The following is a 115,343-nucleotide window of genomic DNA, read 5'->3' on the forward strand; positions in this document are numbered from 1 at the left end:
ATATAAGTTAGATTGATAATTACTAAACATTGGTATTTGTGCAAAGGATTCATAACCACCAGAAAGACACCAATTTAATTCAGGATTAATATCCTCTGATTTTATCGAATAAAATGCATCATTTTCAAAGTTCAGATTTAGCGCAGAAACACTATCGCACTTACCGCCAACAATAAAATCGACAATTGAGCCACGAAAGCTAATACGTTCTATTTTATACCCATTAGGCAACGTATCTAAAATCGCCTTACGAATAGTTGAAGCTATTTCATCAGATTCATTATCATTTGATAATGTATTAGTTACTATAAACCTTGAATACCCGCTACTATGTTTTTTAGCTGATAAATCAGCAACAATTCCACCACTTAAATTAACAGCCGCAGAAGCAAAATCCCCTGTCAATAAACTTAATGTACCGAATAACATAGATGCGCTACCAGCACTACCACCAACTAAATCAACTTTTTTTAATTCATCAATTTCTTTTTTTGTAAAATCCTTTAATTTAGATTTGTTAGCTGTTAATGCTGTTTGATTTGCAACGTTATAAGCATAACTATATTTATCACTAAATGCTTTTGGTTTAACGGTTTCAGTAGTTGCAGCACAACCATATAGCATCAATGATATACCAATAGCAGTTAGAGTCTGTTTCATTATTATTTCCTTATAAATAATTATAAACAAATAATAACACTAAGAGTTTTGATTACATAAAAAAACAAACATGACAACACTCACACTGTAAGATGTAAGATACTGATAATTATAATTTATTTTCAATATTTCAGTGTGTGCAATTCAAGTTTCAACAATCAAAATATTTTCATCTTTCGTCATAACACGATTACTCCATTAATCTATAAAATAAACTTATTCCACCGCCACTTCTTATCAAAACGGTACGTACCAAATACCCTCGTTCCCAAATCCGCTTCAACAAAGTACTCGCCCACGAACTCGACAACTCACAACGCTCGGCTATCTGCTCTGCTGTTACCTTTCACCAGGCATAATCGACTGCAGAACTTTCAACTGGGTTTTACTCAATTTGATTAGACCAACTTGATGAGGAACAGCTCGTGCCGCTTCCATCAAATTAACGTTGATTTGTTCGTTTTTCGTACAAATCTGCATTCTTATTATCATCCGCTGAGGTTTATAATGAAAAGTGGCTTCAAGCCAGTCTGGATAAGGGTTTATCGATGATTAGATTTTGAATCGAGACAGGTACACCATCCTTTTTAAGCCATTTATGGTACGTTTCTAACGCTTCTTTCTTCTGTAATTCCATATGTGTATGGATATAGGCTTGATCTAGCTTATCCCGCGCATGATTAAGCAAATATTCACACACAATGTAATCAACACCCAATTCAGCCCATATTGATCGTGCTCGCTTTCTAAGATCATGTGCACTCCATGCTTTCTTAGTACTCCCCGTACCCATTCACTGGCTTTAGCACTGTGGATTAGCTGATTATTCCAACGAGATAATGGGAACAAGTGATCACTGTTATAGCCTAGCTCACGCTGCCATGCTTGATATAAACGTAATAGTTCAATCATCTCAGTGGTAAGTGGATAACTCATTGCTACGTCATACTTGGCGTCTTCTTTAGGAATGAACCACCGCTTTTCAATAAAACTGGAGTAAATATAGGACAGCCATATATTTACTTTGAAAATTCAACCCGCTGAAAGTAGATTCCCTATCGCCATCGCGAGAGCATTCACTATAGGATATGACGATAACCAGTCCTAGATAATAGCGTAAGAATTATCAGTTTTATGAAGAGAAAATTATGGCTGCCCTGTCTTTGCTTTTATATTTTTCTATGGCTTTTTTTCTTAATTCAGGTGGATAGTTGCATAAAAATATACACATATTATAAAAAGAGCATAAAATACAATTATGCCAAATAGGTATTTTATTCTCTTGAATTAGGTTGTTATGAGATTTATTACAATAGCAGATACATATCTGCAACGAATCATTCATTGGTGTTTAAAAAAAGTGGCTACTATTTTTAGTATTCTCACTGCACTTTCTTTTATTACTCTATTTTTTACAGAACCATTTGAATATGATGATGGGTTATTTGATGTTGATCGATTTGAAATTATTTCAATAATTTTATTCGTCATTTTGACATGGCGTTTTTTTAAAAAAGCAAAGGTTTATGAATTTAAGATCTGGTACTCAATTAAACGATACGCTTTAATATTAACGCTTAATACACTTATTTCATTAGCTATTATGGGGTTTATTCTAATTATAAAATTAGATCAAGCAGGGACATTAACAATGTCATTCCTTGATAAAATAAATGATATCAGTTTATTTTTCTGGTTTATTTCTATTTTTATCACAATATATTCATTCACCCCTATTCCGAAAACCACTATTACTGCACATCATAAAAAATCAAATAAAAAAGAAAATACACAAGATAAAAAATCACCTATTGAAAACACAAACATCACCACTAATGAAGATAATTAAAATGATAAAACAAATTAAAACAACAAAATTATTCTGTATATTGATATCTGTTTTTTTTATCATTCCAGCAAATGCAAAAACAAATTCATTTGATACAAATGATGGTTCTTTCCTAATCAAATCCTGTAGAGAAGCGATTGAAATATTTGAAAACAAATCAGAAAAACGCTTTTTAGCTGCACAAATGACCTCAGTATCTGAGGCAATGAGAGCAGGATATTGTATTGGGGTATTAGAACAATATAATAAAGAAAATCATTATTGTTCATATGGTGATATTGATGTTAGAAATTGGTATCAAATGGCTAAAATAATTGCTAATGAACCTTATTATAAAAATGGCGATACCTTTAATGTCTCATCATCAACTGTATTAAAAAAAGCTTATTGTTATGAATAATCAAATTACTATTCCTCAAGCTATCAAAAAGCTTTTTGATATAGAAGTTTCTAAAGAAAGTCCTTACCTAAAGGATAAAGCAAATTCTTTTGTCCGTAATAAGCTAATTAAAGTCGTTACGGAACAAAAAGTACAACGAAAAAGTGTTTACTTAAAAGATTCTCAACAACTTGATGTTCTCTACAACGCCCTACTGCTAAATGCATTTTATCCTGATCCTAAACATGTTCAACAGATATTCAACAATGAACAATATAGAATAGAATGTGCAGAAACAATAAGATCCCTTTTTGGTCAGAGAAACAATCTTGCTGGACAAACATTAATATCAAATAACGTAAGTGCTTTAATTGAGGCACTTGAAAGTCAGTTGGATCTATTTTGTACCAGATTACCTAATCCATTTCATCAACTTCCCCAAATCGCTTTAGGAAAGAATACTGGGCTATTAAATTGCTTATTATTACAAGCATCCGCACTAGAGCCAATAGACAATGTACTCGTTTCTATAACCAATGGTGATTGGGAGAAAGCTCAACATTTAGCTATAACGTTATCTGATGAAGTATCAGGCGCATTACAACTTAAAAAAATGATCAATGATAAATTAGAAGAAGCTCAAGAGTTTGATGACCTCTTGAATTTTTTTAGTTCACGTTAAAATATTTTTAAAAGCTCTTGTTAGTGCAATGCACTAGATGATTATGCTGTTATCGAAAACAACAGAGATACACCAATGTCTATTCAAGAGCTAGTCATTAATTTTCACATGACCGAAACATGTAACTTCCGTTGCGAATATTGTTATGCCACGTGGGATGGAAATAATTCGCAACAGGAGTTACATCATTCATACAGTAATATCAAAGAATTAGTTACAAAAACAGCTAATTACTTTCTTAATGATAATCCAATAAAACAAAAATTAGGCTATAAAACTGTACGCTTAAATTTTGCTGGCGGTGAACCCGTTATGCTTGGAAGTCGATTTATTAAAGCTATCTTACTTGCTAAAAGTCTTGAACTAAATACATCATTAATTACAAATGGTCATTTACTCACTAACACTATGATATCAAAAATCAGTCCTCATCTAGATATGTTAGGGATCAGTTTTGACACTGCAGATCATTTATTAGCCGATAATATTGGACGAGTAGATAGAAAAAAAGATTGGTTATCTCCTCAACGCCTTGAAGAAATTGTATCTCATTATCGTCAGTCCAATCCGTGCGGTATCGTAAAAATAAATACTGTTGTTAATAAATATAATTGGGAAGAAACCCTTACAGCGACAATAACAAAAATAATGCCAGATAAATGGAAAATACTACGTGTATTACCCGTTTACTCAGATAGCTTATGCGTAACACAACAACAATATAAACACTATATTACCAAACATCAGTCATTATCCAATATTATCGTTGCTGAAGATAATGATGATATGTGGCAGTCCTATTTAATGCTTAATCCAGAAGGTAAGTTTTATCAAAATAGTGGTCCATGTGAAGGTATAAAACAAAGCCCTTCTATATTAGACGTTAGTATTACAGATGCTCTTACTCATATTGAATTTAACCCTGACACTTTTGCAAAACGATATAAAAGTAATATCGATTTTCAAGAGATCTAATTTATATAAACAACATTTACTATCAATATAAACTGAAGAATAAGGTTATTAATTATGAAGATGAAAATTAAAATGATAAATAATACTCAAGTAATGAGTAAAGAATTAGAAGGTCAAATATCTTTCTTTGCGCATTTAATGGCAGAAGGTATGAAAAATGGCATTGAAAAAGATTTTATACAAGCAGAGTGCTTTTATCGAATAACTTTAGGTATAACAGCTCAACCTAATGATTTTGAAATGAAAATGACTGAGTATTGTCGGCTTTACATAGCCGAAACAGATGGAGATATCGCTGGATATGCCTTCTGTGCTTTTAGCCCTAATAATAAACATTCAATTAAATTATCATATTTAGCCACAAAAAATAAATATAGAAATAAGGGTATTGCGAAGGCTTTAATTAAAAATTGTATTGAAGACACTAATGCTGATTATTGTTTACTTCACAGCAATAAGAAATTATTACCTTTTTACGAAAAAATAGGTTTTGATAAGATAAGTAAATGTACATATACAAATGAATTCAATCTGGTATTTTCTACCACATCAAAAGAACATAATACATTAATACCTAAGCTAACTTATTTTGACCCAACTTTTGGACCAAGCATTATAGCTGACTATAATAAAATAAAAATGAGTCACATTTAACCAATAAATATATTAATAAAGTACTATATTAGAGTAAAAAAACATGATTACGCCATTAGAATTATTTGACCCTAAATTTAAACCAACAGCTACAAGCTTATACATCTGTGATCCCAACGAGTTGTATATTCCGAAAGAAGTAATTATTAAGACAGTAAAAACATTAATAAACGAAATAGATTGCAACTTAAAACAAGGAATAGTTTCTTTTGAAAGTTATATGAATATTGGTATTAATGCTCCTGAAATTAAAAACCAAGATGTAATTCATCAATTGATTTGCAAATTAGTTAATAGTGAAATGAATAAATTCGGATGGCAAGTCTATATCAGAATGCAACCTGAAACATGCAACATAATACTCGCAGTAAAAGAATGTGACCTTACATCGATAGAAATACTTATTACTAATGAGCTAGATTAGTCATTCAGATCTTTTAACAATTTTGATTCAATTACTCACCACTAAGGATTTAGCTATAACCTTAGTGATGAGTATAAAATTGATTTTTGCTAGTCCTATATACACAATTAATAAACGCGTTAACCTCCTCTTTCCTTTTCGATTAAACCAAAATAAATCAACGGCTAAATGAGATCTGTAAATTTTTCTCTTATCCCAATACAGCTTGTGATAACGCCGAAGCATTACAACTAACGATCCATCGTATTCATGGTGAGATGGAACAAATCAAACAATCACTAAGTACTTGCCAACATTGTGGTGAGTCATTACCGGAAGGATGTGCAAAATTAAAGGCGGGAGGCTTATTTAAAGGTGATGCCCGTTGCTGGCACACCATGAATCGGGTTCGGCTTTCTAATTTTGTTAGTACAACATGCGAATAAGGAATCAAACATGTTCGATTACAACAGCTACCCTACTGTAAACATCTCATATACCACAGAAAACAGCTTAAACGTGACACCGTCACATTATAAAAGTAAACAACAAAAGCAACTACCTGATTCACCGCCACCAGCAAAAACTTATGCTGAACTTAATGAGCAATCAACACATCTTTTAATTAGTCACGTTGAAGTATTAGAGATGTTTCAAATCACAAGTCGAGCAACAATTTATAAGTGGCGACAAACACGCGGTTTCCCTGAACCAATTACATTGATGCCCTTACGTTGGTTACGTTCTGCCGTTGAAGAATGGAAAGATAATACCAGTCGGTTTGGAAAGCGGTTTTAGAAGCAGAGCGATCTTGGTGAAAGATCGCTTTGTTTTTTTAATAACATTCAATAATCATGCTTAAATCTTTCATCAGGGCCACTCGAAATATTCCTCATTTTCGCCAATTCATCTTCTTACAAGACGGGCAATTGAGCGTATGCAATCTGAGCCGCTTGTGCTAAAGTTAAAATGACAGCTATAAATCCCAACAATTTTACCCACGATTTTTCCATTAGATTATTTAACTTCTGAGACCAGTTATAGTTAGATACTTTTACACCTTTTTTTTGCAGCAAAAAATACATTGATTGGAACCAGTAAACCTTAGACATTGTAGACTTATGAAGTCTAACAAACTCTTTATCTTGGAAAGCTTTAACTTCTTCTTCACCACTAAGATTATCACGATGATTACCATCATTTAAATTTTGCAGAGTTTTCATTCTTGGGTGAGCAATACTATCTTTACCATATTTTTCTATAATTAAGCTAGATAAATTATGTTTACTCGTGTCTTGAATTCTTACACCTCTCTCACCGGAAAGTACTTCATATCGATGAGATAAGGCTTCAAAGCCGTAGTTGATATTAGACATATTCCAATGCAGCCACAATGCACCATTATTATCACGAACAAAAGAATAAAAATCAGTTAGCATCTGTTTTTCTAATTCATTGTAGTTCTCAGCAATCTTATCTCGGCCTATATGCAGCTTCTCTGCAACAAGGTGAATTGAAAAGCTATGCATTGTATGACTTTGAAGGTGTAGTGCCGCGATAGAGGTTACACGAGGTGAAATATTTTCATTGTTGTCATTTAAATTTTCGCACGAATAATGAATCACATAGATATTATGCTCATTCACTTTTAGAAACTTAAGCTTTTCTTTGATGTTCAATGAAATCACCCAACCATAACGAATTGTTTATAATGGTAAATTTTAATTATACCACTATACTCCACAACTTGAATATTGTATTTCGACTCTTACGCTAGTTACGTTCTGCTGTTGAAGAATAGGAAGTTAATACCAGTCGGTTTGGAAAGCGGTTTTAGAAGCAAAGCGATCTTGGTAAGAGATCGCTTTGTTTATTTTGGTAATAACAGTCAGGGATAAATTATGGCAAGTATTAACTATGAACATTCACTCAATGAAAAAATCTTAGTTGTTTATGAACACGATTCTTTTGATGATATTCAAGAAACATTATTAACGTGGTGTTGCCATCAATATATAAATTGTTCATTCAAAGTTTATTTTAATAACTACAGTCATGAGCTAACTCATATTGGATTTGTGCAACTCAGCTATAACGACACTGATACTATAAATGTCATTCAGCACTTCACTGTTGATCATGATGAACTATCCAATCAACGGGACGCGGTTAAGTTTTATCAATACCGATACAGATTAAAATATGAATGCGATTTTAAAGCTACAGTGAACATGTATCTATGAAACAATTACACTTATGCTCTTGTATTGATTATGTTCTGTCGTTGAGGAATATAATACTAGTCGATTTTGATAATGGTTTTAAAATCAAAGCGGTCTTGGTGAGAGATCGCTTTGTTTTATTTTGATAATAACATTCAGGGATATAATTAATATTCTTCTACTATTTTATAATATCATTAAAATCTTCAACTATTAATCCCGACACTAATTGACCTTTCATATCTATTTGAGGATTAATTAAAACTGAAATGTCATCTTTTTTTAAGCTAATGACTAATCGATCAAACTCCTCATCATTTTCAATTATTGAAATTGTAAATGGAGGTAAGGTGACTCCCCCAAACTCCCAATTCTTTATAAAAACATCGATATTAATAGGATCAGATAAAAATACCATTGCACCATTTATGAATATAGGCTGACCATCGTCTTTACTAATGAAAATAATTAAGGGAGCATAATATCTTTCATAACTAGAATATGACTTATCTATAGCTAGGGTAAATAATGCAGGTTCGGCATTTTCACATATAAGTATATCTTCATTATCTTTTTTATATTCCAACGCATGCGAATAATTAGTAAATACTCCACTTTCTGACGTATAGCAATGTGGGTCTTTATCACTAATTGCTTTCTGAAAAAGCTCAGTAAACCAACAAGATTTATCTTTAGCTGAGTTAAGTGACTCTCTTTGAATACGGCCTCTATTTTGTACATATCTGGAACTACCATCATCCAAATTTATTTTTATACAATATTTACCTTTTGATAGATTATTATAATCTGGTTTCCAGAGTAATGAACTTACAGTTTTAGGCAAACAAGATAGGCTAGAGAACATTCCCTGCCCTTTAACGACTAATAAATACCATTTTTCATAATCAAAATTAACTAATTTCTTATTATCTCTAAATAATTTAGAATCAATTATACCTAAAACTCGGTGCAAAGGTGATAAGCAATCCCTATGAACTAATCCAACCTCATGAGGGATACCCATCTCATCAACCTCAATTATTGGAGAGCTGTCATCAGAAATAACATCGCCACAAATTATACATTCAATATATTTATTATTATCATTGATAGCATTAAGACATAATTCAGAATGACTTTTAGCAGCCTCCATTTCATTAACATTTTCTTCTGAGTTTATTTCTATAATAGCTATTTTAGCGTTTTCAAACAATTCTGTATTTTCTTTGATATATCTACTACAACCTAAAAAAGTTGATGCTCTATAAATTACATTCCATTTATTACCATTTTTTAATTCAACTTTTTGATTAGAAAATGAAAGTGTCTTTTTTCCATCTTCTTCGAAACGAATTAATTCAACAATTATAAAATCAAAATCTTCATAAAAAGATTCTATAATTAGAACCTCTTTTCCTGAACATAAACCTCCTTTTAAAATAAAACCAAGCTTATTGTCCTTGCTATTTTCTTGTTTTTCTTTTTCAATAAACTTACCAACTCTATCTTCTAATCCTTTTAGGTTTATAGAAGAACGATTTTTTGATAACGTCAACCCAATTTTAATTAAACATGACCAAAAAAGTTCTGCCGATATAGAAACTTTTCCTGAAATTAAAGTAAGAATAGCTTTTTCTAAAGGCATTCCTTCTTCTATATCAATAACTGACACATGTGATAACTTTAATATTTCATATGTTATCTCATCGGAAATAGATTCATTCGTAATATCTTTATAATTAGATGCAATGTTTTCCTTTATTATCCTAAAAACATCTGTTTCCGATTGATTTAATGGATTATTTATAAATCCTATGTCATTAAATCTTATACTTTCTAATATCTTTTTCAGATCACATATTATTTTGGATGATGCTTTCGATGTTGTCGCAAGAACAAATCGATCATTATTACTAATTCCAGTTAAATATTGTGAAACAAACTGTTTTATAACCTTATAAAATTCAGAACTTTTTGATTCTGAACAATTAATAGACCTTTTTGCTTGAATATATACCGTAGAATTTTCTGTTGTGACAACTAGATCATCGATTTCATTCGCTGATTCAAATTTCAAATCAATGATTTTTGAATCTCCATTCAAACCTAAATCATCAATGAAGACTACATCCATAAACATATGTGTTAAAAATAAAGCAGATATACGCTGTTGAAAATCAATACCGGCATTTGTAGCTGAACCTCCAGCATTACTGCTCATAAAAAGAATCTCCTATTTAAATAGTAATATATGAATCAATATTTATATGTTGCGTAAGTAAAACACTTACCATGATCTATGTAAAACAATTACTAGAGCAAAAATAAAAATAAATAACCAACAACCCTATTTCAAATAACTATCCAGCTTCTCAGCATACAGCTCATATCCTTCTAATTGGTCTTTCAACCAATCATGTTTGTTATAAACCGCTAATACCCCACCAAGCTCATGGCCTAACATCTTCTCTACCACATGCGGCATTACACCTAATTCTGATACTCCGGTGGATAGTGACCGTCTAAAATCATGAGTACGCCAATCTTCAATAGGTAAACTATCTCTGATACGGCGGATATAACGATTAGCAGCTGAAATGGTTATCGGCTTATCAAGATCGCCACCAGGGAAAAGCACATCATCATAAGTTGCCATTACTCGTTCTAATATCACTCTTGCTTTGGTTGGAATTGGGCGTCTTATTGGCGTATTGGTTTTACTGAGTTCTTTCGGTACCGTCCATATACCCGCTTCCATATCAAAGTGGCTACGACGCGCAAGGCGCAACTCTGAAAGACGACTGCCCCACAACATAGTTAACTGATGCAACGCTTTATTAGATGAGCTGGCGCGGCTGCGTTCGATGGCCAACCAAATCATACTCAGTTCTGAAAACGTTGGTACTCGGGTTCCAACTTCAGGAGCTTTACCTACGTGTTGCCTTTTAATGCGGTCTAAGTCTGTTTTTTCAATAATGAACTTACTCTTACAGAAATTTAAACAGGCTCTTAGCTTGGTGAATAGTGAATTAGCAGTTTTGGGTTTATCAAGGCTAATAGTATCTAACCACTGCATCCATTCTCTAGCTGGTATCGTTTCAACGTTACGTTCAGGGAACGCACCAATAAGATAATTTTTAGCAAAAGAACGATAAAGTGCCTGAGTGCCCGCTTTTAATTGAGGGACATAATGTTTAAGCCAGTACGCAACACAATCATCTAAAGTAATAAATTCAAGCTCGCCCGTTAAAGCAATGTTGGGATTTCGACCAGATTCTCTCAATTCCATCATTAATTTATGCTTTCGCCTTGCCTCTTTAAGGCTAGTTACGGGATACTTACCTATACGAATTCTTAGGCTTTTTTTATTAAAGCGGCAACGGTAATCAAAATAGATTTTAGCTTGAGGTGTTATGCGGACAACGAGCCCTTCACCATCACTAATTTCAGCTTTACCGTCATAAGCGTCTTGCTTTGATATAAGATTAAGTTGTCGGTCTGTCAGGCTCATTACGCTATTCCTTTAAATTAGGACACAGGCTCAGATTTAGGGACACACATTAGGACACAAATGCAAATCCCACACTGAATTCAATTGGAATTAACTACTGTATATACACACAGTATATCACGAAAAGCCATAGTTATAACAATTACTTAATACAACACACATGGCTTCTGGAAAATACTATGAACAAGAAAAACGAGCCAACACTATACTGGATTGATTACGAAACCTTTGGTGCCAGTCCAGCAAATGATCGCCCTTGCCAGTTTGCAGGGGTACGTACCGATATGGAGATGAACATTATCGGTGAGCCTTTGGTGATCTATTGTAAGCCACCAGCCGATTACCTACCGTCACCTGAAGCATGTTTGATCACGGGGATCACGCCACAGGAAGCAATGGAAAAAGGTTTATCAGAGCCGGAGTTTATTGCCCAAATTCATGCCGAGCTGTCAAAGCCGAATACTTGTGTTATTGGTTATAATAACGTTCGCTTTGATGATGAAGTGACCCGCTATACGTTATACCGTAACTTCTATGACTCATATGGTTGGGCATGGCAAAATGGTAACTCGCGTTGGGATCTATTAGATATTATGCGTACCTGTTATGCATTACGTCCTGATGGGCTTAACTGGCCAACTGACGATGAAGGTCGTCCGAGCTTTAAGCTTGAAAAACTCTCAATTGCTAACGGTATTGAACACACTAATGCCCACGATGCTATGGCTGATGTATACGCCACTATCGAACTGGCAAAAATCTTAAAACAAAACCAACCTAAGCTGTTTGATTACTTATTTAACTTACGTCATAAGCGTCAATTACAAGAATTAATCGATATTGTCGATCTCACCCCTATTGTGCATGTATCGGGGATGTTCGGTACTGAGTGCGGTAATACCAGTTGGATCGTGCCGATGGCATGGCATCCTGATAATAAAAATGCAGTGATTTGTGTTAATCTTGCGCAAGATCCGACCCCATTAATTGAACTTAATGCCGACCAACTGCGTGAGCGTTTATATACTAAACGCATTGATCTTGGTCCTGATGAATTGCCAGTACCTATTAAAGAAGTGCATTTAAATAAATGTCCGGTACTTGCGCCAGCTAAAACACTTAAAGCTGAAGATGCGGCCCGCTTAGGGATTGATCGTGAGTTATGCCTTAAGAATCTTGCGCTATTAAAGCAACATCCTGAAGTGCGAGCCAAATTACTCGAAATGTTCAGTGTTAAACGTGAATACGCTAATAATGGTAACGTTGATACCATGCTCTATGATGGCTTCTTCTCTACCGCTGATCGCTCAACCATGGATATTATTCGTGAAACAGCGGCAGATTCACTAGCAACACTGGAAATTAATGTCGATGATGAGCGCATTAAGCCGTTATTGTTCCGCTATCGCGCACGTAATTATCCATTAACGTTAACTTATCAAGAACAGCAACGTTGGAAGCACCACTGCCAAGATTTCTTTGAAGAAAACATGACCAAATATATGGAAAACTTTGAAGCTGTCGCGCTAGATTGCCAGTCAAATGAACACAAAATGAAGATCATGAAGTCGTTATATGACTACATTAATAAATTGATGTAATTCATTATGTTATGACTTTTGAATACGAATAAGCTCGTCATAGTGATCCTGTGATGGGCTTTTTTATTATTAATAAGACCCGTTATTTGATGATTGTCGTAATTCCGTCAACACTTAATGCTATCGAATGGTGTTGTGTTCGAAGCGTTTACAAGTGGGTGATCTAATGACAACCAAAACAGCAGTAAAATGTTATCGGTTTGAAGGGATTGATTTTATTCCTGAAAATAGACTACTTAACTGGCATGATAATCAACAAACACTATTAACGGCTGATGAGTCCCGTTTTTTAGCCTCACTGTGTTACCTCGCTGGTGAAGTGGTTAGCACTGAATCGATATATCGTTATACCTTTACCTCCCCTAACGCCTACGAAGAAAGCTGTGATCATCATTATGATCTAAATGTTTTATTGCTATCACTGTCTAAAAAATTACTCCGCAATGGAAAGATGGCGATACCTATCTATATTATTCCAAGTTATGGCTTTCGAGTGTCTTTACCTAATACCACTGCAGTTCGCAATGAAACGACACCACTCAAATCCCCTCCATCATGGCCTGCTCTAGTTAAAAACAAATCAAAAAAGCCTTTGCTTCAAGTGATTAACATAAATTACGCCATCATCACAACGGTAGTAATCATTACATTTACACTACTGATTGGTTATTGGATTATGACAACCCAATAACATTGATGCTTGTTTTATCAACAGAAACAAATATAGTTCATTAATCATGAAAAATTAGTGTGACATTTATCATGCTTATTTGTATGATGAATTAAATATTTAAGAGTTGTAATATCCATGAATTATATACGCTCATTTGCCATCGTTATGATTTGTTTCTTTTTAGGACAAGGCATTCAACACTTTTCTGGATTACCGATTCCAGGCAGTATTATCGGTTTATTTATCCTTTTTATCAGTCTTGTCACAGGCATTTGTCGGGCTGAGTGGGTTGAAAGTACCTGTAATCTATTAATAAAACATATGGCGTTGCTATTTGTACCCGTCGGTGTTGGCTTGATGAACTATTTAGGTATCATTGAAAACAACGCTGCGATCATTTTCGCAAGCACCCTAGGTAGTACCATTATCGTATTAATTGTTATTGGCTTAGCGGTACACCACAAGGAGAAAGAGTCATGATATGGCTAGTCGCAACCTTAGTGTGCTTTTATTCCGCACGCTATTTAGCAATGAAAATCAAAAATCCCTTTTTTAACCCCCTTTTGATCACGCTTATTGTGATGATCGTGGCACTTAAATGGTTCGCTGTACCTTACCAAACCTATTTTGCCCAAAATGAAGTAATTAACTATTTGTTAGGTCCTGCTGTTGTTGCATTAGCCTTTCCTTTATACCAACAAATTGGGCTTATTCGCAGCAAATGGAAGACGATCTTAACTTCGTGTTTTGTTGGTAGTGTATTGTCGATGACATTTGGTACTGCTATTGCTTTTTCAATGGGCGCCGATGCCCAACTCGCAGCAAGTATTTTACCGAAATCAATCACAACGCCATTAGCGATGGCGGCTTCACAGCAAATTGGTGGTATTCCTGCGATTACATCTGCAATGGTTATTATTGTTGGCTTATTTGGTGCCGTATTAGGTTACCCAATCATGAAATTATTTCGTGTTAAACATCCTTTAGCAAAAGGTTTGTCGATTGGTACGGTTTCACATGCATTAGGCACAGCCAAAGCCGTTGAGGAAGACTACCAAGAAGGGGCATTTAGTTCATTAGCATTGGTTATTTGCGGCATTATGACGACCCTATTAGCACCGCTGATGTTCCCTTTGCTTTTACGCCTATTTGGACACACCTAACAGCAACGTGCAAAAAACAATCAATTTGATTAATTTTCACTAAGTTATTGAAATATTATCTGCAAAATTACAGAAACAAGTGTGACGCCACTCCCAACAATGTAATAGGTGCAACATCAAAACCAACAATGTGACCAAGATCACTTCCAATACCTTGTGATTCACATAGAATGTTTTGCCATCAACAATGAAGGAGTAACACCCAATGTACGCACGTGTTATAAAAGCATTAAGCTTATTACCTGCTGAATTGGCGTCAGCTTTAAAGCCTATTATTGAAGCTTCAGATTTCGACTCAACCATTAGTCCTGAGCAATTCGAACTTTTATTATCAACTACTCAGATGACTGATACTGAACTTCGCTTGGCTCTCCTTCCTATTGCTGCATCTTATGCTGTTGTACCTATTTCCAATTTCTATGTCGGCGCGATTGTGCGTGGCGCATCTGGTCGCCTTTACTTTGGCGCAAATATGGAGTTTGAGAACGCTAGCATGGGTTGTACTATTCATGCCGAGCAATCAGCTATTAGCCATGCATGGATCAAAGGTGAAGTTGGCATTAAAGATGTCACCATCAATTACAGTCCGTGTGGTCACTGTCGTCAGTTTATGAATGAATTAACATCAGCTAACGATATGATGATTCAACTGCCGCAACGTCAACCAATGACATTACAACAATACTTACCCGATTCATTTGGTCCACTTGATTTAGGCATTAAAGATGGCTTATTAAGTGACATTGATAATGGTATTAGTATCGAAGAAGATTCAGAGCTAGCTGTTTGTGCTTGTAAAGCCGCTAACCGCTCACATGCGCCTTATTCGAAAAACTTCAGCGGTGTTGCATTAAAAGCACAAGATGGCCGTATTTTTGAGGGGATGTATGCAGAAAATGCAGCCTTCAACCCTAGCCTGCCTCCGCTGCAAGTTGCCTTGATTAATATGAATATGTCTAACTATCCGCTATCTGAAATCGTTGAAGCGGCATTAGTAGAAAGTGCTGACAGCAAAATTAGTCAACTAGCACGCACACAAGCATTACTTGAAGCACTTAATCCTGATGTGCAATTAACGTACGTTGCTTATTAAGTCACCAATTGATTTAAAAAATCTAAAAAGACCGCCTTACTGGCGGTTTTTTATTACCTAATATTGATCAATGTTGGCTATCAAACATCAAAAGCGTATTATCTCGCCACCTATTATTAGAAGCCAATGACAATGTCTCAAACACATAATCCTTTGCAAGGCGCAGCATGGATGCTCACTGCTGGGCTCGCGTTTGCTATCGTAAACAGTTTAGCTCAGTACCTTAGTATCAAAATGCATGTTCCCTCAACCTCTGTAGCTTTGATCCAATATTTCATTGCTCTAATCGCGATGTTACCTTGGTTACGTACTATGGGTATTCGCCACTCGCTTAAAACAAATCACTTTTGGTTACACTGCTTACGCGTGTTTTTAGCGGTTATTGGTATTCAATTATGGCTATGGGCGCTGGCCTATCCGGTACCAATTTGGCAAGGCATTGCCCTACTCATGATTTCACCGCTATTTGCCACTATTGGCTCAGGTCTAATTTTAAAAGAAACGGTCGGCAAGGCGCGTTGGTTTGCAACGTTAGCAGGTTTTGCTGGTGCCATGATTATTCTTGAACCATGGTCTGAAAATTTTAATATCGCGACACTATTGCCTGTCGGCGCCGCATTTTTCTGGGCGGCCTATTCATTAATGGTGAAAAAACAATCCAGTAATGAATCACCGACGACTATCGTGATGTACCTACTCATTTTAATGACACCATTTAATCTTATTTTAGCGGCGCCTGATTTTACCATGCCAACAGTGAGTTTTAGCTGGTGGCTATTAATTCTAGCAGGCTTACTAACGGGCTTAGCGCAATGGGCGATTGCCAAAGCTTATGCTGTCGCTGACGCGTCTTTTGTACAACCCTTTGATCATGCGAAGTTACCACTAAACGTATTAGGTGGCTGGCTGGTCTTTGGCTGGGCTCCTCCTGGACGACTCTGGCTGGGTGCGGCAATTATTATTCTTTCCGTCGCGTTTATTACCCATTGGGAAAATCGCAAAAAATAACCATTTTAAAAACCGCTTATCATAAGCGGTTTTTTTTTGTCTTCGGTTATGGTTATCCATTAACCAGATTAAAGGCAAACGATTGCGCAAACATAAAAATAAGGTATTATTAATTTCAGATTTCACCTTTAATGAAAAATCGTAAGGAATATCAATGTTTGGTACAGCTACTTGTTCTGATGCAACCCGTGTATTACTGCTTGGTTCTGGTGAACTGGGTAAAGAAGTTGCTATTGAGTGTCAGCGTCTTGGCCTTGAAGTGATTGCCGTTGATCGTTATGAGAATGCGCCAGCGATGCAAGTTGCGCATCGTAGCCACGTTATTGATATGTTAGATGGCGATGCACTTAAACGCATTATTGCGCTTGAAAAGCCCCATTTTGTTGTTCCTGAAATTGAAGCGATTGCAACAGATACGTTGGTTGAACTTGAGAACCAAGGGGTAAATATTGTCCCAACCGCTAACGCGACTAAATTAACCATGAACCGTGAAGGTATTCGTCGTTTAGCCGCTGAAACGTTAGCTATTCCAACCTCCCCTTACGAATTTTCAGATCAATATGCTGATTTTGAAGCTTCTGTGCATCGTATTGGTATGCCGTGTGTAGTTAAGCCAATCATGAGTTCATCGGGTAAAGGTCAAAGTGTCATTAAAACCGCCGCTGATATTAAATCTGCATGGCAGTATGCACAAGAAGGCGGACGCGCAGGCGCGGGACGTGTCATTGTGGAAGGCTTTGTTGATTTTGACTACGAAATCACGTTGCTAACAGTACGTGCTGTTGATGGTGTGCATTTTTGCGCCCCAATTGGCCACCGCCAGGAAGATGGCGACTACCGTGAGTCATGGCAACCACAACAAATGTCTGCTGCTGCGCTAAAAGCGGCAGAGGATGTTGCTCAGAAGGTTGTGAACGAATTAGGCGGTTATGGCTTGTTTGGTGTTGAGCTGTTCGTTAAAGGCGATACAGTGCTATTTAGTGAAGTATCCCCTCGCCCACATGATACCGGTATGGTCACATTAATATCGCAAGAGTTATCTGAATTTGCACTCCATGTACGTGCATTTTTAGGCATGCCTATTGAGCAGATCACTCAATATGGTGCGTCGGCTTCTGCCGTTATTCTTGCAGAAGGTATATCTACCAATATTCGTTTTGATAACCTTACCGCCGCGCTATCTCGTCCACAAACACAAATCAGATTATTTGGTAAACCTGAGATCAATGGTCGTCGTCGTCTTGGCGTGGCGCTCACACGCCGTGATAGCATCGATAATGCAATAACTGATGCCATTGCTACTGCTGCTGACGTTAAAGTAATTCTATAGCCTTAGCGGCGCACTAAAGACCACAAAGGCGTCATCATGACGCCTTTATTCTTCATATGGCAGTCTTAAATCAAATTATACTTCGATTAACCATACTTCTTCAGCAAAGCGCTCAACACCACGTTGACGGCGAGGATGGGTTTCATCTGCCTCATCACGCTCTAAATGGGTAATTTTACAACCACTAAATAAAGCGCTGACTTCAGCCTTAGGCACAGAGAATGGAGGCCCATCCATTTGTGCTTGAGGATAATCCAATGTGACTAATAAAATTCGCCCACCGGGTTTGATTAAACTCAATAACCGTTCGACATAACGCTCACGCATTGACTGTGGCATCGCTATCAATGCCGCACGATCATATACCACATCAACAGGTGCTACCGGAACAGTAAAGTAATCACCTTGATAAATAGTGATCTCATCAAAAGAATATACATGTTCACAACCAATCCCTGTCACTAACGGCGTATAGAGATTCTCTGCAAAGAAGGCTTTCACTGCAATATCACTTAGCTCGATGCCAACAACATCATTATGACGTGCTGCTAGCCAAACTAAATCTTCTGACTTACCGCACATAGGCACTAGCACCCGCTCATCACGCTGAGCGTTAACCTGAGGCCAATATTTCACTAATAACGGATTAACGTCAGTTAAGTGAAAACCAATACGATCTTCAGCCCAACGGCTATGCCAAAATTCAGCGTCCATGAATTACCTTTTCTAGTGATCTCTAATTTGGCGTTAGTTGACCATAATTTTATATAGAGACTCAAGGATTATCAGTAAAAACAAGAGAAACAGAAAAGAGGTAAAGCAGGTAAAGCAGGTAAAGCAGGTAAAGCAGGTAAAGCAGGTAAAGCAGAATATTGGAGGGAGAAAGGTAAATAATATGATTGGCAGTAATCAACAAAAAAGGGATGCCGCAGCATCCCCTTTTTATTGACCACGCTGATAGCTAGATCAAAAATCTGTTTTTCAATTTTTCTATCGGAGAGTCATTGAATAACGATTGGAAGCCACTCAGGTTATGAAATTCTGAATAGTTTAATCGAATCACGACGAACCGTTACGCCACGGAAAGTTACAGGCTCTAACAACGTCATTAGTTGCTTCGAAACAAAAAACTTACCGCCATAGCTACGATCACCGCCACGATTAACCCAATCAGCAAATTCATCAGCCAGACTGAACATTGAGTTACCGACTAGTAAAACTAGAACTTTAGCGACTTCGCTATCGTTCTGACGGTTAAACTCTGCGTCACGAACTTTTTTGCGATATTCGTCGACAATTCTTTCAAGGCACTCAAATCTGCTCATATACACCACCATAAAAATCGAGGCGTGGATACTACTGCTCAACTCCCATGAAATCAAGCAATCTCGGCATGTTTCTTGTGTTTAATCATTAAATTTTTCACTTTAATAACATTATCAACACTTATTACTAAAATATTTCATCTTTATCTTCATTATTTGTTATTTTATGAAAGTTTTATTTAAAATACATCTTTATAAGCGTTAGAATAATTCCTTTTACTAATAGTGATCATAAAACATGGATAAAGACACTGATTTTCACCTATTTGGTAAGCTTAATACTGAATTTGATACCATAACTGCAATGATCGACCTTTATTGTTTAAACCATCACCAAATCAATACGAATAAATTTCAGCGTTGTACTAACTGTGAGCAATTTAGAGCCTATGTCAAACAACGCCTCGACCGATGTCCTTATGGTGAGAATAAACCCAGTTGTAAGCAATGCCCTATTCACTGCTACAAACCACAGCAAAAGGTTAATTCACAAACAATTATGCGTTATTCTGGCCCTAAAATGATAGTTAAACATCCAATTATGGCAATCAGACACTTAATTCATGACAAAAGATCAATCCCCGTAATAAACAGAGATATGATATCTAATTACAAAAGAAGAAAATCATTATTAAACAATAAATAATAAATAAAAAACAACAACTACGAATAATTAATTTCTTAATTATGGTTATATTTCGCACAACATAAGTGGTGGCTACTTTTTAACCGTAACAAGCAAATCATGCCGAATTATTAAGTGAAGGCAATGGTGATATTATGGCTAAAAATAGCCATAAGGTATGAAAAGAAACAGAAAACGCAGAACGCAGTCCTTAGATAAATAAAGACTGCTTGATTATAATATAGGCGTAACCTATTTAATTACGGTAAAAATCAATCACTTCAATTTTTACTGGGGCATTCTTTTTGGTTAACTCAACAGTAAATTGATCTTCATCAACTACTTTTGCATCTTTCGCACCTTCACCGACAACACTCACCCCTTCAATTTTGGTGTAAAGCTTACTGTAGTCGTAATGCATAGTAACCGTTACTTTTGTCGGAGCAGAAGTTGATAATTCAAAAGTACAGATACCCGTTGGACAAAATACATCAATATCATCAGGTGATGTGACCGATACAGTATCAACATTTTTTACGGGGGTTGCTGTCACTGTTGCTTCACTATTACAACCCGATAATAATATTGTTGCTGCCACCACAAGAAAACCTAATTGACTTTTTTTCACCGATTCATCCTCATTTGATTTCATATGATATGCACTTGATTAATTATAAATATTGCACAACATATTTTGAATTTATTATTAGCTTAATGCCTTGATTTCATCAACCGTCAAATAGCGCCATTGACCCTCGTCAACATCTAACGTTACGCTACCAATAGACTCACGATGTAAGCTAACGACTTTATTGCCAATGCTTGCAAACATACGTTTTACTTGATGAAATTTACCTTCTGTGATTGTTAGTAATACCTGTTTATCATCAACAATAGTTAACATTGCAGGTGCAGTCAGCTGTGCTTCACCTTGTAATTTAATACCTTGAGCAAACAGCTGCTTAGCACTTGCATCAATCGGCTGGCGAAGTTGAACTCGGTATACTTTAGGGCATAATTTATTTGGCGAGGTAATATTAAACGACCATCGACCATCGTCCGTAATCAGCACCAACCCTGTCGTATCTGCATCTAATCGTCCAACAATATGTAGCTCTTGAGGACATTCTATATCAATATAATTGAACAACGATGGGTAAACTTCGTCAATATTAGAGCAAATTGTCTGTGACGGTTTATGCATTAATAAATAACGAAATGGACGTGGGTAAAGCCGCTCACCGAGCAATGTTATATCATTATTTTCATGTACTTGAGTGGTAATGTCAGTAATAACCTCACCATTAACCGTCACATCACCGCGAGCAATCGCAGCAATGACTTGCGCTTTCGTTAATGCGGTACTTTTACAAACAAATTTATCAAGGCGCATAAAATATCGCTATTTATAAAGCGATTATTATCCTTGTCCGTCAATAATAATCAACACTTACACCTATATTTAGTATGCCAACTATCAATCCCTTATTATAAAGGTAAAGCAGTATAGTTATACCAGCATTGTACCCTTTAATACGGTTACAGCTTGACCACTAAGCATAACGCGATCGTTTCCAAGTAATTCAACCTTCACTTTCCCACCTCGTAATGATGCTTGATAGCCCGTCAGCATAGTTTTATTTAGCTTCTGACCCCAAAAAACGGCCAATCCACAATGCGCAGCACCGGTTACAGGATCTTCATTTATTCCGACCCAAGGCCCAAAATGGCGCGACATAAAATCAATCGAGTCCGTTGTTGATGGAGAAGTCACAACTACAGCAGATAATCCACTAACACTGTTCAATCCATCAAAATTAGGTGTTAATGCCAGTAAATCTGCTTCATTTTCAATTTCAATTAATGCCTTACCATTAAAAAAATGACTGCTAAGCACTTGTGTTTCAGCTAAACCTAAATGCGTTAATAAGGCTGATGTTGGTGTAAATGTTGAATCAATATTTGCGGCAGGAAAGTTCATATCAATGCCAGCATCATTAATGGTCACAACTAACTCTCCTGATAATGTATGAAAAACCAGTTGCTGCCCTTGTGTGACGTTATGTTGCTGTTGAAGAATATGCGTAACAGCCAATGTACCGTGCCCACATAATTTTACTTCCACTGTGGGTGTAAACCATCTTAATCTAAAATCATCAAGGGATAAAAAAGCCGTCTCTGGCAATGCCATTTCAGCGGCAATTGATAGCATCAAATCATCGTCAAGCGCAGTATCAGTGATACAAACACCCGCGGGATTACCTTTAAATGGCTGTGATGTAAATGCATCAACTTGGTAAATAGCGATTTCCATACGTTTTCCTTAACAAAATAGATTAACGCCACTACTACACCAGAAAAACCATCTAATTACCACCAGCCTCGACAAGTCAACATATGCCAATTAAGAATCAAATGAGATCAATCTTAATAATTTTATTAATTTGCTAAATATTGTTTGTTGCATTACTAAAGCTAGGATAATATCGCGCAACTTTGGTAATAGAACGATTACCACAACCAAGATAATCTCTTTATAATCATTAGGTTAATAATGTCTTATAACGCTTTATACACTGATTTGTCTGGCTACTATGATTTAATGTGTGCTGATATCGATTACCAAGAACAAAGTAATTGTGTTCGTAGACTCCACCAGCTATTTGGCAATCAAGGCACTCGTTATCTTGATCTCGCTTGTGGTACAGGGCCTCACGTTGAACATTTTATTGGTTATGGTTACCAAGCAAGTGGCTTAGATATTAATCAGCCAATGCTAAATATTGCTCAACAACGCTGCCCACAAGCAACATTTGTACAACACGACATGTGTAATTTCCTTGTCGATGCACCATTAGATTTAATTACCTGTTTCTTATATTCATTACACTACAACGCTAATATCGAAAAGCTAATGCAATGTATTGAAAGTGCGTTTAATGCATTAGGTCCAGATGGTGTTTTCTGCTTTAACGCTGTTGATAAAGATAAAATTGATAATAACTCGTTTGTACGTCATACAACCGAGTTTGAGGGAAGTCATTTTATGTTTCAGTCAGGTTGGCATTACAATGGCGATGGCGAACATCAACAATTACAGTTACATATTGAAAAAACATCAGACAATGTAACGCAATCTTGGCGTGATAATCACCCAATGGTGGCAATAAATTTTGCTCAGCTACAGCAACTACTAGCACCCTTTTTTGATGTCACTATGTTTGAACATAGCTACGATAAAATCGTACCGTGGAATGGCAAATCGGGTAATGCCATTTTTGTATGCATCAAAAAAGAAAATGCGCTACTGTGCCAACAAGCCGCATAAAAAAAAGCCTCGATCAATATATCGATCGAGGCTTCATCTGCTTAACTAATAATACTATGCAATGCTTTAAGATCACTGCACTTAAAAAACGATATTATTTGTTATTTTCAGCAATTACGATGTCAGCTGCTGCTTCTGCAGATGCTTCTTCTTCTTTAAGGAAGTTTTCTTTATCACGCTCGTTCAATTCAGAACGGTGAGCAAGTGGCTTCTCTTTTTTCTTAATAATTTGACGTTCTAAACGTGCAAATGCTGCATTTAGCGCATCGCTTAATTCTTTTTCATCAGCAGATGCTTCAATATCACCTACGCTAGTTTTAACTGCGATTTCGACAATAAATTGACGACCAGGTTCTAGCTTCATAAATACATTACGGCTATGGAATACAACTTGGAATTTATCGAATTTAGCAAACTCAGATTCAATATGAGATTCCATGTAGTCAGGTAATTCAAAACCTTTAGCAATTACTTTTAAAGTCATTTTATCCACCAATAATTTATTAAGTTATTTATTGTTTGTACTATTAAGATGAACCTAAATTAAAAAACAAAACGTGACGCAGGTCACATTTTTAGGTTCTCATTGTTAACTCTCTTTTGAATAACACCTATTAAATCAATCACAAACGATAAAAAATAGAACAAATACCAACCAACAATAAACAATAAAGTGTAAAAAAAATACGGTTTTATCTTTTTTTGACAGCATCATTATTGTTATAAAAAAAATTAAATTAATAAAATTAGAACTAAATAGTTAATTTGGTCTATGGTTCATGAGGCTAATGTTTAAGTCTTACTTAATTATCTATTTATAATAATTGATTACATAAATTTGAATTTTAACCTTTAGGTTTTAGATAATGACTTAAATATTTGCTGGCGATAAAGTGTTGCTAATGTTGAGTACATTAAATTATATATATTTAATATGTACCCGTGCTTTAGCGTTTTTAAATTTAATTTATCATTGGTATAAAATTATGAATCAGACATTTCCTCTAATAAAAGGCAATTGGCTTCCTAAGAATAAAGCACATGTTGCTGCTTGGATTAAAAATTTAAAAACACGTACGCATTTAACGTCTCACTCGATTGCTCAACCGATTGCTGAATTCAAAGAATTAGTTGAAAGTGATCCTGTACTTTTACGTCTTTCACAAGATATGTTTAGCGAAGCAAAAAGTCACAAAGAACTGACCCCTTTAGAAACGTCTGAGGTTAATAACTTTGATGAGTTTTTAGTTTTATTAAATCATATTATGACTCAAGCACCAGAATGCACTGAGTTTTTAGATCCCAAAACAGGCGCACTTGAGCCTTGTGGTTTAATTGGTTTCCCAATTAATGCCCTACTTGATTGGCCAATGGCAACTGATTCAGGTTATGCGTTCTTTGCTAACGAACTTGTTAATCAACAATTCAAGAAAATTTTAACTTACTGGAGCCTATACCTTTCATCTCCAGAGTCACGTTCAGTATTAGTTGAAAACCATCCTGATCGCACTCCGAAAGTATTTGGTTGGCTAAGTGATAATGCTCAAAAAGAAATGGTGACTGTTGCCTGTCAAGCTGAAGCCAGTGATTCAGAAAACCATGATAAGCCATTTGAACATTTCTTTAACTGTGATCCAACAGATAAACACTACGGCTTTAAGTCTTGGGATGATTTCTTTACACGTACCTTTAAAGACGGCGTAAGACCTGTTGCAGAAGGTGATGATGTTATCGCTAACGCTTGTGAATCTGCGCCTTTACAAGTCGTGACTAATGTTGCTAAATCTTCAAGCTTCTGGCTTAAAGGTCAACCTTATTCATTAGAAAACATGATGGATTTTGATCCACTTGCAGAGCAATTTGTTGGTGGTACTGTTTATCAGGCCTTCTTAAGTGCATTAAGCTACCACCGCTGGAACAGTCCAGTAAGTGGTACTGTTAAGAAAACCTATATGGTTAATGGTTCGTACTATTTAGGTAACCGTTACCAAGGTTTTAATAATCCAGACGGCGCTGATGATAGTGCGCCAAATAATTCACAGCCATTTTTAACTGCTGTTGCGACACGTGCTGTAATCTTTATTGAATCAGACAACCCTAAAATTGGTTTAATGTGTTTCATTGCTATTGGTATGGCTGAGGTTTCTTCTTGTGCTGTTACTGTAGAAGAAGGTCAACACATTAATAAAGGTGATGAACTAGGTATGTTCCACTTTGGTGGTTCTACTCACTGTCTAATCTTCAAACCAGGTGTAGAGCTTGAGTTTGATTTCCACAATACAGCACCAGGTCTTGATGCAACGAACATTCCTGTTTGTTCTCGTATCGCGACAGTAAAAAATAAATAATATAACCTCGTAATTGAACGAACGAAGGCAGCCTGATAATAGGCTGCTTTTTTATGCCTTAACTCTCCAACCAGCATGAGTTTTTATAAAGATAACTTGTTGCTGATTACTGCTAATATCCCCTACTTTATACTGCCCATAATCGATTGAAAGCATATGTAAACCCAAACCTGATGCACGAGCATCCTTGCTTATAGTATGGTTTTGTTGACTGCTAATAAAACGAATGTCGTAACTCACTTCTGCTATATATTGATCCCGTTTTTTATATCCACTGACTTTAGCGAAGTTATCAACGGTCAAGATTGTACTAGCTTTAGAGGACTGTGCTGCGGAGTAAAAGGCTTTTTCTAATGTCGTATCATTAGGGATTTCAGTGCACCCAGCGAGAAGAGGAATCATCGCTATACTAATGTTTTTGTTCATACCAACATCCTTTGTCATTAAACAATATGAACCATAGGTCATATTAAATTGAGCAACGAATAATGACAAAGGAAAAACATCTTTATACTAAAAATTATGCTGTTATATGTTACATACACTGATTATGATACTGCAACAGTACGCGTTTCTTTTACCCAACGATTAATTAGTCTCCCAATTGTTTCAGTATCAGAATATTGATGCCTATCACCGCTAACCTCTAAACAGCAAATATTATGCTTGTCTGCTACCTGTGCGGCAATTTCAGCATAAGAACCAAAAGGATCGTGCTTTTCTTGAATAATCAATATAGGCAGATCTTTATCTTCTAATGCGGGTAATAATTCCCGCTCTTGATCTGAAAATAGGCTCCACGCAACACCAATAAGTACTAATCGATCCCAACTAATGGTATTTTGCGCTTTCAGGGTAATTAAACTCCCTATTGATTTAGTAATTACCACATCAAAGTGCCCTGATGGTAAATAGCTTATTTCTTTATCTACACTAAATGTTTGTTCATTATCCCACGCTGCAAAACGGTGCATCTCGATAGATTCTTTACTCCAATGCGTCGCCGCTAATATTTTTAATAGCCACTTTTCTGTGATCGGCATTTTTCCTGGTATTGCCAAAATCTTCATATATCATCCTTAGTTAGATCTATAACACAATAGAATTAACTCTATAATAGTCCTGTTTATTGATGAAGAAGGCACCCAAAAACGCAATATTATTATTGCTTGATGTCCAATAAAAAACATTAGTTCAATTGTGACTAGACACTAACGCTTACCAACAATCTAGTAATACAAAAACAAGTGACGCTGATTGGCAAGTCACCTTACTTGTTATTCTCGCTTTTAATCAAGTTGGCGAGTCCATCAACCTCAGAGAGTTTTTCAATTAAGTTAATCGGTAATGGAAATACAATTGTCGACGTTCGTTCATTAGCAATTTCAGTTAACGTTTGAAGATAACGTAACTGCAGTGCATTAGGTGCTTTATTCAATTCTACGGCTGCTTGTTGAAGCTTCGCTGACGCCTCTAATTCACCTGTTGCATGAATCACTTTTGCTCGACGTGATCGTTCAGCTTCCGCCTGTCTCGCCAGAGCACGCACCATACTCTCATCTAAATCAACATGTTTTATTTCAACATTGGCAATTTTAATACCCCAATTATCAGTATGTTGATCAAGAATCCCTTGTAAACCTCGATTAAGCTCCTCACGCTCAGACAATAATTCATCAAGTTCATGTTGACCTAATACAGAACGTAATGTGGTCTGTGATAATTGACTGGTTGCCTCTAAATAATTCTCTACATTAATAATCGCCATTTTAGGATCAACTACTCTAAAATATACGACGGCATTCACTTTCACCGATACATTATCGCGAGTGATTAAATCTTGAGTTGGTACATCAAGCACAATAGTACGTAAATCTACTCGTACTATTTGCTGCACAATCGGAACAATGATAACTAATCCCGGCCCTTTTACTTCATAAAAACGTCCCAGTAAAAATACGACTGCTCGTTCATATTCTCTGAGAATTTTAAACATACTGATCACAAGAGCAATGACCAATACAGTTACTGTCACCAGCGAATAAATCAACATAAATGCTCCTCTAGTAGCGGTATGCTGAAGTGACACCGCATAGTATTACCTTGTTACTAGACTTCTATTTCTAGCCATAAGCCCTGCACATTGGTTACTGTCACCTTATCACCTTGTTTTAGGCTCTGTGGCCCTTTGGCTTGCCATACTTCACCATTAACTAATACTCGATATTGCCCATCGGCTTTACTGCAATCAACGACTTCAGCTTGGGTACCAATCAATATTTGAACCCCTGTAGTAACAGGCCGTCGGCGTGATTTGAGAAGTAACGTCACAATAACGAAAAAGAAAACAACGGATACAATCGTAAACCCTGCAATTAAAGGAGCAGCTATTTGATAACCAGGCAAATCTGTATCCATTAGCATGATCGACCCAACGACAAAAGCAACAATGCCACCTAAGCCTAAAACACCAAAACTTGGGCTAAAGGCTTCTGCTACCATTAACATGATGCCAAGTACAAGCAACGCTAAGCCAGCATAACTAATCGGCAGCATTTGTAATGAGTACATCGCTAGCACTAAACAGATCCCACCTAATACACCAGCAAGACCAACACCTGGACTATAAAACTCCAGTAACAATCCATACATTCCCAATAGCATTAAAATATAAGCGACATTAGGATTAGTCAGAACCGAGAGTAATTTAAATCGCCAATCTTGTTCTCGCTCAACATAAGTCACATTATTTAATTCAACAGGAGTCTCAACCCCATTGAGTTTCACCATGGTGTTATTTGACTGTTTAACAACCTGATTGATATCGTTAGCTATAAAATCGATAACATTCTGCTTTAGTGCCTGCTCTGCATCAAGACTCGCAGCTTGCCGCACCGCTTTCTCTGCCCACTGCGCATTACGTCCATGTAATTTGGCTAAACTTTGAATATAAGCAGCCGCATCATTAATCACTTTCTTTTCCATTGAGGTTTTATTTGAAGCTGGTACGGCTTTAGCTGCTTCTTCTGCTACATCTGACGGTGCTTTGTCTTTGGGTGACGGTGGGCTTTCAGAAGATGGCTGTGGTTTATCCTCTTTTTCAGAGGAGAATGGATTACTCTTGGGTTTGCCACCACCAAGTGATACTGGGGTTGCGGCACCAAGATTAGTACCAGGTGCCATCGTTGCAATATGACTTGCAAATAAAATATAAGTTCCAGCGCTCGCGGCACGCGCACCTGATGGCCCGACCCAAGTGGCAACAGGTACAGTAGATACTGTTATAGCTTGAATAATTTGCCGCATTGAAGTGTCTAGACCACCGGGAGTATCCATCTCTAAAATAATCATTGCTGCATTATTTTTTTGTGCTTCCGTTATTTCTCGCGTGACATAATCACTGACAGCCGGACCAATTCCACCTTTGATATTAATAACCCAAACTTGTTGCCCAAAGACAGGAAATGTGTGTAATGCGATAATAAACAATAACAGTCGAATAAATATATTCATGAATTCACCTATTACAAGCATAGGGTATGATTAACCTAACCCAATACTTATTGTGAGTATTATTAGGTTCCACCTTAACTATACCGCTATAGATACAACGATGATTTCTCAACAATGCTAAAACAACACTTTATTAACATTACTCTACACCAACTCAATAGCAAAAAGCTTAAAAATCATAACAGCACTCCATATTACTCTACCAGGCAGTTATACTAAAAAATCACAAAAAATATATCTAAAATGACAAGTATTTTATAAAATCTTAATAAGATGAAAATAAACAATACGATTTGCTACAAATTTAACCAACCGTAATATTAACCAGATAGCTATCTATATTTATTACCCACATTAATAACAAACGACTTTATTATATAAAAATATTTGTGTTCGATTTGATTTAGAATGCGTAATAAAAACAAACTCTCGTTATATATAAATTTAATAAGAAAATAATATATAATAATAATGAGTTCATTTTATATATTTCCATATCTTATATTAAATTTAATCCTAAACTTCCAATAACATATAATTATTATTATTTTTCTTATAACCCTTTAAATATTGATTGTAGTTGTCTACAATTCAATGGTTCCAAAAAAATTAATAAGGCATCTCCTTATAACCACAGATATCAAAGGAATTTAGTTATGAGCAATATGCCTCTAAATGGTGTTTATCGTGCTGTTTTTAAAGCAAATATAGTAATGAGTCAGTCACTATTGCAGGAACGATTACAAATTCGCAAAGAGCAACAACATATAACATTAGAAAAAGTAAAAATTCTAGATAAAAACAACCATAAAGAAACAATACTAACAGGTAACTCTTCTGATATTTATCAAAAAATTCTAGAGATAATGACATCTGTTCAATAACACTATTTGCTTTATATTTATAAAAGTTCAACTTATATTTATGAGTAGTATTAAATAATTTAATACTTACGGTTTTTATAAAAATAAACTTTATCATGATCACTTATTTCACGAGTAACCTTACACGGATTTCCCATCGCAACCATATTACTTGGAATATTTTTTGTTACGATACTTCCTGCCCCTATAACAGTATTATCACCAATAGAAACACCAGGTAAAATAACACTGTTTGCACCAATCCAAACATTATTACCAATTGTCACTGGAATATTAAATTGTGTTACCAGTTGTCGTAATAGTGGATCTATTGGGTGTCCGGCAGTTGCTATAGTGACATTAGGACCAATCATGACATTATTGCCAATATAAATATGGGTATCATCAACCAAGGTTAAATTAAAATTCACATATACATCGCAACCAAAGTGAGTATGTTTACCCCAATTAGCATGCAATGGCGGCTCGATATAACACCCCTTGCCGACTTCAGCAAACAACTGCTGCATAAGTTCTGCACGTTTTGATATTTCTGAAGGACGCGTATGATTAAAATCATAAAGCACCTCCAAACACGCTAATTGTTGTGCTGCTAATGCCTCATCACATACATACACTTTTTGACTATGTAATTTATCTTCTGGACTAACTTTCATTCTTTATCACCTTGATATTTATAAAGTAAAAGTATCATAGATTTTTTAAATTTATCTAATGATAAAGCAATGATTAACACCAAAAATAGATACTGGTCACTCAATTACTTTTCAGCCTTTATTGTTGCAACTTGATACATAAAATCACATGCGAAACTAGTCGTTCTCAATTACAATTACGACCTCTTTGAGCTAGCTTTTAATCTTAACCATGCGTGTTATATTCCACACAGTTTCAGTTTTATTATTAAGCCCCATGCTTATCATATCGCCAGCAGTATATGCAGCGACAAAGACAACGAATGAAATTCAACAAGCAGCAAAAATCACACTTGGGCGTTATCTTTTCAATGATAATCGACTATCCAAAACGGGAAATCGTAGTTGCGCTTTATGCCATGCGCCGGATTTAGGCTGGACTAACCGCTTTGCTAAAGTGCCAGATATTAATGGTAATCCAACAACATTAAACACCCCCTCGCTTCTTAACAGCGCGATGCTTACAACATTTATGCAACGTCAGCCGCATTTAACTACATTAGCAGATACCATTAAATTACCCTTATTTTCCTTACATCCACCAGAAATGGGGATGACAGATGCATTGCTACTAACGCGGTTACAACAAGCTGACACGTTATATCAACCTCTTTTTAAAGCTAGTTTTGGTGACAATACATTTAGTACATCTAAAGTTATTAACGCATTAAGCAATTATGTAGCAACTATTAAAGACACCAATACAGCTTATCAAGCTTTTATTGATGGCGATAAAATGGCACTTAATGAGCAACAGCAACAAGGACTAGCACTATTTACCAGTCAACGACTTAATTGTTCTCAATGTCATGCTGGGCCATTATTAAACCAGCCGAAAGCCAGTAAGACCATCTATTACAATACTGGACTTTATGGCATCACAAATAATTCAGATGAATATGGCTACCCACAACATGAAGTTGGATTACGACAATTTACCCAACAAAAAAACGATGATGGTAAATTTCGTATTCCGTCACTGATCAATGTGATAAATACTGGGCCATGGGGACACGATGGTAGTTTTAATCGTCTTGAAGCAGTACTTGATAGTTATGCTGCTGGTGGGCGTATTATCAATGTTGGCCCAAATAAAGGTGATGGCCGCAAGCATCCTAATAAAGATCAACGGTTACAAGGCTTTACACTAACGACTACTGAAAAACAGGCATTACTCGCCTTTTTTTCAAGTTTAAATACCCATGATATGAGTAAAGATCTAGCTCATCAATCACCCTTTTGCCAAATTATTCCACTAAAAACTAAACAAGATCCACCTAATTGCATTACAGCTTTTCCACTTCAACAATAAGAATATTACAATGAAAAAAACACTGTCGGCTTTGCTCACTATTGCTGCTAGCTATCCTGTAATTGCAGCCCCTCAAATCCCTTCTGATGCTGAAATTCAAGGTCGCAACACCTATTTTATTACGCCATATAAAGCAACATGTGATGTGATACCCGTTAATCAACCAACAGCAAATACTCCTGATGAAGCAATACAGTTAGAACAAATATTTGACAAAACATTGGGTTACTCACTAACGCTCAACGCTAAAGGACAAGCGTATATTCAGTTAGCGATTAAAGAATGGAACGAAAAAATGGTTTTTGCCGTCAACCCAGATGTAAAATTAACCATCAAAGGAGCTGATATTAATGGTCAATACATTACGAATAAGTATTGTCTTGAACAAAATCTGGCTTTGCATCATGTAAATACCCATGAATGGGGCAGTTATTTAGTTGAACTACAAGGTAAGCCAAATCAATTAATCAGCTTACGTATCGTTAAAGAATAGCAAATACAAAAAGGCCTGCACGAATGCAGGCCTTAATTATATCTCTACAGGTTAAGGATTATAGCTTACGCCATACGCCCCACTCACCTGTTGTACCTGGTTCTTCACCAACTGTATTCCAGTGTGCTTTCCAGCTAATGCCGTCATGAATTGCTACGTCATTTTCATTGTATGTTTTAGCCGCAGACCAAGCTGAAACAGCAGGTGTTTCACCTTCAGCTAGTACTTGTGTCCAAACATTAGCAACGCCAGGTTGTTCACCTTTCGTCCACCAACCAGCTTTCCACGTTTTACCATCATGTGTAACTACATCATCAGCAACATAAGTTGCAGCCTTACTCCAGCTACCTTCTGGTAATTCAGGTTCTGGTAATTCAGGATCAACAACTGGTGGTGGCAATGGCTCAAGCGCTTTAAAAATACTTAATGCAAAGCCATAATTCTCACCTTCTACCCATACTTGGTTAGCATAAATATTATCAGCATTGAATTCGTACTTAGTTGCGGCTTGATTCCAAACACCAATAAATAGTTTATCGTCTGCTAATGCGTTTACTTGCTCTGCTAATGTTTGTGCCCATGTTGCTTGGTTAGCAGTAGTGATCACTAAACGCTCGTCTAAAACTTCAGCGCCAGTACCTGGTGCCATTAGACGAAAACGAACTGTATCGCCAGCAACAGGTGTAAAGCCAGGCTTCACAAAGAAACCTGGAATTGCGTGTAAATCACCGCCTACAACTGGTGGTGGTGGAGTAATATCACCATTACCTTGCTTAATTGTAATGTCACTACAGTTGTAGAAACCTTCACCGGCTGGATCAATACGCTGCCAGCGAGAGTAAAGGATAACATCATCACCTACGCGATCTTTCGGTAATTTAACTTTGAAATTATATGAAGCTGGTACTGTATCTGTTGATGGCGCAACGTCGCTTACTTCATCAACAAGATCTAAATCATCCCACGTTAACGGCTGTGACTTATTGTAACCCGGCTTAGTAATATAGAACTGCCAGAATGATGGATTATGTGTTGCTGTTGCAACCCATTTAAAATCAAACTCGCCGTTAGCATCAACAGTAACTTCTGTTTTCTGCCATTCATTATGTGGAATATCTAGACCCGCTTTTTTCTCATCGCCACCAGAACATAACAGACCATCAACAACTTGTTTTTTTACTTCTTCGATGTTGTAGTAATCTTCAGTGTTTGCAGCATTTTCATTCTTTTGAGTAAAAGGATGAGCATTTGATTTATCCCAAAGTGCCTGACATGCCGCATTAGGAATTTTATCCTGCCAATAGCCACCGTCACGATCACAAATTTCAGTACGTGATGGCGGAAAGTCAGCCCAACCATGTGCACTTACAGCACCAGCTGCTGCAAGGTTAGTTGCAATAAGCGCAATCGCTAATGATAGTTTTTTTAATTTTAAAGGCATGTTTATCTCTTTTATTTATAAAAACACCGTCTATCCATTGTGAGCATATAGATAATAACGATGCCATTGCTTTCATATTTGTGTAGTGAATATACCTAACAAATCATGCCGTTAAGAAATGGATTTTTACAGACCAAATATAAACAAAACTTATAGTAGTAATAAGTATATGATATATAAGAAAATAAAACTTTAGCTGGCAAATAAAAGAAATATCTTGTTACAAATGTACTATTTTGCTTTGAGTCAATACAGTCACATATATAACTATCATGATTTTTATGCTTATTTTACAATCAGTTTAAAGCATTGTTGATAAATATAAATGTGATTTTTTTAACCCAAAATGTATATATTATCTCCCTATTCTATTACTACTAACCCCACCCTTACTGGCAGTGAAAAATATTACTCAAAGTTTATTTTTAGCTATTAAATATCGTATACATCAATACGACTGAATATATAGTCGATTAAATTTGTAATATTTGGTTTTTTAGCTAACTCTAATTATAAGTACCGAATATATAGGAGAGGTATGATGAATACGCCATTAATGTGTAGTTTACAGCTTACCCAACTTAGTGATCATGCGGTTAATGAGCTTGCCCCTTCATTCAAATATTTACCTCACACTTCTCACGCTGACGGAGAGTACCGTTTACGTCGTTATTCTATTATCCGTATTCATAACGGTAAGATAGAACCTTTACCTTCAACAGATTTTGTCCAATCTAATGATATTAATCATTTTCAAGGCAATGTTGTACGCCATTTTGAGGCTTTAGACGATGAGCTTATTCATTGCGGTGGGATGTTAGAAATGTGTAAATTATTTCAACGTGCAAATACCTTACCTGATGATCAACCGATTGAAATTCACCAGATGCGTATTGCCACCCTCGATAGTGAAGTTCCAGCATCTCCTGAAGGTATCCATCAGGATGGCTTTGAACATATTGCTGTAATTGGGATTGATCGTCACAATATTAAAGGCGGGGAATTTTTAGTATATAAAGATAAAACAGCATCACCTTTTCTTTGTACAACATTGCAACATGGTGAAATGGCAATATTAGCTGATGATATTTTATGGCATAACGCTCACCCTATTAAGGCGATCAAGAAACATCAACAAGGATACTGGGATGTATTTGTATTAACGACCAAGGAGATCCAGCATGGCGTTTGATCCCTTTACTAAGCGGTTATTATTTCCAGCACTAAATCGATACATAAATAAACAACCTGTATGTTTCTTTGATGGTCCCGGAGGCTCACAAGTTCCTCAATCAGTTTTAGATGCAATGAGTCACTATTTAAGCCATTTTAATTCAAACTTAGGCGGTGCTTTTTTCTCAAGTACTGCAACCACATCATTAATGGCGAATGCTCGTGAAGTGGCGCAGGCATTCGTTAATGCACCATCAATCAATAACATGGTTTTTGGTGCTAATATGACCAGCTTAACGTTTCAACTAAGTCGTATTATTAGTCGTGATTGGCAAGCTGGGGATGAAATTATTGTAACTGCCCTCGATCATTATTCAAATGTATCAAGTTGGCAACAAGCAGCCGAAGATAAAGGAGTGATCGTACATCAAGTACGCTTAGATGATACTAATTGTGATTTAGATTATGACCACTTTAGCTCACTACTCAATTCGCGGACTAAACTGGTCGCTGTCACTTACGCCTCAAACGTGACAGGGTCACTAATTGATATGAAGCGTATAATTACCGCTGCTCATGCTATAGAAGCACAAGTGTATGTTGATGCTGTACATTATGCGCCACATTGTTTAATTGATGTCCAAGAATTAGATTGTGACTTTTTAGTTTGTTCTGCCTACAAGTTTTTTGGTCCTCATCTGGGTATTGCTTATATCGCTCCCCAATGGATCCAGACATTACGTCCCTATAAGGTCGAGCCTGCTCCCAATAATGGACCTGCTCGTTTTGAAACTGGAACGCAAAATTTTGAAGCCTTGGCTGGATTTATTGCCGCAGTCAATTATTTAGCAGATTACAGCCGTAATTTAGACGAGCAATCATTATCTCTTCGGCAACATTTAAGCCGTAGTTTTAAATATTATCAAATCTATGAAGGTACACTCAGTCAGTATTTCCTTTCTCGTTTAAATCGCTATAGCAACGTCAAATTATTTGGCTTAAATCATCATCACCAACGTACACCTACTTTTGCAATACGTATTAACAATGTAGAACCTGCCGAAGTGGCAGCCTATCTTGCTAAACACAACATCTGTATCTGGCACGGCCATTTCTATGCACAAGGATTATGCGAACAATTAAATCTGCTTAATAAAGGTGGCGTGATCCGTATCGGCTGCATGCATTATAATACTTTTAATGAAATCGATACTTTGTTTAGCATGCTCGATTGTTTCTTAACCCCAAAATAAAACAGTTACATTTGTTTTAAATATTGCTTTGGCGTAGTACCTAATTTCTTTTTAAAAAAAGTAATAAAAGCACTCACCGACTCATAACCTAAATCATCAGCAATTAGTTGTACTGGCATACCGTCCGATAATTTTTTAAATGCTAGTACTAGATGCAATTGTGAGCGCCAACGTGCAAATGATAAACCCATTTCTTGTTTCACTAAGCGACTTAATGTTCGCTCACTCATTGCATATTTAGTCGCCCACTCACCCACAGTACTACGATCAGCTGGGTTATCTAATAGCTGTTCTGCAATTTTTTGCAGTCTTGGTTCCGTTGGGATTGGAAAGTCGAAATGTTGTGTTGGCATTACAATCAATTGATCAATTAACACATCGGCTAACCGTACTGTTGTTTGTTGTTGCTGCTGTTGATGATCGACATGACACAAATATGTAATAAGCTCACGCAATAATGGCGAAATTGATATCATTGCAGCTTGCTCTGGTAAACCTTTAACTGCTGAGTCAATAAACAAATTACAGACTTGGGCATCTGGTGAGACACGTACACTATGAGGGGTATCTGTTGGTACCCATACTGCACAATTTGCAGGCATCATCCATATCGCATCAGCAATTTTACAAGTAACAAATCCACTTAATGGCATTACCAGCTGACATTTTTTGTGTTGATGCATTGGGGTTTCACTTTCTTGATCAATGCCATTCAGCATATAAGCAATCGCTTTTTGTGGAAATGCATCAGAATCAAAGTGAGGATCAAAAGAATGGTATTCCATTAGGTACTCTTTTATTGTTTTTTAGACCAATATACCTAGCTGAGCTAACAACGCAACAATCAATAGCGATTCATTAATACCGCTATCGTTGACTTTTAATAACAAAAGAAACATTGCTTTTTTTTGCTTTTAAAGTAAAAATAATCGAGAATTACTAATGGAATATTAGATTGCAAAAGACAACCGGGCGCTTATCTTTTTTTATCACTTTACTTACGGTATTACTTTTTTGTAATGTCGCGAGTGTGGTTGAGCTCGGCTTTTCTCAACATTCGTTTACAGAAGCAAGCCAAGATCGTGCTCCTGATGCTTCAATAGATATTCTTATTCAGCGTCATGCAACATCTAGAATAAATTCACTTGAAGCACAACCCCCAACTAAAGATCCACAATCATGGCCAATTTTGTTGCTCACTATTGCCATGTTGCTTGGTCTATTTTCTAATTTAAAATATATAGCCCCTCACTACCTTACATTTAGTAGCCATCGTCTTGCTGGCTGGCAAGATGCGAACCTCCAATTTCGATTTATTCATAGTCGCAGATAATCCCTTTTATACCTCAATAACGTTCTATTTCTATATGTTGGTATATTGGAGAAAACTATGTTTGAAACAATCCAGGAAATACTGGTTGCCCTTTGGCGTCAGGATTTTGATGCACTACTCACGCCGGGTAGCGCCATTGTAATTTATATTATCGTCACGCTGTTTATTTTATTAGAAAGTGCTTTTTTGCCAGCAGCCCCTCTACCTTGTGACAGTATTGTCGTTTTGGTTGGAACGCTCACTGCTATTGGTGTACTACATCCACTAATCATCTTTCCACTGCTCATTTTAGCAGCATCATTTGGTAGTTGGCTCGCCTATTTACAAGGGCAATGGCTGAATAAACTGCCTCTGGCTACCTCATGGCTAAATAAAGTTCCTCAAAAAGGTCTCGATACGGCTGACACTTTATTAATTCGGCATGGCCTAATTGCCCTCTTTGCAGCACGTTTTATTCCTTGTGTACGCTCTGTTCTCCCAATGATGATGGGAATTCGATCACAAAAAATAGCACAATTTCATTATTTCTCATGGATAAGTGCTTGTTTATGGGTGGGAATTCTTTCTGGGCTTGGGTGGCTATTACCTATTCTTCCCGATCCATTTAATCGTATCGTGACTATTGGGTTAATGATTGCACCTTTTGTAACCTTAGGTATTGCTCTTATAACTGCCATTATTTGGCGTTTAAATAAAACAATACTCGTGATAAATCCACTACATAAGGATATGTAAGATGACGATAATATCGAATAAAAAGAATCGAATAGCACCACTAAACCGACTCAGTAAGTGGAAATATGCGCTTTTATTACTGATGCTAATTAGCTTATTTCTACAAGCAATCCCAACCTTTTACGGTGATATTCCCGCACTAGGCATACACCCTAAAAAAGGAGAGCACGTCTCTTTAACTAATATCAAAAGCATTTTAGCAGCTGAATATATTCCGACGGTTGATGTTGCTATAAATGATGGCACTATCATTGTTACATTTGAGGATATTGATAACCAACAACGTGCAAAATTAGCATTAACAGATGCCATCGCAACAAAAGCGGATATTACAGTGCAATATCAATCCGCAGCACCCGCTTGGTTTGCTACTTTTGGGGCAGACCCTGTAAAACTTGGACTCGATTTACGCGGGGGGGTGCAATTATTACTTTTTGTTGATCTGGATGCTGTATATACAAAACACACAGATGCAATGGTTAATGAAATACGGCGTACATTACGTGAAGATAAACTACGTGGTATTACTGTTCGTAAAACTGCGTCAACCAATATAGTAATTAATACTAATACTTCTGATCTTAATCACAGCATACAAACGTTGTTACAAACTTATACCCATCAATGGCAACTTATTGATAATGGCAATCAAATAAAACTAGCAATAACTGATGATGAGCGTCTTTCTTTAGCCCAATCAGCTATGGCACAAAATATGTCCATTTTACGCAATCGTATTGGTGAATTAGGCATTGTTGAAGCTAGTGTTCAACGTCAAGGTCGTGATCATATTCGAATTGAATTACCTGGCGTACATGATCCTAAGCAAGCAAAGTCAGTAATAGGTGCTACAGCGTCATTAGCCTTTTATGAAGCAAATGCTGCCGGCGCACTCACTATTCTTGACCGAAATGATGTCCCTGTACGGCTAGTTCGCCAAGCTGTACTTTCAGGTGATCACATCATTAATGCCAACAGTAGCAATGATGAAATGGGGCGACCACAAGTTGACATTCGTCTTGATGGTATCGGTGGCGATAAAATGACAACATTTAGCCGTCAACATATTGGCCAACCTATGGCTACTGTTTATACCGAATATAAACTAAATAATATCAATAAATTAGTTCCTCATGATCAAGTTATTAATGTTGCAACGATTCAAAGTACGTTAGGTAATAGCTTTCGTATAACAGGTATAGACACTATTACAGAAGCGCAAGAAATTGCCCTACTGTTACGTTCAGGAGCTTTAACTGCCCCAATTCAAATTGTTGAAGAACGCGCCATAGGACCAACATTAGGTGCTGAAAATATTCGAGCTGGATTCAGTGCATTAGCATTAGGTATGGCTGGTATGGCTATCTTTTTAATCTGCTGGTATCGACGTTTTGGCTGGGTCGCTATTGTCGGATTATCCGCGAATCTAATCATGCAAATTGGTCTGTTGGTACTCTTACCTGGTGCTGTATTAACCTTACCTGGTATTGCAGGTTTAGTGCTAACTGTAGGTATGGCCGTCGATACTAATGTGCTTATTTTTGAACGTATTCGAGACCGATTACGTGAAGGAGCATCATTAGCAACATCCATTGATTTTGGCTATCGCTCCGCATTTACAACAATTTTTGATGCGAATATAACCACATTAATTTCTGCTATTTGTCTTTACAGTATTGGATCTGGGCCATTACAAGGCTTTGCTACCACACTGATTTTAGGCTTAATTTCTAGCATGGTCTGCGGCATATGGGGAACACGTGCCATCATCAACCCATTATGGGGCCGCGATAATCGTCGTGCCATCAAGATTTAAGGATAATAATTATGCTATTTCGTACATTAACACAATTACGTTATTTCGGTCTTGGCTGCTCATTACTACTCGTTACTGCCAGTATTTTAAGTATTAGCCACTACGGACTAAAATTGGGAATCGATTTTACGGGTGGAATTATTATTGATGTCTCTATACAAACCTTAGCAACAGCGGCAGAACTTCAAGCACAACTCTCTGGTTCATGGGCTACGATAACGGCAGATGCAGCGCAAGGGATTTGGCAACTAGCTTTGCCTGCAAAATCAACCATTACGGATCCTCAACAAATCATTAGCCTATTAGCTCAACAGCTAAACCTTCCGGTTAATTTACTACAGGCAACCGTTATTGGCCCACAAGTTGGCGAGGAACTTTATCATCAAGGTGGGTTAGCTCTGCTGGTTGCATCACTTTCTATCATGCTTTATTTAACCATACGTTTTGAATGGCGTTTATCATTAGCAGCCATTGCATCGCTTATTCACGATACAATTATAACTCTTGGTTTATTGGCTTTTCTAGAAGTAGAGATGGATCTTAATGTGGTTGCAGGCTTATTAGCCGTTATTGGCTACTCACTTAATGATTCAATAGTTATTGCTGATCGTTTACGTGATGTATTACGAGCAAAGCCTGATACTAATATCTTCACTAGTACGGATATTGCAGTATCAGCAACTTTTACTCGAACTTTAATCACCGCAGGTACGACATTGTTTACAATTGGTTGTTTACTTTTATTAGGTGGCGAAGCGCTTTATGGATTCTCTATTACTTTATTTGCAGGCGTGGTAACGGGTACATGGTCATCAGTCACGATTGCATCAACAGTTCAAGAGTTGCTTGGATTACACCCTCAGCATTATCAACCTAAACCTGATTTAATCGACGAATTACCTTAACCAACGTAATGTCTACGACAAAGGGATAATATTATTATCCCTTTCTAATTCTTCGCTGTCATTGACTCAAAAATACAAAAAAATTATTGGAGTAATGTCACTTAATATAAAAATTATTACGCTAAATTCTGCAATTTATAATTAACGTATTAACTATTATCTTACGCCAGTAATAGTATGATATTATTATCTAACCCGCTCCAACTCGGTACACCAATGAATCAGTCTCAACAATTACTTGATATAAGTACTAACGCTCTACTACATCTAGAGTTTAAAAAACTTGATAAACGACTAACACAAATAGAACAAAATAACCTACTTGTTCAGTATCTAAAGCACATCCTAAAAGATAATAGATACCGTACAGTTAAAAAATCGACTAAAAGCTGGTTATTACGCGGTAGAAAAGCAGGTGCCAACCTAGAATCTATACTTAATAATGATCGAGAACGTATTCTGCAAACCAGTTCAACGGATCTTTACCGTTTTGTTGAGCTTATTGAAGACGTCGAGTCGCAACTACATACCAAAGTGCAATATTCGTTAGCGCATAATATCAATCTTAAAGCACGCTTTGGTAAAGTGTTGGTATGTGTAGTCGATGAAGATTTAACATCAAGTTTTGATGATGATGGGCTGATGATTAAATCAACTCAGATTTTATTTATTGGCAGTATTGAGCATAAAGATATTTTTTCTGCTGCAATTGATCAAAGTGGGTATTTCCAATCTGTAATTGCATATGAAGATGAAATTCACCTTCGCGTTGAGCTCTTTAGACTCTAAAGTTAAACATCCTTGTAACTTAACAATACCAATGAGTTAGCCCTTCTGACTTACTCATTGGTAATGAATATTTCAAATTAATAATGATAAGAAAAGCCATTACCTTATTGATAGTAGACATAATTACTTTATTGGTTTGCTAAAAAAACATCTCTTGCTGCAACAAAAGACACTTCTTCTAATAGATAATCAATATTATCACATGCGTCATTAACCATTAGTTTTTTTGCTATTTGTTTTACTACATAACATTTGGCTGGTATTTGTGGCTGCTCATGACTGCCATTAAAAAATTGAGCATCATTAATTGCAAGAGATACTGGTAATTGAGTATCAATATCAATTTCAGCAGTCAAAACATCACCAACACACGGTAAATAAGATAAGCTATCAGCTGTAATATATTTTCTAGCTGGAATAATGTTTTGGTCTGATTGTAGATCAATAAAATTAACCATCAATGCAATCATTGAATTATTTAACATGTTATCACCTTATTTAACTGTTTTTTTTATTATATCGACTTAACGACCAAGCGATGACAGCTAAATTCTATTTATTATTTTCCATAAAATAACCGATAACAATGTTCCAATTTCACAGTAAAATTAAAGTAACACCTTGTCAAAGATAACACACAGAAAACAAATAAAATCAACAGTTTAATTAAAAAACAAAACCATCTAAGATTCTAATCAGGTTCGACTAATACCATTAATGAAAATATTAGACTCTGTGACATCTAAATCACAGAGCCTAAAAATAACTGTTACATCATGAATTAAAACATCTGTAACAATTCAGCCTTTATATGCAAACTTAGCTCCTCTTATGACAGAACCCTATTATTTAAATACATGATCATTAAATAAATGCTGAATAATATCATTTGAGGTTGTAATACCCGTTAAATCTGAATGAGCAGCAAAGTTATCCAATACAACGAGTGTATGCATCGAATCATCAGCGTTATGAATCGACAGCTGTACATCCATTTTATTGTCATGATCGACGTCTTTAATCTCAGCTGAAACGTGCTTTAACAAATCATCTATTGTTGTTTTATTACTATTATCAAGAATATCAGTCAAATCTATTTTATCTTCACCAACTGAAAAATCCTTAATATGGTCAATAGGTTGATTATTAGTCGAATCTTTAGCAGCTAATGAATCTTGACTCCAACTAAATACATCTTTACCTGTTCCCCCCATCAAGATATCACTACCAAGACCACCATCTAACCAGTCATTACCACTGCCACCAGTTAAGATATCATTACCCAACCCACCGATAAGGTGATCATTACCACCATCACCAATTAGAATATCATCACCCTTACCGCCATTTAGATTATCATTACCGCCATATTCATTATTACCAAACTTTTCTAAATGGTCAGCAACAAAGTGGTTTAGATCTGAGGTAAGAACCTTACTGACGTCACCATTATGGTGTTCATCAGCTAAATACTGCTTAAGCTGGTCAGCGGGTTGATCTTTACCGTGGTCATGTTGAAATTTACTATCAAGAATTTTATCGTCATACATCCACTGAATATTTAAAGCGTCACCAACGAGCACATCATTATCATCACTACCAGTGATAGTGTCACTTCCAGGGACAAAATGCTGACCTATGTTATGGAAGGCATCATTTAATTCATTCGCGTTAGTAATAACTTTAGAATAGCTTGGTGCTGTCGGATCATTATGATCATACCCAGAACCCATTTGAGCAATTTCATTGACTTGTTTTCCATCACCAGAAGGACCAACAGCAATAGAAACTATTTCTGTATTGGGTAAAAAATGTATTCCATTTGGATGAAAAGAATCCTCATCTTTACCGTCACTTAAAAAGTAAATAATATTTCTTTTTGTGCTATCAGTAATATGTGCGCTTGCATCTTTTAAGGCACCTTCAAATTGAGTACCACCGCCAGCATGAAGACTGCTAATATAAGTATCTATTGATACATTTTTACTATTCACATATTCATGTGTTTTTGCATCATAATGAAACGATTCATTTCCCTGAACAGAATTACTGAATGTCACAATATTAAACTCTAATAAACTTTTATTATCAGTACTATCAAGAATACTATTTGTTAACGTCTCATATGCCTGCTTTGTCATATCAAATATTGAAGGTAACGATAAAAACGGATTACTAAAATCTTGACCATCTGCTGATTTAATATAGATGTCATCATAATTACCAGCATCATATTGTAAGCCCGCTTTAAGTTGATCATACGTTACAGTTACCCAACCTTGAGTACTGGCGATACGAGTACCATCTGCGGCAGTTAATTCTGAATTATCACTAACATATATTCGATATGAATCGGCTTTATGTCCATGTACTGCGTCTAATGTTAATAAACGGCCAAAATACATACTACCTGATGTATCGATAACAAAATTTACGTTAGTTGGCTTTGGTTCCACTTCTACAGGTACAAGATCACCAATTAATAAATCACTACCAACCGTACCATTAATTATGTTGTCACCATTATCACCTTGAATAACAGAACCATCAATCTGATAACTTTGTTCGGCTGTATCTGACGCTGTATGGCTAGCACCATCAGTAGTTGTTACTGACGCATCTACAATACGATCACTGTCTTTTAATAAAGCATTGCCATCAACATTAATCTGGTAGTGTCCATCTTTTGCTTCGCCAGTAAAATGCTGGCCATCGATGGTTAATGTTACAGTATCGCCATCTTTTACATCACCACCAACAGAACCTTTAATTGCTACCGAACTCTTACCTTCTGCTTGAGTAACAATATTATCTTCAGCAATAGAATCAATAGTCACTAATGCGCCAATATCTACTTTATATGGTTCATTCGTTTCTACTGTCGCATTATGAGAACTATAAGATGTCGTAACGCTTGCTACAGCTTGATCTGCGTGCAGAACATTCGTCCCAGCTACCGCAACACTCCAACTCAGATCTTTATTAACATGAGTAACATAATTTGTATTATTAATTGTTAATGTAACAACATCCCCTGCACGTGCTTGTCCACCTACTGTACCAGTAATATCAATACTCTTTTGGTGACCTTCTTGCTGAGTAATGATGTTATCGCCAGTGATAGGATCAATATCAATGGTCGCAGTAACATTAACACTGTAATCGTGATGATCCGTTGCTGTTTGACTGTTACCCGCAGCATCTGTCGCTGTCACGGTTGCTGTGACATTATCGGCTTTGGCATCTAATAATGTCTTGCCATCAACAGACAAACTCCATGACTTATCCGCTTGCACTTCTGCGGTGCCTAACTGCTGACCATCCAGCGTCACAGTAACAATATCACCCGCTTTTACATCACCACTGACCGTACCAATAATCGCCTGAGTATGCTCTGAGTCAGGACCAGTAACGTTATCATCGGTGGCAATCGAAGTGATCGTGATATCAGCATGAATAGTGGTATCAACTTGATAATCGTGATTATCTGTCGCCGTTGCACTGTGATCAGCTTCATCTTTCGTCGTTACGGTGGCGGTAACACTGTCTTTGTTAGCACTCGACAACACACTGCCGTCAACCTCTGCGGTCCACGTCAGTTTACCGTTATGACTTTCCACTGTCGCCTGACCAATCTCTTTACCGTCTACAGAAACAGTAACCGTATCACCCGCTTTTACATCACCACCTACTGTACCGGTAACTGGCACTTTTGTGTGTGACTCTGCATTGTTGATCACATCATCACCACCGATGCTATCAATAGTCACACCCGCGTTGATTTCAACCTGATAATTTTCATCACTGCTTGCAGTGGCATTATGAGAACTGTATGAGGTAGTGACGGTTGCAGTAGCTTCATCTGCGTGCAGTACATCACTGCCCGTGACATTCACTGACCACTTGTTACCCGCTTCAACTTTGGTTTCATAATGGTGCCCACCTAGAGTGACCTTGACGATATCACCTTCTTGAACCTGACCGCCCACAGTACCTGTGATGGTAATATTCTGCTGATGACCTTCTTGCTGAGTAATGTGGTTATCGCCAGTGATAGGATCAATATCAATGGTCGCACTAACATCAACAGTGTAGTTATGCGTATCTGTATCACTGGCGTGATTACCTGCAGCATCGGTTATCGCCACAGATGCTGTGACGTTATCGGCTTTGGCATCTAATAATATCTTGCCATCAACAGACAAACTCCATGACTTATCCGCTTGCACTTCTGCGGTGCCTAACTGCTGACCATCCAGCGTCACAGTGACAATATCACCCGCTTTTACATCACCACTGACCGTACCAATAATAGCCTGAGTATGCTCTGAGTCAGGGCCGGTGATGTTATCATCCGTTGCAATCGAAGTGATCGTGATATGAGCCGTAATCTCAGTATCAACTTGATAATCGTGATTATCTGTCGCCGTTGCACTGTGATCAGCTTCATCTTTCGTCGTTACGGTGGCGGTAACACTGTCTTTGTTAGCACTCGACAACACACTGCCGTCAACCTCTGCGGTCCACGTCAGTTTACCGTTATGACTTTCCACTGTCGCCTGACCAATCTCTTTACCGTCTACAGAAACAGTAACCGTATCACCCGCTTTTACATCACCACCCACGGTACCGGTAACTGGTACTTTTGTGTGTGACTCTGCATTGTTGATCACATTATCACCACCGATGCTATCAATAGTCACATCCGCGTTGATTTCAACCTGATAATTTTCATCACTGCTTGCAGTGGCATTATGAGAACTGTATGAGGTAGTGACGGTTGCGGTAGCTTCATGGGCGTGCAGTACATCACTGCCCGTGACATTCACTGACCACTTATTACCCGCTTCAACTTTGGTTTCATAATGGTGCCCACCGAGAGTGACCTTGACGATATCACCTTCTTGAACCTGACCGCCCACAGTACCTGTGATGGTAATATTCTGCTGATGACCTTCTTGCTGAGTAATGATGTTATCGCCAGTGATAGGATCAATATCAATGGTCGCACTAACATCAACAGTGTAATTATGTGTATCTGTATCACTGGCGTGATTACCTGCAGCATCGGTTATCGCCACAGATGCTGTCACGTTATCGGCTTTGGCATCTAATAATGTCTTGCCATCAACAGACAAATGCCATGACTTATCCGCTTGCACTTCTGCGGTGCCTAACTGCTGACCATCCAGCGTCACAGTAACAATGTCACCCGCTTTTACATCACCACTGACCGTACCAATAATAGCCTGAGTATGCTCTGAGTCAGGGCCGGTGACGTTATCATCGGTGGCAATCGAAGTGATCGTGATATGAGCCGTAATCTCAGTATCAACTTGATAATCGTGATTATCTGTCGCCGTTGCACTGTGATCAGCTTCATCTTTCGTCGTTACGGTGGCGGTAACACTGTCTTTGTTAGCACTCGACAACACACTGCCGTCAACCTCTGCGGTCCACGTCAGTTTACCGTTATGACTTTCCACTGTCGCCTGACCAATCTCTTTACCGTCTACAGAAACAGTAACCGTATCACCCGCTTTTACATCACCACCCACGGTACCGGTAACTGGTACTTTTGTGTGTGACTCTGCATTGTTGATCACATTATCACCACCGATGCTATCAATAGTCACATCCGCGTTGATTTCAACCTGATAATTTTCATCACTGCTTGCAGTGGCATTATGAGAACTGTATGAGGTAGTGACGGTTGCAGTAGCTTCATCTGCGTGCAGTACATCACTGCCCGTGACATTCACTGACCACTTATTACCCGCTTCAACTTTGGTGTTGTAGTCAGTACCATTAACGGTAACCACAACCTGATCGCCAACTTGTACTTGGCCGCCCACAGTACCTGTGATGGTAATATTCTGCTGATGACCTTCTTGCTGAGTAATGATGTTATCACCAGTGATAGGATCAATATCAATGGTCGCACTAACATCAACAGTGTAGTTATGCATATCTGTATCACTGGCGTGATTACCTGCAGCATCGGTTATCGCCACAGATGCTGTGACGTTATCGGCTTTGGCATCTAATAATATCTTGCCATCAACAGACAAACTCCATGACTTATCCGCTTGCACTTCTGCGGTGCCTAACTGCTGACCATCCAGCGTCACAGTGACAATATCACCCGCTTTTACATCACCACTGACCGTACCAATAATAGCCTGAGTATGCTCTGAGTCAGGGCCGGTGACGTTATCATCGGTGGCAATCGAAGTGATCGTGATATGAGCCGTAATCTCAGTATCAACTTGATAATCGTGATTATCTGTCGCCGTTGCACTGTGACCAGCTTCATCTTTCGTCGTTACGGTGGCGGTAACACTGTCTTTGTTAGCATTCGACAACACACTGCCGTCAACCTCTGCGGTCCACGTCAGTTTACCGTTGTGACTTTCTACTGTCGCATGACCAATCTCTTTACCGTCAACAGAAACAGTAACCGTATCGCCCGCTTTTACATCGCCACCTACCGTACCGGTAACAGGCACTTTTGTGTGTGACTCTGCACTGTTGATCACATCATCACCACCGATATGATCAATGGTCACACCCGCGTTGATTTCAACCTGATAGTTTTCATCGCTGCTTACGGTTTTATTATGAGAACTGTATGACGTAGTGACGGTTGCGGTAGCTTCATGGGCGTGCAGTACATCACTGCCCGTGACATTCACTGACCACTTGTTACCCGCTTCAACTTTGGTTTCATAATGGTGATCACCCAGAGTGACCTTGACGATATCACCTTCTTGAACCTGACCGCCCACAGTACCTGTGATGGTAATATTCTGCTGATGACCTTCTTGCTGAGTAATATGGTTATCACCCGTGATAGGATCAATATCAATGGTCGCAGTAACATTAACACTGTAATCGTGTTGATCCGTTGCTGTTTGACTGTTACCCGCAGCATCTGTCGCTGTCACGGTTGCAGTGACGTTATCAGCTTTGGCATCTAATAATGTCTTGCCATCAACAGACAAGCGCCATGATTTATCCGCTTGCACTTCTGCGGTGCCTAGCTGCTGACCATCCAGCGTCACAGTGACAATGTCACCCGCTTTTACATCACCACTGACCGTACCAATAATAGCCTGAGTATGCTCTGAGTCAGGGCCTGTGACGTTATCATCGGTGGCAATCGAAGTGATCGTGATATCAGCATGAATAGTGGTATCAACTTGATAATCGTGATTATCTGTCGCCGTTGCACTGTGACCAGCTTCATCTTTCGTCGTTACGGTGGCGGTAACACTGTCTTTGTTAGCACTCGACAACGCACTGCCGTCAACCTCTGCGGTCCACGTCAGTTTGCCGTTGTGACTTTCTACTGTCGCATGACCAATCTCTTTACCGTCTACAGAAACAGTAACCGTATCGCCCGCTTTTACATCACCACCTACTGTACCGGTAACAGGCACTTTTGTGTGTGACTCTGCACTGTTGATCACATCATCACCACCGATATGATCAATGGTCACACCCGCGTTGATTTCAACCTGATAGTTTTCATCGCTGCTTACGGTTTTATTATGAGAACTGTATGAGGTAGTGACGGTTGCGGTAGCTTCATCTGCGTGCAGTACATCACTGCCCGTGACATTCACTGACCACTTGTTACCCGCTTCAACTTTAGTTTCATAATGGTGATCACCCAGAGTGACCTTGACGATATCACCTTCTTGAACTTGGCCGCCCACAGTACCTGTGATGGTAATATTCTGCTGATGACCTTCTTGCTGAGTAATGTGGTTATCACCCGTGATAGGATCAATATCAATGGTCGCAGTAACATTAACACTGTAATCGTGTTGATCCGTTGCTGTTTGACTGTTACCCGCAGCATCTGTCGCTGTCACGGTTGCTGTGACGTTATCGGCTTTGGCATCTAATAATGTCTTGCCATCAACAGACAAGCGCCATGATTTATCCGCTTGCACTTCTGCGGTGCCTAACTGCTGACCATCCAGCGTCACAGTGACAATGTCACCCGCTTTTACATCACCACTGACCGTACCAATAATAGACTGAGTATGCTCTGAGTCAGGGCCGGTGACGTTATCATCGGTTGCAACAGACGCAATATAAATGTGGGCGGTAATGTCAGTATCAATTTGATAAGTATGATTATTTGTTGCTGTAGCGCTATGACCTGCTTCATCAGTGGTTGTTACGGTAGCAGTTACACTGTCTTTGTTAGCATTAGACAACACACTGCCGTCAACCTCTGCGGTCCACGTCAGTTTACCGTTATGACTTTCCACTGTCGCCTGACCAATCTCTTTACCGTCTACAGAAACAGTAACCGTATCGCCCGCTTTTACATCACCACCTACCGTACCTGTAACTGGCACTTTTGTGTGTGACTCTGCATCATTAATAAAATCATCGCCAGCAATTGAGACTATATGAATATCAGCTGATAATTCAGAGTGATCAATCCGACTACTTTCGTCAATATGGTCCTTTTTTATCTCTGGCTCATAAGCAGTATCAAAACCAGCCTTTGCTAATAACGCGTCATTATCGTAATCAATACCTACAAAACTTTGGGCAGAAGAAGAACTCTGATTCCCCTCATGTCCTGCTCTAGGAGCGAATTCATTACCCATTGCAGTTGCTTCAAATAACTTAGTTGGATCCTGTCCTGCTAAAATAATGTTATGAATAGTACTAATATCATCGGCAGAAAAATTTGCATTTTTAATACCTTGTTCATTGAAATGAATACTATTATTTAAATCGACCGTTTTTATCCCATTAAGAGATACAGTAGAACAAGTAGGTACAGGTTGTTCAATAACTTGCTCAATACCATCCTTAACAAAAATAATTTTAGTATTACTATTAGCTACAATAATTTCATCAGATTGGAGTTGGTGGTTACTATTAATAGATATAATCTCTTTGTTATTTTTAATAACAAAACATGTACCATTAATAATCTTTAACTCACTAATATTATCATTTTTAATTTCAGCCATAAACATCCAACCTCTGATATGTAATGGATAATATTTATCTCATCACTATTTAAATTATTGCGATAACGCATTATTGACGCGGTATATTCTAAAAGAGAATTAAATAGAAAAAACAACTATACGTCAACGCTCTAAGAGATTATTATCAATTTTTTTCAGAACAACACATTGATATGTAATAATTTATAAATTCCACCGCTTTGAATAATATTTCAACCGTTAGTTGCAAGGTATTACTCCTTCCTTAATAGCGATTATTATATACAAAGGCTCTACGCTTAATTATCTATTGAAAACTTTAAAGCCATTACAAATAACAAAAAGGGAATTTATTAAACAAAAGTAACTCACTTATTGGTCAGTGTTAAGTATCTAACCATACTAATACTAACGCAGTAATTACTAAGATACTTTCAATAAAAACCCCTGCAATAAACTTCAAAGTAAATGTCAGTTAATAAACGCCTCTAAAAATGATGATACAACCAGTGGATAGTCACCATCAGTTACTACTATATATAATCTACAAACAAAGCTGACAAAACAATTTTGAATGGAACAACGACTATTACTTGGCATATTTACTCAGTTAGACTGCTTATGGCTACTGAATAAAAAACTAAAACTCTCAATATATAACTAGTCTTTTAATACTATCAGATCCTTTAATAGAAAAAATTAATTACAACACCATGATGAAATACTTAAAACAAAAAACATCTATTTCTTGTATTTATCACCAAAAAGCATCAATTAAGACTATTTTCTCTTGTAATAACCAATTATCGATTAAATTATATGAATTAATGGCTAACCTTCTTCAATTGCACTTATTAGTAGAGAATAAAATCATAAAACAACATCAAAGCAATACAACAAACTAACAATTGAACAATAAAAAGCAACAACATCTAATATAAACCCAATTCAAAAAACAAATAAACACCAACTTATCAATAAGTTATAGATATCATCAAGTGCGATAACATTTAGTCACAATTAACTTTTTCCTTACTTAGCAGCGGTGAGATAGCATCCAATCACAAAGATCCCATTGACGGGATCAATATGATAATGGAGTTCATCATGTATTCACCAGATTTAAAGCAGACACAACTGCCAAGGAAAACACTCTTTACACGTTTTCTTGATACTGTTGAATGGCTCGGAAACCTATTGCCCCACCCAATCACTCTTTTTGCACTTTTTTGTGTGGCAATTTTAATCTCTTCCGGTATTGCAGGTTATTTTGGGGTATCTGTTATAGATCCACGCCCAGAAGGAGCAGCCGGTCGCTCAGCTGATGGTATTATTCATGTCATCAGTCTACTCAATGCCGAAGGTCTACAGTTAATCGTGGCCAACCTTGTAAGCAACTTCACTGGATTTGCTCCACTTGGTACCGTTCTTGTTGCCATGTTAGGTGTTGCTATTGCTGAACATTCAGGGCTGTTATCATCAGCAATGCGTGGTTTAGTGATGGGAGCATCACGTCGCATGGTTACAGTCGTTGTCATCTTCTCAGGTATTATCTCAAATACAGCTGCAGAATTAGGCTACGTAGTATTAATCCCTCTTGCTGCAATGCTGTTCCATTCATTAGGACGCCATCCTCTAGCCGGCTTAGCTGCTGCATTTGCTGGAGTCTCAGGAGGTTACAGTGCCAACCTATTGCTAGGCACTGTCGATCCACTACTGTCTGGTATTACCGAGACAGCAGCACAGATGATTGATCCTAATTACACTGTCGGACCAGAAGTTAACTGGTACTTTATGTTTGCCTCAACATTTGCCATTACCATCATGGGTGCATTTGTTACTGAAAAAATTGTAGAACCAAAACTGGGAAAATACGATAGTCACTTAGCGAGTGATGATCTTAGCCACGATAAGATGGGTACATTAACAGATCTTGAAAAGAAAGGTCTTAAAGCCGCTGGTCTTGCTGTTCTCGTTGTTTCAGCACTACTCGCTCTCACTATTGTTCCCGCTGACGGCGTTCTACGTAACCCTCAGACAGGTTTAGTCGCTGGATCACCTTTCTTAAAAGGCATTGTGGCGTTTATCTTTGTATTCTTCGCCATTCCTGGGTTTGTCTACGGTAAAATCGTTGGCACCATGAAGAATGACCGCGATGTAATCAATGCAATGTCATTGTCAATGTCATCAATGGGTGTCTATATTGTACTGGTTTTCTTTGCCGCACAATTTGTTGCTTTCTTTAAGTGGACAAACTTTGGTCAGGTTTTTGCGGTTGGCGGAGCTGATTTATTACAATCAATCGGATTGACTGGCCCTGCCTTATTCTTTGCCTTTATCTTAATGTGTGGCTTTATTAACTTAATGATAGGCTCAGCATCGGCACAATGGGCTATTACTGCACCTATCTTTGTACCCATGCTAATGCTCGTGGGTTATGCACCAGAAACCATTCAAGCTGCTTACCGAATCGGGGACTCTGTCACTAATATCATTACGCCTATGATGAGTTACTTTGGTATGATCTTAGCAGTCGCTACCCGTTACCATAAAAATCTTGGTCTTGGTACACTGATTTCAATCATGCTGCCATACTCAATCGTCTTTATGATTGGCTGGAGCATCATGTTTTATGTGTGGGTATTTATACTTGGTATCCCTGTAGGTCCAGGTGCTGCAACTTACTATAACGTTGCTGGTTAATGGTGCTTTATTTAAGTATCCAAACAACACGATAATCAAACACAGAAAGCCCTCCTATGAGGGCTTTTTTCATTATACAGCTCTATCAACGAGTACTTCTTTAAAAGCAAACATACCATTTAAAGCCGCAGGAAAACCGGCATAGATTGACATTTGGAGTATGACTTCTTTTATTTCTTCTTCACAACATCCTACATTTAGCGCAGCATTTAAGTGAACTTTAAGTTGGGAAACACAATTCCCTAAAACTGTTAATGCGGCAACTGTTGCAATTTCTCTCGATTTTAGATCTAACCCTGAGCGAGCATAAATATCACCAAAAGGATATTCAATGGTGTATTTAGCTAAATCAGGACAAATATCCTGCAAACTTTCAAGGACTTTATGTCCAGCTTCACCATCAATACTTGTAAGTAGTTCTAGACCATTTTCAAAGCGAGATTTATTCATTGTAATATTCCTTATTGGCTAATTCGGAATATCATACAAGTTAGAGTTAACTCTAAGTCAACGGACTTTCCCACATTTATAGAGATTGATTTTCTCTTCTAATGCAGCCATATGTTTTTCCTGCTGCGCTATATGAACTTTTAAGGTTTCTTGATGCAGCTCTAATAACTTTTGACGCTGAGATAACGATTCCGAACCGAGTTCTCTTAATCTCGCATACACCAATATATTATCAAGAGGCATAGCCGTCTCTTTTAAGCGCTTCACAAAGATAATCCATGTTAGATCTTTAGATGTATATGCTCGATGACCGCTGCTATTCCTTTGAACATTTTTCAGTAAACCTATTTTTTCATAATACCTAAGAGTATGAGGTGATAACCCCACCAAACTAGAAAACTCTCTCATGTTCATGATTCTACCTTCTGGAATATTTACTCATGCTCTAATAACCATCATATACTTCGATATACAATCACCATATCGAAATATCATCTTTATCAACTCCTTCTGGTGCACTCATCACCGCCCACCTCTGAATCGATCATAGCACTAAGACTAATTTATACTCATCGCTTAAAGCGACAGACAAATACCCAGTAAAACTACTGTATATTTTTACGTGAGATGACTCATATATTTGCAACGTAAATTTATTATTTTTTATCATTCACCGGAAAATCACAGATTAAAACAACGAAAAAAAAACAAAAATAACACTATAAAACAGAAGCTTAATTTAAAATGGTTACCGCATTACTCTTGGGGGATTTCTAGTCGATATTAGAAAATACAGATAAATAACACTTGCATCTACACTCGAATAAAACTACTGTATGTACATACAGCATGTATATATAACCACTGTCGGAGATGGCACCATGAAAGCACTAATGCAGGCTCAAGAATTTATTACTGCTTCTGAAGTTTATAAAGCAACGTTTGGCTCTTGCTCAAATGTTTTTGAGTCTCCGTCAATGGCAGTACCTATTGAAGTGAGCTATAGCGAACAACAACAAGTACAATTAGCGTATTTTTTACGCCTTCTAAAACAAGCTAATGAAGAAAATCGTTGGATAATGTTTATCGGTCAAGATGCATTATTAGATAAACGTTTATTAATTAATGCAGGCATTGATATTAATAAAGTGCTATTACTTCGAAATACTAAAAACCAAAGCAAACATTTACTAATGGCAAAAGCTTTAGAAATGGGGAACTGTTCAGCAGTTATCGTTGCTGGTGAAATTGAATCATTTAACACCCCAATTATCACAATGGCAGCGGAACACGGTAAAACACTAGCTTTTGTACTAAATCAAAATGTTAAAGCACAATTAACGTTCCATTGAGTTAATTTACAACCACCAATGTTACTATTTAGTTGCAATCACTGGAATATTGCATAAAGTTAATAATGAAATGGAAACAGAAAATATATATTTATTTGAAAATATGTTTTTTTAATTATTAAAAATTTAAAAAATAGCTTTTACGCATAATGAAAATCCATATAATCGAGGAAATTCAAAATTAAATACTAGGTTTCAGAATGGATAATAAGCTCGGATTTGGTGCATTAACTGCATTTGTAATCGGCTCAATGATTGGAGCGGGGGTTTTTAGTCTGCCACAAAATATGGCAGCTGTTGCTAGCCCCGCAGCAGTCATGATCGGCTGGACTATTACTGGTGTAGGCATGATCTTCCTTGCTATGTCTTTTCAAGTTCTATCATTACTAAAGCCAAACATTAACAGTGGTGTTTTTGGTTACGCACAAGCAGGTTTTGGTGACTTTATTGGTTTTTGTTCCGCTTGGGGTTACTGGCTCAGCGCAATGCTTGCTAATGTTTCATACCTAGTAATTGTATTCAGTACCTTAGGGATGTTCTTTGATAAACCTGGACATGTCATTTTTGGTATGGGTAATACTTGGCAATCGATTGTCGGTGCTTCTATTTTGTTATGGCTTGTATATGCATCTGTAAGACGTGGTGTACAAACAGCAGCAACCATTAATGCTATCACTACTGTCGCTAAGTTAATCCCACTAGTATTATTTATTTTCTGTGCATTAGTAGCATTTAAATGGCATACATTTACATTTGATTTTACAGGTGTTCAATTTGGTGCTCAGCATGACCTACTAAGCCAAGTTAAAAGTACCATGCTTATTACTGTATGGGTCTTTATTGGTGTTGAAGGCGCTGTTATCGTTTCATCACGCGCACGTAACCGCCGCGACATTGGTCGAGCAACAATTCTAGGCTTACTTACTGCACTCACCATTTACGTATTCGTAACACTACTTTCTATGGGTGTCATTTCTACACCTGAATTAGCTAAACTCCACAATCCATCAATGGCACTTGTACTCGAGCATATTCTTGGCCCATGGGGTTCAATTATTATTGGTTGTGGTTTATTAGTTTCGGTAAGCGGTGCATTTTTAAGCTGGACAGTATTAGCAACAGAAGCACCATTACTTGCTGCGCAAAATAATATGTTTCCAAAATCTTATGCCAAAGAGAATAGCGCGGGCACATCAATTAAAGCGCTTAACCTAACTATCATTTGTATTCAAATTTCATTATTTGCAGTTATCTATGCTGGCGGTACTTATAACTCACTATTGATTATTGCTTCAGAAATGATTTTAGTACCCTATTTTCTTGTTGCTGCTTATACGCTTAAACTTGCCATCAAAAATAAAAATCGTGGTATGTTGTTATTTATTGGTGCAGGCTCAACAATTTATGGCATTTGGTTACTTTATGCTTCAGGCTTAAGCCACTTATTATTAGCATCTTTATTATACTTACCAGGTCTTTATTTCTTCATCAAAGCCAAAAAAGAGTTAAATCAGCCTTACTTCGTCGGTAAGGAACGTATTTTTGTGCTCTTATTAATTCTATTATCTATATTTGCTATCTATATGGTTGTGACTGGGCATATTACCCTAGAAAGTTAATCTTTATATTTAAACTCAAAAGCCGTGTATTTACGTCAAGTAATACACGGCTTTTTATTATGATATTATTTAAGCTGTTGATGTTCCCAAGTTATTTCAATTCGATTACGGCCCATTTTCTTCGCCTTTAATAATGCTAAATCGGCACGCCTAATCAGATCTTCACAGGTCTCATCCACTAATTCAGCAATACCAAAACTACATGTTAGATTAAATTCTCGATCAAAATTCCAAGCTTTATTCGCAATACTAGCCTGAATAGCCTCTGCAATTTCAACTGCTGCACTCATATTGGTTTCAGGACAGAAAATAACGAACTCCTCTCCACCCCAACGAGCAAATACATCAGAACGGCGTATTAACGTTTCAACTGTTGCTGCAAATTTAATTAACACCTCATCACCAAAGCTATGGCCATAAGTATCATTAACTGTTTTAAAATGATCAATATCTATAAAAATCATCGAAAAAGGTAAATTATTAAGCCTAGTTTGAATCGTTATTTCCTCTAACCATTCATCAATAGAATGTCGATTACGTATTCGTGTTAAAGGATCTGTACAAGCTAAATGTTCAAATTTTAAACTTTTGTTATACAGTAATTTATTCGCATCTCGTAAACGTTGGCTACGTTCTTCTGTATTTTTCATTTTGTTATAAAGAATAAAACGCTCAATGATAATAAGAATAACAGCAGTAACCACCCACAATAATAACAATGACTTTACTAAAATAGATTCACTTATCCAGTCACCATAAAATACCAACCGATTTAATCGAATAGCATAATAAGATTCTTTAACGTAACTGCCTGTCGCAATTTCAATAATAGAAATATTGTCAAATTGTCGACTCGATTTCTCTACTGATATATTATTTTCGGCTATCCACCACGATAAAACTTGAAAGGTCCGTAATGGAAAAATTTGTAATCCAACATCAACGCCCGGTGAATATTCAATAGCGTTAAACTTCAATGAAACTGGATCGTCAACATTTGCATAATTTGAATCAAAGTTACGTAAATAGACACGTACTCGTTCGTCTTCAATTGGGCTGGTATAATCAATATCAATTCCAACTGAATGGTAAGAGCTTAAGTCAATGCCTTCTTCAATAGAGTCGGTTAATGAAATAGCAATTTCACAAAATGGCCACTTTGCCTTATTAACAATATTACACTCTAATAATGCACCATGCTTACGAATATCTAATGTTGCTGTTGTAGCTCCATTTTGAGCTGAATCATCGATGATTTTATATTCACTATTTTTAGGAGTAACAATATATTCTTTCTTAGCACCACCAAGAATAAACCACCCATATGCCGCAATTGTAAAACAGACTAAAAATAAGACAATTGATCGAAGCCATTTATTTAACCCCGTCATAAATACCTCGAAAAACATTAACACTTACGAAAAATAAAGTAAAAGACAGCATTTACGTGCGACAAACTATCAGACAACATTAGGTTAAACAACCAATTAAAACAAACTGTTACAATTCAGGCCGAACACTGTCACCACTAGTAGCATATACATAAAAAAACGCCGCTATTATGCGACGTTTATGATTTTTTGAGATATAAATGACTTTTATTTAACGACGACGCTGATTATTTTTACCGCGATTTTGATGTATTTTACTTTTAGCTTTTGCTCGACGTTTTTCTGCCGATGCGCCACGATGAACAGACACCGTTTCAATTAAACTCGGATCAGGTTCATAACCTTCAAGCCATTGTTGTGGTAAGCGAGTATTTAATAACTCTTCAATCGCTTTTAATGCCCATTCTTCGTCAAGACTCATTAATGTAATTGCATGACCCGTATTTCCTGCTCGGCCAGTACGACCAATTCGGTGTACGTAATCCTCAGCATTAAATGGTAAGTCGAAATTAACAACATACTCCAGTTGCTGAATATCTAAACCACGAGCAGCGACATCTGTTGCAACCAATACACGTACTTTACCGGCCTTAAAGTCATCAAGTGCACGTTGGCGCGCACCTTGACTTTTATCTCCATTAATAGAAACAGCTTTAATGCCATCTAAACCTAAACTTTTAGCTAACTGGTCAGAACCTTGTTTGGTTTTAGTAAATACTAACACTTGCTGCCAATTACGTGAGCCAATCAAATATGCTAACAATTCTGATTTCCGTTTTTTATCAACCGGATAAACCATTTGTTGAACTGTATCTGCAGCAATATTTTCAGGTGTTACTTCCACCATTTTTGGATCAGTTAAAATACTAAACGCTAATTTTTTAACTTGCTTTGAGAATGTAGCTGAAAAGAATAATGTTTGGCGTTCAGCAGGCATACGCTTCATGATACGGTTAATATCAATAATAAAACCCATATCAAGCATACGATCAGCTTCATCCAATACAAATGTTTCTACATTCGCTAACGAAACATTACCGACAAAAACATGATCAAGTAATCGCCCTGGTGTCGCAATAAGAATATCAACGCCCGCTCTTAATGCTTTAATTTGAACATTCATGCTCGTACCGCCATAAGCTACAGCTACTTTCAAGTCACTGTATTTACCGTAAGCGATAAAGCTATCATAAACTTGTTGCGCTAACTCTCGCGTAGGCGTAATCACTAAAGCACGAATTTTTGCACCTTGCTGGGGCTTGGTCTCATCACTTCCCTGCTCTGCTAATGACGGTAACGTCATCAAACGTTGTAAAATAGGAAGCGCAAATGCTGCTGTTTTTCCGGTACCCGTTTGTGCCCCAGCCATCACATCATCCCCAGCTAATGCTAATGGGATTGCTTGCAATTGAACATCTGTTGGTTGTTCATAACCTAACTCTGTAACGATTTGCAATAATTTAGGGTGAAGGCCGAGCGTTTCAAACGACATAGTGTATTCCTAGCAATAAATACGCTTATACCAATAGATCGGCATAAGAAAACAAGCGCGAATTCTAACACAAAAAAAAAGCACTCTGCTATGAAGTGCTTTTTGTTACGAAATAAATGTCGGCAATTTATATCATTATTACGGCTTAATGTTTAGGAATGCAGCACCACGAACACCACCAGCATCACCATGTTTTGCCTTCACAATTTTAGGCGCTTGTGACACTGACAATAAATATTTAGGTAAGCGTTTTGGTAATTCATCATAAATTAACTCAAAATTCGATAAACCGCCGCCCAATACAACAACATGAGGATCAACGCCTGTAAATAAGTTAGCGAAACACATTGCTAATATTTCCATAAAACGGTCAACGTGCTGTTGTGCTTTTTCATCACCCGCAGCATTACGTTCAATAATCTCAATCGCTTTTAGTTTTTCGCCATAATAGTGTGCATAAAGCTGCTCAAAACCACGGCCAGATAAATAATTATCGATACAGCCTTTTTGACCACACCCACAATCAAACAATGGTGCTTTATCACCCATGTGTAACCATGCATCTAAAGGTAAACGGGCATGACCAAATTCACCACCAACATGATTTAAGCCTGGGAATACTTTACCGTCAAACACCATACCACCACCAAAGCCTGTGCCTAAAATAAGGCCCAGTACTGATGGTGCATTTTTATGCTCATCATCCCACGCTTCAGACAGAGCAAAACAGTTAGCATCATTATCAAGGCTAACGCTACGACCTAGTTTTGCTTCTAAATCTTTACGTAAAGTACGACCTTTTGCTGATGGTATATTCGATGTGAGTACAGTACCATCTCGCGCATCTTCAATACCTGGAATACCAAGACCTACAGAGCCTTCACAACCAAATTTTGCGTCTGCAGCCGTAATAATAGATACAATAGTATCAATAAGTTTATCGTAATCGTCACTCGGTGTCGGTACACGCTCTGTTGCTACGCGTTCTAGTTTTTCATTAAATGCACCAAATTCAATTTTAGTTCCGCCTACATCAAAGCCGTAGTACATCCTATTCTCCTACAAATAATGTTCAAACAACACCTTGAGTTTATAACTCATTAAATATACTAAATATTATCCACATTTAGACCAAAAATGACTGTGATCTACGGCTAATTCATTAGTGATGACCAAAATCGGTTTTAATATTATTCAATCGACATCACATCTTTAAATGGTTGTTTCATCAATCGACATAAATTTTTCCAATATAGATAACGAGGATAATTCAGGTAATAACCGATTCATTTTACCAGCAATATAATTTTCACGAAAAACATCGAACCATAAATCTAACAGTTCTGCATTATAGTGCTCCCCAAATAGATCAATAATACGAGCAGCAACTTCTGCAGTCCCTAATTGATTCTCTTTTGATGCTTCTCGCATTTTGTAACGTGAAGGCTTATCAGGATTAATTGATAATAGTGGGAAACGATCGAGGTATGGGCTCTTACGAAACATTTTTTTTGCTTCAGCCCAGCTGCCATCTAACATTATAAATAATGGACGCTTGCCTGCTTCAAGTGCAATCGTTGTCACTTCTCGTTCTGGGGCATATTCAGCAGGGAAAACGATATATGGCTGCCATTGAGGATCATCTAATAATGCTAACATTTCCGAATTCGGTTCAGTACGTGACCAAATATAAGCAAATGTATCTTCAAATATATCAGCAATTAAGCGGCCGGTATTACTAGGTTTTAGGATCTCATCATCAAACATAACCAGTAAAAAAGCAGCATTGGATGTCGCTAATGGGCGATGTTTACAGATACACAAATGCGTACGTAACATACACTGACGGCAGCGTTGGACTTTACAGCCACGAGCAAGAAAAGGACGAGTTGAACGTGCAAGACGTTCTTCATAAAGAGTATGTATAGCATGAATGCGCATAGCGACTAACCTAAAACAGGAAAAACGCCTGCATTTTACAGAAACCGTACTAAACATACAGTCATAATCTGCATTACAGGATTAGCTGTACGCTATTGGTTATTTTGTAGCCATGTTTTTATCTGTCTGCGCTAAAATAAACTCCCCTTTACTATCACTATAACAATTATCACAATTGATAATCGTCGTGGTATTACGGCCTTTTTTCTTTGATTCATATAACGCTAAATCAGATTTTTCTAACCACGATTTATAGTCAGTTAACTGCGGGTTCCACTCACACACACCTAAACTGATTGTGACTCTAACAATACCTCGTTGATCATCAAATACTGTTTCTTTTTCAATACGGTTACGTAACCTTTCTGTGAAATATCCCGCAAGTTCAGCTGATGTTCCCGGTAGAATAATACCAAACTCTTCACCACCATAACGCCCTGCAATATCACTTTGTCGTTTAGTGCGGCGTAATACATCAGCAATAACTTTAATTACCCCATCACCAGCAACATGGCCATAAGTATCATTTACACGTTTGAAATGATCAATGTCAAACATAACTAGCGTGGCTGGCGTTTGAGTTTGATTACAAAACTCAAACGCATCGGCTAAGCAATTCTCCCAATGGCCTCGATTATAAAGCTGAGTTAAGCGATCAGTAATACTTAAATATGTTAATTGCTTATTAGATTCATGAAGATGATTCTTATTCTTCGCAATATCAGTAACATCAGTAATAGTTAGGCATATATGCTGGTATTCACCTGATAATGAGCGTAATGGTGTTAAAGTCATATTTTGATACATGATATCTGAACTGCCAGAAATTGGACAAAAATTCAAAAATCGGAATACCCATGGTCGATCTTCCCACGCAGAGAATGAACGCATTCTTAATTTAAACGTCGATTGTATTTTGTTCTGTAACCATAACTTTGGTAAATCAGGCACAATATCAAACAGAGATTTCCCCATAATTTGAACACTAGAAATTCCACTATAAGCTTGCATAAAAGTATTCCATGCACAAACATTATAGTTCTCATCTAGTATCACAACACCAGCATCAAAATTATCTAATACTTGCATCGTTAAGTGAAAATCAGCTAAAGATATTTCGTTCAATGTAATGATTCCATCACTTTCTTATTAATAACGGCCAGAGAATGGTTGTCCATAATAAATAGAACCTCACACTCAACATCTAGTACTTCGGCTTTATAAGTATATTCAATAGTAAAAAAAGTATTAGAGTCACCATAGGTATGATGTAAATTCATATATTCTTCTAAAACGATCGGCTGTCGTACAGAAAATGGAATAGTAATTTGTTCTGATAATGCGACTAAGAAAGACGAAACCATTAAATTTGCAATATCGATGACCACTTCATTTTTATATTCATCGGTTTGACTGAAACCCAATTTTTCACCAAATAAATGAATATCTTTACCATGCAATTCAACTAATGCTTCGCCATGAATTCCACCACCTACAAAACGCTGTGTTATTGCTATTAGCTCATTATCATTACGGATATCTGCAATCGCCATCGATAGATCATTACTTTTCATAAACGCCACATTTGGTAATGGCATTTTAATAAAATCACCTAAATGAGCAGAGATAATTGCAGCGCCACGTCCTAAAGCAATATTGGCAAGTTCACGAATACTTTCAATAGGTTCACTTATTAAATGATTATCTGGTGTGATAAATTGACTGCTATCAAATACTAACCCTAAATGTTGAGAAAGTTCAGTCAGTTCTTCATGGTTAAATGGCTTAGATAAAAAATAATCAGCCCCTAGTGCTAGACTTCTTTCCCTTGCGGTTAATTGGATATCAGCCGATAGCACAATAATAGTTGTATTAAACTCGCGTACAGGTAAAGATTTCATCACACTAAAACCATCCATAACAGGCATGGTTAAATCTAAAAACATAATATCAATATCAACATTTTTTAAACAATCAAGTCCCTCTTTTCCATTTTTAGCATAGAAAAAAGTCGCATTACAGCATGATTGTAGTGATCGCGTAATTGATTTATGTACCAATACTGAATCGTCACAAATGAGAATATTTATATTTTTAATCATCCAACTGATAACTTATCCCATAAAACTTTGATTTAGTATAATGCAAAGCAACATTTCACAGTAATTTAAATATGCATTCAGTGACATACATCTAATTATTGAGCTTGCTTCCAACAATTATCACTAATATAAAAACAAAATATTTATGTCTTATCGGTGGTGATTGAATTTATAAATTACTATTACTTAGCTGACAATTAATAGCTTCTGAATAGTAACTAAGCATAATAGCTATACAATATAGTTACCCAAGACAGTTTTTATAATAGAATCATTGCACAATTTTAAGTAGTCAGTGGATAAAAAACATGAAAGCCCTTCGTTGGATTGTCGGTCGCATCATCCTTATACTCAACGCAATTTTTTCACCACGAGGTATGCAACGCTCCGCAGTAGAACAACATGTTGTTGACACTGCCGTCGCTAATATGCAGCTCTATCAATTTGAGACTTGTCCTTTTTGTGTAAAAGTACGTCGCCATGCTAAACGTTTAAATATACCGCTTGCAACTCGTGATGCTAAAGTTGGTCCTTGGGATAAAGAGCTATTAGAGCAAGGCGGGAAGCGTAAAGTTCCTTGTTTACGCATTGAAGAAAATGATCAGATCACCTGGATGTATGAATCAAATGATATTATTGCGTACTTAGATAAACGTTTTGCTTAACGTTACCGATAAGTATCATAATACCTTCAAATAAACACTCAAGTCCTGATGTTATAAGCCGATATGTACCCATTACGTTTTTTATAGCTGAAGTATAAAAAACCGCATGCTATCGGCTTTTAATGGCTGAATTTTCACTTATTAGTTATAAATAAGTTTTACGGGGCTGTATATGAGAAAAAATCATACAATCACTACCGACGATATTTTAATTAAATTATGTCATTCTTTAGCTGATGTATTATCAGTTGCGACAGAAAGCCAGATTAAATATTCACCAATGGTACAAAAAATCAATAAAACCAGCCTCAAACCTGATATTGGTTGTTTTGTTTTATTTGACGGCGGTTTCACAGGTTTAGTCGTTACCAACTTCTCTGCATCAGCAGCGATGGAACTGTATAAAAATTATATGCTACGAATGGGATTTACTGACTCAGATCTCGCCATTCATCATACCGCTGATGATGTTGCGAATATTTTAGGGGAATTAATGAACCAAGTCGTTGGTGACTTTACTGGAAAAATTGGTAGAGAGTTAAAAATATCCATTACTCAAAACCAACCTAAAATGTTGGCCTTACATAAACAAATTATTTTATCCGTTGACACTAACCTCGATCGCCCTCAAGTGCGACGTGTTAGTTTTACGACTGCAAACAATCATATTTTTTATCTCGAACTTGCGATGGACAAAACAGAGTTTATTCAGCTAGAAGCGTTTGAGGTAGATGAACAAGATCCTGATACTATTTTTGAAACTGCCTATGATGCTCGACAACAACAAAACCAACTAACCTCAAACCATAGCACCACTGATAATAACAGCGACAATCAAGATTTACTCGATCAACTTGGATTATAGAAACAGTAATAATTTAAGCAGTTAGGTAACTTTAATAACAATATTGTTGCCTACTTACTTTGTGCTCAATTCAAATAACGATTATTACTTTAATTATGTGATCAATAACGGTATTGCCTTTCATAATACAATTTACAACATCTTCAAATCCGTATAATTTCGATCCCACTTTGAATCTGTGAGTTTTAGTAATGTCTCAACACCGTATTGGTAGTTTTGAATTCGGTCGAATTATCGCCACCATCGCCATCATTGCTTTGCATTGTCAAATTTTCATGCAAGCCCCACTCTTTAATGGTCAGCCGCTACTGGGAATGGGGCTTAATCAAGTTAGTCGTTTTGCTGTACCACTATTTTTTATTATGGCTGGCTATTTTATTCAACCTCGTTTAACAACAGAACTTGGTCCTTACCTATGGCGTTATGCACGTCCTCTACTGATCATGTGGGTATCATGGAGCATTATTTATCTCATTCTGCCATTTAACTTTCATCTTGTCGCAACCGATGGCTACTTTGCTGAACGTAGTTTGTATTGGCAAAAACTATTATCAACGCCGTTAAATACTCTCTTTGAGGGGGGCTTAGTCCATCTTTGGTACATTCCAGGCTTACTCAGTGGTTTAGCTGTTATTACCCTACTATTACGTTTCAACTTAGCTCGATTTATTATTCCTGTCGCTACCGTATTATTTATTTTTGGTCTAATGGCTGGCAGTTATGCACAAATGACAGATTTAAGTTCTCCTGTCTTTACGCGTAACGGTCCTTTTTTTAGTACCTTTATGATTATGCTCGGCTTTGAAATTCGTCGCCGTAATATTAGCCTTAGCCTAAAATACAGCATCATAATGATGATGGTTGGGTTTGGCTTATTTATTGGTGAAGCAAATTACCTTTCCTTACAAGAAAATGGTTCTTTTTTCCATGATTTCCTGTTTGGCACCCCGTTATGGGCATTAGGTATTTTCTTTGTTTTATTAGCGAAACCAAGCTTAGGTGACAGTAAAATTACTCATTCATTAAGCAAAGATGTATTGGGTATTTATTTGTGTCATCTTATTATTGTGATTTATTACTTAAATATCGTCAGAATATTAGGTATTAATCCGATTATTGCGAGTATTTTTGCTGTACCCGTCGTATATTTCGTATCAACAATAATTGTTCGCGGTTTGCGTAAAACGCCACTGGCTCGATTCTTAGTACGATAAACACAAAAAAGGCTAGTTTTAAACTAGCCTTTTCATTATTTATAGATAAAACGAAAGCAATCCTTTATAAAATAACTACCGTTTTAACTATAGAGCTATTATTGAAAATTACCTTCTTTTAAAATCGCACTAAATTTATGCTCTACCGCATGATCAAATTGATCAAAATAATAACTACATACTTCAGGCTTATTATAATATGGTGTAACAACACAAGATCGAATCAAAGTAACTTTATGAATATCATCCCAGTCTTTACGTGCTATGCCACTTCTTGAAATTAACTCTACTGGCGAATCTTTGTAATCAGAATAATCAAACTCAGTGTGAGATACAATTAAGTCATTAAGATAAGCTTCAGTATAGTATGAGGAGCATTTGTAGAATTCAGTATTCAACTGATTCATAACAGCTAAACTAGCATTACCTTTTAAATTAAAAACATAATTGACCATATTGGTATCAGGCTTAACAAGAGGATGTACTTGTAATGCTATACCATTAATATCATATTCTGTATTAACCAATTTATTATAAAAGTTTTGAGCACCTTCGATACTAGCGCCAATCAGGCGTCCGTAACCTGTAATATTTAATGGCAATATTTTATGGCATACCCACACAGAAGCTGCTGCAGCCCCTGCTTTTGAGCCTTCAAAAACAAATGCTCCCAATAAATCAGGAATTGAAGTGTCTTTCTGAAATGCATAATTAGAAAAATATGAAATAGTATTTCTCATTCGCTTATCACGAATAACAATACCACCAGCTTTATAAGGTATATATCCCATTTTATGAGGATCGACAGTAATACTATCAGCTTGATTCATTGCTTTATAAGCGTTATAAACCTCTAGGCACGGCCAATCTAGTTTCTCATTTTGGAAAATATTATATTGACTATATTTATCATGAATATTATTAAATGGAATAAAGTTATAATCTTCATCAAGAAATATTGAGCGCATATAACCACCATATGCAGCATCAACATGATAGTAAAAATTTATTCCTTGCTGACTATATTCTGACCTTAATAATGCAACTTTATCAACATAATCAACAGAACCCTCTTCTGTTGTACCCACAACAGAAACAACCCCAAGTACTGGAATCTTTTGTTCTACTAGAGAATCAATCGCTTCTTTTAGTTTATCAACTCTCATTCTAAAATGATCATCAACTTCAATCTCAATAATATTATTAATACCAACGCCTAAAATATCGGCCGCTTTCAACCAAGAATAATGCTTGGTTTCAGGCACAATTAACTTACCAAGTAGTGGGATTTCTTTATCATTAAAACGGGCAGAATAAGCTTTAATATCATCTAATTTTTGAGGAATCTGATCTAATATATCCATTATTTCACTAATAGACATATTTAATAATTGCCAATCACTTTTCCCAATAATTAAATCAGGAGCAACGTCTTTTAATGCGAAAGGAATCGATTTAATATTTCTCATGTACCATACAGCTTCATAATTTGCTGTTGATCCATCAGGCGTTAAATGCCCCCAACCAATATTATCGTCATAACCCATTAAATGACAAAAATCATATGCTAGTTCATTTTCTAACTCACTTGTTGCTGGCGATCCTTCATAAGCAATATTATTACCGTTATATAGCATACCCGCAAAATAGCCCAAAAGAGCAGGCATTAATGTTTCTGAGTTCATATGCCCTAAATATCGAGGAGAATGCCATGGCATCATCTTTGTTCGCAGTTTAGATGAAAGCTCATCTAATGCATCTTCCATTTTATTAGTACTTTGTAAAAAGCTTTCACTACACATATCTGCTTTATTAATGATATTAGGATCTTCTGGATGAAAGTTTTTCCTCCACTGAGAATGATCAATAAATAATTTCATTAAATTTTTGGTGAAAGTCTCTTCATTTTCAGATTTAGTTCCAAGAAACATACTATCGATATTAATTGGAGTAGTTGTTGCTTTATTGTTCATAAAAACGTCCATTTATTTAGCTACGACCATTTTTTTCCATGATTCTTTTTTAAATTTAAAAATAACCAATGGAATAACAAAGAAAATCACTGTACCTATAGACTCAAATAAAATATATGTTAATTTTTTATCGTTCGGTATATCTATTGATGGTATAAAACTAATTATAATTGTAATTCCCACACCTAAGTAAGCAAGAATACATATTAACCACATTCCAGCACTTCCACCTGGAATTTTAAATGCTCGAGGAACATCAGTTGCTGCATAATGTAATTTAACTTCAGCTGATATTATAAACAAATACACAATACTATATAATATAGTTGTTAATATAAGCACCATAAAATATACAGTATTTATACCTGGGATAAAGACAAATAATAAGGATATTAATGACACTGCAGCTGCTTGCAATAATACAAAGCTAATAGGTATATCATCTTTATTTCTTTTTTGTAGAATAGCAGGTAGATACCCTTCTTCCGCAACTTTAACCATTGATTTTGAAGGACCAAGAATCCATGCACTCATCTGAGCAATCATGCCAACACAAATCATTAACCCTAATATACTAGTTATCCATGGAATATTTAAGTCTGTAAAATAAATCTGAAAAGGCTGTAATATATTAGCAAGTTGAATATCATGTACAGGTATTGCATTCGCTTCAGTCAAACCTGCAATCAAGTTAAAAATAACCATTGCACCAATTGAAATAAATACCGCTATTGGATAATTCTTTTTTGGATTTTCTATATCATTAGCATGAACAGATGCTATTTCTAAGCCCGCAAAAATAAAACAGATACCAGCAAAAAATGACCACTTAGAAAAATTTGTAATATCGGGTATAGCACTACTAAAATTAAGCGGACCTAAATTAACATTACCATATTGAATCCAATACCATATACCTAAAATCACTAATAGTGTAAATGGGATATAAATACCAATGACAGAACCAAATGTACTAATCCACTTACCTAAACTACCTTTTAGATTGGCTAATGTTACAATCCAAAAAATAACCATAGTAGTAATGGCAATATAACTACCATCATTAACTAAATCTGGTCTATGTATTGAATAGGCAAATATACTTGCAAATGCAGAACCTACCATTTGCATACCAACTAACATTTGAACCCATAGTAACCATGAGACTACAAACGCCCATTTAGAACCAAATGCGGCTTTAATCCAAACTTGTGGACCACCTTCCTGCGGCCAACCCGTCGCTAACTCTGCTGCTATTAATGAAATAGGTATCGCAAATAATATTGCTGCTCCTGCCATAAAGAAAATAACTTCCCAACCAGAACTCGCGACTGTCGGAACATTTCGAATGCTTCCGTAAAAAGCAATACTCATTGCTATTAACTGAAACAGCGTTATTTTTTTAGTCATGCTTTTCTCCTTAAGCACTTAACTACTTGGTTAAAGAAAACTACTCCCATTATATAGATGCGTATATCTATGAAAAAAAAACTTAATATTTTAAGATTGAATTGATGACATATTCACATTAAGAGCATAAATATTATCAATCAAGCAAAACTCATTCACTGGCATCCCCTCCTCTCGATTACATATTTGTAGAAAAGAAATACCAGTCTAATCATGAATTAATGATTATTTACAAAGTGATTACGTAGTCATTTTCAATGTAATTCATGTTTACTTTGTAAATAATTTCTATGTCAGTCGCATATTTCTTTTTTTTATATTGTTAAATATTCCCATTAATTTTATAAATTCAATGTTAAGCAATAATTAATGCCAACTAACTCTCTGTGATATCTATTTTCATTATTAATGTATGTAACGTTATATTTTAAAAGGATTTATCTGATGACTAAACTGCGCCCTTTATCACTATTTATAGGCTGTGCTTTTGCAGCAAATAGCTATGCCATGACACCTCAACCAGATCCAGATAACGTCGGCGGCTATGTCATTGAACGCTCACAAATTATTGCTGCCGAAAATGCTAAAACAACCGATCCTATGTACGATGTTTGGGCGCAAGCTTTAGCTACTGCATCAAATACTGTCGTGGAAGCCATCGCGCCAGGATTTAATACTAATCCTGATAATGTAAAGCGCGTAGAGCGGGTTTTTCCTGAAACCGAGTGGAATTTCCTAACCCAAATGGCAGCGCCTGAATATACTTACACCCGCTTTTTACGTGCTATAGGTAAATTCCCTGCTTTCTGTGGTGAGTACACTGATGGCCGTGACTCTGATGCTATTTGTAAGAAATCAATTGTTACTGCTTTCGCCCATTTTGCCCAAGAAACTGGTGGCCATATTAGTATTGAAAACGTCTCAGATAACCCATTAGGCCTTGAGGAATGGCAACAAGCATTAGTCCATGTTCGTGAAATGGGTTGGTCTGAAGGCCAACCGGGGTACACCACTGGATGTGGTCAAGATGATTGGCAAAATAAGCGTTGGCCTTGTGCTGAGGGGCAAGGTTACTTTGGTCGTGGTGCCAAACAACTCTCTTATCACTTTAACTACGGTGCATTTTCTGAGGTAATGTTTGACGGCGATGCAACCGTATTACTCAACAACCCGGGTTTAGTTGCTGACTCTTGGCTCAATCTCGCTTCAGCGATTTGGTTCTTCCTAACTCCTCAAGCGCCTAAACCTGCTATGTTACATGTTATTGACCGTACTTGGACGCCTTCTCAACGTGAAACAGATGCAGGTATCGGTTATGGGTTTGGTACGACTATCAATGTTATTAACGGTGGTATTGAATGTGGTGAGCAAAATAAAGATAAAGGTCAACCTGTTAACCGTATTCGCTACTGGGAAGGTTTAGTTGAAAACTACCAAATATCATTACAAAGTGATGAAACCAACACCTGTTGGCAACAAACACCTTATGGTAGCTTAAATCTAAATGGTGCTACTGATGTGCTTTACACTAACTGGGATGCAAATTGGAAATACTATCCAGATCGTCCAGGTGGTGTTTCATTTGAATGTGAATTAGTCGGTTTCCAAACCGCTTATTCTGCTTTAGTGGCCGGTGATTATGAAAAATGTGTTACTAATTTCTATGGATCACACGCTAACTGGCCAGCCGTACGCGTCGTCGATGAATTAGTTCCAGACACTGGTGGTGGTACAACAGATCCTACAGATCCGCCAGTTGATGGTGTTGCAAGTTGGGATCAAAATAAAGTCTATACAGGTGGAGAACAGGTCTCATACAAAGGCGCTATTTATGAGGCACAATGGTGGTCACAAAACAATCAACCTGATTTAGGTGCGCCATGGAAGCTGATCCAAGCGGCAGTTTCAACAACCAACGCAGCCTAACTACCACCGAATAATTAAATCAATAAAAATGGCTTTGATGCGGTTGTATACAACCCTATCAAGGCCATTTTTTATAACTAGCAACAATTATTACTGTTATTTTGTTGCAGCATCAAACACTAACTTACCTAATCGGTACAACCGCTTTGCTTGCTCGCTATAATCAATACTCTCACCCTGAGCACGACGACGATTTAACTGCGTATTAACGCCATCTTGATATACCTGCTGTAACTGGGATTGTAAGCTATCAAGATTATATGGAATACGATCACTACTCACTGAAAATGGCAAAATATATTCGGCTTGCATCACATCCCGATTATATTTCACAGCATCCACAATAATACGCCCTTTAGCCGTTTGTGGTGCATTCAAGTCATATGGCGGTAACCATTCATCAACCGGTTTAAGTTTATCGACTTGGTTAACTAACATAATCACTTTAGGTGCTTTACGCTGTTGGTTTTGAGGCTGTTTATAAAAGGCATCTAATGCGGACTTCAATGTCACATCAAGTTGTCGTGATGATTGATTAGCTTTCAATACCCAAATAACTACATCACTTTGGGTCATTTGCTTCAGCAGCTTTTTCTCTGTCTCCGCACTGCCATCAATACCGGGTAAATCGATAAGATTAATTAAATCAATCCCTTCAACCTCACATTTATAAGTTGTGGCTTTATCTGTTGATGGTAATGCGCTAACTTCAGCTGCAATTTCTCCAAGTAAGCCATTAATAACAGAAGATTTACCAGCACTCACCTGTCCAACAACAGCTACACGTAAAGGCTCAACCTCAATTGCTACCGCTTGTTGATCTTGGTCATGAAGCTGACTATGCGGAACCGCAGCATCATCAAGTTTAAATCGACCGCTATATAAATCAATCGCAACTGATGCAACCTCTTGTAATAACGTCGCCTTTAATTTGCTTTGAACTTCAGCACTAACATCATCAAATAACTTACCGACCACTAATCCACGTACTTCAGATAACCACCCCGTGGGAGTCGCGATTCTAAATAAACGATAAACATCATAAGCACTTTTAGCGTAACCCATTTTATCTTTAAGGGCATAACCTTGCTTTAAACTCGTTAAGGTGATCTTCTCTGAAAAAGGAACATGTTGTTGTAAAAAATGACGATAACGACGGCTGACTTCTTCAACCATCATTAAAAACTCTGGAGCAGTAAAAGCTAATTTTTGCGAGCTAGATTGCTGATGATATTGCGCTGCAACATCAGCAACCAAAACATAAGCATGAGCCTGTAAACTTTCCCATGCAGAATCTTGAGCTAACTGTTTATCAATCAACGCCACCATTTGTTGCCATACTTGATGATCGTGCTCGCTCCATTGTGGATTCGCTGCTACATGTAATGGTGCGATATCATCCATCACAGCATCAGCAACAACACGCTTACGGCGCAGCCACCAATATGGCAAGAAAGCCAATAAACAACCACCAGCAATAATAGCAAAGAACAACAACCACTGACCTTGTTGAATCAAATCAACCACGCCAAAACCGGCTAATACAACCACTGGCAAACAGATAGCCGATACCACTAACGGCAAAAAGCCTTCAGAGAGTTGATTAATTAAATGATAACTTTTACTGACCCGTTTCATTCACAGTCCTTTTTCGATGATGCTTTACTTAATTGTTGTCGATCAGCAACTTGCTTAACGGTTGTAAATGCTTGTTGATAAGCTAACTTAATTTGATCTTTAGATATGGGTTCACCTTTACTACGATGATACAAATACATACATGCTGCTCGACCAATGGCATAAGTTGATGAAAAACTCATTGCCGCAGCTGTTGCACTACCAACAGTTTGGCCATAAGCAGGAATAAACTTAACTAATTGGTTAAGTCCTAACTTAGATATATATTGCAGTAAAAAACCTGAACCCAACATACCGACAAATTCTGCATAATCTTTCTTATTCCAACTCACGCCATATTGATTAGCGAGACTATGTAGCATTTTTCCTTGAATAGCAGGTACGCTAAATAACCCAACAGCAGGAATAGCATCACTAGCACCAGCAGCGCCGGCATACCACAATACTTCTTGACGTAACTGGTAAAAATTTTGTTCTTCGCGATTAGTATGTGCTTGTTGATTTGATAATAAACTCAACATAGGTAGCGCATCAGTTAATGCACACTGCAATACATCAAGGCCAATAAATTGTTCATCATCGGGAATAAAATCAACCACTATCGGTTGATACATTGTTGCAGTTTTCGATTGCCATTGTGCGGGTTTTATCCCCCACACATCCATTACTCGCTGATGATTATAATCAATTGCTCGTTGCCGCTCTTGAATATCAACAATACTATTAACAGCGGTATGAATAACCAATAAATGTTTAATCGCACCGCTGCGTTTGATCTGCTTTAAGGCATTTAATAGGCCTGATTGTTCCGGCTCTTCAGCTTTCATTACCACCATTAATGCATGGCTTTTACCACTACACATAGCAATATCTTCAGCTGGGTCGTAATCCGCCTCACCTAATCCTCGTGTATCGAGAAAGCATACTAATGGGTTTTCAGCTGGATAAAGATAATGATGCGCAGTACGGGTACAAGGCTGAAAGCCATTACCGATCTCCACTAAACTATTTCCAGTGAGTGTTTGAATAATAGTCGATTTTCCAGCACCAGTTTTACCTAATAGCCATAAGGTTGGAATATGCTTTTGCCATTCATCAAACGCAGGCGCTAAGTCAGGATTAACCGAGGGATTTATATATTGATAAACTTTCTTAAAGAAGCGATTCATATCACCTACACAAAATAGTCAACAAAACAAATAGATATCTACTTCTAACATACTCCTATTTTCTCAATTTTGGAAAACAGTTAACGCTATTATAAAACGTTAACTTATTTATAGTTATAAAAAAGGGAATGATCATCACAATCATTCCCTTTGATTTCATTACTTTTTATTTACCAATTGAAGCCTTAATACTATTAGCAATAGACTCAGCTTTAGGCCCTAAAATAACTTGTGCACTTTTAGCGCCAATTCTAACAATACCCTTAGCACCAAGCTCTTTTAGAGCATCATCATCAAACAAGTTACAATCATTCACACCTAGGCGAAGTCGTGTTATACAAGCATCAACAGAAACAATATTATCAGTTCCACCTAGCGCTTCGATATAAGCTTTAGGATCCATTGTAACCAGCTGTGATCCTGACTTATCGTTAGCTTCATCAACTTCCGGTGTCGGCAGCTTAAATATTTTGATAACAAAGTAAAATATTACAAAATACAGTACAAAGAACACACCAACAATAGGTACTAGTAACCACGGTTTTGTCGCCAATCCCCAATTGAGAATAAAATCAATAAGACCCGCAGAGAAACCAAAGCCATGTAAAATACCTAATGAATTACATACAACCATTGCAACACCAGCTAGTACTGCATGGATCACATATAAAACAGGAGCTATAAATAAGAAACTAAATTCAAGTGGTTCAGTAATACCTGTTAAGAATGACGTTAATGCCAGCGATAACAACATCCCCCCTACCAACTTACGCTTACTTTTAGGTGAAGCTAATGTTAGTGCTAATGCTGCACCAGGAAGGCCGCCCATCATGACTGGATATGCCCATGCCATGTATACGCCAGCTTTCGGATCCCCCGCAAAGAAGCGATTAAGATCACCACGAGTTGTCATATCAGCAATTTTAGTAATAACTGAGTTATCAATATTTGGTAACGCTTGACCTAACGTTAGATGTGATACGACCTCAGGATTTAAACAAATTTGATGTAATGAAGATCCAACTTCATAAGACACTTTAGTACATTCACCAAGGCTGAACCAGAACACTGAGTGTAAAAAGTAATGAAGCCCTAAAGGTATTAAAGCACGGTTCATTACGCCATAAATAAATTGACCAATCGCACCACTTTGCGCAATCCAAGCACTAAAATTATCAATTCCATGCTGAGCAAAAATCCAAAACTCACCACAAAACCACGCCATCACTAAACAGCATAATCCGGCCACAATGGGTGTTAACCGTTTACCAGCAAAGAATGCTAAAAAATCAGGCATTTTTGCTTGATAAGAGTAATTATAAGCATGGCCTGAAATAATACCGGCGAGGATACCTGCGAAAAATCCAAGATTAACATCAGGATTAATGGCTATTGTTGCCTGCGTTAGAATAAAATATCCAACGACCCCTGCTAATGCCGCAGCACCTGAGCCATCTTTAGATAACCCGACAGAAATTCCTAAAGCAAAAATTAAGGGCAGATTATCAAAAATACTACTACCCGCTTTAGCAATAAAGCTGATATCAAGCATATCAGGCATCCCGAACCTCAACAGCAAAGCTGCAATCGGTAAGGTTGCGATGGGTAGCATCAATGCTTTACCTAATCGCTGGAAATAAGCGAAATTTACCATATTCGTGGCCTTATTTTATTGAGGATTAAAGCTACAGATAAAATATAAGCAGAACCTATATTTCATCTCAATCGCTCAATAAAATAATCTTTTTACGTAGTACGAATTAATACTAAACTTGCAAATAACAGTACTTTTTCATCAGTCGCATTTTTTTTCCTCTAATTCATGTACTATCTTCGTAAATAACAATACTTTTACGTCATATTTTAATTTCTAAGACCTCTGTAAATGGAGAGATAATTTGAAAGCAAGTTTAGAAAAAGTGCCACAGCGTGTTGGCGTATCATGGCGTTTGAAGCAGATAGTGGATAGAGAAAAAGATTTTAGCTGGCATTATCATAATAAAGAGTTCGAACTGATGCTGCATCGAAATTTTCACTCAAGATGCCATATTGGACATTATCATGGTGAGCTTGAACCACTAAGTATGATTTTAATTGCTCCTAATACTCCCCACGCCATTCAAGCTATCGAAACAAATAATAATGAAGATTTTGAGACTATCGTTATCTGGTTTAAACAAGACTGGATAGCTAATATGATGTTTAGTTGTCATGAACTAAGAAAGATTGATGTATTACTAAAACGGGCTCAAAAAGGGCTTTTATTCAACCAACAAGCTGCAAACGATGTGGCTATTATTGTTGATGATATTGTCACAGCTAATTACGACTCTATCGAGTTATTATCACAATTACTTAAGATTTTTGCCATTTTATGTAAGGATAAAACCAGCAAAACGCTTCAGTCTCACCACATTGATAATGAAATCATAACTCGCAACCATAAAGAAAAGATTGAGCGTATTTGTAATTTTATCGAAAAGCATTACGCAGAGCCTCTGACACTAGCTGATATTGCCAATAACCTTTGTACCAGCGAAAGTACTGTTCATCGGTTGTTTGAACAACACTTTAATGAAAGCTTTATTCAATACTTAAAAAAATTACGACTTAATCACGCTGCCGAAGCATTAATGTCAAGCAGCGATCCAATCTCTCACATTGCTGAACATGTAGGTTATCGAAATCAGGCAAACTTTAATCGTCAATTTAGGCAATACAAAGGCATGACTCCACGAGAATATCGTCGCACCTATAAATTAAACGCTAAAGTGTAGCCTCTTTAGTAATAATATAACGGTAGTGCTTATTAATCAGAATCATCACTAAAATACTGCTCACGGCTTGAACTCACTAAACTCGATACCACAATTGCCATGTAAAACACGCCAACAATGGCTTCAAGATATGAAAATACTTTAGCAATTGGTGTTATCGGTAAAATATCGCCATAACCCAGCGTCGTTAAAGTGACAAAACTAAAGTATGCGGCATCAGAAAAATTTTCATGCCATGATCCCTTGCTGAGACCATGAAAAGATCCAGGTAAGAAATGAATCAAAATTAAATAGCCAATTGCCCACATAAGACCTAGTAACAAAAACAATGCCATTGAACCAATGATTTTGTTGGTATTAATCGAACCAGTAAACAGTATTTGACGCATAATTGAGCGAAAAGTGCCAAAGAAGAAAATAAACATCAATAACAACATGATAATCTCTATTTCCTCGACCCCTAATACAGTACGAGTAATAACGGCCACCAGCCACGTTACGGCTAATGCTGATAAAAATCGAAACCAATTTTTATCAAAACGTAAACTTAGTAGGCAAATACCAAAAGTCATTAACGTAAAAGCTTCAAGAATATATTGTAAAAAACCTGACGTAATCACTTTTTCTAACGATGCACTGATCAATAAAAAAACCAAAGCTAATGTTAAATAGAAAAAGTTATTTTGAGCATTAATTCGCTGGCTGTTTTTATTCAACATCGGTCAATATTCCTTATTATTATTCATATCCTGTAAGCTCCATAAACCCTTTACCGCTCTGCGACCCCGTCACATTTATCGGGCCCTCCCAATAAGGGAACATAAAATGAAGCCACTGATTACGTCGTACAACACTTGTTTGGAGTTTTAATCCTTGTGATGGCACTTCAATTAACCAGCTTAATGGAAATTTAATCCCACTCACTTCACGAAAATGCTGTGGTTTCATACGGATTTGATTATTATCTAATTCAACGACTCTGCCATCAGGCCATGATCGTGAACCGATAAAATAGGGCCTTTGTCCTTTTTCACGTAATTGCGACACCATCAATGCACTACCATCCGCAAGATGAATTGAAAACCAATCCCATCCCAACTGTTTGGCACTGAGCATACTACTGCTCCACTCACGATCAAACCATCCACGGCCATTCACTTTGAATTGCTTACCATCAAGCTCAATGACGCCATCAATATCTAAAAACGGAGCACTATAATAATATGAGGCGATACCAAGCAATGGATGTTTTTGGCTATACCCTTCGTCACCTTGTAAAACAATAGAACCCTTTTGCTTAATATTTAGTCTAGCTAACATATCGTCATCGGAAAATTCAAGTTTTCCCGGAAATGGATTGCTAGTGACTGCACGCCATGACCAATTATCGAGCCAAGCCCGAAAAGGTTTAAGACTTACCCCAGCTTGGCCAATTCCACCACGAGCAAACCTTTCTGTCGCCCAGATTTTATCTTGTGTTGTTATCACTGCATGCGCCATATACATTTGCGGCGTTTTCCAACCCGTTAACTCATCATCACTCGTTGCCATACGAAATAACGTCCATTGAACGGCTATTTCTTTGCCTGTTTCAGTTTTTAGATTTGCCGTTAAATACCACCATTCCGCAAGATATTCAGGGTGTTCGCCATAATCTCGAGGGAAAACTATCGGCTCTCCTTTAACAACAGGTTCAAACACAAAATCTTTCGATTGGGTTAATGTCTTCACTGAATTACTTCGAGTAGGCTGATTATCACAACCACTTAATGGCATTATAATAAGCAGCATTATTGCTAGGTAATATTGCTGCCAACGAGATTGTAGAGTTAAAGCTCTCATTAAAATGACTCTCGTAAAGATAAAATTGCTGACCGGTGAACTAAGCGCCATACAGGCCATGCACCTGCAACTAATAAAACCAACAAAGCAGTCCCTAACGTCATCAAATAATCATAAGGAAAATACTGTACTTGCATTGTCCAGCCAAAAGAGTATTTCAACACCACATCAATCAACAACTGGGCTAACAGTAACCCTAACGGCAGGGCCATCAATGCTGTCATCAAACCAATAACAAGCAATTGTCCGCCACCGAGTAGTGCTAATTCAATCCCCGTCATTCCCATACAGCGCAGTAATGAGAATTGTCGTTGTCGAGAAATCTCGCCAGCTATTGTTGCGAAGAATAAACCACAAATAGCAATAAATAACGTTAAATTCCCTAACGTTGATGTCACAACAAAAGTACGATCAAACACGGTCATCGCTTGTTTCATTAATGCAGCGTTATTGCGAATTCGTTCAGGCTGCAAACGGAATTGCTCACCTAATTTTGCTAGTAATTGCTCGGACTTAGCACCCTTATTTAAATGAATCGCTAACCCTACTTGTCCTGAATTAGGCCAAAAGCGTTGCCATTTTTGCTGCGAAATGAGTACCTGTCCGTAAGGATTACCATAGTCATAATAAATACCGACAACTAACCAATCTTTATTCATTGGTGCTGGCAGATTAATAATATCTCCAGGTTTCCAATGATATTTCAGCGCCATAGATTCACTGACCATTACCGCACGATCATGATGCAATTGTTGCCAATAATTATTAATACCGACCTTCACCGAAAGTGCTTTGTGCTCTCCCGATGTTTGCCCAATACTCATCACTTGAATGGTGCCATTGTTTGAACGTGTTTCTTTTTGCCAGCTCCACCACACTTGCTCAACGTCAGGTTGTTCTTGCAGCCACTTTGAAATACGTGGTGCCATATTCATTGATGGACGAATATATATATCAGCAGCTAATCGTTGCTCAAGCCAATTTTCAGTAGTATTACGAAAACTACCGACCATTGTTTCCATGCCAATATTAGAAGCTAATGCCAACATAAAGGCCATTGCTGCAATACCGCGATAACTTAAGCTTGCTGCTGCATCGAAGAAAAACCATCGCATACGTGCTCTACGGCTAATATTGCCCAAAAAGTGAAACAGTAACCACAGCAAATAAGGCATCATTAGCCCAGATGCGATCAAAATAAAAGCAATTAAAGCGAACCCTGCTAACTGTCCATGGGGTAATTGATAAACAGCAAAAGCACCCACAATAAACACACAAGAAAACAAAGCTTGCCATGCAAACTCTCGACCACTGAAACGTACTAATGCTAAGTGGGTTGATAAACGCGCTGGTGGCGTTTTAATCAATCGCACTAATGGCCATGTACATGCAAATGCACAACCAAAAATCGCAATCGCTAAACTTGCCGCCCCCCATTGCCAATTCCAATGCACTTGAAGACTAACATTCGCGTTATATAAGTCATTCAATGATGCTGCAACCGATGGCAACAATTGCTGTGCTAGCAGTAATCCAATGATATTACCGCCAACGAGGCCAAGTAAGACCCATAAGCACAGCTCACCAATTAACGCACCAGCGAGTTGAGTTCCATTAACGCCAAGTTGTCGTAATACACCCACTAACGGCTGTCGTTGTGCTAAAGATAATGACATCGCTTGGTAGAAAATAAATAAGCCAACAACAAACGCAAGCATACCCATCGCAAATAAATTCAAATGGAATGCGTTGGTGAGAGGCTCTAATTTAGCGCTTTGTTTGCGTTCAAGAGTTAAACCTGGAGGTAAAATATGCGTCAGTTTCATCAACTGCTTACGACTCATTTCACCACAAACAACAGCACTAAACCCAGAACTGGGTTGTAATTCACGTAATAGAGAGATATCAGCAATCATCCGTGAATCATTCATACGACTATCATTGATCACTTCCAATGGACCAATTTTACGTCCTGAATCAAGCGTGAGCATATCGCCACTTTTGACGCCAATATAGCTTGCTAATTGCTTTCCCAACATAATGGGATACGGCGGCCGCATTAATGTTAATAATTTAACTTTACCGGCATCAATTCCATTACTTTTTACCGCGCCTAACATAGCAACAGGATCGATACCAAGTAGTTGAAAATCCCGTTGCTTTTCAGTAATGATTCGATGTTCTATTACTGGAGCACAACTTTTAAGCCCCGCTCGACGCATTTGAATGTAAAAACCTTGCGGTACATTCATGCCAATTTGAGCGTGACGAATACGGTATGGAAAAGGATTAGAAAAAAGTTGTTCACCTTTACGGTAACTTTCTTTGGCTTGTTGATTAACTCCCATTACACCAACCAAGAGTGCAATGCCTAATGTTAAACCAAGCCAAACTAAAACAATTTGTAATGGATGACGGCGATAATGCCCCCAAAGCGCATTAGCTACGGGGCGTAACATTAAGCTGGCCTCCCTGCAAACGAATACATCCCTGCATATGTGATGCGACTTTCTCACTATGGGTAACAACTAATAACGTGCAATGAAGTTGTTTCGTTAATGAAATAAGTAATCGAATAACAGCATCAGCATTGCGCTCATCTAAACTGCCGGTGGGTTCATCTGCAAGTAACAAGGCGGGTTCCATATAAATGGCACGAGCAATCGCTGCTCGTTGCTGTTGACCTCCTGAAATTTCTTCAGGATAACGTAATAATAATGGCCTCAAGTCCAGTGCAGAAATTAATTTTAACCACAGCTTATCGTCATCTGGTAGCCCTTTTAATTGCCGACAAAAACGAATATTATCTGCCACTGTTAACGTCGGTAATAAATTATATTGCTGAAATACTAGACCGATATTTTTACGACGAAAAGCAGTACGCTCACGCTCAGAAATTGCATGTATTGCCGTACTCCCCAACCATATTTCACCCGATTCAGGTTTATCAAGCCCAGCTATTAAATTCAATAATGTACTTTTTCCTGAACCACTTTCTCCCATAAGAGCCACTTGATCTCCGGGATTTAAAGATAAATCAGCGCCCTGAAGCACAGAATGAAACTCAGTACCGTCTAGATAACCTTTACAGAGTTCAGATAGTCGTAACATGTCCAATCACCAACGTTTACTTACATTACAAATTAGCTACTATTTATTTTAATATTGAATAACTAAAATAATAGTTATTCAATATTACCTGTTTTATTCTTTACATAACAGTTTAGTCATTAACTATTATCGCTTTAAACGCTAATCCTATTGATATATTCCTCTTTAACAACAAACAGCTACCAAATAAGAGCAATAAATAGTCACCAGCAAACCGGATATGCCGGAAAATTTAATTTTAATAACTATAAGACAAATACGCATATTAAATTAAACAATAGATAGACTGATTATTTTAAAAATAACTATTCCTTGAGTGAATTATTTAAGGGGTTTTCTTCATCATAAAGCGACAATATTTATATGCATAAAAGCCCATAAAAGGTAGTGATAATAAACATATTAAATGATAAAAACTATCATCTTCTACTGTTTAGTATTGCTTTTAATCAATAAAAAGCCATTATCTTTAAAGACGATATTAAAAAAGTTAATAACCGTTTATTTTCGTCCTTATATCACAACACGGAATTTAGAGTGGTTAATTAATGAGCAAAAATATTCTTGTAGTCGGGGCTTCTGGTTATATCGGTAGTCACTTAGTGCCTAACTTATTAGAACTTGGCCATCATGTTAGAGCAACAGGACGTAATCTTAAGCTATTAGAGAAACGTGGCTGGGGACATATAGATAATTTAGAGTTAGTTGAGTTAGATTTAGAGCGCGACCAAGATTTGACCGATCTATTTATGGGTATTGATACGGTTTACTTCTTAGTTCATGGGATGAATCATGGTCATGACTTCATTGAATTTGAACTCGATTGCGCTCGTCGATTTAGTCATTACCTTGCTCTTAGTCACGTTGAGCATGTTGTTTATCTTGGTGCCTTACAATCACAAACCAGCCAATCAAAACACCTAACGGCTCGTAAAGAAACGGGGAACATTCTTCGTGATAGTGGCAAGTGTGTGACTGAACTGCGTGCAGGTATCATTATTGGCCCCGGCTCTGCTGCTTTTGAAGTAATGCAAGATTTTGTCTATCACCTACCGATTATGTTAACGCCTGATTGGGTTACATCGCGAAATTCCCCTATCGCATTACGTAACCTACTCTACTACCTAACAGAACTTATCGAATGCCCTCAAGATCATAATCTTATTTTAGATGTCGCTGGCCCAGAGCAAATGACATATAAAGATCAAATGGTCAGACTTAGTAAGATCCATGGTAAAACCATTCGCGTCATTCCATTAAAATGGTTAAGTCCAAAGATGGCGACTTACTGGCTACGGTTTATAACCTCCGTTCCTACTAATATCGCACGCGCACTTATTGGCGGTTTAAGTTGTGATCTCCCTGCTGATGGCAGTGAACTTCAACGTCGTATTCCTCAACACCTCATCAGTTATGAAGAAGCGATCCAAGAAGCATTAGACATGAGTACAGAATTAGTTAAGAGTGAAATTTGGGGCTTTGATCCAGATGCACTATTACGCTGGCAAACCGGTTATGGCTATTATCCCAAGCAAGCTGGCTACACACTCAAAACAGACGCAAGCTGTGAAGCTCTCTGGCGTCAAGTGCAGCTTATCGGTGGAGAAGAAGGCTACTTTTTTGCTAATAGCTTATGGCGAGTTCGAGAATGGATGGATGCCATGATTGGTGGTGATGCGCTACAACGTTATCGCCGAGATCCACAACAACTACAACTGGGTGATAAAATAGATTCATGGAAAGTGATCAGTCTTGAAAAAAATCATTTCCTGTCGTTATTATTTGGTATGAAAGCACCGGGTTTAGGCCGATTAGAATTCACGATTGAAGATTGTGGCGATCATCGCACGATAGATATTCGTGCATGGTGGCACCCAAAAGGGTTCATGGGATTACTGTATTGGTTTGCTATGATGCCTGCGCATTTGTTTATTTTCCGCGGTATGACTCACGCTTTAGTTAAACGCTGTAAAGCAAAAATACAAGAAGGTAATATCGACACTAAATAACGCCTACCGTTAATTTATCATTCACGATATTCGATAATAAAATACAGCTATAAAAAAACCGAAAGCATCACACTTTCGGTTTTTATTTTAACAACATAGGTATACGGTAATAATACCCTATTGAATTACGCTGTTTTTGCCGTTTTTGATGCGCACGTCATTTTCCATGCTGCAATAGGACCACTCAGTAGCGTTAGTCCAATTAATAATGAAACGGGTACTGCTGTTATAACAATGAAGGATTGTAGAGCATTCAACCCACCATCACCGGCCAATAATAATACCGCAGCAACAATACCCATAGTGATAGCCCAAAATAAACGATGCTTACTACTTGGTTCATTATCACCTGAAACGACCATCGCAATTGAATACGCCATTGAATCACCTGTTGTAACTACGAATGTTGTGGTTAACACTAAAAACGCAGGTAACAAAATATAACTCAATGGTAGATTAGACAATGATGCTAATAATACCGCGGGTAAGCCACCATCATTTAGCGGACCAGAGATCATACCTGGGTTATTAAGCTCTAATGAAATACCTGTACCACCTAACACCGCAAACCAAAAGTTTGTTGCAATCGGAGCACCTACAGCAACACACAAGATTAAACTACGGATACTACGACCTTCAGAGATTCGAGCGATAAAAATAGCCATCATTGGTGCAAAACCAATAAACCAACCCCAGAAAAACCATGTCCACCATAAGTTCCACTCAGGTTTAGCCGTGGTCAAACTCATCGTTCCCATATTTTGCAAATAGCTACCAAAAGCAGATCCAAATTCTTTTAATAAGAACGTTGTTGGACCTAGAATCAACATTGCAGCTAAAAGTACAAAAGCGCCGATGACATTAAGGCGTGATAACCACTGTAAACCTTTATCCATCCCTGATGCTGCTGAGGCTGAATAAATTGCTACCACAACCGCCAGAATAATTAGCTGGGATTGAGTGTTATTTTCTAAACCGGTTAATAACTCAAGGCTATAGCCTAACTGCGAGGCTAAAAATCCAATCGGACCAATAGTGCCTGCAGCAACAGCAATAATTGAGCATGCGTCAATGACACTACCCAGCCAATGATTTTCTAAACGATGTCCAAAAAGTGGAAATAATAAAGCGCGAGGACGTAATTTAATACCATGTTCATGATGAGCGTACATTAACACTATCGTTGATAGCGTACCTAATACAGCCCAAGCAAGAAATCCCCAATGTAAAAAGGCTTGATCTAATGCAGGAGTAACTGCGGCAAGTGTACCGCCTTCTACACCAGGAAATGATGGTGATGGTGTCATAAAATGATAAATAGGTTCAGCTGCTGACCAAAAAACACCGCCACCAGCAAGTAGCGTACACATGATCATCGCTAACCAGCGAAATGTACCAATTGTCGGTTTACTTACACTGCCCATCACTTTTTTACCGAACGGGCTAATCGCAACAATTAGTGCAAGAAAAAAATTAACAAGCATCAACCACTGCCAACTTGAGCCAAAGGTTTTAGCTGCAGAGCTAAAAGATGTTTGAATCATTGCGGTGAAAGCTGGCATATCAATTAAAGCAGAAAGGACGAATAAGCTAATAAACCCAATCGTTAGTGCTGGAACGAGTTTGTTATCTAAACCTTTCAATCCCATGACTATATTTGGCGTTGTATCATTACTAATTTGGCTTGTATTGCGTTGCATAAATCTCTCACGCTGTGTGTGAGGGAAGACACACTAGCAGCATATAGATATTAACACCAGATAAATTTCTCTATAAATTTCAACACCAAAGCGTACAAACAAACACTTTTCTAAGTTTGTAATTTAAAAACAAAAACTTATATTTTGTCCTACAAACCAATATAACAACAAGCAAAAATCATCGTGACCATAAAATATCATTACCGCAAAACATTTTAGCGATTCAAAAAATGATTACTGAACAAATCATATCAACCAATACCATTGCAAACTTAGTTACCATTCTCATATTTTAACAATCCAGTGAATGTGACATTTTGCGCAAATACCCATGTTCCTATGTCCTATAGTAGAAGCCATTTTTTAAACGCCCCTATAGAGACACATAATGAAATCCACGTTAATTTGTGCCGTCGTTGCGGCAACCATTTCCCCTTCCATTTTTGCTTGCACAACTATTCTTATTGGTAATCAAGCAACAATTGACGGTAGTTATATTATTGCAAGAAATGCAGATCATAGCCCACTCGTTAATCCTCATTGGTTTAATCACCCTCATCAGACCAATACCCACGGTGAATTTAAATCTAACAGTAATTCTTTTACCTACTCTCTACCTAAAACAAGTCTTGCTTATAGCAGTTTCTCTAAAGCAAAAACGCAAGATACCTCCTTTGGTTCGGCAGGTTTTAATGAATTAGGTGTCGGTATGTCTGCCACTGAAACTATCTATAACAACCCAACTATGCTTGCTGTTGATCCCTATAATGATGAAACGGGAATTAATGAAGATTCAATTGTTAATGTTATTTTACCGCGGGCAAAAACAGCTAAAGATGGCGTAAAATTATTAGGCAGTATTATAGAAAAAAAAGGGGCTGCGGAAGGATTTGGGGTAGCTTTTGTTGATAAAACGGGCATATGGTATTTAGAAACAGGTAGCGGCCATCAGTGGATGGCAACCAAACTAGATAATCATGATTATTTCGTCTCTGCCAATCAAGGACGTTTACAACGTTTTCACCCTAACGACACTGATAAATACCTTTCAAGCCCAACGCTCATAACCTTTGCAATTGCTCAAGGGGTATATAAACCCGCACATGATGGGCCCTTTAACTTTCACAAAATCTATTCTGTTGATAATGCCAATGATCGCCTCTATAACTACCCTCGAGTCCATGTTATACAGCACATGTATAGTCATGGCATCAAAACAACGTTAGCTAATCCATTAGAGTTTCCTGTATTTGCAATGCCAACCCATAAATTGTCAGTGAACGACGTAAAAAAAGGGTTACGTAACCACTATCAAGGCTCGACACACGATCCATATACCAACGTAAACCCCAATGAAGCTTATCGGCCGATATCAGTATTTAGAACTTATCAATCCCACATTCTTCAAGTTAGGCCAACACTCCCTCAAGCTATTGGAGAGGTTGCCTATATCGGTTGGGGAATGACAGATCTCACACCATATATTGCGTTTTATCAAGGTGCGAAAATTCCAGCTATCTATAAAACGGGAATCGGTAAAACAGCCGATAACTTCTCTGCCTATTGGCAATTACGTAAAGTACAAACTCTGGCGATGACTGACTATAATCAGTTTGCTCCAATGGTTAAAACTGCATATGCCAAATTTGAGAAAAAGCAAAAAGCCTTAATGAAAGAGACTGAGGAAAAATATTTAGCTATCTATAAAACTCAGCCTCAAAAAGCACAAGCATTATTAAATGATTTTGAATTAACCACCACGAATCAAGCGATGGCAACTGCAAGTAAACTCCAAAATGCTATCATTACCCAAATGACATCAAATATTAATACTACCTACCAATTCTCAGGAGCTTAATATTCTTCTAATAGCGTAACTACGCTATTAGAGCGTCACATCTACAGCTATTAAAAAAGGCTGTCATTCAATGACAGCCTTTTTATTTTTAATAAAGATATTAATCAATAATTAAATCATATTGAGTACAGTGATGGTTTACGATATGAGTAATTGTCTGACGATCGATTTTTTTCCACGAGTCTGAATGATCTAATGGCTCAGATGCAAGGATGGTTTTTTTCGCTGAGCACTGAATAAATACTGGTGGTGGCTGATGATCAGAGCTATAACGAACCACCCAAAATTGCTCGCCATCAGAAATACAAAGCGATGTTTTTAATGGTTCGGTTATCGCCTTATCCTCCATTGCTTGTTCGATTTCATACAGCGTCTGATTAATCGCAGCAATCGGGTCAATTCTTAAGCCATTTTTAATCATCATCAAGAAAATCAATTCACTATCAGTTGTTCCTACGCGTTTTAAAAATAACTCTTCCGTTAATTGTCGTACCAGAGTGAATTTTACCTGATCAAAACCACCAATATGGCCATTATGTAAAAACATCCAATTATCAAGTACAAATGGATGACAATTAACACGCGATACTTGTGATCCCGTAGAATGCCGAATATGTGCCATAAAGCGATGAGAGCTAATATGGTGAGCTAACGATCGTAAATTCTCATCACCCCATGCAGGTAAGATATCATGGTAGTAACCAGGTAATGCACGATGAGAATACCAACCTAACCCAAAACCATCCCCATTAACTCGAATAGTTCGTTTTTTATTCGACTCTACACTTTGCTGAATTAATGAATGCTCGGGTTGATAAATTAATTCATCCAAATAGATACTATCACCATGATAGGCTAACCATCGGGACATAACGTATTCCTTACTCAAAACAAAAAATACTAACGAAGCAGGATAATTTATCATGCGCTACGCTTGATAACTATGCCTATGTCATATATCGTGACTTGCTTATTAATTAATATATTTATAACAAAAACATATCATTCGCGCTCTTTCATATATTGCTTTGGTGGTCGCCCTAACGTTTTTTTGAAAAACAAAATAAAGGCACTGACAGACTCATAACCTAAGTCTTCAGCTACACGTTGAACAGACTCACCCATTGATAGTTTTTGAAGCGCCACGACGATATGCAGCTGTCCACGCCAACGGCCGAATGTTAATCCAATTTCTTGTTTAACAAGTCGTGCTAATGTCCGCTCACTCATCGCAAATTGTGTCGCCCACTCACCAACTGTATTTCTATCCCCAGGATTTGCTAATAATCGTTTCGCTATTTGATTCAACCTATGTTCAGAGGGAATAGGGAAATCAAAATGTTCTGTTGGCATTGATATTAATTCATCAACTAACACATCAACTAAACGTGCGACTGAACCATCTTTATCATAATCCTGTTCTTCCTGAGCAAGACGAATGATTAACTCGCGTAATAAAGGCGAAATAGAAAGCGTACATGCTTTGTTTGGCATACCGATAATATCTTGCTCAACAAATAGCATACACACATCAGCATCTGGTGAAATCCGATTACTGTGCGGAACTTGACTGGGTATCCATACCGCACAATGTGCAGGCACCATCCACACCGCATCATTAATATGACACTTAGCAAACCCAGTTAAAGGCATAACTAATTGGCCTTTATGATGTTGATGGAATGGCACTTCCTCTTCCTTTTCAATACCAGCAATACGCAATGCCAGTACCTTTTGTGGGTAGAGATCTGTATCAAATTCCATAAAACTGGTTTTAAAATTCATGTTATGTCCGTTTTTAGATATGAATTGTCAATATACCCGAATACAGAAATAAAAGTAAAGCTTATTATTACATCATTGCTTTATAGGAGACTGATATGTCACACAACGTACGTAAAATTGCGCATCCAGCGCTGGTGATCGCAGGAATCTTGCTAATCGCAAGTAACCTTCGTGCACCAATCACTGGTCTAGGCCCTATTCTAGACTTTATTTCTCATGATCTTGGCTTATCAGCAACACAAGCCGGTATGCTTACCACATTACCATTGCTAGCCTTTGCCATTTTCTCACCAATATCTTCTGGCCTAGCAAGAAAGATGGGACTTGAGCCCTCATTGATGTTAGCACTGGTACTCGTGGCTGCTGGTATTGTTGTCCGTTCGGCTGGCTCAACCACCATGCTCTTTTTAGGTACCTGTATTATTGGTGTGGGTATTGCTATCGGTAACGTATTGCTACCAAGTTTGCTAAAAAGAGACTTTCCAACTCAAGTACCGACACTAACTGCTGTTTATGTACTTGTCATGGGTATTGGTTCTACCGTAAGTTCTAGTTCTGCTATTCCTTTGTTTAATTTAGCAGAAAAACTACACATTACTGCTATTCCAAACTGGGCATTTTCACTTGCTGGTGTCATTATCTTCCCAGCGCTATCTATCTTAGTGTGGTTACCACAGTTAAGCGGCAATACTCGTCCAGCAGCAGACACCGCGGAGATTGATAGCCATAGTTACTTATGGCGTTCAGCAGCAGCTTGGCAGGTAACGATTTTCCTTGGTCTTAACTCATTTATTATGTACATCTTTATCAGTTGGTTACCAAGTATCCTAATTGATAACGGCTACACAGAAAACCAAGCGGGTTATATCCACGGTATTCTTCAACTTTCAACAGCAGTGCCAGCATTAGTACTTATTCCACTAATGGCAAAAATGAAAGATAAGCGTGGTATGAGTGTGGCAATGGCGATACTGTCATTTGTTGGTATTCTTGGCCTATTATTCATGCCAGAGCACGCAATTGTATGGGTTATTGCTTTTGGTTTCAGCTGTGGTGGTGGTTTTATTCTTGGTCTATCATTCGTAGGTATTCGTACTCATGATGCACACCAAGCAGCAGCACTATCAGGTATGGCGCAATGTATGGGTTACCTACTTGCCGCTACTGGCCCTATCATTTTTGGTTCATTACATGAAATGACAGGCAGCTGGCATACACCATTACTAATGACTGCTGGTGTATGTATTATCTGGGCATTATTAGCGTTATTTGCGGGTCGTTCACATGTCATTGTTCGCACTAAGAGCGGTAAAGATATCATTATCGATGACACTGAACAGCAGATTCAATCTCATCCACATACTGATGTGCATGCAGAGATTAAACATCTAAAAGCAGAGTTACAACGTATTACTAAAGAGCGTGACCAACTGAAAAACGCTATTGAAAATAAACAGTAATCTTGCATCAATAGATCGCTATCAGCATACAGCTGGTAGCGATTTTTTATCGCAATATATAGTTAGTTATGCAACATGATCTTTTAATAACAGCAATTTAAATACATCATCATTCGTCGTAACGTTTGTTTTATTTAAATGGTTATTACCCAAATGAAACGTCTATCTTTAATCACTGCCAATTTAGCCTTACTTTCTCCTTTCGCTTTTGCACAAACAGTCATCCCTCAATCTCAAGTTAATATGCCTGACATCATTACAACAATTATCATATTTCTAATTGCACTAGGCACTTACCATCTAACTAAAACTAAAATCCAACAAAAAAAACCGAACCTTCCTGTAGTAATACATCATGTCGCTGGCGCTATTATGGCGGCTATTATTTTCTATGTTATCTTCTTTTTTATCGGTTTTTGTTTCTAACATAACATCAATGCTGAACCCCAAGCGGTGATCAAAAAAAGGCCACTCAAGAGTGACCTTTATCTATTAATAACGCGCTTTAACCAAATTGATGTTCAACCTGCTCAGCTGTAACAAATTTATCATGCGTTGCTAATTGAGCTTGATAACGTTGAATATTAGGATAATGACTAATCATACCGTTATTTTGCAGTATTTCGGCAATAAACGACATCATGATATCAGCCCCAGTGAGTCGTTCTTCAACTAAATAAGTTTTACCTTCAAGGCGCTGCTCAAAATAGCCAATCACTTTTTCAGCTTCAACGTCAGCATAACCTTCTAAAAAGTTAGTTTTTGCCCCGTCTTTAGCGACAAACATCTTTAATAACAAAGGTAAAATCGCTGAACTTTCAGCAAAGTGCAACCATTGTAAATATTCAATATAAGCAGGCGTTCCAAGCTTTGGCGCTAGATTAGCACCATACGTTTGAATCAAATATTCAGTAATAGCCCCTGATTCAGCAATCACTAACCCATTATCTTCAATAACGGGTGATTTTCCTAACGGATGAATAGCTTTCAACTCTGGCGGCGCTAAAAAAGTAACACTGTCACGAAGATAAGGTTTTACCTCATATTCCAACCCAAGCTCTTCTAATAACCAAATAATACGTTTTGAGCGTGATTTATTTAAATGATGCAATGTAATCATAATATACTCACCTTTATTATTGAGCTTGATTGGTTTGAATAACTAGCTTGCCAAAATTCTTACCTTCTAATAGACCTATAAATGCTTGAGGTGCATTTTCTAGCCCTTGAACTAAATCTTCACGATAATGAATTTTACCTTCGGCTAACCACTGGCTCATATCTGCTGCAAATTCATCATAACGATCAGCATAATCATCAAAAATAATGAAACCTTGCATCTTAATCCGCTTCACAAGTAACGTCCCCATTAGCATCGACATCCGATCGGGTCCTTGCGGTAGTTCAGTCGCATTGTATTGAGAAATCAAACCACATAGTGGAATACGAGCACCAGTATTTAATAGTGGTAACACTGCATCAAATACTTTGCCGCCCACATTTTCATAATAAACATCAATACCTTGCTCGCAAGATTGTGCTAGTTTTTCAGCAAAATCGTCCGCTTTATGATCAATGCAATCATCAAAACCTAATACTTCTTTGGCATAGCGGCATTTTTCTTCACCACCAGCAACACCAACAACACGGCAACCTTTAATTTTACCAATTTGACCAACCATTGAGCCAACCGCACCGGTTGCTGCTGCGACGACAATCGTATCACCTTGCTGAGGCTTACCAATATCAAGTAGACCCATATAAGCAGTAAAACCAGGCATCCCCATCACACCCAAAGCATAAGATGGATGTGTTGGATGCATGCCTAATTTAATTAAACCTTCACCATTTGAAATAGCATAATCTTGCCAGCCTGAATAAGATAAAACCCACTCTCCTTGCTGATAATCGGCATGATTGGACTGCTCAACTTGGCATACCGTACCGCCAACCATCACCTCACCTAAAGCAACTGGATCAGCATACGATTTAGCATCGCTCATACGACCTCGCATGTACGGATCTAATGATAAATACACACTACGTAATAAAATCTCTCCTTCACTTATCATCGGTATAGTTGTTTGTTCTAAGCGGAAATTATCTGCCACAGGTGCGCCAATAGGACGAGAAGCTAATACGATTTTACGGTTTATGTTTTCCATTGAGCTTTCCTTTTCATTCTTTTGCAAATAATAGACCAGTCGTCTAGTGTTGTTTTATAAAAAATCCCGTTGCTGTTATAACGGGACAATTATCAAATATAAGACTTAAAAATCTGGCCGTAGCTGAGTTTTAGTTGTAGCTAACGCTTGCTGTAATACATTTAAATCTTGGCTAAGCTTATAAAATAAACTGGCACCAAGCCATAATTGATACAATGTTTGTGCGGCTAATTGACTGTCTTTCACAGTAATCGAACCATCTTTAATACCATCCTCAATGCAAAGTGCAATTAAATTAACAATACTATAAGCACCGTTTCTTAATGCTTCTCGCATTGGTTCTGAAAGATCTGACACTTCAGCACTAAGCTTAACAACTACACATTTATTGGCGTTACAGGTACCATCATCAATTTCTAACCAACGTGAAAAATAGTCAGTTAAACGTTCAAAACCACTACCTGTACCTTGTATTAAAATCGCTGCCACATGCTCAAGGTAGTATTCAAAATAATCTTCAATTAACGCCTCACCAAATTGCTCTTTCGATTTAAAGTAATGATAAAAAGAACCTTTTGGCACAGCTGCTGTTTTTAATAATTCTGACAAGCCAACATTAGTGAATCCTTTAGCAACCACAAGTTGGTAACCAATATTAAGAATATGTTGACGTGTATCGTTTGTTTTTGTGTTCATGCGCTAACTATAAACTCGACTAGACCAGTCGTCTAGTGCTTATTTTAAATATATTTTTCGCAAGTGATCAATAATCACTCATCCACCTTCTGAAAAGAGCGAATATAACGAGCAAGCTCACTTAACTCAGCATCATCAGCTCGATTACAATCATGTGATGATAAATACCCCTCATAATGCTCAAAATACTTCGTTGATTTTGATTCGATTAATTTAAAACCCGCATCATTCCCAGTCCCATGCATAGGAAATAATTTACTATGTAAGTGGTCAACACCGTAGCCTTCAAAGAACATGCCAGTTCGACCGACATCATCAAAAGCACGATCCAAGACATTCGCCACTTTTTTGGTTGCCAAAATCAATTGTGTTAATACTTCATCGGATTGCTCAAACGCATAACTACCACAATGATGTTTAGGGATCACAACAGTAAACCCCTTGGTATTAGGGAAAATAGAAAGAAAAGCCATGTGGGTCTCATCCTCCCATACTTTATGACAAGGTATTTCTCCTGCAACCATTCCACAAAAAATACAACCCATGTATATACCCCCTACAATTAAATAAAACATTACTATTCAAAAAGTTATAAATACATTTAATCCATCATGCAACTGCTTTATCTATGGCTACTTTATATCATGATGATAAACCCAAACTATCCCCATGGATTTACGAGGATATTAATAGACATACGGCGCCGAACACGTATGATCTACATCATTAGCAAAACACCTGTATTACACTGTCAATTGGAATATCGTTTTGATTAGAGAAAATGTCTTTACCCCTTTTGCAACTTGGAGCAAGCCGTTAGTTTCTGAAGTTGCAGAAGCAATCAACTTATTAAAAGATAATGGTTATGATGCTAAGCAACTTACTTTAGCAACTGGACTACAAGAAAAAAACATCTGTAACTGGACTGCTAAATATAAGAAAGAGCCATTAGATGTTTCTTCAATCCCTTACCCTTGCTGGTGTTTTATTGCCGCACTTATTGGTCGACCTAACATCGCAACCAATGGCCGAGTGATTGAAGTTGATGAGATCAAACGTGTATTACGTTTATTTAAGCCTTCTGCATTTGGTAGCCAAAATACGTTTGTATGTCCAACTAGCGATCAATTCGCAAAATTAATCGATAGTGGCTTATTTGCAGAAATGACCACAGACAATATTGCAGCACTATTTAACTGGAAACCAGAAAACGTCAATGAAAGTTTACGTGCAGGTAAATTACCTTACTTAAACTGGTGTTTAATCATGATGATGTTTGGTATTAACATTCAAAAAATGGCGTTAAAAGACTTAGATTCTGAAATTACACTTAATCAATAATTGTCCCATTATTGCCTAAAAATAACGCCTTGTGATCGGTACTTTACCCACAAGGCGTTGCTGCATCTAAAGGCTCATAATATTCATATAATCAGAGCTTGAATAGTCAGGCTCAGTGATTTTAGTTAAATCCGTCATAATTTGATAACGCATTTTCTTCGCTAACTTTAGCATTTGATTTAATTGCATTGTCGAGTAATCAACCGACACTTTTATAGCGGCAGTTGGATCCTGATGATATAGACGTATTAATTGCTGATCTGTATTAGAAAATGTCTGATAAATATTATGTTGTGCCCGCTGCCAATTATTATTAATAAATGATAAATATTTTATAGGATGTGTTGTAGCTAAAGTCGTTAAACTTCTAAATTGCCAATAAGCAGAATCATCAGAATAGGTATCGGTCCCCGTTTTATATGCAGTAGGAAAATCATGTAGCCCTGTATATAAAGGAATTAATATAGACTCTGCCAATATACCGTAGCTCTGCCAAATCACGCCTTGAAAAGGAACTGGCATCGTCGGCCTTAACTGAATAATATGTGATTCAATTTGACGATCAACACGAATAGGACGATCACCTGAATGTGCTAGCACTGTATTTTCGTAGGTTGCACTCAATACTTGTGCAACTTTATTAACACTAATTTTTTCATCCGGCTTCATAAACAATGGATATTGTGTCAATCGTACTTGCTGATCGACTGAATTAGAGAGTATTTGTTGTCCGAGCCATTCACGATCAACATTAAAGGTATCGCCAATCACACCAAACGCTTTCGCAAAATTAAAATCATCTCGCTGCGGGTTAGACAATAACTTGTGCTGCTGAACAAATTCAAACAACCCTTTGGAATGCAATACCTCTTTGGAATCCAAATTAATACCATGGATCCTCAAGCCATTCGCTAACATCGCATAACTATCATCAGGTACTTTAACTGCAATCCAATGATGACCTGAGCCTATTTCCATTAACCATGCTTGATTAATATCAGCAATATATAAACTATTGCCCTCACCTGCTCCATATTTTTCAATATAGCTTCCAAGTAACTCAATACCTTGTTGTGCCGTTTTAGCTTGGGGAAGAACAAGAGTAGGTATATTTGCTTCAATCACTCCATGCTTTACTAATGGATCTGATTGCTGAGCCCGCTCATTTATATCAACACTGGTGGTTGCAGAAACAGCAACATTAAATTGATTAATGCCACGCTCTTCAAAATATTTACTCTTAGCTGCTATTTGCTTTGCGTTCCAATCAGGCATTGCTGAATAGGCATACAACACATCGGGCATGGGTACTACAAGTCCATTACCTAACGGCCACAGTTTAGCGGTATTGATCTCTTTGGGACGATAGACTTGATATTTATTCCAATTATTAACTTCATAATCTTCATTTCGAGCAATAATAATACTGCCATCTATCGTGGCTTTTTTACCAACAACTAATCCAGTACAAGCCTCAGCACGAATACTCAACATCGATATAATTGAGATCATGACTAAACTGAGCGCAATAATATTCATTAATCCTCTCTTAACCTGTACCTCGCCAACAAAAATACAAGTTTATACAAATCTTTATTTATTGCCTTAAAGATTAACATTCTATACATTTATGCATTATAGACATACATATAACTTGAGTTTGCTCAGAAGATCACGAGATAAGATATTTTCTGGGTTATTTCTATAATCATAAATCGCGTAATAACTTGATTGATCGTAATACCTGATTAAAATAGTCGATTATTATCGTCTTCTGGAATCTCACCACTCATGCCAACCTCTACTCAACATTTGGCGTTAAAACCTACAACTTTATTGACCCTCTACAGTATTATTTTCCTTGGCTCTGCTGGCTTTTTTATTACTATCCCCGCCTATGTGAGTTTATTTTTAACTGATCATTCCTTGGCTATCGCACAAAATATGCCAATCGAACAACGTCGTACCCTGTTTGGCACCGTAATGTCAGCCGCCCCTTTTATTTCGATGTTCTTCACACCATTAATTGCCCGCTTTGCCGACCGTTTTAGCCGCAAAGCGACAATGATATTATGTTTGATTATTGCTGCGATTGGTTTTGCAATGCCTATTTATGCCATTATTATCGGTTCGATTGCATTATTATTTGCAGGTAACATGATCAATAGTCTTGGCTCTGCCAGTCAACCTATTGCACAGGCAATTCTGGCAGATAATAGCCGCGGCAAGACCAAAGCGACCTTAATGAGTATGGTCGCAGTAGTCATGACAGCAGCAATGTCATTTGGCCCAGCATTAGGCAGTAAATTATCAGCAACCTATGGCACTCAAGCTCCATTTTACGCCTGTTTATTCATTGCTATATTTTGTTTGATATTGTTAAACCTGGTCCGTTTACCAGCACAAATGTCATTACACAATGAGAATCCACTGTCATTTATTGCGCCATTAAAACGTAGTCAATCCGGCCTATTAGCTTGTTTAGCGATTGTGTTTATTTGCCAATTCAGCTGGAGCTTATATTTCCAAAATATTGCCTTTATTTTCCCGCAGAAATGGGGAATCAGTGTTGAAAGTAGCTTTTATCAATATTTTATGATGGCAATTGGTGTAGTAATGATCAGTTCATTATTAGTACTTCCACGGATTATTTTAGCGCGGATTAATGTTCAATCAGCATTACGAATCACGACACTATTTGCTGCTATTGGTATGATTTTATTGGCAATCACACCAACACCAAATACACATATTGCAGCAATGATTTTTACGGCAGTTATGGTTGCTATCTCATTTCCTTTTTACATTACAGCATTATCAGATAGAGCCAGTGAAGCGGATCAAGGCTGGGTAATGGCACTGTCTAGTGCAATGGTAGGTTTGGCGTGGACACTAAGCGGCTATTTAACGAGCCTATTTGTTAACATAGATTTAATACTACCGACAGCTATTGCTGCTATAGGTTACTTAATTGCTATGGTACTCGTACCACGAAAAGCAGCAATAGTTACTGTTGCTGCTTATTAATATCTTTAACAAGGAAATTGCTGATGACACCATTAGCTCGCACACTTGCTGCACATTGTTTTCACCCTGTTATCCCACCAGCGCTCCAATTTGGCACGGGATTAATCGTCGATCTTTCACCAAGCAGTGATCTTTGGAAAAATGTCACTAGTGATCATAGCTTTGCCGATGAAATAGTCCGCCAAGCCACGGCTATTAGTGCTGAAATAGTGATTGGTCGTTACGCAGAGCAACGTCTCATTTATCAAGATAAAGCAAACTTTAGCGACAGTAAAAATCGCACTGTTCATATGGGCATAGATCTAGGCGTCTCTGCCCTTACTCCTGTTTTTGCACCACTTGATGGCATAGTACATAGCATTGCTAATCATCAGGGTGACGGTGATTATGGCCCTACTATTATTTTACGCCATCAGCTTGAAGGAATAACTTTTTTCACTCTATATGGCCACTTACACCAAGCAGCACATGCCACATTAAACGTGGGCGATATTATTACCGCCGGAGAACGGTTCACGGCAGTAGGCACAACAGCAGAGAATGGTGGTTGGGCTCCTCACCTGCACTTACAAATCATTGAGGATATGGGTACAAATAAAGATGATTATATTGGTGTGGTTGATCCTGCTGAGCTGGCGTTCTACCGCGATAATTGCCCAAATCCAAATTTGATTTTAAAACGCAGCGATCTTAATTAAATAACGCCAAGCAATAGTGTTGAAATAACGATAAAAAGTGCCCTCTTTGCTTACCTGCAATCCTAAATAATCAATCAGGGCGCTTATCGGTGTAAGCTTTCGCTAACAACCACTTTTCATTAAAACCAATGAATTATCATTCCACCACCGTTGTACTGAGATATTCAGTAATGCCATCGTCACAAGTACACATGCCATCATCCATTCAATACTCGCTAAGTGACTCACAATAAAGGTTAATGTAAAGATCCCAACCATTTGTAATGAACCAAATAGTGCACCCGTTTGTCCTTTATGCTTAGGGAATAAATACAACGCACTGACTGCCACGACAGAGGTTGTTAAACCTGCGCCAAAACAGTAGATACCCATGCCGATAATGATCGTCGCCATGCTATGAAATACCGTATTTGATAATATCGTCAACGCACCAAGCAACATAATACAACTTGCTGCTTTAATAATTCGCCCTTCTGTCTGAGTATATTTTAGAAACCGAATATAAAAAATACGCGCGCACAAACTACAACCAATTAATAACAATGAAGACAGACCAAAATATTGCACGGGTAAATGGTATTGCTCATTCGCAATAAACGCGCCCATCAAATAAAACACCAGCGCACCACCATTCGCCATCACCATCATGATTAAATAGCGTAAAAACTGCGGATTCGTTGCAATCATGGTGTAATCACGAGCAACAACCCTTGGTTTTGTCGCATGAATATTCTTTTCTAAGTGGGTTTCTTTTAAACCTAAGACAATAACCACAAATAACAATATTGCTAAACCCAACATAAACCAGAAGCTACTATGCCAGCCAAAATGGCTTTCTAAATAACCACCGATCGCAGGTGTCGACGCAGGTAAACACATAAATAAAATACTAAACCATGACATCACATCCACTAACTGCTCTTTAGTCAATGAGTCTTGCATTATGGTTCGGCATAATAAAAACAACGCCCCAACACCAATACCTTGCACAGTACGCCCAATAATCAAACCTGATAGTTGATCTGCATGTAAACAAAGGGCTGAGCCGATAATAAATATCACCGCACCTAAAATCGCGATAGGACGACGACCAAAGCGCTCTGCGACAGCTCCACACATTAATTGGCTTAAACCTAACGCTATAAAAAACGCACTCACCGTTTGTTGTACTGCCGTCGATGACACATTCAGCGCCTCAGACATCACAGGTAAGCTAGGTGCATACATATCAGAGGCAAAGAAATAGCTACACGCCATTAATAAACTGATAGAAAGTAAACGTAGTAAAGACATGACAACAATCTCCTTAATTGATGTCTTTAGCTTAAAGAAATGCGCTTACTGTTGTTGTTGAACTGACGCCAATAGATTGTGATTTTTCGCCAATTTCTGGCTAGCTTTGTCTTGTTTGAAACGATTAAAGGCGTGAGAAAAAGCGGATAAGCTGTTGTAACCTAGATCCAATGCAATATCTGTATGTGCGACACCTGCTCGACTCAACTGCCATGCTTTTTCCATCACCAACTGTTGCCTTATTTCACGAAATGGCTGCTCAAAGGTACTAATAAATAAACGATTAAGAGTTCTAGAAGAGGCACCACAATGTTCAGCGAAGCGCTCTAACGAAAGTTTAATATCAGGCTCGATAGTCAGCGCTTCAATAATAGGTAATAAGCGCTTATCGATGTCGTTCGTACTTTGATAAACATCATTTTGGTAGCTTTGCTTCTTGAGTTGATCAATAAACACCGCTAAATAATGATGTTGAACATCGCTATTGCTATCATCATTTTGATCTCTGCCGCTATCTTGCGCCTCCATTTCTGCCATCACCTGCACCATTAAACGATTAGTCGATATAATCCCCATCTCGTCATGGAAATATGGAATAACATCAGGAGATGCATGAATAATGCTTAAGCAGGAATCTTTTAACACTTTCAAATGATGGCGATGATTAAGCGGTACCCAAATGAGCTGCCCGCTGACAGCCAAGATAGTTTTATCTTGTGTTCTAGCAATACCGCAGCCTTGATGGATATAGAAAAGTTGTACAAAATCGTCATGAGAATGCGGTGCTTTTTCTTCTGTCGGTGCATAACGTTTAATCGAGTGAAATAACCGCATTCATTCCCTTTGAGTGTAGAACAATAAATTCAACCTATTATATTATGGCTTAACAGATTTCATGCTATCTAACCAACTATAGACAGTTTCTAACGTCTCGTAAGACGGTAAACGGTTATTTCTAGCTTGAATTTGATCCACCGTATAAATTTCACTCGCACGCCCATTAGCAAAATAGTGTCGCTTTAAGCCAATAGTCACTCTTTCTGGCATATGCATTTTATAAACTAGGTATTCACCTTTGATGATCCTGTTATGGTAAATAGCTACACAGTGATTCTGTTCTACACCCTCAAGTTCAAGCTGCTGATAGTTCCGAATCGGTACAATATTACTGTTGCCAGCAAAAGGAATATCGTAAGCCTTGTCACAACTTGGATCCGGTACAAATTTTACTGTTCGCTGCGCAATTACCCACCGATCGTGCAATTGTTTCAGTTCATCATATGAGGTAATAGCATGAATACGCCGAACAGAATCAACATCAAGAACGCGATACCCTAACTGAAAGACGTCTGATAATATTTGGTTGATTTTTAGCCGCTCTCGTTGTGTGGCTTTAACTAAATAAAAACCTAACTTTGTTCCCGTAAGCGTTGGCCACTGTAAATAAACTTGCAAAGTTAAGGTTGTGATCGTCTTATAATGACGAAACAATTTAAACGTCATTGTTTCTGGATCTAATAAACGATGAATAACGATCACAACAGAACGCGTAGAAAAATCACTTTGAATACGATCAATAAACCGTAATGCTGAGCGACACGATGCTAATCCTAAGTATGCCAATATATTACGCTGGCCTAGTTCACATAAAGACAAAACGTGTTCATGATCTAAGGGATAACGCTCACACACTAAATAAAGCAATATTGGACGTTGAGACAATAATTGTCGTGCTTTATTACTCATAGCAGCAATCTTTAGCATATAAACACCAAGATCAGCATACACCCGCGCTTTATTCACTAACTCCGCAGGAATACTTTCAATCCACGCCTTACCACCATCAAGCGATTCAATATGTTCAATATAAAACGAACAACTCCCTTCCAATAATTCACGGTGACCATCCGAATAAGCTCTATACATCGCAAGACCATCACGCCAATCATAAAATTCGAGCACAAAAGGAAAAAAAGTTAATGTTTCATCAAATGATAATATCAATGGCGTCGAGACATGATCATTTTCATATTTAGTACAACAAACAGGCATAGACATCCATATTTATCTGTTGGTCTTAGCAACCATTATATCAATAGTCATAATGGCAATATTATTCACGGTAATTAATAAGACTATCATGACTGATAAAGATGAAGATTCAACTTAAAAACCACTAAGGTGAGAGTCTTACACAATATTTTCATTACATAATATGTCAGACTGTTTCGATGTTTGTTTAACGTTAAGTTGTCGCAAAAAATCAGTCAATTTAGGCTGATTTTTAACTTACTATCTTTAAATAAAAACATAGAATGCAGGATTTATTATTTGAATTCAATCATAAAATTAAGTGGTGTAAATCCTGTTTTTTGACGGAAAAAACTAATAAATGCACTATCATTAGCAAAATTAAGTCGATATGAAATATCTGAAATACGTTGACCTTGTGAAAGTAATTCCACTGCCGCTAATAGTCGCCATTGTTGGCGCCAACTCTGATATGGCATCCCTGTTTCTTTATTAAAAATACGGGTAATCGTCTTCTCGCTCGCACCAACAAGTGCACTAAGTTCTGCGAGTCTAGGCGCTAAAAAGTCCGGATTATTAATATCAACTAACCATTTCTGTAATCGTTGATCGTGCGGTAATGGTAGGTTTAAATGACTCTCAGTAGCAAGATTAAGTTCTTCAATCAATAAGTTAACTGAATTTACTTGTTCTTTTATAGGCTTATCAAATGGCCACATTGACATTCTTTCAAGCAGTACAGCCAATAGCGGATTGATATCAATAATCTTCATCTCACGGCTAAGTTGCGACTGCAATGATTGATCAAAATACAATGAACGATAATGGGTCACATTGTTCATTTGGGCATTATGAAACACACCAGCAGGGATCCATGCGGCTCTCATCGGTGGCAATACGCACTTAACCCCTTCTAAGGTAATTACCATACAACCATGATGAGAAAACAACAGCTGGTCTTTATTATGCCTATGGCCACCAGAATCATGTCCACCAATATCGATGGCGAGACCAACCACTAAACTATCATAATCATCTGAACAAAATTCTTGGTCTATCGTAATATAAGCCATCTTATCTCCCTTTATCTATTTGTCCTTAAATTGATATAGATCGTCCCAATATTAATATTGCACCCTACATTAACACTATATAATTTTCCATATTGAAATAACAGTCAGACCAACACCTTTTTCATCGTGCTTATTAATATTCACATATTAATAAAGACAGCAATGAATATAAGTGAAGTAATTACTGGCTAAAAGGATATAGAAATGAATATAAAAAAAATATCAATACCATTAGCCATTGCGCTTTTGATGTTTCCACAACTAATTGAAACTATGTACAGCCCAGCACTTACATCTATTAAAAATCACTTTGCAGTTAGTGCTGAAAATGCTGCTCAAGGCTTATCCATTTTTTTCATGGCATTTGCTTTTGGCGTTGTTTTTTGGGGACGATTATGTGATGTAATTGGGCGTCGTAATTCAACGTTAGCAGGTTTGACGCTTTTTATTATCTCAGCAATATTTACTTATTTTGCCTCTAACTTTGATCTCTTTCTCTTTGGATTTGGAAGTTGTGCCTTTGGCGCGGCTGTAGGTTCAGTATGTACACAAACAATTTTAAGGGACAGTTTTGAAGGTGCTGAATTAGCATGGCTGTTTTCAATTGCTGCAACATCTATCGGTATTAGCCCAGTTATTGGCATGCTGATTGGCAGTTGGCTAACATCTCATGGTGATTATACTTGGGTCTTTGCCGCTATGATTTTACTCGTTGCATTATTATTTATATGGTCAAGCATTCAGTTACCTGAAACTAAACCAGAGAATATTAAACGTGATAGCTTACTTTTTGTTGCTAATAAGATGATCCGTGATAGTCATATTTGGTACATCACATTAATGATCGGATTAACGAACATTGCCCTCTTTTCTTATTACAATATTGCACCATTTATGTTTGAACAACTAGGCGCAAGTGTGAAATTTTTTGGCTATACCGGTTTTGTATTGGCAATAGGATCGGTATTAGGCTCTTTAATTAATATAAAGCTAATTCGTTGTAAGATAAATAGTGACTTTATTGTATTTATAGCAACGGTCTTAATGATTATCTCTGGTGTAGGGGTTTACCTGTTACAACACACTATTTGGTTCTTTATTCCAATGGCTCTAATCTCTCTTTCTTTCGGTCTTACTTTACCGAACTTATTGAGTACAGCTTTAACCAATTATCGCGACCATCTTGGCAGCGCAGGGGCTCTATTAGGGCTATCTTATTACCTCATTATAGGTTTCGGCTTAGATCTTGTAGCATCAGTAGGAAGCTTAGCGATTACACTTTTAGCCTGTGGCTCTTGCTGTTTATTATTAGTTTGTAGCAAAAAGTTCATCGCTACGACCCAACAGCGTAATGCTCAAACACAAACTAACTAAAATTTTGTTTTAACTATAAAAACGCCGCATGAATTATTAACTCATGCGGCGTGTATATATTAATTATCGTTACGAATTAGTCGCTGTCGGTAATTCAGGTAGATGTCCACCAGCATTCATCGGGTAAATAATATACTCACCATGAAACTTAACTTTCGACTTATAGTCAGTAATTTTATAAAGCAAAATACCATGTTGATAAGCAATATCGATAAATTGCTGCGTATTACCACGGACATAAAGAGATAATGGTTTTACTAACTCACCATTTTCATTCATTGATTCGGCATACTGAGCCGAACAAACCACTAACGATGCTTTACCATCAGTATGGTGGCTAACCTTACGGTTCACTTCGTATTCATTGGTTACTAACCAATCTTGCTGTTCTAGCGCAGTATAAAACGTTGCCATAGCAGCAGGAGTAATAACAGTTGATTGTCCTTGATCATTTGTTACATTCGCGTAAGTTTCAGCTAAACGCGAAAAATGCAGTTTTAGTTGTGCATTTTTACCCATAGTCCGTGATTGCTGTTGCCATTCTTGTAGTGTTTTCACGACACAACGATCAAAGCTATGTTGTTTAAGTACTTTTGTTACCCAAGCGCTTAAAAAGATACTTTCACTGACAGGGTTTTTCTGTGCTTTACCTGTTGCTTGCGCTTCTTGTAAAGCGGTTAACCCACTACTAACTACATTGTAAATTTCATTAAAAAAAATGGTCATGATTTATTTCAAACAATCCAAAAATATCAAACCACGACACAACCTCTAAGCTGTGCGTGCAAGGAACCAATACATCCCGCAAAATACATTGCAGAAGCTACAACTCATCGAAGTCTATCATTAGATAATAAGGCTCAATAATAGCAATTTGAGCGTTAATAACAAAGCAGAATACATCAACAAAGGGACGCGTTGCTTTCTATCAGAAAGCATAATGAATGACTTATAAATAATAACACATCCCCTTCCAAACATATGGCTATAGAGCTTACTGAACACTAAATAGATAAGTGATGCGTAAAATACAAATTTAACTTTGGAATATAACGTTACTTTTAAAAAAATAACGACTGTGACCTCTCTTCAAGAAATGAATAAATATTCATGGATAATCAAATGTAAACGCTATCAATGCATTAAGTATGAGGTTTATAAATGAAACGCACCCTTTTAGCTATGTTGATTGCAACAACGTCGATCACGGCCTGTAATAACAATAATAACTCTTCAGATGATTATCATGGGTATATCGCTAAAGAGCCAAAACCAGCCAAAATCACTGAGTTTCGTAATGTTGTATATGCTAGCTACATGAAAGATGCAAACGATAAATGGTTTAATGATAAAAGTCATAGTAATGAGATTAGTGACTTAAACATTGCCTTTATAAACCCTAATGCAAATATGGACGAGCAAGGCATATTTCATCCTGACGGTCATGTTTCTCCACTCTCAGCAGAACAAAAAATAAAACTTACCGATACAATGTCAAAATTTAGATCTCAAAACCCTGATGGCAGAATTTTCATTTCCTTTGGTGGCTGGCGAGATAACGAGAAAAATGAAAGTGACGATAACATCATTGGTCGAGATATCGTTTATGAGAAAATCGCAGCATCACCTGAATACCGTGAAAACTTTATTAACGATATTATGAATGTGGTGAACACCTACGATTTTGACGGTGTCGATCTTGATTGGGAATACCCTCAAATTGGTGAAGGAGCAACCCAGTATGCTGATTTTGTTAATCGTTTAGCAGATAAGCTTCATGCTGAAAATAAATACTTCACTGCGGCAATCATTGGTAGTAGAGATAAACCAAATGATGACGGCAAAGCAGCTGGTTATCTTGATGTGGCATTAGATGCTTTTGATACTGTTAATTTAATGACTTATGACATGCAAGATGAAGATCACTCAAGCTATAAAGATTCAGTCAATGCCTTAAATTACTGGTTAATAGAGCGCCACTTAGATCCACAACGGGTTACATTAGGGTTACCTGCTTATATGAGGCATGGTCCTACTTACGGTGCATTAGTCAAAGATAATCCCCATTACGCTTGTCGAGACACCTACCCTATTGATAACCCACAGCATTACTATAATGGCCTACCAACAATTCGATCAAAAATTCACTTAGCAAAAGATAATTATCATTTAGGTGGCGTGATGTTATGGGAACTGCCCTGTGATGAGATTAATCTAGGAAAAGAAAGCCTATCTATTATAGAAACGATCAATGCTGCAATTAAAATGGACAGCTCTTACCATAATATTTGTGACAATCATAAAAATGATAGCGGGTGGATTGTGTATCGTGAAGACGATCCAATGAAACATTACGACATGTAGATCACAATCTGAACGTCCATGTCCTTGATAAGCTGTGCAATACAAATACGCCTGGGGGAACCTCAGGCGTAATTATTATTCACAATGCATTATAAAGAGTGAGAAAATGCATTTTTATGAATTTTTATGCGTTTCTTGCTAAGAACCAATAAAAGCCAGCCGATAAGATAGCACATGATGCCATCGTTAATGCCATTGGCCATACATTACTATCAGGCATTAGTGCAACAAGTCCGCCCACTATAGAGCCAATACCAAAACGGAATGTCCCACCTAAAGAAGAAGCAGTACCTGCCATCTGAGGATAACTCGATAATAAACACGCCATGGTATTACTACCAATAGTAGAAAGTGTGCCAATAAATAACGCGACGGGAATAACAACACCCCACAAGCCTAAATCTAACCATTGCCCAATAAGTAACAGTACGCCGGCAATTAATTGTACTATCAAGCCTAAACGTAGCATCCAATGCGTACCTTTTCGCTTAACAAAACGACCATTTATACTAGTAAAAAGGATCATGCAAAGAATGTTCAAGCAAAAGTAGTAGCCGAAGGTCTCAACACTGATACCATAAATATCAATATATACAAAGGAACCAACAGTTAAGAAAGTAAACATACCAGCAAAAGAAAATCCACTGCAGCACACTAACCCAAAGGCAACGGGATTTGATAATAACCGCTTGTAATTTTTAATAATTGACGTTAAATGAAAAGGGATTCGTTTTTCTTTCGGCAATGTTTCTTTAATTTTAAATAAAATCGAAATTAAAACAATTACAGAAAAAATAGCTAACACCCAAAATACTGCACGCCAACCAAACCAAACAGAAAGATGACCACCAAGTACTGGTGCAATTAAAGGTGCAATAGTCATCACTAAGGTAACAAATGACATTGTTCGAGAGAACTCCTCTCGTTCAAACATATCACGCACCAATGCACCAATGATAACCGCCGCAGCCGCACCAGCAAAACCTTGTGCCACTCGAATAATGGTTAGCTCTGTTATATTGGTACTCAGTGCACCAAAAACAGTTAACACCATGAAACAGACAGTGCCTGCTATCAACATCGGACGGCGACCATAACTATCCGCTAATGGGCCGTGAATTAACTGGCCAAAGGAAAACCCAGCAGTATAAGCAGTTAATGTGACTTGCACCGCACTTGGAGATACTAAAAAGTCTTTTGCAATACTTGGCATTGCTGGTAGATACATGTCAATGGCAAAGGGGGTTAAAGCAGCAATGGCACCGAGAATGAGAATGAGCTGTAAACTCAATTTTGATGAGGCTTGTTGAGTCATAAATATTCTTTTTATAAAAATAACAACGATAGGCAGGATATAATTGCTATTAAAGAGACAATAGATTCATTGTACGCTAAAAAACTGGAATCATTGTTTCCTGATAGGAAATAAAAAATTTCTAAGTTTTCTTAAAATGAGAGAATGATAATCATTTGATATTGTGCGAAAAAAAAGCATAAATAATAATATTTATGCTTTCTTGGTATTCAAATAGCAATAACGTTATTTAGCTAAAAATGACGCAACCTCTTCCGCCGTTAATGGACGGTATTGGCCAGGTTCAAGATCTTCATCCAACTCAAGCATACCGACTCGCTCACGATGTAATCCAACAACGCGGTTACCCACAGCTGCAAACATACGCTTCACTTGATGGTACTTACCTTCGGTGATGGTTAATACACCCTCACGCTCGCCTACAATCTCTAATTTAGCAGGTCGAGTAAGTCCTTCTTCACCATTTAATTGCACGCCCGCTTCGAATTGAGCAATATTCTCTGCAACAATAGGATCAGCAGTTTCTACAAAATACACCTTCTCACACACATGGCGTGGTGAAGTAATACGGTGTGACCATTGGCCATCATCTGTTAATAACGTTAAACCAGTAGTATCACTGTCTAAACGCCCCGCTACATGCATTTTCTCAGGGCTAACTTCGTCAAACAACACAAAAACAGTGGGATTGAAATCATCAACATGCGAACACACAAAACCTTGTGGTTTATTCAACATGAAGTAACGAGGACCTTGTAGACGAAGTGGACGACCGTTAAATTCTACATCGTTATCATCACCGACAGAGAAAGAAGCACTACGAACAATCTCACCATCAACTTCAATCATTTTATCTCGAAGAAGTTTACCGGCTTCTCTACGGGTGATACCTAAAGTGGTACCTAAGAATTTATCAAGCCTCATTGACTGGCTCCGCTACTTACAAAAGGGTCGGTATTATAGAAAGCAAATGACATAGATGCATTAAAAACTTCATTTTCGTACACATTCATGCTTTGAACATCGCTAAATATCTCGCCCACTAAAAAATCAAATAATTAAACTTGTTATTATGTTATCAAAAATATGAACATTTCTATGACTCGATTGTCATATATCTGCTAGATTACAAATTAAAAAAACATTCACTCTATGCAAATACAACAATTTACTCACAAGTTGTAACCAATAAAGCCTTCAAACAATAAGGGTTTAAATTAGGGACTCAGTATGAATATTTCTCTCAGCACACCAACACTTTCTTCGCTAGATAAATTTCTCCAATTGATAGATGAATTATTTGATTATGAAGCTTTACCCCAGAAAGCAGAACAAACAACAGTTGCAGTTAAACAACTGCTAAGTAATCCACAATTAGGACAAGCATGGTTTATCGAAGTCGAACAACACGGTATTAAACATATCGCGGGGCACATTATCGTCAGTTATAGTTTTAGCCTTGAACACGGTGGTAAAATTGGCTTAATCGATCAGTTCTATTTGAAGTCTGATTGGCGCCAACATGGGATTGGCACTGAATTATTGCCGCAACTAGAAACATTAGTGATCCAAGACGGTGTTAAAGCATTATCGCTGGAAGTCAATATTGGTAATGCAGGAGCGCGTAATTTCTATGAAAAGCATGGCTTTACCCCTCGTCGTCAGTTTTGCATGATGACAAAAAACCTAACTGAATCCCATATACCACTCACTGTTGTCTCGTAGATACAGCTAGCAATAACAATAAATCTGTATTTAAGCCTTGTTTTGACAAGGCTTTTTTCGTTATAACTAGAACGTAACCTTAATATTTGCCGTGAAAACCATTAATCTCGGCCGTTGGTTTATATAGAGGGAAATACAAATGCTAATAAGTATAATCATCTTTGTGGTACTGGTTGCATTGTTATATATGGCAATGCGTAACGGCCTCATCGGTAAAAAAAATCAAGTCGCTAATGCAGAAGCCAGTATTGATGTAATGCTAAAAAAACGCTTTGATTTATTACCTAATTTAATTGAAACCACCAAAGCTTATATGAAACATGAACAGACAGTGCTCACTGAGCTAACGGCATTAAGAGAAAAATCACACCATCTCGACACGATTAATAAGCCACAACTAGATAAACAACTATCAGCAGCAGTGTCTAATTTTAGAGTCGCTGTTGAGGCTTACCCTGAATTAAAAGCCAATGACAATACAATGCTATTAATGCGTTCTATTAATGAAACGGAAGAACAACTATCGGCCGCTCGACGCAGTTTTAATGCCGCTGTAACGCGCTATAACAACGCCATTGAGATGTTCCCATCAAGCCTTATTGCTAATCAAATGATGCTGACCACTTTACCTTTATTTGAAATTGCTGACACCGAACGCATCAACATTGATGCAGCTCGTTTATTTAAGCAATAGGATATGATTACCTATGGATAGTAAACTGACTGTACTGTATGAAACACACCTCAAACCTCAACTTGAAGCGCTTGATCATGATCGTAAGAAAGTTATAAAACAATACTGGCTATCATTACTGATCGGTGTCGGTTTTGCAGTTATTATCATCCCGTTAAGCTTCATGTATGACTTACAAGCATTTGGTATTATCTTTGCCATTATTATCGCTATCGTCATGCATCGCTTATATAGCAAACGTTGGGATCAATATAAAAAAGATTATAAGCATAAAATAATCACTAAACTTATTAACTCAATTGACAGTAGTTTTAGTTATAAACCAACACAATATATTGATAAACAAGACTATAACAATAGTGCCCTCTTTGGCCGACATTATGATCGTTATCGCGGTGAAGATTTTATTGAAGGTCAAATAGACAAAACGCATTTACGTTTTTCTGAATTACATACTGAATATAAAACTCAAAGTCGTGATAACAGTGGTAAAAACCAAGATCAATGGCATACCATTTTTAAAGGTCTTTTTTTCATCGCTGATGCTAATAAGCACTTTTCTGGCCAAACAACCATCATGCCAAATAATCACAGTATTTTTTCAGCATTGGGTCAGAAACTCTCCGATATATTCACCAATAACCAACAGCAAGTTATCCTTGAAGATCCTGAATTTTCACAGCTTTTTAATGTTTATAGTAACGATCAAGTAGAAGCTCGTTATCTACTTTCACCAACAATGATCCAACGCTTGATTAATTTTAGTAATCGCTCTGAACATGCGATAGCCTTCTCATTCGTCAATGATCATTTGTATATCGCGATTTCAAGTTCAAAGAATTATTTTGAACCTAAACTTTTCCAACAAGCCGATTCTCTCGCCTTTATTGCTTCTATTTATTACGATCTTCAATTTGTGATAAATATCGTTAATGAATTAGATCTCAACACTCGAATATGGACTAAACCATAAATAGCACCCATAAAAAAACGGAAGCTCATGGCTTCCGTTTTTTATCACACATTATATTGTAACTAGTCGTCTAATCTGCCAAAAATGTCGTTTCCAAAAAATATGATGTAAATTTGAAATGGAAACCCCTCGCGAACTAGCAGAATTCATAAAATCACCATTAGAGAGATAAATGCCGACATGTCGCTCATTATGGCCAGTTTTAAAGAAAACTAAATCCCCTAACTTAGCTTGATCCTTACGAATTCGTCGACCTAATTTTACTTGCCCTAACGTTGTTCGAGGCAAATAACGATGGAAGACTTGACGATACATTTTCATCACAAATGCAGAACAATCAATTCCTCGATGGCTTGAGCCACCAAAATGATAAGGCGTTCCTTCCCATCCATAATATGCATGAAAAATTTTATGTTTTACCAATCGAACATGTCGTAACTCTTGCAACTTCGTCAAGTGATGATGCTTAAGTGTATGGTGTGTGTGGTGTAGTATTCCTTGATGCTTATTTATGTGTGAATAATGACGATAAATACGAGAATGATGCACTATCGTATGAGCAGTCGTTTTTGTTGTCGAAGCAGCGGCATACCATGATAAAAATGCCGATAAAATAATAACAATTCTAAAAATATAAAGCATTGGTCGTAATTTTTTAATTATAGGTAAAAATCATAGCTAAGTTACAATGTAACATTATTATTAATTTGTATATTATTGTATTTCTGCAATATATAAATTCAATAACGACCATACTAATCCACACAAAATAACTCAATATTTCCTTGACAGTTTGAGCTTTGAGATATTCTATCTATGTTAATACAAATGACACATTAATCTACTAGCCTACCCCTAATCTCAATACATACCTCTTAGGGATAGGACGTAATTATGAACATCAAGTTTTCTCTCATTGCTCTTTTACTGCCAGTAGTTAGCGCATCAACATTTGCAGCAGATACTGCATGCAATATAAAACAATACGAAATGGGTTTACGTTATCAACAACAGTCTGCTGAAATTATGGCACTACAATTACAGACCTATAAGTTTGCTCAACAACAACTTAATGAGAACTTAACCCGAATAGAAACAAAGAAAAAAAAGGCTATTATTATAGATCTCGATGAAACGGTATTAGACAACACACCATTATTAGTAAAAGATCTGAATAAATGTCACGACTATACTCAATGGGATACATGGGGAGATTGGGAGAAAAACGGCAAGCCAAATTTAATTCCAGGCGCTAAAGATTTCCTAAACTTCGTAGATAAGCAACATATTGCCATCTTTTATGTTTCCGATCGCAGTCAGGAAAATAAGCAATCAACGATAAAGACCCTCGCTAGTTTACACCTACCGCAAGTTAATAATGACCATATATTACTTGCTAATAAATCAAAACAACTACGCCGAGAAGATATCAACCAGCACTATCAAGTTGTCATGTTATTAGGTGATAGCTTGGCTGATTTTGCTGCGGAATTTAAAACGAAAAAACCAACAGCCGAACAACGTCAGCTTGTAGAACAACACCAACAGATGTTTGGTACTCAATGGATTATTATGCCTAATAGTAGTTACGGCTCATGGTCACAGAGTCAACTTAAAAGCTAATAGCATTAAATAGGCGCAAGAGTGATAATTAAATAACACTCTGCGCCTTAAATTTTAACCCCAGTTATATTCGTTAGTTATTATATTTTCAATGCTAACTGAGTCACAATTTCTTGTACTGTTTTATTAATTTGCTGAGTATTATTAGCATTAAAATCTTTAATATTAATATTTGACTCATTCGTCTCAAACACAATAGCTTGATAACGGGCATTTTTCACTTGGGTCATATCAACAATAGCCAAGATACGATCATCTTGATGGTTTAAAATGGGTAAATCAAAATTACCATCAGAGTCAACATCAACCTTTCTCGCTAATTTAACAAATGCCGCATAAGCTATTCGCTGACGTTGCATATTAATAGCGTTCGATATAAAAGTACTATTCTTAATAATATGTTGTTTTAATTGATACTTTACTCTCAATGCTTGACCACTATCGTTATCACTTGTTGTTAATGATAATAGCGTCTCTTTTACCACAGCATTCCAGTCAGGTTGAGTATATTGATAACCTTGCATGATAGTTTGTAATTGTTGAACTTGTGCAGGATTAATATCAACTAATGGTGTATCTATCAATGCATTCATCACATTAATATCATTACCAAGAGAAATAAATGATTGTTTTTCGATTGTTGTCTCTAATTGTGAAATTTGACGTTGATGTAAAACATACATTTTTGCGCCATCAAAATTAGCTTCTTTTTTATTTAAAAAGCTATTATGGCTTAGATGATTATCATTATTACAACCGCCTATAAGTAATAAGGGTATTATAAGTGACAACATTATTTTTTTATTTAAAAAATCCATTTTATAATCCTAAAAACACATCTAATTATAATGTTACTATTTATTTATAATATTAGACAACTAATTACTTTTTACTGTTTATACCGCAATACAATTCAAATATATAAAATCAACTTAGCCACTTGCTAAACCACTGGTTAAATGTACACTAGTCATAGTTTATTTGTAGCAGATTTACGGTATGTATACTTTACGCCCTTACCAACAAGATAGTGTTAACGCCACCCTTCATTACTTTCGTAAACACAACTCTCCCGCTGTACTTGCTCTACCAACAGGAGCCGGTAAAAGTCTTGTCGTCGCAGAATTAGCCCGTATTGCACGTGGTCGAGTTTTAGTACTCACCCACGTTAAAGAATTAGTCGAACAAAACCATGCCAAATACGAAAGCTATGGCCTTAAAGCAGCCATCTTTTCAGCAGGTTTAGGACGTAAAGAGACCGATCAGCAAGTGGTATTTGCTTCCGTACAATCGATGGCCAATAGCCTTGATAAATTTAATGAACAATTTTCTTTATTAGTCATT

Annotated in this window: 103 protein-coding genes and 1 pseudogene (2 of these 104 running past the window's edge); 50 read left to right on the forward strand and 54 right to left on the reverse strand. The window is 37.2% G+C overall.

Going from position 1 to position 115,343, the window contains the following annotated elements:
• Both C0W29_RS01055 and C0W29_RS21535 read right to left on the reverse strand, forming a co-directional pair.
• Positions 1–660, reverse strand: the 5' portion of a protein-coding gene (locus C0W29_RS01055) for a hypothetical protein (protein ID WP_045044487.1). 282 nt of this gene lie to the left of the window's left edge; only the first 660 of its 942 coding nucleotides appear in the window; the start codon lies at positions 658–660; its stop codon lies beyond the left edge, outside the window.
• A 660-nt stretch (positions 661–1,320) separates the two neighbouring features.
• The gene (locus tag C0W29_RS21535; RefSeq protein ID WP_146146379.1) at positions 1,321–1,596 is read right to left on the reverse strand and encodes a hypothetical protein; all 276 of its coding nucleotides are present in this window, start codon (positions 1,594–1,596) and stop codon (positions 1,321–1,323) included.
• 361 nt (positions 1,597–1,957) lie between these two features.
• Here C0W29_RS21535 and C0W29_RS01070 point away from each other — a divergent pair, with 361 nt between their 5' ends.
• The 7 genes from C0W29_RS01070 to C0W29_RS01100 all read left to right on the forward strand — a co-directional run bounded on the left by C0W29_RS01070 (position 1,958) and on the right by C0W29_RS01100 (position 6,400).
• The gene (locus C0W29_RS01070) at positions 1,958–2,509 is read left to right on the forward strand and encodes a hypothetical protein (RefSeq protein WP_065190735.1); all 552 of its coding nucleotides are present in this window, start codon (positions 1,958–1,960) and stop codon (positions 2,507–2,509) included.
• 1 nt (position 2,510) lies between these two features.
• Complete coding sequence (locus C0W29_RS01075; RefSeq protein WP_107174106.1) at positions 2,511–2,909, forward strand: hypothetical protein; 399 nt, start codon at positions 2,511–2,513, stop codon at positions 2,907–2,909.
• Positions 2,902–3,570, forward strand: a complete 669-nt coding sequence (locus C0W29_RS01080; RefSeq protein WP_045045726.1) for a hypothetical protein — start codon at positions 2,902–2,904, stop codon at positions 3,568–3,570. The genes C0W29_RS01075 and C0W29_RS01080 overlap by 8 nt, the downstream gene beginning before the upstream one ends.
• Positions 3,571–3,645: 75 nt before the next feature.
• Positions 3,646–4,545 carry a viperin family antiviral radical SAM protein gene (locus C0W29_RS01085; RefSeq protein ID WP_045045727.1) on the forward strand — a complete coding sequence of 300 codons (900 nt, stop codon included), beginning with the start codon at positions 3,646–3,648 and terminating at the stop codon, positions 4,543–4,545.
• Between the two features lie 54 nt (positions 4,546–4,599).
• Positions 4,600–5,199, forward strand: a complete 600-nt coding sequence (locus tag C0W29_RS01090) for a GNAT family N-acetyltransferase (protein ID WP_045045728.1) — start codon at positions 4,600–4,602, stop codon at positions 5,197–5,199.
• A 43-nt stretch (positions 5,200–5,242) separates the two neighbouring features.
• The gene (locus C0W29_RS01095; protein ID WP_045045729.1) at positions 5,243–5,623 is read left to right on the forward strand and encodes a hypothetical protein; all 381 of its coding nucleotides are present in this window, start codon (positions 5,243–5,245) and stop codon (positions 5,621–5,623) included.
• Positions 5,624–6,058: 435 nt separating this feature from the next.
• Positions 6,059–6,400: a helix-turn-helix transcriptional regulator gene (locus C0W29_RS01100; protein ID WP_052671725.1), complete on the forward strand. Its 342-nt coding sequence runs from the start codon at positions 6,059–6,061 to the stop codon at positions 6,398–6,400.
• A gap of 116 nt (positions 6,401–6,516) precedes the next feature.
• Here the strand turns inward: C0W29_RS01100 and C0W29_RS01105 are convergent, their stop codons facing one another.
• Complete coding sequence (locus C0W29_RS01105; protein ID WP_045045730.1) at positions 6,517–7,281, reverse strand: hypothetical protein; 765 nt, start codon at positions 7,279–7,281, stop codon at positions 6,517–6,519.
• A gap of 222 nt (positions 7,282–7,503) precedes the next feature.
• On the opposite strand from C0W29_RS01105, the gene C0W29_RS01110 reads away from it, so the two are divergent.
• Positions 7,504–7,845, forward strand: coding sequence for a hypothetical protein (locus C0W29_RS01110; RefSeq protein ID WP_045045731.1), 342 nt, complete (start codon positions 7,504–7,506; stop codon positions 7,843–7,845).
• Between the two features lie 160 nt (positions 7,846–8,005).
• Here the strand turns inward: C0W29_RS01110 and C0W29_RS01115 are convergent, their stop codons facing one another.
• A complete protein-coding gene (locus C0W29_RS01115; RefSeq protein ID WP_045045732.1) occupies positions 8,006–10,045 on the reverse strand; it encodes a hypothetical protein in 2,040 nt (679 codons plus the stop codon).
• 126 nt (positions 10,046–10,171) lie between these two features.
• On the reverse strand, positions 10,172–11,335 hold the full coding sequence (locus C0W29_RS01120; RefSeq protein ID WP_045045733.1) for a tyrosine-type recombinase/integrase: 1,164 nt from the start codon (positions 11,333–11,335) through the stop codon (positions 10,172–10,174).
• Positions 11,336–11,514: 179 nt separating this feature from the next.
• On the opposite strand from C0W29_RS01120, the gene sbcB reads away from it, so the two are divergent.
• From sbcB to purT, 7 genes are all read left to right on the forward strand, one after another.
• Positions 11,515–12,936: an exodeoxyribonuclease I gene (gene sbcB, locus C0W29_RS01125; RefSeq protein WP_107174105.1), complete on the forward strand. Its 1,422-nt coding sequence runs from the start codon at positions 11,515–11,517 to the stop codon at positions 12,934–12,936.
• A gap of 166 nt (positions 12,937–13,102) precedes the next feature.
• On the forward strand, positions 13,103–13,627 hold the full coding sequence (locus tag C0W29_RS01130; RefSeq protein WP_045045750.1) for a hypothetical protein: 525 nt from the start codon (positions 13,103–13,105) through the stop codon (positions 13,625–13,627).
• A gap of 117 nt (positions 13,628–13,744) precedes the next feature.
• Entirely contained in the window at positions 13,745–14,089 is a 345-nt protein-coding gene (locus tag C0W29_RS01135; RefSeq protein WP_045045734.1) for a CidA/LrgA family protein, read from the forward strand.
• Positions 14,086–14,772: a CidB/LrgB family autolysis modulator gene (locus C0W29_RS01140; protein WP_045043895.1), complete on the forward strand. Its 687-nt coding sequence runs from the start codon at positions 14,086–14,088 to the stop codon at positions 14,770–14,772. The genes C0W29_RS01135 and C0W29_RS01140 overlap by 4 nt, the downstream gene beginning before the upstream one ends.
• 205 nt (positions 14,773–14,977) lie before the next feature.
• A complete protein-coding gene (cdd, locus tag C0W29_RS01145; protein WP_045043894.1) occupies positions 14,978–15,865 on the forward strand; it encodes a cytidine deaminase in 888 nt (295 codons plus the stop codon).
• A 132-nt stretch (positions 15,866–15,997) separates the two neighbouring features.
• A complete protein-coding gene (locus C0W29_RS01150) occupies positions 15,998–16,873 on the forward strand; it encodes a DMT family transporter (RefSeq protein WP_036796345.1) in 876 nt (291 codons plus the stop codon).
• Positions 16,874–17,027: 154 nt separating this feature from the next.
• On the forward strand, positions 17,028–18,203 hold the full coding sequence (gene purT / locus C0W29_RS01155) for a formate-dependent phosphoribosylglycinamide formyltransferase (RefSeq protein ID WP_045043893.1): 1,176 nt from the start codon (positions 17,028–17,030) through the stop codon (positions 18,201–18,203).
• 75 nt (positions 18,204–18,278) lie between these two features.
• Here the strand turns inward: purT and C0W29_RS01160 are convergent, their stop codons facing one another.
• Together C0W29_RS01160 and C0W29_RS01170 are read right to left on the reverse strand one after the other, a co-directional pair.
• A complete protein-coding gene (locus tag C0W29_RS01160; RefSeq protein WP_045045735.1) occupies positions 18,279–18,917 on the reverse strand; it encodes a thiopurine S-methyltransferase in 639 nt (212 codons plus the stop codon).
• A 317-nt stretch (positions 18,918–19,234) separates the two neighbouring features.
• Complete coding sequence (locus C0W29_RS01170; RefSeq protein WP_005367981.1) at positions 19,235–19,528, reverse strand: hypothetical protein; 294 nt, start codon at positions 19,526–19,528, stop codon at positions 19,235–19,237.
• Between the two features lie 238 nt (positions 19,529–19,766).
• Between C0W29_RS01170 and C0W29_RS01175 the strand changes: the two genes are divergently transcribed.
• Positions 19,767–20,174 carry a nitrous oxide-stimulated promoter family protein gene (locus tag C0W29_RS01175; RefSeq protein ID WP_045043890.1) on the forward strand — a complete coding sequence of 136 codons (408 nt, stop codon included), beginning with the start codon at positions 19,767–19,769 and terminating at the stop codon, positions 20,172–20,174.
• Positions 20,175–20,409: 235 nt separating this feature from the next.
• Here C0W29_RS01175 and C0W29_RS01180 read toward each other — a convergent pair whose 3' ends face one another.
• From C0W29_RS01180 to C0W29_RS01190, 3 genes are all read right to left on the reverse strand, one after another.
• Positions 20,410–20,781 carry a hypothetical protein gene (locus tag C0W29_RS01180; RefSeq protein WP_045045751.1) on the reverse strand — a complete coding sequence of 124 codons (372 nt, stop codon included), beginning with the start codon at positions 20,779–20,781 and terminating at the stop codon, positions 20,410–20,412.
• Positions 20,782–20,859: 78 nt separating this feature from the next.
• Positions 20,860–21,546 carry a pseudouridine synthase gene (locus tag C0W29_RS01185; protein WP_045045737.1) on the reverse strand — a complete coding sequence of 229 codons (687 nt, stop codon included), beginning with the start codon at positions 21,544–21,546 and terminating at the stop codon, positions 20,860–20,862.
• 117 nt (positions 21,547–21,663) lie between these two features.
• Positions 21,664–22,467, reverse strand: coding sequence for a PhzF family phenazine biosynthesis protein (locus C0W29_RS01190; protein ID WP_045045738.1), 804 nt, complete (start codon positions 22,465–22,467; stop codon positions 21,664–21,666).
• Positions 22,468–22,707: 240 nt separating this feature from the next.
• Here C0W29_RS01190 and C0W29_RS01195 point away from each other — a divergent pair, with 240 nt between their 5' ends.
• Positions 22,708–23,481, forward strand: coding sequence for a class I SAM-dependent DNA methyltransferase (locus C0W29_RS01195; protein WP_045043886.1), 774 nt, complete (start codon positions 22,708–22,710; stop codon positions 23,479–23,481).
• A 94-nt stretch (positions 23,482–23,575) separates the two neighbouring features.
• Here the strand turns inward: C0W29_RS01195 and hpf are convergent, their stop codons facing one another.
• Positions 23,576–23,965 carry a ribosome hibernation-promoting factor, HPF/YfiA family gene (gene hpf, locus C0W29_RS01200; protein WP_045043885.1) on the reverse strand — a complete coding sequence of 130 codons (390 nt, stop codon included), beginning with the start codon at positions 23,963–23,965 and terminating at the stop codon, positions 23,576–23,578.
• A 502-nt stretch (positions 23,966–24,467) separates the two neighbouring features.
• On the opposite strand from hpf, the gene C0W29_RS01205 reads away from it, so the two are divergent.
• The gene (locus C0W29_RS01205) at positions 24,468–25,829 is read left to right on the forward strand and encodes a phosphatidylserine decarboxylase family protein (protein ID WP_036796342.1); all 1,362 of its coding nucleotides are present in this window, start codon (positions 24,468–24,470) and stop codon (positions 25,827–25,829) included.
• Positions 25,830–25,880: 51 nt separating this feature from the next.
• On the opposite strand, the gene C0W29_RS01210 is transcribed toward C0W29_RS01205, so the two are convergent.
• The 4 genes from C0W29_RS01210 to C0W29_RS01225 form a co-directional block, all read right to left on the reverse strand.
• The gene (locus tag C0W29_RS01210) at positions 25,881–26,255 is read right to left on the reverse strand and encodes a hypothetical protein (RefSeq protein ID WP_045045739.1); all 375 of its coding nucleotides are present in this window, start codon (positions 26,253–26,255) and stop codon (positions 25,881–25,883) included.
• A gap of 122 nt (positions 26,256–26,377) precedes the next feature.
• Complete coding sequence (locus C0W29_RS01215; RefSeq protein WP_045043883.1) at positions 26,378–26,899, reverse strand: hypothetical protein; 522 nt, start codon at positions 26,897–26,899, stop codon at positions 26,378–26,380.
• Between the two features lie 200 nt (positions 26,900–27,099).
• Positions 27,100–27,882, reverse strand: a complete 783-nt coding sequence (locus tag C0W29_RS01220; RefSeq protein WP_036794458.1) for a slipin family protein — start codon at positions 27,880–27,882, stop codon at positions 27,100–27,102.
• A 56-nt stretch (positions 27,883–27,938) separates the two neighbouring features.
• Complete coding sequence (locus C0W29_RS01225; protein ID WP_045043882.1) at positions 27,939–29,342, reverse strand: NfeD family protein; 1,404 nt, start codon at positions 29,340–29,342, stop codon at positions 27,939–27,941.
• 656 nt (positions 29,343–29,998) lie between these two features.
• Here C0W29_RS01225 and C0W29_RS01230 point away from each other — a divergent pair.
• Positions 29,999–30,226, forward strand: a complete 228-nt coding sequence (locus C0W29_RS01230; protein ID WP_045043881.1) for a hypothetical protein — start codon at positions 29,999–30,001, stop codon at positions 30,224–30,226.
• Positions 30,227–30,285: 59 nt separating this feature from the next.
• On the opposite strand, the gene C0W29_RS01235 is transcribed toward C0W29_RS01230, so the two are convergent.
• The gene (locus C0W29_RS01235) at positions 30,286–30,882 is read right to left on the reverse strand and encodes a sugar O-acetyltransferase (protein WP_045045740.1); all 597 of its coding nucleotides are present in this window, start codon (positions 30,880–30,882) and stop codon (positions 30,286–30,288) included.
• Between the two features lie 256 nt (positions 30,883–31,138).
• On the opposite strand from C0W29_RS01235, the gene C0W29_RS01240 reads away from it, so the two are divergent.
• Positions 31,139–32,233 carry a cytochrome-c peroxidase gene (locus C0W29_RS01240; protein ID WP_235868989.1) on the forward strand — a complete coding sequence of 365 codons (1,095 nt, stop codon included), beginning with the start codon at positions 31,139–31,141 and terminating at the stop codon, positions 32,231–32,233.
• Positions 32,234–32,243: 10 nt separating this feature from the next.
• Positions 32,244–32,726, forward strand: coding sequence for a hypothetical protein (locus tag C0W29_RS01245; protein WP_045045742.1), 483 nt, complete (start codon positions 32,244–32,246; stop codon positions 32,724–32,726).
• A 58-nt stretch (positions 32,727–32,784) separates the two neighbouring features.
• On the opposite strand, the gene C0W29_RS01250 is transcribed toward C0W29_RS01245, so the two are convergent.
• Complete coding sequence (locus tag C0W29_RS01250) at positions 32,785–34,167, reverse strand: lytic polysaccharide monooxygenase (RefSeq protein WP_045045743.1); 1,383 nt, start codon at positions 34,165–34,167, stop codon at positions 32,785–32,787.
• 541 nt (positions 34,168–34,708) lie between these two features.
• Here C0W29_RS01250 and C0W29_RS01255 point away from each other — a divergent pair.
• Together C0W29_RS01255 and C0W29_RS01260 are read left to right on the forward strand one after the other, a co-directional pair.
• Positions 34,709–35,359 carry a 2OG-Fe dioxygenase family protein gene (locus C0W29_RS01255; RefSeq protein WP_080888949.1) on the forward strand — a complete coding sequence of 217 codons (651 nt, stop codon included), beginning with the start codon at positions 34,709–34,711 and terminating at the stop codon, positions 35,357–35,359.
• Entirely contained in the window at positions 35,349–36,593 is a 1,245-nt protein-coding gene (locus tag C0W29_RS01260; protein WP_045043876.1) for a cysteine desulfurase-like protein, read from the forward strand. The genes C0W29_RS01255 and C0W29_RS01260 overlap by 11 nt, the downstream gene beginning before the upstream one ends.
• Before the next feature lie 5 nt (positions 36,594–36,598).
• On the opposite strand, the gene C0W29_RS01265 is transcribed toward C0W29_RS01260, so the two are convergent.
• Positions 36,599–37,378 (reverse strand): AraC family transcriptional regulator, encoded by a 780-nt coding sequence (locus C0W29_RS01265; protein ID WP_045045744.1) that lies wholly within the window; start codon positions 37,376–37,378, stop codon positions 36,599–36,601.
• Between the two features lie 170 nt (positions 37,379–37,548).
• Here C0W29_RS01265 and C0W29_RS01270 point away from each other — a divergent pair, with 170 nt between their 5' ends.
• The 5 genes from C0W29_RS01270 (at position 37,549) to C0W29_RS01290 (ending at position 42,171) form a co-directional block, all read left to right on the forward strand.
• Positions 37,549–37,926, forward strand: coding sequence for a hypothetical protein (locus tag C0W29_RS01270; RefSeq protein ID WP_036794445.1), 378 nt, complete (start codon positions 37,549–37,551; stop codon positions 37,924–37,926).
• Positions 37,927–37,983: 57 nt separating this feature from the next.
• Entirely contained in the window at positions 37,984–38,661 is a 678-nt protein-coding gene (locus tag C0W29_RS01275) for a DedA family protein (protein WP_036794444.1), read from the forward strand.
• 1 nt (position 38,662) lies between these two features.
• The gene (secD, locus tag C0W29_RS01280) at positions 38,663–40,477 is read left to right on the forward strand and encodes a protein translocase subunit SecD (protein ID WP_045045745.1); all 1,815 of its coding nucleotides are present in this window, start codon (positions 38,663–38,665) and stop codon (positions 40,475–40,477) included.
• A gap of 11 nt (positions 40,478–40,488) precedes the next feature.
• Positions 40,489–41,382, forward strand: coding sequence for a protein translocase subunit SecF (secF, locus tag C0W29_RS01285; protein ID WP_036794441.1), 894 nt, complete (start codon positions 40,489–40,491; stop codon positions 41,380–41,382).
• A gap of 216 nt (positions 41,383–41,598) precedes the next feature.
• On the forward strand, positions 41,599–42,171 hold the full coding sequence (locus C0W29_RS01290) for a DUF2913 family protein (protein WP_045043873.1): 573 nt from the start codon (positions 41,599–41,601) through the stop codon (positions 42,169–42,171).
• Between the two features lie 128 nt (positions 42,172–42,299).
• Here the strand turns inward: C0W29_RS01290 and C0W29_RS01295 are convergent, their stop codons facing one another.
• Together C0W29_RS01295 and C0W29_RS21595 are read right to left on the reverse strand one after the other, a co-directional pair.
• Positions 42,300–42,656 carry a hypothetical protein gene (locus C0W29_RS01295; protein WP_045043872.1) on the reverse strand — a complete coding sequence of 119 codons (357 nt, stop codon included), beginning with the start codon at positions 42,654–42,656 and terminating at the stop codon, positions 42,300–42,302.
• 360 nt (positions 42,657–43,016) lie between these two features.
• Positions 43,017–51,176, reverse strand: a complete 8,160-nt coding sequence (locus C0W29_RS21595) for a retention module-containing protein (RefSeq protein WP_158260007.1) — start codon at positions 51,174–51,176, stop codon at positions 43,017–43,019.
• 1,086 nt (positions 51,177–52,262) lie between these two features.
• Here C0W29_RS21595 and C0W29_RS01305 point away from each other — a divergent pair.
• Positions 52,263–53,858: an AbgT family transporter gene (locus tag C0W29_RS01305; protein ID WP_036794431.1), complete on the forward strand. Its 1,596-nt coding sequence runs from the start codon at positions 52,263–52,265 to the stop codon at positions 53,856–53,858.
• Between the two features lie 72 nt (positions 53,859–53,930).
• Here the strand turns inward: C0W29_RS01305 and C0W29_RS01310 are convergent, their stop codons facing one another.
• Both C0W29_RS01310 and C0W29_RS01315 read right to left on the reverse strand, forming a co-directional pair.
• Entirely contained in the window at positions 53,931–54,308 is a 378-nt protein-coding gene (locus tag C0W29_RS01310; protein ID WP_036794429.1) for a carboxymuconolactone decarboxylase family protein, read from the reverse strand.
• Between the two features lie 57 nt (positions 54,309–54,365).
• Positions 54,366–54,722 carry a MerR family transcriptional regulator gene (locus C0W29_RS01315; protein ID WP_045045037.1) on the reverse strand — a complete coding sequence of 119 codons (357 nt, stop codon included), beginning with the start codon at positions 54,720–54,722 and terminating at the stop codon, positions 54,366–54,368.
• A gap of 467 nt (positions 54,723–55,189) precedes the next feature.
• On the opposite strand from C0W29_RS01315, the gene C0W29_RS01320 reads away from it, so the two are divergent.
• Positions 55,190–55,660 carry a cell division inhibitor SulA gene (locus tag C0W29_RS01320; RefSeq protein ID WP_045041935.1) on the forward strand — a complete coding sequence of 157 codons (471 nt, stop codon included), beginning with the start codon at positions 55,190–55,192 and terminating at the stop codon, positions 55,658–55,660.
• A gap of 200 nt (positions 55,661–55,860) precedes the next feature.
• Positions 55,861–57,279 carry a basic amino acid/polyamine antiporter gene (locus C0W29_RS01325; protein WP_045041934.1) on the forward strand — a complete coding sequence of 473 codons (1,419 nt, stop codon included), beginning with the start codon at positions 55,861–55,863 and terminating at the stop codon, positions 57,277–57,279.
• A gap of 65 nt (positions 57,280–57,344) precedes the next feature.
• Here the strand turns inward: C0W29_RS01325 and C0W29_RS01330 are convergent, their stop codons facing one another.
• The 6 genes from C0W29_RS01330 to C0W29_RS01355 form a co-directional block, all read right to left on the reverse strand.
• A complete protein-coding gene (locus C0W29_RS01330; RefSeq protein WP_045045036.1) occupies positions 57,345–58,670 on the reverse strand; it encodes a GGDEF domain-containing protein in 1,326 nt (441 codons plus the stop codon).
• Between the two features lie 211 nt (positions 58,671–58,881).
• On the reverse strand, positions 58,882–60,162 hold the full coding sequence (locus C0W29_RS01335) for a DEAD/DEAH box helicase (RefSeq protein WP_045041933.1): 1,281 nt from the start codon (positions 60,160–60,162) through the stop codon (positions 58,882–58,884).
• Positions 60,163–60,300: 138 nt separating this feature from the next.
• The gene (gene nagK, locus C0W29_RS01340) at positions 60,301–61,212 is read right to left on the reverse strand and encodes an N-acetylglucosamine kinase (RefSeq protein ID WP_045045035.1); all 912 of its coding nucleotides are present in this window, start codon (positions 61,210–61,212) and stop codon (positions 60,301–60,303) included.
• Between the two features lie 162 nt (positions 61,213–61,374).
• Positions 61,375–62,103: a tRNA-uridine aminocarboxypropyltransferase gene (locus C0W29_RS01345; protein ID WP_045045034.1), complete on the reverse strand. Its 729-nt coding sequence runs from the start codon at positions 62,101–62,103 to the stop codon at positions 61,375–61,377.
• Positions 62,104–62,202: 99 nt separating this feature from the next.
• Positions 62,203–63,228, reverse strand: a complete 1,026-nt coding sequence (locus C0W29_RS01350) for a GGDEF domain-containing protein (RefSeq protein ID WP_107174103.1) — start codon at positions 63,226–63,228, stop codon at positions 62,203–62,205.
• Complete coding sequence (locus C0W29_RS01355) at positions 63,225–64,205, reverse strand: response regulator (RefSeq protein ID WP_045045033.1); 981 nt, start codon at positions 64,203–64,205, stop codon at positions 63,225–63,227. The genes C0W29_RS01350 and C0W29_RS01355 overlap by 4 nt, the downstream gene beginning before the upstream one ends.
• A 308-nt stretch (positions 64,206–64,513) precedes the next feature.
• Between C0W29_RS01355 and C0W29_RS01360 the strand changes: the two genes are divergently transcribed.
• The 3 genes from C0W29_RS01360 to C0W29_RS01370 all read left to right on the forward strand — a co-directional run bounded on the left by C0W29_RS01360 (position 64,514) and on the right by C0W29_RS01370 (position 66,949).
• Positions 64,514–64,870: a glutathione S-transferase N-terminal domain-containing protein gene (locus C0W29_RS01360; protein ID WP_045045032.1), complete on the forward strand. Its 357-nt coding sequence runs from the start codon at positions 64,514–64,516 to the stop codon at positions 64,868–64,870.
• Between the two features lie 172 nt (positions 64,871–65,042).
• On the forward strand, positions 65,043–65,735 hold the full coding sequence (locus tag C0W29_RS01365) for a DUF3334 family protein (protein ID WP_045045031.1): 693 nt from the start codon (positions 65,043–65,045) through the stop codon (positions 65,733–65,735).
• 191 nt (positions 65,736–65,926) lie between these two features.
• Positions 65,927–66,949, forward strand: a complete 1,023-nt coding sequence (locus tag C0W29_RS01370; RefSeq protein ID WP_036794407.1) for an acyltransferase — start codon at positions 65,927–65,929, stop codon at positions 66,947–66,949.
• Between the two features lie 98 nt (positions 66,950–67,047).
• Here C0W29_RS01370 and C0W29_RS01375 read toward each other — a convergent pair whose 3' ends face one another.
• Both C0W29_RS01375 and C0W29_RS01380 read right to left on the reverse strand, forming a co-directional pair.
• The gene (locus C0W29_RS01375; RefSeq protein WP_045045030.1) at positions 67,048–68,922 is read right to left on the reverse strand and encodes a pyridoxal phosphate-dependent decarboxylase family protein; all 1,875 of its coding nucleotides are present in this window, start codon (positions 68,920–68,922) and stop codon (positions 67,048–67,050) included.
• Positions 68,923–68,934: 12 nt separating this feature from the next.
• Positions 68,935–70,332: an amino acid permease gene (locus C0W29_RS01380; RefSeq protein ID WP_045045029.1), complete on the reverse strand. Its 1,398-nt coding sequence runs from the start codon at positions 70,330–70,332 to the stop codon at positions 68,935–68,937.
• A 444-nt stretch (positions 70,333–70,776) separates the two neighbouring features.
• Here C0W29_RS01380 and C0W29_RS01385 point away from each other — a divergent pair.
• Positions 70,777–72,225: pseudogene (locus C0W29_RS01385) on the forward strand (chitinase); the annotation flags it as partial.
• Positions 72,226–72,354: 129 nt separating this feature from the next.
• On the opposite strand, the gene C0W29_RS01390 reads toward C0W29_RS01385, so the two are convergent.
• The 3 genes from C0W29_RS01390 to nagE all read right to left on the reverse strand — a co-directional run bounded on the left by C0W29_RS01390 (position 72,355) and on the right by nagE (position 76,719).
• A complete protein-coding gene (locus C0W29_RS01390; protein ID WP_045045028.1) occupies positions 72,355–73,896 on the reverse strand; it encodes a GTPase family protein in 1,542 nt (513 codons plus the stop codon).
• Entirely contained in the window at positions 73,893–75,065 is a 1,173-nt protein-coding gene (locus tag C0W29_RS01395; RefSeq protein WP_036794399.1) for a YcjF family protein, read from the reverse strand. Before C0W29_RS01395 ends, C0W29_RS01390 begins: the two co-directional genes overlap by 4 nt.
• A 166-nt stretch (positions 75,066–75,231) precedes the next feature.
• A complete protein-coding gene (gene nagE / locus C0W29_RS01400; protein ID WP_045045027.1) occupies positions 75,232–76,719 on the reverse strand; it encodes an N-acetylglucosamine-specific PTS transporter subunit IIBC in 1,488 nt (495 codons plus the stop codon).
• 244 nt (positions 76,720–76,963) lie between these two features.
• On the opposite strand from nagE, the gene C0W29_RS01405 reads away from it, so the two are divergent.
• A complete protein-coding gene (locus C0W29_RS01405; RefSeq protein ID WP_045045026.1) occupies positions 76,964–77,842 on the forward strand; it encodes a helix-turn-helix domain-containing protein in 879 nt (292 codons plus the stop codon).
• Positions 77,843–77,874: 32 nt separating this feature from the next.
• Here C0W29_RS01405 and C0W29_RS01410 read toward each other — a convergent pair whose 3' ends face one another.
• The 4 genes from C0W29_RS01410 to C0W29_RS01425 are packed head-to-tail and all read right to left on the reverse strand — an operon-like array spanning position 77,875 to position 82,795.
• Positions 77,875–78,561, reverse strand: coding sequence for a potassium channel family protein (locus tag C0W29_RS01410; protein ID WP_045041921.1), 687 nt, complete (start codon positions 78,559–78,561; stop codon positions 77,875–77,877).
• Between the two features lie 19 nt (positions 78,562–78,580).
• Positions 78,581–79,684, reverse strand: a complete 1,104-nt coding sequence (locus C0W29_RS01415) for a lipocalin-like domain-containing protein (RefSeq protein ID WP_045041920.1) — start codon at positions 79,682–79,684, stop codon at positions 78,581–78,583.
• On the reverse strand, positions 79,684–82,143 hold the full coding sequence (locus tag C0W29_RS01420; RefSeq protein WP_045045025.1) for an ABC transporter permease: 2,460 nt from the start codon (positions 82,141–82,143) through the stop codon (positions 79,684–79,686). The genes C0W29_RS01415 and C0W29_RS01420 overlap by 1 nt, the downstream gene beginning before the upstream one ends.
• Positions 82,124–82,795, reverse strand: a complete 672-nt coding sequence (locus C0W29_RS01425; protein WP_036794386.1) for an ABC transporter ATP-binding protein — start codon at positions 82,793–82,795, stop codon at positions 82,124–82,126. The genes C0W29_RS01420 and C0W29_RS01425 overlap by 20 nt, the downstream gene beginning before the upstream one ends.
• Before the next feature lie 548 nt (positions 82,796–83,343).
• Here C0W29_RS01425 and C0W29_RS01430 point away from each other — a divergent pair.
• Positions 83,344–84,804 carry a DUF2867 domain-containing protein gene (locus C0W29_RS01430; RefSeq protein WP_045041918.1) on the forward strand — a complete coding sequence of 487 codons (1,461 nt, stop codon included), beginning with the start codon at positions 83,344–83,346 and terminating at the stop codon, positions 84,802–84,804.
• Between the two features lie 125 nt (positions 84,805–84,929).
• Here the strand turns inward: C0W29_RS01430 and C0W29_RS01435 are convergent, their stop codons facing one another.
• Entirely contained in the window at positions 84,930–86,504 is a 1,575-nt protein-coding gene (locus tag C0W29_RS01435; RefSeq protein ID WP_045041917.1) for a BCCT family transporter, read from the reverse strand.
• A gap of 388 nt (positions 86,505–86,892) precedes the next feature.
• On the opposite strand from C0W29_RS01435, the gene C0W29_RS01440 reads away from it, so the two are divergent.
• Entirely contained in the window at positions 86,893–88,362 is a 1,470-nt protein-coding gene (locus C0W29_RS01440; protein WP_045045024.1) for a C69 family dipeptidase, read from the forward strand.
• A gap of 100 nt (positions 88,363–88,462) precedes the next feature.
• Here the strand turns inward: C0W29_RS01440 and C0W29_RS01445 are convergent, their stop codons facing one another.
• Positions 88,463–89,233: a class II glutamine amidotransferase gene (locus C0W29_RS01445; RefSeq protein ID WP_045041915.1), complete on the reverse strand. Its 771-nt coding sequence runs from the start codon at positions 89,231–89,233 to the stop codon at positions 88,463–88,465.
• 131 nt (positions 89,234–89,364) lie between these two features.
• Entirely contained in the window at positions 89,365–90,147 is a 783-nt protein-coding gene (locus C0W29_RS01450) for an AraC family transcriptional regulator (protein ID WP_036794381.1), read from the reverse strand.
• A gap of 95 nt (positions 90,148–90,242) precedes the next feature.
• Between C0W29_RS01450 and C0W29_RS01455 the strand changes: the two genes are divergently transcribed.
• The gene (locus C0W29_RS01455) at positions 90,243–91,607 is read left to right on the forward strand and encodes a CynX/NimT family MFS transporter (protein ID WP_045041914.1); all 1,365 of its coding nucleotides are present in this window, start codon (positions 90,243–90,245) and stop codon (positions 91,605–91,607) included.
• 153 nt (positions 91,608–91,760) lie between these two features.
• A complete protein-coding gene (locus C0W29_RS01460; RefSeq protein ID WP_045041913.1) occupies positions 91,761–92,033 on the forward strand; it encodes a hypothetical protein in 273 nt (90 codons plus the stop codon).
• A 79-nt stretch (positions 92,034–92,112) separates the two neighbouring features.
• Here the strand turns inward: C0W29_RS01460 and C0W29_RS01465 are convergent, their stop codons facing one another.
• The 4 genes from C0W29_RS01465 to C0W29_RS01480 form a co-directional block, all read right to left on the reverse strand.
• Complete coding sequence (locus C0W29_RS01465; protein ID WP_045041912.1) at positions 92,113–92,727, reverse strand: glutathione S-transferase; 615 nt, start codon at positions 92,725–92,727, stop codon at positions 92,113–92,115.
• A gap of 16 nt (positions 92,728–92,743) precedes the next feature.
• Positions 92,744–93,772 (reverse strand): NADP-dependent oxidoreductase, encoded by a 1,029-nt coding sequence (locus C0W29_RS01470; protein ID WP_045041911.1) that lies wholly within the window; start codon positions 93,770–93,772, stop codon positions 92,744–92,746.
• A gap of 105 nt (positions 93,773–93,877) precedes the next feature.
• Positions 93,878–94,468 carry a TetR/AcrR family transcriptional regulator gene (locus C0W29_RS01475; RefSeq protein ID WP_045041910.1) on the reverse strand — a complete coding sequence of 197 codons (591 nt, stop codon included), beginning with the start codon at positions 94,466–94,468 and terminating at the stop codon, positions 93,878–93,880.
• A 74-nt stretch (positions 94,469–94,542) separates the two neighbouring features.
• Positions 94,543–95,013, reverse strand: coding sequence for an HIT family protein (locus C0W29_RS01480; RefSeq protein WP_045041909.1), 471 nt, complete (start codon positions 95,011–95,013; stop codon positions 94,543–94,545).
• 223 nt (positions 95,014–95,236) lie between these two features.
• Here C0W29_RS01480 and C0W29_RS01485 point away from each other — a divergent pair, with 223 nt between their 5' ends.
• Positions 95,237–95,809, forward strand: a complete 573-nt coding sequence (locus C0W29_RS01485; RefSeq protein ID WP_036794368.1) for a hypothetical protein — start codon at positions 95,237–95,239, stop codon at positions 95,807–95,809.
• 66 nt (positions 95,810–95,875) lie between these two features.
• On the opposite strand, the gene C0W29_RS01490 is transcribed toward C0W29_RS01485, so the two are convergent.
• On the reverse strand, positions 95,876–97,348 hold the full coding sequence (locus C0W29_RS01490) for a C69 family dipeptidase (RefSeq protein ID WP_045041908.1): 1,473 nt from the start codon (positions 97,346–97,348) through the stop codon (positions 95,876–95,878).
• Positions 97,349–97,600: 252 nt separating this feature from the next.
• Between C0W29_RS01490 and C0W29_RS01495 the strand changes: the two genes are divergently transcribed.
• Entirely contained in the window at positions 97,601–98,836 is a 1,236-nt protein-coding gene (locus C0W29_RS01495; protein WP_045041907.1) for an MFS transporter, read from the forward strand.
• A gap of 23 nt (positions 98,837–98,859) precedes the next feature.
• Entirely contained in the window at positions 98,860–99,534 is a 675-nt protein-coding gene (locus C0W29_RS01500) for a peptidoglycan DD-metalloendopeptidase family protein (protein WP_045045023.1), read from the forward strand.
• Positions 99,535–99,636: 102 nt separating this feature from the next.
• On the opposite strand, the gene C0W29_RS01505 is transcribed toward C0W29_RS01500, so the two are convergent.
• From C0W29_RS01505 to C0W29_RS01520, 4 genes are all read right to left on the reverse strand, one after another.
• Entirely contained in the window at positions 99,637–100,827 is a 1,191-nt protein-coding gene (locus tag C0W29_RS01505; protein WP_045041906.1) for an MFS transporter, read from the reverse strand.
• Between the two features lie 45 nt (positions 100,828–100,872).
• Positions 100,873–101,661 carry a helix-turn-helix domain-containing protein gene (locus tag C0W29_RS01510; RefSeq protein ID WP_045041905.1) on the reverse strand — a complete coding sequence of 263 codons (789 nt, stop codon included), beginning with the start codon at positions 101,659–101,661 and terminating at the stop codon, positions 100,873–100,875.
• Between the two features lie 42 nt (positions 101,662–101,703).
• A complete protein-coding gene (locus C0W29_RS01515; protein WP_235862065.1) occupies positions 101,704–102,885 on the reverse strand; it encodes a PcfJ domain-containing protein in 1,182 nt (393 codons plus the stop codon).
• A 269-nt stretch (positions 102,886–103,154) separates the two neighbouring features.
• The gene (locus tag C0W29_RS01520; protein WP_045041903.1) at positions 103,155–103,931 is read right to left on the reverse strand and encodes an AraC family transcriptional regulator; all 777 of its coding nucleotides are present in this window, start codon (positions 103,929–103,931) and stop codon (positions 103,155–103,157) included.
• 204 nt (positions 103,932–104,135) lie between these two features.
• On the opposite strand from C0W29_RS01520, the gene C0W29_RS01525 reads away from it, so the two are divergent.
• The gene (locus C0W29_RS01525; RefSeq protein ID WP_045041902.1) at positions 104,136–105,305 is read left to right on the forward strand and encodes a multidrug effflux MFS transporter; all 1,170 of its coding nucleotides are present in this window, start codon (positions 104,136–104,138) and stop codon (positions 105,303–105,305) included.
• A 69-nt stretch (positions 105,306–105,374) separates the two neighbouring features.
• Here the strand turns inward: C0W29_RS01525 and C0W29_RS01530 are convergent, their stop codons facing one another.
• On the reverse strand, positions 105,375–106,031 hold the full coding sequence (locus C0W29_RS01530; protein WP_045045022.1) for a DUF2913 family protein: 657 nt from the start codon (positions 106,029–106,031) through the stop codon (positions 105,375–105,377).
• 435 nt (positions 106,032–106,466) lie between these two features.
• On the opposite strand from C0W29_RS01530, the gene C0W29_RS01535 reads away from it, so the two are divergent.
• Positions 106,467–107,669, forward strand: a complete 1,203-nt coding sequence (locus C0W29_RS01535; protein ID WP_045041900.1) for a glycosyl hydrolase family 18 protein — start codon at positions 106,467–106,469, stop codon at positions 107,667–107,669.
• Positions 107,670–107,793: 124 nt separating this feature from the next.
• Here C0W29_RS01535 and C0W29_RS01540 read toward each other — a convergent pair whose 3' ends face one another.
• Positions 107,794–108,984, reverse strand: coding sequence for a Bcr/CflA family multidrug efflux MFS transporter (locus C0W29_RS01540; protein WP_045041899.1), 1,191 nt, complete (start codon positions 108,982–108,984; stop codon positions 107,794–107,796).
• 225 nt (positions 108,985–109,209) lie between these two features.
• Positions 109,210–109,908, reverse strand: coding sequence for a 16S rRNA pseudouridine(516) synthase RsuA (gene rsuA / locus C0W29_RS01545; RefSeq protein ID WP_036794351.1), 699 nt, complete (start codon positions 109,906–109,908; stop codon positions 109,210–109,212).
• 306 nt (positions 109,909–110,214) lie between these two features.
• Here rsuA and C0W29_RS01550 point away from each other — a divergent pair, with 306 nt between their 5' ends.
• The 3 genes from C0W29_RS01550 (at position 110,215) to C0W29_RS01560 (ending at position 112,376) form a co-directional block, all read left to right on the forward strand.
• Positions 110,215–110,709, forward strand: coding sequence for a GNAT family N-acetyltransferase (locus tag C0W29_RS01550; RefSeq protein WP_045041898.1), 495 nt, complete (start codon positions 110,215–110,217; stop codon positions 110,707–110,709).
• Positions 110,710–110,848: 139 nt separating this feature from the next.
• Complete coding sequence (locus tag C0W29_RS01555; RefSeq protein WP_045041897.1) at positions 110,849–111,403, forward strand: LemA family protein; 555 nt, start codon at positions 110,849–110,851, stop codon at positions 111,401–111,403.
• Positions 111,404–111,416: 13 nt separating this feature from the next.
• Complete coding sequence (locus tag C0W29_RS01560; protein ID WP_045041896.1) at positions 111,417–112,376, forward strand: DUF3137 domain-containing protein; 960 nt, start codon at positions 111,417–111,419, stop codon at positions 112,374–112,376.
• A gap of 51 nt (positions 112,377–112,427) precedes the next feature.
• Here C0W29_RS01560 and C0W29_RS01565 read toward each other — a convergent pair whose 3' ends face one another.
• Positions 112,428–112,832 (reverse strand): NlpC/P60 family protein, encoded by a 405-nt coding sequence (locus C0W29_RS01565; RefSeq protein WP_158260008.1) that lies wholly within the window; start codon positions 112,830–112,832, stop codon positions 112,428–112,430.
• Between the two features lie 438 nt (positions 112,833–113,270).
• Here C0W29_RS01565 and C0W29_RS01570 point away from each other — a divergent pair, with 438 nt between their 5' ends.
• Positions 113,271–113,999, forward strand: a complete 729-nt coding sequence (locus C0W29_RS01570; RefSeq protein ID WP_045041895.1) for a 5'-nucleotidase, lipoprotein e(P4) family — start codon at positions 113,271–113,273, stop codon at positions 113,997–113,999.
• A gap of 80 nt (positions 114,000–114,079) precedes the next feature.
• Here C0W29_RS01570 and C0W29_RS01575 read toward each other — a convergent pair whose 3' ends face one another.
• Positions 114,080–114,817, reverse strand: coding sequence for a hypothetical protein (locus tag C0W29_RS01575; protein ID WP_045041894.1), 738 nt, complete (start codon positions 114,815–114,817; stop codon positions 114,080–114,082).
• A gap of 181 nt (positions 114,818–114,998) precedes the next feature.
• Here C0W29_RS01575 and C0W29_RS01580 point away from each other — a divergent pair, with 181 nt between their 5' ends.
• A protein-coding gene (locus C0W29_RS01580) for a DEAD/DEAH box helicase (RefSeq protein WP_045045021.1) crosses the window boundary here: on the forward strand, positions 114,999–115,343 show its 5' end (the start). It continues 1,401 nt past the right edge of the window; 345 of the gene's 1,746 nt are visible here — the first part of the coding sequence; the start codon lies at positions 114,999–115,001; its stop codon lies off the right edge, out of view.

This window comes from Photobacterium kishitanii, assembly GCF_003026355.1.
In the GTDB taxonomy this organism is placed as follows: domain Bacteria; phylum Pseudomonadota; class Gammaproteobacteria; order Enterobacterales; family Vibrionaceae; genus Photobacterium; species Photobacterium kishitanii.

Excerpts from the sequence above, each read along its gene's own strand:
- C0W29_RS01495 (WP_045041907.1), top strand. The coding sequence starts at position 97,601 with ATGCCAACCTCTACTCAACATTTGGCGTTAAAACCTACAACTTTATTG.
- C0W29_RS01215 (WP_045043883.1), bottom strand. The coding sequence starts at position 26,899 with ATGAAGATTTTGGCAATACCAGGAAAAATGCCGATCACAGAAAAGTGG.
- C0W29_RS01420 (WP_045045025.1), bottom strand. The coding sequence starts at position 82,143 with ATGTTACGCCCCGTAGCTAATGCGCTTTGGGGGCATTATCGCCGTCAT.
- C0W29_RS01160 (WP_045045735.1), bottom strand. The coding sequence starts at position 18,917 with ATGGACGCTGAATTTTGGCATAGCCGTTGGGCTGAAGATCGTATTGGT.
- C0W29_RS01390 (WP_045045028.1), bottom strand. The coding sequence starts at position 73,896 with ATGAAACGGGTCAGTAAAAGTTATCATTTAATTAATCAACTCTCTGAA.
- C0W29_RS01555 (WP_045041897.1), top strand. The coding sequence starts at position 110,849 with ATGCTAATAAGTATAATCATCTTTGTGGTACTGGTTGCATTGTTATAT.
- C0W29_RS01415 (WP_045041920.1), bottom strand. The coding sequence starts at position 79,684 with ATGAGAGCTTTAACTCTACAATCTCGTTGGCAGCAATATTACCTAGCA.
- nagE (WP_045045027.1), bottom strand. The coding sequence starts at position 76,719 with ATGGTAAATTTCGCTTATTTCCAGCGATTAGGTAAAGCATTGATGCTA.
- C0W29_RS01095 (WP_045045729.1), top strand. The coding sequence starts at position 5,243 with ATGATTACGCCATTAGAATTATTTGACCCTAAATTTAAACCAACAGCT.
- C0W29_RS01080 (WP_045045726.1), top strand. The coding sequence starts at position 2,902 with ATGAATAATCAAATTACTATTCCTCAAGCTATCAAAAAGCTTTTTGAT.
- C0W29_RS01500 (WP_045045023.1), top strand. The coding sequence starts at position 98,860 with ATGACACCATTAGCTCGCACACTTGCTGCACATTGTTTTCACCCTGTT.
- C0W29_RS01115 (WP_045045732.1), bottom strand. The coding sequence starts at position 10,045 with ATGAGCAGTAATGCTGGAGGTTCAGCTACAAATGCCGGTATTGATTTT.
- C0W29_RS01230 (WP_045043881.1), top strand. The coding sequence starts at position 29,999 with ATGAGCAATATGCCTCTAAATGGTGTTTATCGTGCTGTTTTTAAAGCA.
- C0W29_RS01375 (WP_045045030.1), bottom strand. The coding sequence starts at position 68,922 with ATGAACAATAAAGCAACAACTACTCCAATTAATATCGATAGTATGTTT.
- C0W29_RS01515 (WP_235862065.1), bottom strand. The coding sequence starts at position 102,885 with ATGTCTATGCCTGTTTGTTGTACTAAATATGAAAATGATCATGTCTCG.
- C0W29_RS01090 (WP_045045728.1), top strand. The coding sequence starts at position 4,600 with ATGAAGATGAAAATTAAAATGATAAATAATACTCAAGTAATGAGTAAA.
- C0W29_RS01320 (WP_045041935.1), top strand. The coding sequence starts at position 55,190 with ATGAAAGCACTAATGCAGGCTCAAGAATTTATTACTGCTTCTGAAGTT.
- C0W29_RS01440 (WP_045045024.1), top strand. The coding sequence starts at position 86,893 with ATGAAATCCACGTTAATTTGTGCCGTCGTTGCGGCAACCATTTCCCCT.
- C0W29_RS01480 (WP_045041909.1), bottom strand. The coding sequence starts at position 95,013 with ATGGGTTGTATTTTTTGTGGAATGGTTGCAGGAGAAATACCTTGTCAT.
- C0W29_RS01205 (WP_036796342.1), top strand. The coding sequence starts at position 24,468 with ATGAATCAGACATTTCCTCTAATAAAAGGCAATTGGCTTCCTAAGAAT.
- hpf (WP_045043885.1), bottom strand. The coding sequence starts at position 23,965 with ATGACTTTAAAAGTAATTGCTAAAGGTTTTGAATTACCTGACTACATG.
- C0W29_RS01395 (WP_036794399.1), bottom strand. The coding sequence starts at position 75,065 with ATGAATCGCTTCTTTAAGAAAGTTTATCAATATATAAATCCCTCGGTT.
- secD (WP_045045745.1), top strand. The coding sequence starts at position 38,663 with ATGACGATAATATCGAATAAAAAGAATCGAATAGCACCACTAAACCGA.
- C0W29_RS01120 (WP_045045733.1), bottom strand. The coding sequence starts at position 11,335 with ATGAGCCTGACAGACCGACAACTTAATCTTATATCAAAGCAAGACGCT.
- C0W29_RS01470 (WP_045041911.1), bottom strand. The coding sequence starts at position 93,772 with ATGGAAAACATAAACCGTAAAATCGTATTAGCTTCTCGTCCTATTGGC.
- C0W29_RS01170 (WP_005367981.1), bottom strand. The coding sequence starts at position 19,528 with ATGAGCAGATTTGAGTGCCTTGAAAGAATTGTCGACGAATATCGCAAA.
- rsuA (WP_036794351.1), bottom strand. The coding sequence starts at position 109,908 with ATGAGGCTTGATAAATTCTTAGGTACCACTTTAGGTATCACCCGTAGA.
- C0W29_RS01175 (WP_045043890.1), top strand. The coding sequence starts at position 19,767 with ATGGATAAAGACACTGATTTTCACCTATTTGGTAAGCTTAATACTGAA.
- C0W29_RS01240 (WP_235868989.1), top strand. The coding sequence starts at position 31,139 with ATGCTTATCATATCGCCAGCAGTATATGCAGCGACAAAGACAACGAAT.
- C0W29_RS01195 (WP_045043886.1), top strand. The coding sequence starts at position 22,708 with ATGTCTTATAACGCTTTATACACTGATTTGTCTGGCTACTATGATTTA.
- C0W29_RS01330 (WP_045045036.1), bottom strand. The coding sequence starts at position 58,670 with ATGACGGGGTTAAATAAATGGCTTCGATCAATTGTCTTATTTTTAGTC.
- C0W29_RS01370 (WP_036794407.1), top strand. The coding sequence starts at position 65,927 with ATGTCTCAACACCGTATTGGTAGTTTTGAATTCGGTCGAATTATCGCC.
- C0W29_RS01360 (WP_045045032.1), top strand. The coding sequence starts at position 64,514 with ATGAAAGCCCTTCGTTGGATTGTCGGTCGCATCATCCTTATACTCAAC.
- C0W29_RS01110 (WP_045045731.1), top strand. The coding sequence starts at position 7,504 with ATGGCAAGTATTAACTATGAACATTCACTCAATGAAAAAATCTTAGTT.
- C0W29_RS01190 (WP_045045738.1), bottom strand. The coding sequence starts at position 22,467 with ATGGAAATCGCTATTTACCAAGTTGATGCATTTACATCACAGCCATTT.
- C0W29_RS01100 (WP_052671725.1), top strand. The coding sequence starts at position 6,059 with ATGTTCGATTACAACAGCTACCCTACTGTAAACATCTCATATACCACA.
- C0W29_RS01430 (WP_045041918.1), top strand. The coding sequence starts at position 83,344 with ATGAGCAAAAATATTCTTGTAGTCGGGGCTTCTGGTTATATCGGTAGT.
- C0W29_RS21535 (WP_146146379.1), bottom strand. The coding sequence starts at position 1,596 with ATGAGTTATCCACTTACCACTGAGATGATTGAACTATTACGTTTATAT.
- C0W29_RS01325 (WP_045041934.1), top strand. The coding sequence starts at position 55,861 with ATGGATAATAAGCTCGGATTTGGTGCATTAACTGCATTTGTAATCGGC.
- C0W29_RS01245 (WP_045045742.1), top strand. The coding sequence starts at position 32,244 with ATGAAAAAAACACTGTCGGCTTTGCTCACTATTGCTGCTAGCTATCCT.
- C0W29_RS21595 (WP_158260007.1), bottom strand. The coding sequence starts at position 51,176 with ATGGCTGAAATTAAAAATGATAATATTAGTGAGTTAAAGATTATTAAT.
- C0W29_RS01560 (WP_045041896.1), top strand. The coding sequence starts at position 111,417 with ATGGATAGTAAACTGACTGTACTGTATGAAACACACCTCAAACCTCAA.
- nagK (WP_045045035.1), bottom strand. The coding sequence starts at position 61,212 with ATGTACTACGGCTTTGATGTAGGCGGAACTAAAATTGAATTTGGTGCA.
- C0W29_RS01135 (WP_045045734.1), top strand. The coding sequence starts at position 13,745 with ATGAATTATATACGCTCATTTGCCATCGTTATGATTTGTTTCTTTTTA.
- C0W29_RS01290 (WP_045043873.1), top strand. The coding sequence starts at position 41,599 with ATGAATCAGTCTCAACAATTACTTGATATAAGTACTAACGCTCTACTA.
- C0W29_RS01475 (WP_045041910.1), bottom strand. The coding sequence starts at position 94,468 with ATGAACACAAAAACAAACGATACACGTCAACATATTCTTAATATTGGT.
- C0W29_RS01315 (WP_045045037.1), bottom strand. The coding sequence starts at position 54,722 with ATGAACATGAGAGAGTTTTCTAGTTTGGTGGGGTTATCACCTCATACT.
- C0W29_RS01510 (WP_045041905.1), bottom strand. The coding sequence starts at position 101,661 with ATGCGGTTATTTCACTCGATTAAACGTTATGCACCGACAGAAGAAAAA.
- C0W29_RS01355 (WP_045045033.1), bottom strand. The coding sequence starts at position 64,205 with ATGATTAAAAATATAAATATTCTCATTTGTGACGATTCAGTATTGGTA.
- C0W29_RS01335 (WP_045041933.1), bottom strand. The coding sequence starts at position 60,162 with ATGTCGTTTGAAACGCTCGGCCTTCACCCTAAATTATTGCAAATCGTT.
- purT (WP_045043893.1), top strand. The coding sequence starts at position 17,028 with ATGTTTGGTACAGCTACTTGTTCTGATGCAACCCGTGTATTACTGCTT.
- C0W29_RS01465 (WP_045041912.1), bottom strand. The coding sequence starts at position 92,727 with ATGATTACATTGCATCATTTAAATAAATCACGCTCAAAACGTATTATT.
- C0W29_RS01085 (WP_045045727.1), top strand. The coding sequence starts at position 3,646 with ATGTCTATTCAAGAGCTAGTCATTAATTTTCACATGACCGAAACATGT.
- C0W29_RS01210 (WP_045045739.1), bottom strand. The coding sequence starts at position 26,255 with ATGAACAAAAACATTAGTATAGCGATGATTCCTCTTCTCGCTGGGTGC.
- C0W29_RS01520 (WP_045041903.1), bottom strand. The coding sequence starts at position 103,931 with ATGGCTTATATTACGATAGACCAAGAATTTTGTTCAGATGATTATGAT.
- secF (WP_036794441.1), top strand. The coding sequence starts at position 40,489 with ATGCTATTTCGTACATTAACACAATTACGTTATTTCGGTCTTGGCTGC.
- C0W29_RS01505 (WP_045041906.1), bottom strand. The coding sequence starts at position 100,827 with ATGTCTTTACTACGTTTACTTTCTATCAGTTTATTAATGGCGTGTAGC.
- C0W29_RS01445 (WP_045041915.1), bottom strand. The coding sequence starts at position 89,233 with ATGTCCCGATGGTTAGCCTATCATGGTGATAGTATCTATTTGGATGAA.
- C0W29_RS01435 (WP_045041917.1), bottom strand. The coding sequence starts at position 86,504 with ATGCAACGCAATACAAGCCAAATTAGTAATGATACAACGCCAAATATA.
- C0W29_RS01460 (WP_045041913.1), top strand. The coding sequence starts at position 91,761 with ATGAAACGTCTATCTTTAATCACTGCCAATTTAGCCTTACTTTCTCCT.
- C0W29_RS01550 (WP_045041898.1), top strand. The coding sequence starts at position 110,215 with ATGAATATTTCTCTCAGCACACCAACACTTTCTTCGCTAGATAAATTT.
- C0W29_RS01070 (WP_065190735.1), top strand. The coding sequence starts at position 1,958 with ATGAGATTTATTACAATAGCAGATACATATCTGCAACGAATCATTCAT.
- C0W29_RS01525 (WP_045041902.1), top strand. The coding sequence starts at position 104,136 with ATGAATATAAAAAAAATATCAATACCATTAGCCATTGCGCTTTTGATG.
- C0W29_RS01535 (WP_045041900.1), top strand. The coding sequence starts at position 106,467 with ATGAAACGCACCCTTTTAGCTATGTTGATTGCAACAACGTCGATCACG.
- C0W29_RS01530 (WP_045045022.1), bottom strand. The coding sequence starts at position 106,031 with ATGACCATTTTTTTTAATGAAATTTACAATGTAGTTAGTAGTGGGTTA.
- C0W29_RS01140 (WP_045043895.1), top strand. The coding sequence starts at position 14,086 with ATGATATGGCTAGTCGCAACCTTAGTGTGCTTTTATTCCGCACGCTAT.
- C0W29_RS01310 (WP_036794429.1), bottom strand. The coding sequence starts at position 54,308 with ATGAATAAATCTCGCTTTGAAAATGGTCTAGAACTACTTACAAGTATT.
- C0W29_RS01255 (WP_080888949.1), top strand. The coding sequence starts at position 34,709 with ATGAATACGCCATTAATGTGTAGTTTACAGCTTACCCAACTTAGTGAT.
- C0W29_RS01450 (WP_036794381.1), bottom strand. The coding sequence starts at position 90,147 with ATGAATTTTAAAACCAGTTTTATGGAATTTGATACAGATCTCTACCCA.
- C0W29_RS01455 (WP_045041914.1), top strand. The coding sequence starts at position 90,243 with ATGTCACACAACGTACGTAAAATTGCGCATCCAGCGCTGGTGATCGCA.
- cdd (WP_045043894.1), top strand. The coding sequence starts at position 14,978 with ATGTACGCACGTGTTATAAAAGCATTAAGCTTATTACCTGCTGAATTG.
- C0W29_RS01410 (WP_045041921.1), bottom strand. The coding sequence starts at position 78,561 with ATGTTGAATAAAAACAGCCAGCGAATTAATGCTCAAAATAACTTTTTC.
- C0W29_RS01250 (WP_045045743.1), bottom strand. The coding sequence starts at position 34,167 with ATGCCTTTAAAATTAAAAAAACTATCATTAGCGATTGCGCTTATTGCA.
- C0W29_RS01225 (WP_045043882.1), bottom strand. The coding sequence starts at position 29,342 with ATGAATATATTTATTCGACTGTTATTGTTTATTATCGCATTACACACA.
- C0W29_RS01265 (WP_045045744.1), bottom strand. The coding sequence starts at position 37,378 with ATGGAATACCATTCTTTTGATCCTCACTTTGATTCTGATGCATTTCCA.
- C0W29_RS01260 (WP_045043876.1), top strand. The coding sequence starts at position 35,349 with ATGGCGTTTGATCCCTTTACTAAGCGGTTATTATTTCCAGCACTAAAT.
- C0W29_RS01570 (WP_045041895.1), top strand. The coding sequence starts at position 113,271 with ATGAACATCAAGTTTTCTCTCATTGCTCTTTTACTGCCAGTAGTTAGC.
- sbcB (WP_107174105.1), top strand. The coding sequence starts at position 11,515 with ATGAACAAGAAAAACGAGCCAACACTATACTGGATTGATTACGAAACC.
- C0W29_RS01540 (WP_045041899.1), bottom strand. The coding sequence starts at position 108,984 with ATGACTCAACAAGCCTCATCAAAATTGAGTTTACAGCTCATTCTCATT.
- C0W29_RS01235 (WP_045045740.1), bottom strand. The coding sequence starts at position 30,882 with ATGAAAGTTAGTCCAGAAGATAAATTACATAGTCAAAAAGTGTATGTA.
- C0W29_RS01150 (WP_036796345.1), top strand. The coding sequence starts at position 15,998 with ATGTCTCAAACACATAATCCTTTGCAAGGCGCAGCATGGATGCTCACT.
- C0W29_RS01365 (WP_045045031.1), top strand. The coding sequence starts at position 65,043 with ATGAGAAAAAATCATACAATCACTACCGACGATATTTTAATTAAATTA.
- C0W29_RS01305 (WP_036794431.1), top strand. The coding sequence starts at position 52,263 with ATGTATTCACCAGATTTAAAGCAGACACAACTGCCAAGGAAAACACTC.
- C0W29_RS01295 (WP_045043872.1), bottom strand. The coding sequence starts at position 42,656 with ATGTTAAATAATTCAATGATTGCATTGATGGTTAATTTTATTGATCTA.
- C0W29_RS01345 (WP_045045034.1), bottom strand. The coding sequence starts at position 62,103 with ATGCGCATTCATGCTATACATACTCTTTATGAAGAACGTCTTGCACGT.
- C0W29_RS01490 (WP_045041908.1), bottom strand. The coding sequence starts at position 97,348 with ATGAATATTATTGCGCTCAGTTTAGTCATGATCTCAATTATATCGATG.
- C0W29_RS01575 (WP_045041894.1), bottom strand. The coding sequence starts at position 114,817 with ATGGATTTTTTAAATAAAAAAATAATGTTGTCACTTATAATACCCTTA.
- C0W29_RS01275 (WP_036794444.1), top strand. The coding sequence starts at position 37,984 with ATGTTTGAAACAATCCAGGAAATACTGGTTGCCCTTTGGCGTCAGGAT.
- C0W29_RS01220 (WP_036794458.1), bottom strand. The coding sequence starts at position 27,882 with ATGTTGATTTATTCGCTGGTGACAGTAACTGTATTGGTCATTGCTCTT.
- C0W29_RS01425 (WP_036794386.1), bottom strand. The coding sequence starts at position 82,795 with ATGTTACGACTATCTGAACTCTGTAAAGGTTATCTAGACGGTACTGAG.
- C0W29_RS01380 (WP_045045029.1), bottom strand. The coding sequence starts at position 70,332 with ATGACTAAAAAAATAACGCTGTTTCAGTTAATAGCAATGAGTATTGCT.
- C0W29_RS01185 (WP_045045737.1), bottom strand. The coding sequence starts at position 21,546 with ATGCGCCTTGATAAATTTGTTTGTAAAAGTACCGCATTAACGAAAGCG.
- C0W29_RS01075 (WP_107174106.1), top strand. The coding sequence starts at position 2,511 with ATGATAAAACAAATTAAAACAACAAAATTATTCTGTATATTGATATCT.
- C0W29_RS01130 (WP_045045750.1), top strand. The coding sequence starts at position 13,103 with ATGACAACCAAAACAGCAGTAAAATGTTATCGGTTTGAAGGGATTGAT.